The sequence below is a fragment of the Thermus brockianus genome, from assembly GCF_001880325.1.
Taxonomy (GTDB): Bacteria; Deinococcota; Deinococci; order Deinococcales; family Thermaceae; genus Thermus; species Thermus brockianus.
In genome coordinates this window covers 437,059-546,855 of the sequence record NZ_CP016312.1, presented here as the reverse complement: position 1 = coordinate 546,855, position 109,797 = coordinate 437,059, and the positions used below count along the sequence as shown (strand labels likewise).

Here is a 109,797-nt window from a genome sequence, read left to right as displayed (position 1 = left end):
TAAGCCAGGAAGCAGCCCGCCACCGGCGGGTGGTGGACACCTTCCGCCAGCTGGAAAGCGACCTCCAGGGCCTCCTGGAGCTTTGGGAGGAGCTTCCCGCCGAGGAGCGGGAGGCCCTAAGGCCCGAGCTGGAGGAGGCGGCCGGAAAGCTAGAGGACCTCTACCACGAAACCCTCCTCGCCTTCCCCCACGCCGAGAAGAACGCCATCCTCACTATCCAGCCCGGGGCGGGGGGCACGGAAGCCTGCGACTGGGCGGAGATGCTCCTAAGGATGTACACCCGCTTCGCCGAGCGCCAGGGCTTCCAGGTGGAGGTGGTGGACCTCACCCCGGGGCCGGAGGCGGGGATTGACTACGCCCAGCTCCTCATCAAGGGGGAGAACGCCTACGGCCTCCTTTCCCCCGAGGCGGGGGTCCACCGCCTGGTGCGCCCCTCCCCCTTTGACGCCTCGGGCCGCCGCCACACCTCCTTCGCCGGGGTGGAGGTGATGCCGGAGGTGGACGATACCGTGGAGGTGGTGATCCGCCCCGAGGACCTGCGCATTGACGTGTTCCGCTCCCAAGGCCACGGGGGCCAAGGGGTGAACACCACGGACTCGGCGGTGCGCATCGTTCACCTGCCCACGGGCATCACCGTCACCTGCCAGGCCACCCGGAGCCAGATCAAGAACAAGGAACTGGCCATGAAGGTCCTCCGCTCCCGGCTTTTTGAGCTGGAGTGGAAGAAGAAGCAGGAGGAGCTTCGCAAGCTCAAGGGGGAGGTGCGGCCCATTGAGTGGGGAAGCCAGATCCGTAGCTACGTCCTGGACAAGCAGTACGTGAAGGACCACCGCACCGGCCTCATGCGCTTTGACCCGCAAAACGTCCTGGACGGGGACCTCTTGGACTTTATCTGGGCGGGGCTGGAATGGAAAGCGGGCCGCCGCCAGGCGGCGGAGGAGGTGGAAGCGGACTAGCCCACGGCCCGGCGCAGAAGGGCTTGGACCTGGGCCTCCTCCTCGAGGCCCAGGTCCTTTAGGGCGAAGGCCACCGGCCACATCCTCCCCTGGTCCAACCGAGCCTGGTCGGTGAAACCCAAGGTGGCGTAGCGGGTTTTAAAACGGTGGGCGGGCTGGAAGAAGCAAACCACCTTGCCCTTAAGGGCGTAGGCCGGCATGCCGTACCAAAGCCGCAGGGTGAGGTGGGGGGCCGCTTCCTGGACGAGGGCGTGGAGGCGGAGGGCCAAGGAGCGGTCGGGCTCGGGCCAAAGGGCGATGGCCGCCAGCACCGCCTCTGGGTCTTGGGCGCCGGCCATGTCAGTAAGCGTCCTCCGGGGCCTTGTAGATTTCCCCCGTGAGCCAGTAGATGACCCGCTCCGCCACGTTTTCCAAATGGTCCCCAAGCCGCTCATAGCTGCGGGCCACCCGCATGAGGGTGAGGGCCTTGGTGATGGTCCTGGGGTCTTCCATCATGTAGGTGATGAGCTCCCGGGTTACCTCCTCGTAAAGCCCGTCCACCTGGTCGTCCAGTTCCAGGACCTTGCGGGCCAAGGCGGTGTCCCGCTCGGCCACGCTTTGGCCCAAGGTGTCCATCATCTCCAAAAGGCGCCTGCCCATCTCCGGCAGGGTCACGTAGCGCTTCAAGGGAGGTTCTTTGCTCAGGAGAAGGGCGTCTTCCGCCACGTGCATGGCGTAGTCCCCCGCCCTCTCCAGGTCGGTGAGCGCCTTGATGATGGTGAAGATGAGCCTGAGGTCCGTGGCCACGGGCTGGTGGCGGGCGATGACGGCGATGGCCTGGTTCTCAATCTTGAGCTCTAAAGCGTCCACCTCCTTGTCCTTGGCGATAACCGCTTGGGCCCGGGCGGCGTCCTGCTGGACGAGGGCCTCGGTGGCCTCCTGGGTCATCTCCCGCACCAGGGAAAGCATCCTTAGGGTTTCCTCCAGAAGCTGGTTGAGCGCTTGGTCTAGGGCTTCCCGCATGGGTTCCTCCTCGCCTCAGTCTAGGGGAAGGCGGACGCCGAAAACGTTCTCTTCCCCCTCCCGTCCAGCATAGGCCTCTCCTCCCAGGCTCCGGGCCAGGCGGCGCACCAGGTATAGGCCAAGCCCCTGCCCCAGGCCCCCCTGGAACCCCCGGCGCCCCGGGAGGAAGAGGGTCTCGTAGTCGGGGAGGGGGGGGCCGGCATCCCGCACCTCCAGGTGGAGGTGGTCTTCCCCTAGGCGGGAACGGAGGCGGATGGGGTCTTGGCCGTATTTGAGGGCGTTGTCCAGGAGGTTTAGGAGGATCTGGAAGAGGGCGTCGGGGTCGGTGCGGGCGGTGTGGGGGAGGTGGACCTCCACCCGTCTTCCCCGGAGCCGCTCGTGCAGCAGCCTTTCCAGACGGGGCCAAAGCTCCTCCAGGGGGAAGGTGCGCCTGGGCCCGGGTTGGGTGAAGGAGAGGCTTTGGGCCAGGCGGGCGAGGCGGGCCACCTCCCCCTTAAGGAGGTCCAGGACCTCCTTCTCCTGCTTGGTTCTGGGCGTGAGGGCCTCCAGGAGGGGGCCCATCCCCGCCAGGGGGGTCCTGAGCTCGTGGGCCAGGGTGAGGGTGGCCTCCTCGAGGGCCTCTAGCCGCCCCTTTAGCTCCGTTTCGTCTAGGAGGTAGAGCCTTCCCGGAAGGGCCTTGACCCAAAGGAGGCGGCCCCGCACCTCCAGGCGCCTTTCCCCCCCGTGGAGGGCCAAGGCCTCCAGGCGGTGGTCCCGTAGGGTGAGGAGGAGGGGGCGGCCCACCACCTTTTCCCGGCGCACCTGCAAAAGCTCCTCCGCCTTGGGGTTGAGGTAGACCACCTGCCTTTCCCGGTGCAGGACAAGCCCCTCCAAGGCCTCCTCCCAAGCGGCCTCTAGCTCCTTCACCCCACCTCCTTGAAGCGGTACCCAAGCCCCCGTACCGTTTCCAAAAAGCGGGGGGTTTTGGGGTCTTCGCCCAGCTTTTCCCGTAGCTGCAGGATGTGCTGGTCCACGGTTCTAGGCGTTCCCCAGTACTCGGGTCCCCACACGGCTTCTAAAAGTTCCTCCCGGGTGTAGACCCGGCCCGGATGCTGGGCCAAGAAGGCCAAAAGGGCGAACTCCCGCCGGGTGAGGGGGAGGGGCTTGCCCTCGAGGCTCGCCTCCATCCTTTCCAGGTCCAGGAGGAGGGGCCCGCGGCGGAGGACCTTGCGCTTGCCGGCGCGGCGCAGGAGGGCCTCGAGGCGGGCCAAAAGTTCTTCCGTGGCGAAGGGCTTCACCAGGTAATCGTCCGCCCCCTGGCTCAGGCCCTCCACCCGGTCCCGCACCTCCGAGCGGGCGGTGAGGAGGAGGACGGGAAGCTCGGCGAAGGCGCCTTGGCGCATCCTTTCCAGGAGCTTTATTCCCGGCTCGTCCGGGAGCATCCAGTCCAGGATCACGGCCTCCGCTTCCTTGAGGAGGGGCCAGGCTTCCCGGGCGTTTTCCGCCTCCAGCACCCGGTGCCCGGCCCGCTCCAGGGCGAGGCGGACCCCAAGCCGCACCGCCCGCTCGTCCTCCACCAGGAGCACCGTGGCCACGCCTTCAGTCTAGCCCGGGCCGTGTCAGGGCACGGTCAAGCCCTTTGCTTGACAGGTTTCCCTGGGCCGTGCTACCCTTCAAAAGGCTGAGGGCGGCTAGCTCAGCGGAAGAGCGCTCGCCTCACACGCGAGAGGTCGTAGGTTCAAGTCCTACGCCGCCCACCAAACCACCCTCCCCACCCCCTGGGTGGGGAGGCGGTTTTTTCCCCTGGACCCAGAGGGGGGGCAGGGTATACCCTAGGGAACATGTACGGGGGGAAGATCCTCTACGAAGGGCTTACCTTTGACGACGTCCTCCTCTTGCCGGATTACTCCGAGGTCCTGCCCAAGGAGGTTTCCGTCAAGACCCGGCTCACCAAAAGGCTCACCCTGAACATCCCCATCCTCTCCGCCGCCATGGACACGGTGACGGAGGCGGAGATGGCCATCGCCATGGCCCGGGAGGGGGGACTTGGGGTCATCCATAAGAACCTTTCCATAGAGGTCCAGGCGGCCATGGTGCGCAAGGTGAAGCGCTCCGAGGCGGGCATGATCCAAGACCCCGTGACCCTGCCCCCCACCGCCACCCTCGAGGACGCTGAACGCCTCATGCGGGAGTACCGCATCGGGGGGCTTCCCGTGGTGGACCTTTACGGGAAGCTCTTGGGCCTGGTGACCAACCGCGACCTCCGCTTTGAGCGGGACCTCAAGCGCCCCGTCACCGAGGTCATGACCCCCTTGGAGCGCCTCATCACCGCTCCCCCCGGCACCACCTTGGAGGAGGCGGAGGAGATCTTGCGCAAGCACAAGGTGGAGAAGCTTCCCCTGGTGGACGAGTCGGGAAGGCTCAGGGGGCTTCTCACCCTCAAGGATATCGTCAAGCGCAAGCAGTACCCCAACGCCGCCAAGGACGCCCTGGGCCGGCTTCTGGTGGGGGCGGCGGTGGGGGCGAGCAAGGACCTGCCCGAAAGGGCCCAGGCCCTGGTGGAGGCGGGGGTGGACGTCTTGGTCCTGGACTCGGCCCACGGGCACTCCAAGGGGATTCTGGAAGCCCTTGTTTATCTGAAAGAGACCTTCGGGGACAAGGTGGAGGTGGTCGCCGGGAACGTGGCCACGCGGGAGGGGGCCCGGGCCTTGGCCGAGCGGGGGGCGGATGCGGTGAAGGTGGGCATCGGCCCCGGTTCCATCTGCACCACCCGGGTGGTGACGGGGGTGGGGGTGCCCCAGATCTCCGCCATCCTCGAGGCGGTGGCCGGGGTGGAGGGCTTGGACGTCCCCGTCATCGCCGATGGCGGCATCAAGTACACCGGGGATGTGGCCAAGGCCATCGCCGCCGGGGCCCACACGGTGATGCTGGGGAGCATGCTGGCGGGCACCGACGAGGCCCCGGGGGAGGAGGTGCTCAAGGACGGCCGGCGCTACAAGCTCTACCGGGGCATGGGCTCCTTGGGGGCCATGCGCCAAGGGTCTGCCGACCGCTACTTCCAAGACCCCGGTAAGGGAGGGGAAACGGAGGCCAAAAAGCTCGTTCCCGAGGGGATTGAGGGCATGGTGCCCTACAAGGGGCCCGTGGCGGACGTGCTTTACCAGATCGTGGGGGGGCTTAGGAGTGCCATGGGCTACGTGGGGGCCCCGGACATAGAAACCTTCCGCAAAAAGGCCCGTTTCGTGCGCATGACCATGGCCGGCCTCATTGAGAGCCACCCCCACGACGTGGTGGTCGTCAAGGAGGCCCCCAACTACTCCCGCTAGTCGCCGAAGAGCTTCTTGAGCGCCTCGGCGCTACCCTTTTTGCGGGCCAGCCGGTAGGTGCCCTCTTTTTCCTCCAAAAGGCCCTTGGCCACGAGGGCCTTTAGGGTGTCCTCCAGTTCCTTTTTGGAGAAGGGCTCCCCCTCCTCGTCCAGATAGCGCTGGATGTCCTTGAAGGTGGCGAAGCGCAACGCCTCCACCGCCCGCATGACCCAGGCCTCGCGGTCCATGGCACCATCCTACCCCGGCCTGCGTGGCATCCTGGGGCCATGGACCCTTACCGGGAGTACCAGGACTACGTGATGGCCTCGAGGCTCCTCATCGCCCGGGGCCTTTCCCGGGAGGTGCTTGGCCTTTCCCAATATGCCAGGCTGCGCTTGAAGCGCCTGGAGCTTGCCGCCTCGGGAAGGCTTTGGGCGCTAGAGCACCTGGACCAGAGGCTCCGCTTTGGCTTCTGGAGCAACCCCTTGCGCCTCAAGGAGGCCTTGCGCTGGCTTGGGGATGCCCCCTACCTGGAAAGCCCCTTGGCCTTTGAGGCCCTCCTGTACCCCGAGGAGCAGGGGAGGCTTTGCTACCCGGGCCAGGCGGGGGCCTATTACCTGGGTTGGCTCCGCCTGCCCGCCCTCCTCATGGACCCCAGGGCCTTTGAGGAGGCCCTGAGGGAGCAGGAGGAGCGGCAAAGGGAGCTTCCCCTTTTCCTCAACGCCTTCCACCGGGTGCCGGGGGTTTAGTGCTTCTTTTCCCGAGGTTCTTGACCCATACCCTCGGGGCGTGTATAATCCGGGGAACAACGTGCATATCTTTGCCTACACCGTTTCCCCAGCCTAAACGAAGGAGCCGAAGATGACCTGGAAGGAAGCTTACCCGGATATCCCCTTAGGCCAGGACGCCTGTGGCATCATCGCCATGGCGGAGAAGAGCGGCAAGCCCTCCCACCGCATCGTGCGGCGGACCTTGGAGAGCCTCTACCGCATGGCCCACCGGGCGGGGGCCATCCGAGGAGAAGGGGATGGCACGGGAATCCAAACCGACATCCCCCGGGAGCTTTGGGCCCGCTTCCTGGAGGAGGCGGGGCTAGAGCCCGAGCTGGCCTTCAACCCCCGCTTCTTCGTGGGCCACTTCTTCCTGCCCAAGGGGGAAGAGGCCCGGGTGGAGGAGTTTTTCGCCCTCCTCAGGCGGGAGGGGCAACGGCTTGGCGTGCGCCCCGTGCACTTCCGCCGGGGGGAGGTGGTGAGCGGGGTCTTGGGCCCCGTGGGGCGGCGCACCGAGCCCATCTTCCTCCAGGTGGCGGGGCTTAGCCCGGATGGGGACGGGCCTCTTTGGGAGCTAGGGCTTCGCCTCGAGGCCCTCTTCCCCGTGCACGTGGTTTCCCTTTCCACCCACAGCGTGGTCTACAAGGTGCGGGGGGCGGCGGAGCTTTTGAAGCGCTACTACCCCGAGCTTTCCCGCCCCGAGTTCAAGAGCACCATCGCCCTGGGGCACAACCGCTACTCCACCAACACCCTTTCCACCTTTGAACAGGTGCAGCCCTTTGGCCTCCTGGGCCACAACGGCGAAATCAACACCATTGAGCGCCTGAGGCGGGAGATGGACTACCTGGGCATCCCCCGCACCGGGGGCTCGGACTCCCAGGACCTGAACCGCATGCTGGAGGGGCTCATCTACCGCTACGGCCTCTCCCTGCCCGAGGCCATGGACCTGGTCTTCCCCCCGGTTCTGGGCGAGGTCAAGGCCCTGCCGGAGGATCTCCAGGACCTCTACCTGGCCCTAAGGCAACGCTTCGGTCCCTTGGCCCAGGGGCCCGCCGCCATCGTGAGCCGCCACCGGGACGAGGCGGTCTTCGCCACCGACGCCATGGGCCTAAGGCCCCTTTGGCAGTTTGAAACCCCCTACGAGATCGTCTTCTCCTCGGAGCGGGGGGTCTTCAACGCCGAGGAGTTCGTCACCGAGCCCAAGCCCCTGGCCCCGGGGGAGAAGGTCTACCTCCGCCTGACCCCGGAAGGGCCCAAGGTCCTGCCCTTTGACCGCCACCAGCGCCAGGTCTTGGAGAGGACCCTGGCCCGCACCCCGGTGCAGGGGTACCGGGTTCACCTGCAAGGGCCCATCCGCCAGGCGCCGCCCCCGGTGGCGGGGGGAAGCGGGGTGGAGGTGGAGGAAAAGCCCGCCCCGCCTCCCTTGGGCCTGGAAAGGGCCTTCGGCTGGGACCGCTGGGACGGGGCCTACCTGGAGGCCCTGGCCAAGACGGGCAACGAGCCCATCGGCTCCCTGGGCTACGATGGCCCCTTGGCTGCCCTAAACCCGGAGAAGCCCAACCTCTCGGAGTTCTTCAAGGAAACCGTGGCGGTGGTGACCAACCCCGCCATTGACCGGGAGCGGGAGATTGAGCACTTCTCCACCCGCACCCTCTTAGGCCGCCGCCCCTTGCCCGATGGAAGGGGTGGGGGGGAGGTGGTGGAGCTCCTCCTCCCCATCGTCCTGGAGTCCGACCCCGGTCTGGCGGAGGCCTTTGGCACCCTCACCCTGGCCGAGGTGCGCGCCCGCTTTAAGACCCGCACCCTGGTGCCCCAGTTCACCGTGGAGGAGGGGCTTCTCGCTGGGCTCAAGCGCCTGGAAGAGGAAGCGGTAAAGGCGGTGGAGGAGGGGGCCGAGGTCCTCATCCTCTCCGACCGGGAGGCCTTCCAGGGAGGCGTGTGGATTGACATCGGCTTGGCGGTGGCGGCGGTGAACCGGGCCCTCCTCAAGCGGGACGCCGAGGGGATCGCCTTAAGGCGGCGTACCTCCCTCCTCGTCCACTCCGGGGGTGTGCGCAACCTGCACGACGTGGCCTTCCTCCTGGGCCTGGGGGCGGAGGCGGTGGCGCCCTGGCTTTTGGAGGAAAAGGCCAGGGCCTTGGAGGGGCGCAAGGGGGTGGCGAACGCCCTCGAGGCCCTTCGCAAGGGCCTGGAGAAGGTCATCTCCACCATGGGCATCCACGAGCTCCGGGGGTATGGGAGGATCTTCAGCTCCATCGGGCTTAAGCCCGAGCTGGCGGAGTATTTTGGCACCCGGAACTTCCTGGGCTCGGAAGCCGCAGGCTACGGCTTTTTGGAATTGGAGCGCACCCTTTTGGAGCGGGAGGGCTTCCTGCGGGCGGAAAAGGTCCTGCCCGCCAAGGACTTCCGCTTTAACCCGAGGATTTACAAGGCCGCCCAGGAGGTGGCCTCGGGCCAGGCCCCCTACAGCCACTTCCAGGAAAAGGTGCACTCCTTGGAGCGGGAAAGCCCCGTGGCCGCCCGGCAGCTCTTGGAGGTGCGCTTCCCCGAAAGGAGCGACGTGGCCCCGGAGGAGGTGGACCTCTCCGTGGGGGGGCATTCCCTGCCCTTCCTCATCAGCGCCATGAGCTTCGGCTCCCAGGGGGAGGCCTCCTTCCGCGCTTACGTGGAGGCGGCCAAGCGCCTCAACATGCTCTGCATCAACGGGGAGGGTGGGGAGATCCCCGATATGCTCGGCAAGTACACCCACTGGCGGGGGCAGCAGGTGGCCTCGGGCCGCTTCGGCGTCCACGCCTACATGCTGAACTCCGCCAGCGTCATTGAGATCAAGATCGGCCAGGGGGCCAAGCCCGGGGAGGGCGGCCACCTGCCCGGCAAGAAGGTCTCCCCCAAGGTGGCGGCCGCCCGCAACGCCGTGCCCGGGGTGGACCTCATCAGCCCCTCCAACAACCACGACCTCTACTCCATTGAGGACCTGGCCCAGCTCATAGAGGAACTCAAGACGGTGAACCCCAAGGCCCTGGTTTCCGTAAAGGTGCCCGTGATTCCCGGCATCGGCACCATCGCCGTGGGCATCGCCAAGGCGGGGGCGGATGTCATCACCCTTTCCGGCTTTGAGGGGGGCACGGGGGCAGCAAGGCTCCACGCCCTCAAGTACGCCGGGCTTCCCGTGGAACTGGGGGTGCGCCGGGCCCACCGGGCCCTGGTGCGGGCGGGCTTGCGGGACAAGGTGGAGATCTGGGCCGACGGGGGGCTCAAGACCGCTTACGACGTGCTCCGGATGGTCCTCTTGGGGGCGGATAGGGTGGGCATGGCCACCATGGCCATGGTGGCCATCGGCTGCACCATCTGCCGCGGCTGCCAGCTGGACACCTGCCACGTGGGCATCACCACGCAGATAGAAACGGTGGAGGAGGCCTTGGCCCACGGCCTCAAGCGCTTCGTGCCCCAGGACCTGGAGCGGGCGGTGGAGCACCTTACCCGCTTCTTCGGGGCCATGGGCGAGGCCCTTAGGGAGTTGGTGGCGGCCTTGGGGGCCCGTTCCCTAAGGGAGCTTCGGGGGCGCTCGGACCTCCTCTACCAGCGGGACCACCTGGAGGAGTTGGACTTAAGTTACTTCTTCGCCCCCGTGGAGGAGCCCGAGTGGCTCAAGGACACCTCGGCCCACGTGCTCCGGAAGCCTCTGAACCAGCTTACCCGCACCATCACCGAGGTGGTCATGGGGGCCTACGCGGAAGGGGGGAGGCGGCTTTTGTTCCAGGAGGGGCCGGTGGACTCCACGGACCGGGCCTTGGGCGCCCATTTGGCCGGGGAGATCGCCCGCAGGCGGCTTTACGGCAAGGGCTTTGAGGCGGAGGTGGAGCTCCGCTTTGACGCCGGGAGCATCGCCGGGAACGGCCTTGCCGCCTTCAACGTGGACGGGATGAAGGTGGTGGTGGAGGGCGGGGCCCAAGACGGGGTGGCCAAGAGCGCCTTCGGCGGCACCGTGGCCGTTCTGAAAGGGCGCAACCCCTACGGGGCCTACGTGGACGGTTCCGTGGGCAAGAGCTTTGCCTACGGGGCCATCGGCGGCCTCCTCATCGTGGAGGGGGTGGCGGATAGCCGCTTCTGCATCCGGCTTTCCGGTGCGGACGTGATCCTGGGCGGGGAGCCCGAGCGCCCCCTCAGGGACGACCTCGGCAACCTGGCCGCCCGGGCGCAGGCCAAGGGCTTCGCCTTTGAGTACATGACCCGGGGCCGGGCCTTGGTCCTGGGGGACCCTGGGCCTTGGATCTGCTCGGGGATGACGGGGGGAAGGGTTTACCTGCGCCACTGGCCGGAAATGGGCCTCACCGAGGAGGCCATGAAGCGCCGGCTGGCCAAGGGGGCCAAGGTGGCGGTGAAGCCCTTGGACGCTCGGGGGGTGGAGGACGTACGGGAACTCCTTTCCGCCTACATCGCCGTCCTTCGGGAGGCCAAGCGGGAGGAGAAGGCGAACCGGTTGGCGAAGCTCTTGGAAGACCCGGCGACCCACTTCCGGATGGTGGAGCCCGTGAGCCAGCAGGTGGAGCAAGGGGTGAGCACGGAGTAGCGGGCCTCGCAAGCCTAGAAGGCCAGGCCCCCGGAACCCCGGGGGCCTCGCCTTATGGACAGGGGGGTCTCCAAAGAGGTACATTTGTCCCGTGCATCCTGGGGCGCTCTTGGACCTCCTGAAACGCCGCACCGGCTTTACCGAGGCCCACGCCCGGCTCCTCGCCGAGCTGGGCCGGGTGATGACCCCCATCGCCCCCGAGGTGGCCTTGGCCTTTTACGATTACCTGGGGCGGGACCCCGAGCTTTCGGAGATCCTCCATGCCGTGCCGGGGAGGGTGGAAAGGCTTTACGGCACCTTCGCCCGCTGGTATGGCGACCTCTTCTCGGGGGTGTATGACGGGGCCTATGCGGAAAGGCGTCGGCGCATCGGCCTGGTCCACGCCCGGCTGGGGATTGGCCCAAGGGCCATGATCCCTGCCATGGGCATCGTGCAGGAGCTTTCCCTGGAGCACCTGCGCACCGCCCTTAGGGGTCCCGAGGTTTTTAGCGCCGTGGAGGCCTTTGAGAAGATCATTGCCATAGAGATTGGGCTGATTGAGGAGAGCTACCTCGAGGCCCTCTCCCTGGGGCTTTCCCTGGGCTACCGGGACCTCAAGGAGGCCTTGTCCCAAGGGGCGGCGGCCCTGCTCTCCTAGGGCTCCTTGGCCAGGTCGTTGAAGCGGACGTGCTGGGCGTGGAACTGGAGCTCCACCGTGCCCGTGGGGCCGTTTCGCTGCTTGCCCACGATGATCTCCGCCACCCCCGCCTTCTCCGAGTGGGGGTTGTAGTACTCGTCCCGGTAGATGAACATCACCAGGTCGGCGTCCTGCTCAATGGAGCCCGACTCCCTGAGGTCCGAGAGCATGGGGCGCTTGTTGGGCCTGGCCTCCACCGCCCGGGAAAGCTGGCTTAGGGCGATCACGGGCACGTTGAGCTCCCGGGCCAGGGCCTTGAGCCCGCGGGAGATGGCGGCGATTTCCTGCTGGCGGTTTTCCCCCTGTTTGCCGCCCCCGGGCCCGGACATGAGCTGCAGATAGTCAATGATGAGCAGGCCCACCCCGTGCTGGCTCTTGAGCCGCCGGGCGCGGGCGCGGAGTTCCATAAGGGTCAGGTCGGGGGTGTCGTCAATGTAGATGGGGGCTTCGGAAAGGCGGCCCGCCACGTCCACCAGGCGGGAAAAATCCCGGTCGGAAAGCTGCCCGAGGCGCACCCGGTTCATGTCAATGCGGGCCTCGGAGCACATCATGCGCAGGGTGAGCTGGGCGGCGGGCATCTCCAGGGAGTAGATGCCCACCCCTACCCCCTCCTTCAGGGCGGCGTGTTGGGCGATGGTGAGGGCGAAGGCGGTTTTGCCCATGGCGGGGCGGGCGGCGATGATGTTTAGGGAGCCCGGGGAGAGGGTGCCGATGAGCTGGTCGAGCTCCTTGAAGCCCGTACGCACCCCCGCCACCTCCCCCTTGTTCTGGAAGAGGGCCTCAATGTGCTCAAAGGTTTCGTGGACGAGCTCCCGCATGGCCCGGGCCTCGGTGTCCGTCTGGGTGAGGGCCACCTCGAGGATCTTCTTCCCGGCGGTGTCCAAAATCTCGTCCAGGCTCCCCGCCTCCTCGTAGGCCAGGCGCATGGCCTCCCCCGCCGCCTGGATGAGCTTGCGCAAGGTCCACTTCTCCGCCACGATGCGGGCGTAGTGCTCGGCGTAGGCGGCGGTGGGGGTGGCCTCGGAAAGCTGGACCAGGTAGCTTAGCCCCCCCACCCCCTCCAGCTCGTTCCGGCGGGAGAGCTCCTCGGCCAAGGTGACCAGGTCCACGGGCTTCCCCTGTCCCCTTAGGGCCTGCATGGCGGTGTAGATCTTGCGGTGGGCCTCGGTGTAGAAGGCCTCGGGAGAGGGGAGAAGGCCTTCCAGTTCGTCCAGGACGTCCGAGTCCAGGAGGATGGCCCCGAGGACGCTCTGTTCGGCCTCGAGGCTATGGGGTGGAATACGCCCTTCGGGATAACCCGGCAACTGGCCCATAAGCCTTACCAGGCTACGCCCAACCCCCCGCAGGATGCCAGGGGGCTTTCCTTGGGGGAAGGATTGCCTCTTTTCCGCCTCTCAGGGGGGCGGGGTAGGGTAGGGGTGTGCGCTGGCTTATCCTCCTGTTCCTCCTCGGCGCCTGCCGGGCCCAGGGGCTTCCCCCGGACTACGCCCTCTTGGCGCGGGGGGGCGTGGCCGAGCTCCGGCAGGTGGCCCTAGCGGGGGAAGGGTATGCCCGGATGCTGGCCGGTTGGCGCCTGGTGGGGGAGGAAGCGGTGCCCTTGGCGGAGCGGGCGGAGTTCGCTTGGCGCTACGCCCTCTTTTTGGAGGGGGCGAGGGCCTTTGAGCCGGGCTGGGAGGCCAAGGCCGCCTGGCGGGTGGCGGCGCCTCTTCTGGAGGCCGCCCAGGACCCCAGGGCCTTTTCCGCTTGGGAGAGGCTTCTGCCCGAGGATGAGGCGGTGGCGGCCCTTTTGCGCCTTGGGGAGGGGGAGAGGCTTTGGGAAGCCCTTTTCCGGGGCCGGGCTTACGAGGCCCTCCTGGAGGTTCTCCCTCCCGGGACGAGGCGGGACCTTTGGGCCCAGGCCCTTTATCGCTTGGGCCGATACCGGGAGGCATTGCCCCATTACCGGGCTTGGGCGGAGGCGGAGCCCCGGGGGTTTTTGGGTCTGGGCTACGCCCTTTGGCGTCTTGGGCGGCGGGAGGAGGCCTTGGAGGCCTTTGCCCGTTACCCCCATCCCGAGGCCCGCTACGCCCAGGGAAGGGTTCTGGAGGAGATGGGCCGGGTGGAGGAGGCCTTGGCCCTTTATCGGGAAAGCACCCCCGAGGGCCTTTGGCGGGCCACGGCCCTCCTGGAACGGCTTGGGCGCAAAGGAGAAGCCCTTCCCCTCTACCTAGAGCTTGCCCGCACGGAAAGCCCTTACGCCGACGACGCCGCCTTGCGGGCCCATTTCCTTGCGGGAACGCTGGGCGAAATAGGGGCACAGGAGACGGCCTTGGCCCTTCTGCAAGGGGGCTTGGGGCTCCTACTGGGCAAGCGCCCAGGCCCGCCCCCTTCTCCACCCCCTTCGCCCCCCCTGGCGGAGGCCTTGCGGGTGGAGGCCCTCCTTCAGGGGGGCCAGGAGGCCTGGGCCCGGGGGGAGGCGCGCTACCTCCTTTGGCGACGGCCCGAGGCCTGGCCCGGGCTCGTCCCCCTCTTCTACCGCCTGGGGATGTACCGGGAGGGAATCCGCGCCGCCTGGCCCACCGCCTTGGCCTACCCCCGGGCGTACCGGGCCTGGGTGGAGGGCTACGCCCAGGGGGAGGGCCTGGACCCGAACCTTCTTTTCGCCCTCCTCCACGTGGAAAGCCGCTTTGACCCCCGGGCGGTGAGCCCCACGGGGGCCTTGGGCCTGGCCCAGTTTTTAAGGAGCACCTGGGCCGACGTGGCCCGGATGCTTGGGGAACCCCCCGCCGACCCCTTTGACCCGGAAAGCGCCATCCGCTACGCCGCCCGCTACCTGCGCTGGCTTATGGAACGTTGCCAGGCCTTGGGGCTAGAGGGGGTGGAGCGGCTCGCCTGCGCCGTCACCGCCTACAACGGGGGTATCGGCTACACCTCCCGGGGCATCGCCCGGGAGGGAAGCCTTTGGGCTTTCCTCCGCTTCCAGGAACGGGACGAGCCCCGGGAGTACGTGAGCAAGGTCCTTTCCGCCTATGCCGCCTACCAGGCTATTCCTTAGCCTGGCGAAGCCCCCGCTCGGTCCAAGCGATCAGGGGCTTCAGGGCGAAGGGGGCGAAGAGGGTGGTGAAGACCACCATGAAGAGGACGATGGCGTACTCCTCCTCGTTCACCGCCCCCGCCGCCAAGCCCAAGGCGGCCACGATGAGGCCCACCTCCCCCCGGGGGGCCATGCCTACCCCCACGGTGAGGGCGCTCCGCACCCCCTGGGTGAGGGCTCCCAGGAACCCCCCCAGGACCTTGCCCAGGATGGCGATGACCGTGACCACGCTTCCCGCCACCAAAACGGCGGGGGAAAAGAGGGCGGAAAGCTCCAACCGCACCCCCACCATGGCGAAGAAGATGGGGGCGAGGAAGCTTTCCACGGCGAAGATGGGCTCCTCCAGGCGGTACTTCTCCCGAAGCTCGGAAAGGAGCATCCCCCCCAGGAAGGCCCCCACGATGGGGGCCAGGCCAATGGTGGCGGCCAGGGCAGCCATGCCTACCCCGAGGGCCAGGGCGAAGCCCAGGGGGCTTCCCACCGGCAGGCGCTCCAGGGGAAGCCGGACGAAGAGGGTGGAGAGGAGGACGGCTGCCCCCACGAAGAGGATGGAGAGGAGGATGAGTTCCAGGATAGCCCCTGTCTCCACCTGCCCGGTCCGGGCCACCCCGTTCACCACCGCTAAGACGATGAGGCCCAAGACATCGTCGATCACCGCTGCCCCCAGGATGATGCGGGCGTAGGGGCGGGAGAGCACCCCAAGCTCCTGGAGCACGCGGGCGGTGATGCCCACGCTGGTGGCCACCAAGGCGGTGCCCAGGAAGAGGGAGGGGAGGGTGGCGAAGCCGATTTGGAGCCCGAAAAGGTAGCCCCCCACAAAGGGAAAGGCCACGCCCAAGACGGCCACCAGGAAGGCTTCCTTGCCCACGGCGAGGATATCCCGTAGCCGGGTTTCCAGGCCCACCATGAAGAGGAGGAAGATGGCCCCAAGCTCGGCCAAGAACTCCAGGATCTCCCCCTCGTGCACCAGGCCCAAGAGGGAGGGGCCCACCAATACGCCCGCCAGCACCTCCCCGATGACCACGGGCTGGTTGAGCCGCCGAAAGAGGAAGGCCATGACCTGGGCGGCCAGGAGGAGGTAGAAGACTTCCAGAAGGTGCCCTGCCCCGTGCATCAGCCCCTCCTGAGGAAAAGCTTGAGGAAGTCGCTCCGGGTGAGGATGCCCACCACCTTGTTCTCCCGGTCCACCACGGGGAGGTGGCGTACCTCGGTGGAGAGGAGGACCTCTAGGGCCTTGCCGGCGGGGTCCTCTGGGTGAACCCGGGGGATGTCCGTGCGCATGACCGCCTTTACCGGGGTTTTTTGGTAGCGGCGGTAGATCTCTTCCAGGAAGCCTTCGTCCACCCACTCCCCAAAGAGCTGCAACGCCTCCACGTCGGAGAAGGGGATGTTTTCGGGCCGGGGTAGGAGTTCCTCCACCTGGAGAAGCCCCAGGAGGTGTCCCTCCCGGTCCACCACCGGTAGGCTCCCGTAGCGCTTTTCTAGGATGCGCCGGGCGGCCTCCTCGAGGGTGGCCTCGGGCCCGAGGGTATCCGGGCTTGGGGTCATGAGCTCGGCTACCTTCATGGGCCCGAGTTTACCAGCGCCGCCACCGCCGGGCCAAGCGGGGGGCCAGGAAGACCCCGTAAAGGAAGCCCCCCAGGTGGGCCCACCAGGCGACCCCGGGGAGGCCCAAAAGCCCTTGGAGGAGCTGGAGAAAGGCCCAGTATCCCAGGTAAATCCCCGCGGGGAAGGTGACGAAAAGGGGAAAGAGGAAGAAGACCAGGGAAACCACGTAGGCCCTGGGGAAGAGCACGTAGTAAGCCCCGAGCACCGCCGAAACGGCCCCGCTCGCCCCGATCATGGGAACGGGGGAGAAGGGGGTGAAAAGCCCCTGGGCCAGGGCGGCGGCCACCCCGCCCAGGAGGTAGAAGAGGAGGAAGCGCCCGTGGCCCATACGGTCCTCCACGTTGTCCCCGAAGACCCAGAGGAACCACATATTGGAAATTATGTGAAAAAAGCTCCCATGGAGGAACATGCTGGTGAGGAGGCGGTACCCTTCCCCCACGGGGTCGGCGAAGAAGCGGGCGGGGATGAAGCCTAGGGCGTAGGCGCTCTCCTCTAAGCCCACGGAGAGCTGCCAAAGGAAGGCCAGGGCGTTGGCCAGGACCAGGCCCTTGACCACCAGGGCGGGTCTGCGGGCGTGGTTCAGGTCGTAAAGGGGGAACAAGCTTAGGGCCTCCCGACTTTGGGCTCCTGGCGGTAGGGGAGGGGCACGTACTGGACGCTGGGCTTGCCGCCCTGGGCTTGGGGGTAGAGGTCCATGAGCTCGTAGACCTCCAGGGGCATGTCCGTGGAGACGTTGAGCCCCAAGGCCCTGGCCTGGGCCACGTCAATGGGGTAGTCGTGGGTCCAGGTGCCTTGGGAGAGGATGTGGGCCACCTCCTCCGCCTTCTCCTCGGGCATGTGCTTGAGGAGGAGGTTCTTCACCGTGGCCTTCACCTGCTTGAGGGCCTTTTCCGCCACGTCCGCCAGGATGAGGGTCTGGTCGTCAACCTCCGAGATGGGCTTCTTCTCTAGGACCTTGAGGATGCTCGCCGCCGGGTACTGGCCCAGCTGGGGGTCCACGGGGCCCAGCACCGCGTTTTCATCCATGACGATCTCGTCGGCGGCCAAAGCGATGAGGGTGCCCCCCGACATGGCGTAGTGGGGCACGAAGACGGTCACCTTGGCCGGGTGGCGTAAAAGGGCCTCGGCGATCTGCTCCGCCGCCAGGACCAGGCCTCCTGGGGTGTGGAGGATGAGGTCAATGGGCATGTTCTTGTCCGTGAGGCGGATGGCCCGGAGGACCTGCTCGGAATCGTCAATGTTGATGAAGCGGCTTATGGGAATGCCCAGGAAGCTCACCGCCTCCTGGCGGTGGATGAGGGTGATGACCCGGCTACCCCGCTTCCTCTCCAGCTCGGCGATTTTGCGGGCCCTAGCCCCCAAAAGCATCTGCTGCTGGAAGTAGGGAGAGAGGGCGGAAAGGATGAAAAAGAGCCAGAAGAGCTGGAAAAAGATGTCCATACTTACCTCCAGGATGGAGTCTACTACGACGTAGCCGGTGGGCGAAGCCCTTAGGCCCTCGAGGACCCCACCCGCCTAGGCCTTGGGGCCCTAGGGTAAAGGCGCTCGCCCAGCTCGGGGGCGTAGCGGATGAGAAGGGCCCCCAAGGGGATGGAGAGGAGGACCAAAAGCACCGCCACCTGGGCCACCAAAGGGTACCCCTGGGCCAAGGCCAGGCTTCCCAGGACCAGGTTGAACTCGCCCCGGGGCACCAGGTAGAGGGCGCTATAGAGCCGCCGCTTGCGGCCAAGCCCGGCCTGGCCCCCGCCCAGGTGGTTAAGGGGGAGCTTGAGGAAAAGGCCCAGGACCACGAGCCCCACCGCCAAGGGGCTCAGGCCCTTGAGGAGCTTTAGGGCCTCGGCTCCCACCACCAGGAAGAAAAGGGCCACCCCTAGGTCCCGCACGGGGCCAAAGAGGTGCTCAAGCCGTGCCCTCAGGCCGAGTCCGGCGGCGATCACCCCGGAGAGGAAGGCCCCCACGCCCTCGGAAGCTCCCACGGCGTGGAAGAGGAGGGCGGTACCGGCAGTGAAGGCGGCGCCCAGGAGGAGGACGAGCTCATCGGAAAGCCCTTCCATAAACCGGACAAGCCTCGGGCCCAAGTAACGGGCGAATAGGAGGTAGAGGGCGGCCAGGGCGATCCCGCCCAGGAAGCCTCCCGCCCCGTGCCCGCCCAAGAGGGCGAGGAGGAGGGCCACCACCAGGTCCTCCAGCACCAAGACCCCCAGGACCACCTCGCTTTCCGGGTTGGCGGCCCGGCGCAGGTCAATGATGAGCTTGACGATGACGGCGCTGGAGCTTACGTAGAGGACCCCCGCCAAAAGGGCAGCCCCCCGCAGGTCAAGCCCGGCGAGGAGGCCCAGGAGGAAGCCCAGGGGCAGGGCCAAGGCATCGTACAGCCCAGCCCGGGTGGCCTTGCCGGAAAGCTCCTTTAGGCGGTCTGGGCCAAACTCTAGGCCCACGGAGAAGAGGAGGAGCAAAAGCCCCAAGGAAGGCAGGGGTTCTAGCTCCTCCACGGGAAGCCCTTCCCCTACCGCAAGCCCCGTGAGGAGGTAAACGGGAAGGGGAGGGAAGCCGAAGCGGTGCACCAGGGCTGCCCCCAGGGCCAGAAGCCCTGCGGCTAGGGCGAAGGCCTCCACCGAGGGGTGCATCAGAGGCTCCTCTTCAGGGCTTCCACCGCCTCGCGGCTTCCCGCCACCACCAGGGTGTCCCCCACCTCCAACACCACTTCAGGGCCCGGGTTGGGGATTAGAGGGGCCCCGGGCCGGTCCACGGCCAGGAGGTGGGCCCCGGGAGGCAAGGGAAGCTCCCCTACCGTGCGGCCCGCAAGCCTCGAGCCGGGGAGGACCTTGATCCACTCAATGACCTTGGCCCCCAGCTTGCTCTGGGTGTCCCCCACCGCCTCGGGGTGGAAAAGAACCCCGGCCAGGATAGCCCCAACCTCCCGGGCCTCCTCGTCGGTGAGGTCCAGGGTGGCCTGGGGCTCGTCCTCCTCTCCCGCCTCAAAGTACTGGAGTTCCCGCTTGCCCGAGTGGTGGACCACGATGACGAGCCGGTCCCCACTCCCCACGGTGATGGTAAACTTCCGGCCCACGCCGGGCAAAACCACTTCCTCTACCTTCATTCTGCCCTCCTTGGGGGAAACCGCACAGCCAGGGTGCGCCCCGCCACCAGGGCGAGGATCCCTAGGCTCCAGAAGAAGAGGTCTAGCCCCCCACCTTCTCCGCAAACAGCAGGAGAAGGAGTTCCCGTAGGGCTAGGGCCACGCCGATTTCCAGGAGGACCTCGAGGCGCACCCGCTCAAACTCAAAATATTCCACAAAAACCCGGACCAGCTCCAGAACGATAATAAGGCTTAGGACGTTGGTAACGAGTTCCTTCAGGCCCAAGCGCACCGTGGGCTCGCTCAGGGTGAGGCCGAGTTCCAGGAAGGTGCGCCCTACCCCCACAAAAAGGCCCACCAAGAGGGCCACCACCACCAGGTTGAAGACCAGGCGGGTGGCCCTCCGGTAAAGGGCGAGGAGGGCGTCTTGGCTCATGTTAGAGAAGGAGGTTGAAGACCCGTTCGGCCCTTTCGTGATGGGAGGTTTGGGGGTTCTTGAGGGCCGGGTCCAGCTCCTTGAGCACCCGGGCGTAGGCCACCACCAAGGCCCCGGCGAGCTCGGGGAGGAGGTTCTGCACGTCCTCCGAAACCGCCAGGTCCAAAGGCGGCAAGGCGGACAAGGCGTCTAGGACAGGCTTAAGCTCCAGCTGGGTGTCCATTTGGCGGAACTCTTTAAGGGTTTCCTGGAGGCCCTTGGTCACGGGCAGGTCGGGCTCGAGGACGATGTCCCGTCCGTTGTACCTAGCGTTCCGCTCGGCCACCACCAGGAGGTCGTAGAGCTTGTTCCTGAGGAAGTCGGAAAGCCGCTTGAGGTCGTTTTTGTCCACGTCTAAGCCTGCGGCCAGGCGGAAAAGCCTCTCAAACTCTGCTACCTTCATCAGCATACCTATCCCCCCATCTGCAATGCTAAAGAATTGAGTATCTCATTGTCAAGATGCTTGATACTTGAGGGCCCCGCTACCGGGGCGGGGCCCCCTTTAGGCCTCCTTCACCGGGATCCTCACCGGGGGTTCGGCGGGGCGCTTTTCCCGCGGAATCCTTACCTCCAGGACCCCTTTGCGCAGGTGGGCTTCAAGGCCCTCTTTCTTGGCGTCCTTGGGCAGGAGGTAGGCGCGGTAAATCTTCCCGTAGACGATTTCCGAAAGGTGCTTGGTGCGCTTTTCCTCCCGCTTTTCGCCCTCCACCACCAGCTGATCCCCTTCCAGGCGCACCTCCAGGTTCTCCGGGCCGAGCCCAGGCACTTCCACCCGGAGGAGGTAGTGGTCCTCGTGCTCCTCCAGCTCGGAGAGGGGTTCTAGGACCTCGGCTTCCCCAAAGGCCCTTTCCAGGGCCTCTTCAAAGGCTTTGCGCACCCGATTTCTGCCGAAGGGCCAAAGCTTCTCCAACATCTTCCACCTCCTTCAGGCCACGTAGGGCCTAAGGCGCTCCTCCAAAACCCGCTTCGGGCTTGCCCCCACCCAGGTGGCCACCGGGTGGCCCCGCTGGAAGAGGACCAGGGTGGGGATGCTCATCACCCCATAGCGGGCGGCAAGCCCCGGGTTCTCGTCCGTGTTGACCTTTACCACCTTGAGCTTGCCCGCGTACTCCTGGGCCAGGGCTTCCAACACCGGGGCCACCATCCGGCAGGGCCCGCACCAGGGCGCCCAGAAGTCCACCAGCACCAAGGGCGCCCCCGCCACCTCTTCCTGGAAGCTTTTCTCGTCCGCCTCCACGATCCAGGGCAGGGGGGCTTTGCAGGCCCCGCAGACGGGCACCTGGCCGGGCGGGGGCGTCCTGAGCCGGTTCTTGGCGCCGCAGTTGGGGCAGACCACCACCTTGTCCATTAGCGCACGTTGCCCGTTTCCAGCTTGCGGGCGCGGAGGTCTAGGAGGCTGTACTCCCCTTCGGAGAGGTCTCCGGGGACTACCACCCAGCTTGCCCCCAGCATCTCGTGCTTCTGGCCCCTACCGGCCACGATGACGAGGAGGGGGTTATGGGTCTTGATGAGGTGGGCCACCTCGTGGGAGCCCGCCTCGCCCAAGCCCTTGTGGTAGGGGGCGGTGTGGAAGAGGAAGATGCGGGGGTAGTCCTTAAGCTCCCAAAGGGCCTTCAGGTGGTACTCCGCCACCCAGGCGGGGTAGCGCAAGGCCTCGTGCTCCTCGGGCTCCCCATCCTCGGTGATGGTCCCGCCCACCCCCGCCACCAGGTAGGGGCCCTTCCAGAAGGTGAAGGTTTCGTGGACGCTCCGCATTTCCGGGCGTACGAGCTCAATGTTGGCCGCCTCCCGCAGGTATTCCCAGATGGGGGCATCCTCCGGGCCCGGGATGTAGGCGGTGGGGAGGTGCGCCTCGGACAGGATGCGGAAGAAGGCGGCGTAGTCGCGGCTTTTGGCCGTCTTGGGCATGAGGTTGCCGATGACGGCGATGGCGTCCGCCCCCGTGTCCGGGGCCACCTTGACGAACTTCTCCAGGGCCTCGAGGTCGCCCATGGGGTTAGAGGTGGCCAGGATGTACCTTACCGTGCGCCGCATACCTCACCTCCCTACTCCACCTGGACCTGGATCTTCTTGGGCTTGGTGGCCTCCGCTTTGGGCACGAGGAGGTGCAGGACCCCGTGGCGGAACCGGGCCTGCACCCGGGAGAGATCGTAGGTGCTGGGCACATTGAAGCTCCGGGCGAAGGTGCCGTAGGGGCCCTCCAGCCGGTGGTACGCCACGCCCTCTTGCTTTTCCAAGGGCCGCTCCGCCTTCACGGAGAGGACGCCCTCTTCCGCCACCACCTCCACCCGCCCGGGGTCCACCCCGGGGAGGTAGACGAGGAGGTGGAGGCCCTCCCCGTCCTCCATCACGTCCACCGGCGGGGCGTAGACCCTGGGGCCCTGCTGGGCCGGGGGAACGAAGGCCCGCGCCAACCTTTCCTGCAGCTCCTCCAGTTCCCTAAAGGGATCAAACCGGATCATTTCCCATCACCTCCTTACCACCTCAAGAGCGCAGCCATACCGCCACGCTCTAGAAGCCTTTGCTCGGCCTCGCCACGCACGAACTCCAGCTTGGTAGCGTAGCCTGTGGCGAGCTCGGGCAGCACCACGGCCAAGGGCTTGCTCTCTGAGTGCCCGCAGAAGGCCAGGGCCTTGGCCTCCTCGGCGAAGTAAAGGCCATCGCAGGCGTAGACCCCCTGGTCCAGGGTCCAGGGTAGGACCCAGAGCTCCACCCGCCCCTCCTGGACCCTCTCTAGCACCTCGGGGCCAAAGACCGCCTTGGGATAGGCTTCTTCTAGGCTCTTGAGGAGTTCCACCTCCTTGGCCCGTTCAATGGCGGAAAGTTCCGGCTCCAGGCGCTTGAGGACCTGGCCGGGGGTGGCCCCGGGGTGGGGAAGGGAGGGGAGGAGGCCCGCCACCTTCTCCTTCAGCCGCCTGGGCAGGTAGCCCAAGAAAAGCTTGGTGTGCTCCTCGGGGCCCATGAGGAGGAGGCGGGTGAAGCCCCTGGCCTCCACGAGCTTTTCCAGCTCATGGGCCAGGGCCTTGTAAAACCGCTCCTCCCAGGCCTCCAGGCGCTTGGCGAAAAGGTCCTGCCCGGCCCCACCCCGGGCGATGCCCCCTAGGTTGAAGCGGCGGCCCGGGGCGTCCAGGCTGAGGCGGCGCCAGGCCTCGGTGTCCAGGGCCAGGAAGGCGTCCTGGACCTCCTCAATTTCTCCCAGGAAGACCTCAAAGACCCGCCAGCGTTCCTGGTCCACGTAGACCACCCCGTAGCGCTCGTACTCGTCCAGGGCGTAGACCAAGGGGAGGAGGAAGGGAGGGCCGTAGTGGGCCAAGGCCCCGTCGGTGAGGAGGCGGCTTTCCTTTTCCTCCTGGAAGTGCGCCTTGACCGCACTCACCAGGGGGAGTTCCACTTGCAGGAGAAGGACCTCAAAGAGGTCTTCCCCGGCGAAGAAGACGGCGGTCTTGGCTTCCAGGACCTGGTTCTTTAGGACTTCCAGCACCTTCTCCGCCAGGTCCTCGGGGACTTTAAGGGCCTTCATGGCGTCCTTGGCCCTCAGGGCGTAGGCCCTGGAGGCGTTTTCCGGCTTGGCCGGGTTCACGTCCAGGTACAGGGAGAGCACGGGACCTTCCGCCTTGCCGATGGCCTCGCGTAGTCGTTTGACCTCTTCCTTGCTGATCATAGGGTACCTCCGATAAGCGCCACCGCTTTCCGGACCGCTTCTTGGTTGAGTCTTTCCTCCTGGCCGAGACGGGTGAAGAGGGTTTCCAGCTCGGGGTCGGGGAAGGTGCTCTCCAGGTAGTAGGCCCGGTCAAACCCCTCCTCGGAGAGGAGGCGGAGCATGGCTTCCCAACCCTCCTCCCCGGCCTTGGGGGCGGGGGGCAGGGAGGCCCCCCGCTTCCTCAGGGCTTCGGCCAGGGCTTCGGCGTGGGCCCGCTCCCGGGAGGCCACCTCCTGGAGGAGGGCCCGGATGTGGGGGTAAGGGACGCCTTCCGCCGCCCGCTCGGCCCTTAGGGCGTCCAGGAGCTCGTCCTGGTAAGCCCGCCGCAAAACCTCCAACACGTCCATGCCTTCCCTCCTTTAAGCCTCTACCCGGGTGGCAGTGTGGAACACCAGGCCCTCGGGCGCGGCGTCCACCACCACCCGGTCCCCCTCCTTCACCTCTCCCGCCAGGATCTTCTTGGCCAAGGGGGTTTCCAGCTCCCGCTGGATCACGCGCTTCAGGGGCCTGGCGCCGAAGACGGGGTCGTAACCCCTTTGGGCCAAGAAGTCCTTGGCCGCCTCGGTGAGCTCCAGGGTGATGCGCTTCTCCGCAAGCCGGGCCCTGAGGTTCCCCAGCTGGATCTCCACGATGGCCCGGATTTGCTCTTGCGAAAGGGGCCGGAAGACCACGATCTCGTCCAGGCGGTTCAGGAACTCGGGGCGGAAGTGCTTCTGCAAGACCCCGAAGACCTCTTCCCGGATCCTCTCGTAGGGCAGGCCCTTCTGGATGCCCTCGAGGATAAGGGGGCTGCCCAGGTTGGAGGTGAGGATGATGACCGTGTTGCGGAAGTCCACGGTGCGCCCGTGGCTGTCCGTGAGGCGGCCATCGTCCAGGATTTGCAGGAGGATGTTGAAGACGTCGGGGTGGGCCTTCTCAATCTCGTCAAAGAGGATGACGGTGTAGGGCCTGCGCCGCACTGCCTCGGTGAGCTGGCCCCCCTCCTCGTAGCCCACGTACCCCGGCGGGGCCCCGATGAGGCGGCTTACGGCGTGCTTTTCCATGTACTCCGTCATGTCTATGCGCACCATGGCTTCCTCGGTGTCAAAGAGGGTGGCGGCCAGGGTCTTGGCGAGCTCCGTCTTGCCCACCCCCGTGGGGCCCAGGAAGAGGAAGCTCCCGATGGGGCGGTTGGGGTCCTTGAGGCCGGCCCGGGCGCGGCGGATGGCGTCGGCCACGGCCCTTATGGCCTCCTCCTGCCCCACCACCCGCTTGTGGAGCTCCTCCTCAAGCCGGAGGAGTTTTTCCCGCTCGCCCTCCAAGAGCTTGGCCACGGGGATGCCGGTCCACCGGGAGACGATCTCGGCGATGTCCTCCTCCGTCACCTCCAAGCGCACGAACCTGGCGCCCCGGAGCTTCTCGGAAAGTGCCTCCACCTCGGCCTCGAGGCGGGGCAACTCCCCGTAGCGGAGCTCTGCCGCCCGGTTCAGGTCGTACTGCCTTTCCGCAAGCTCTATCTGCCGCCGCACCTCGTCCAGGCGCTGCTGCGCTTCGCGGAGCTTCTTCAGGATTTCCCGCTCCGCCTCCCACTCCGCCCGGAGCTTTTCTATCTCCTTGGTGAGCTCGGCGATCTCCGCCTCAATGGCCTTGAGGCGCTCCAGGGAGTCGGGGTCCTTCTCCTTTTTCAGGGCCTCTCTTTCTATCTCCAACTGGAGCTTTTTCCGCTCCAGGGCGTCTATCTCCTCAGGGGCGCTTTCCAAGGCCATGCGGAGCCTTGCCGCCGCCTCGTCAATGAGGTCAATGGCCTTGTCCGGGAGGCGCCTTTCCGTGATGTAGCGGTGGGAGAGGACCGCCGCCGCCACGATGGCGGGGTCGGAGATGCGCACCCCGTGGTGCACCTCGTACTTCTCCTTGATGCCCCGGAGGATGGAGATGGTGTCTTCCACGCTGGGCTCGTCCACGTAAACGGGTTGGAAGCGCCGCTCCAGGGCGGGGTCCTTCTCAATCTCCCGGTACTCGTCCAGGGTGGTGGCCCCAATGAGCCTGAGCTCTCCCCGGGCCAAGGCGGGTTTGAGCATGTTCCCGGCGTCCACGGCGCCCTCCGCCTTGCCCGCCCCCACCACGGTGTGGAGCTCGTCAATGAAGAGGATGATCTCCCCTTGGGACTGCACCACCTCCTGGATCACCGCCTTCAGGCGCTCCTCAAACTCGCCCCGGTACTTGGCCCCCGCCAGGAGGGAGCCCATCTGCAAGGAGATGAGGCGCTTGCCCTTGAGGCCTTCGGGCACGTCCCCCTTGACGATGCGCTGGGCTAACCCCTCCACGATGGCGGTCTTCCCCACGCCGGGCTCGCCGATGAGGACGGGGTTGTTTTTGGTCCGCCGAAGGAGGATCTGGATGACCCGCCGGATCTCCTCGTCCCGGCCGATCACGGGGTCCAGCTTCCCCTCGGCGGCCATTTGGGTTAAGTCAATGCCGTACTGTTCCAGGGCGTTGTAGGTGCTTTCCGCATGTTCCGTCTGCACGGTCTTACCTCCTCTGAGTTCTTGTAAGGCTTTTTTCAGGGGCTCTAGGCCCGGAAGCCCGGGGGTGGCCTCGCCCAAGGCCAGGACCAGGGTGTCCAGGGCCACGAAGCGGTCCTTGAGCTCCGCCATCAGGGCCTCGGCCCGGTTGAAGGCGCCGGAGAGGCGGCTCGTGAGGTACTGCCCTCCTTCCGCCCCTTCCACCTTGGGTAGCCGGGCGAGCTCCCTTTCCTGGAGCTCTTTGAGGGCCTTGGGGTCGGCCCCCGCCCGTTCCAGGAGGCGCCAAGCCAGGCCCTTGGGGTCTTTGAGGAGAACCACCCAAAGGTGGGGCAGGTCAATGGCCTGGTGTTTCATCTCCCGGGCCAGGACCTGCGCCTGGGCCAGGGCTTCGCGGGCAGCTTGCGTCCAGCGTTCCAGGTTCATGCCCCTTACCTCCTGCTAATCCAAGCATATCACTTGATATTGAAGATGTCAACTTAATTGAGACAATAGGCCGCATTAGCGAGAAGGCAAGCTGGACGCCAGAGCATTGGGAGGAAGGGAGCGCCTTATAAGGAGTTTAACAGGGAAGGGGAGGTAAGGATGTCCCGGCGGGCTTACCGCTTTTCCAGAATCTCCACCACCAAGGCGGCCCCGATGAGGTTGGCCCCGAGGTCCTTGCGGATGCGCTCGGCCTTGGCCATGCGCAGAAGGTCCTCTTGGCGGAAGTACCAGGTGTCCCCCACCACCAAAGGCTCCACGAAGCCGATCTCCACGTAGGCCTGCACGGCGCTTAGGGCAAGGCCGTACTCGGCCAAGGCGTCCAGGGAAAGCCACCCGCTACGCACGAGCATAGTACGCCTCCGCTAGCTTTTTCCAAAGAGCTTCTTCCTCTGGGGTAAGGCGCTCGGGAATGGTGAGGCGCACCTCCAGGTAGAGGTCCCCCCGGCCCGAAGGGCCCGGGAAGCCCTTGCCCCTTAGCCGTAGCTTCCGGCCCGCCTGGGTCCTTGGGGGGATGGTGACCTCCACGGGGCCTTCCAGGGTCTGGGCCCGCACCTTACCCCCCACCACGGCGATGGGGGCGGGCACGTCCAGGGTGGCGTAGAGGTCTTGGCCCTCGAGGCGGAAGTGGGGGTGGGGAAGAAGGCGCACGTGAAGCAGGAGGTCCCCCGGAGGCTCTCCAGGGCCGCCCATCCCCGGGACCCGGAGCACGGCCCCGTCCTGCACCCCGGGGGGGATGCGCACGGAAACCCGGCGCCCACCCACCTCCAAGACCCTCTCCCCGCCGTGAAAGGCCTCTTCCAAGGTCAGGGGAAGCTCGGCCCGCACGTCCCGGCCCCGCCTGCGGCCCCTACGGCCGAAGAGCCCCCCACCGAAGAGTTCTTGGAAGAAATCGGAGAAGTCCTCCACGTCAAAGCCCGAGAAATCGTATCCGCCAGGAGGTGGGGGTGGGGGGGCTTGGGTGGTGCCGTAGGTATCGTAAAGCTTGCGCTTTTCGGGGTCGGACAGGACGGCGTAGGCCTCGTTGATCTCCTTGAACTTCTCCTCCGCCTCGGGGCTTTTGTTGACGTCGGGGTGGTACTGTCGGGCCAGGCGCTTGTAGGCCCTTTTGATCTCCTCCTGCGTGGCGTTTCTGGGGACGCCCAAAATGGCGTAGTAGTCCTTCATGGCTTACTCCAGGCCCTCTTCCTCCGGGCTTTTCTCCTCCCCCACCGCCACCCGGGCCGGGCGTACCAGGGCCTCCCCTAGGCGGAAGCCCCGCTGGAAGACCCGGGCTACCTTGCCCGGCTCCCCGGGCAGGAGGCCAATGGCCTCGTGGTACCGGGGGTCAAAGCGCTCGCCTTCCCCAGGTACTTCCTCCACGCCAAGCCCGGCCAGGATACGGAAGAAGCCTTCCCGCACGGCCTTCACCCCTTGGAGGATGCTTTCCGGCCTGGCCTCGGCGAACTCCAGAGCCCTTTCCAGATCGTCCAGGATGGGGAGGAGCGCCCGTACCGCCTTCAAAACCCCTTCCCGCTCCCGAAGCCTAAGCTCCTCCTCCGTGCGCTTGCGGTAATTGTCAAAGTCGGCGAGGAGGCGGAGGTACTGGTCCTTGAAGCGCTTAAGCTCCTCCTCCGCCGCTTGGAGGCGGCTTTCCAAAGCTTCCGCCTCCTTCTCCATCGCCTGGAGGTCTTGCTCTAGAGTATTTTCCTTCCGCTCTTCCATTATGCCTCCCGGGGTAGGGGGCCCCGCCCATACGGGGCGGGGCCTAGCGGCTTTCCCCTTATTCGGCCGGCTTGTAATCGGCGTCAATCACGTCGTCCGGGCCCTTGCCGCTTGCCGCCGTGGCCCCCTTCTCGTAGGCCTCCACCGCCTTCAAGAGCTCCTCGGTGGCCGCCTTGAGCTCGGGGTCGGGAGCGTCCCGCTCCACCAGTTCCTTGGCCTTTTGGATGGCCGCCTCGAGGCGGGCCTTGGCCTCGGGGGTGCCTTGCTTCTCGGAAAGGACCCGTTCCGCCTGGATGCGGGCGGAGTCCAGGGTGTTCTTGAGCTCGGCGTGCTCCTTGCGCCGCCGGTCCTCCTCGGCGTGGCGCTTAGCCTCCTCAATCATGCGCTGGATCTCCTCTTCGGAGAGGGTGGTGGTGTTCTGGATGGTGATGGAGGCCTCCTTGCCCGTGGACTTCTCCCTGGCGGTCACGTGGAGGATGCCGTTGGCGTCAATGTCAAAGCAGACCTCAATCTGCGGCACCCCGGCGGGCATGGGGGGGATGCCCTCCAGGCGGAAACGGCCTAGGCTCTTGTTGTCGGCCGCCATGGGGCGCTCGCCCTGGAGGACGTGGATCTCCACGGCGGTCTGGTTGTGCTCCGCCGTGGTGAAGATCTCGCACTTGCGGGTGGGGATGGTGGTGTTCCGGGGGATGAGGACGGTCATCACCCCGCCCTTGGTCTCCACGCCCAAGGAGAGGGGGGTGACGTCCAGGAGGACCACGTCCCGCACCTCGCCCATGAGCACGCCCGCCTGGATGGCGGCCCCCATGGCCACCACCTCGTCGGGGTTCACGGAGCGGTTGGGTTCCTTGCCCAAGAGCTCCTTCACCACCCGCTGCACCGCGGGCACCCGGGTGGCCCCGCCCACCAGGATCACCTCGTCAATCTGGTTGGGGGAAAGGCCGGCGTCCTTCAGGGCTTGCTCCACGGGGCCCCGGAGGCGCTTCAGGAGGGGTTCAATGAGCTCCTCAAACTTAGCCCGGGTGAGCTTCTTCTCCAGGTGCAGCGGGGTTTTGCTGGCGGGGTCCAGGGCGATGAAGGGGAGGCTGAGGGTGGTTTCCGTCATGCTGGAAAGCTCTATCTTGGCCTTTTCCGCCGCCTCAATGAGGCGCTGCAAGGCCTGGCGGTCCGCCCGCAGGTCCACCCCGTACTCCTTCTTGAACTCCTCCGCCACCCAGTTGACGATGGCGTGGTCCATGTCGCTCCCGCCCAGGTGGGTGTCCCCGGAGGTGGCCTTCACCTCAAAGACGCCCTCGCCGATCTCCAGGATGGTGACGTCAAAGGTGCCGCCCCCCAGGTCAAAGACGAGGACCGTTTCGTTGCCCTTCTTGTCCAGGCCGTAGGCCAGGGCGGCGGCGGTGGGCTCGTTGATGATGCGCAGGACCTCGAGCCCAGCGATGCGCCCGGCGTTGGCCGTGGCCTCCCGCTGGGCGTTGTTGAAGTAGGCGGGCACGGTGATCACCGCCTTGGTGATCCTCTCCCCAAGCTTCTTGGAGGCGTCCTCCACCAGCTTGCGGAGGATCATGGCGCTGATCTCCTCGGGGGTGTAGAGCTTGCCCTTCACCTCCACCCGCACGCCGCCATCGGGCCCCGGGACCACCTTGTAGGGGACCCGCTTGGCCTCCTCCTGCACCTCCTCCCAGCGGCGGCCGATGAAGCGCTTGATCTCAAAGATCGTCCCCTCGGGGTTCAGGACCGCCTGGCGCTTGGCCATGCGGCCCACCAAGGTTTCCCCGTCCCGGAAGGCCACCACGCTGGGGGTTACCCGTTCGCCTTCGGCGTTTTCCAGCACCACGGGCTTGCCGCCTTCCATCACGGCGATGACGCTGTTGGTGGTGCCGAGGTCAATGCCCACTGCCTTAGCCATAGCTCACCTCTCAGCCTCAAGCATAAGGCCTCCGCATTTTTCAGTCAAGAGAGTTGAGCAAGGTTATGTCATAGTGCCGCGGGCTACCCTGAGGCCGGGCCTTGCGTGTACCCTAGGAGAAGACATGTCCCGGCTTCCTTTGAATTTCCTGGTTTTCGTCCTGGGCTTGCTCCTTCTGGCTTGGGCGTTTAGCTTGGCGGGCACCACCAGTTCGGGGGGGGCGGTGAACTACACCACCTTCCTCGAGGACCTCCAGGCGGGCCGGGTCAAGGAGGTGGTGGTGCGGGCGGGCGACACCCGCATCCAGGGCACCCTGGTGGACGGGTCCACCTTCACCACCTACGCCGCAAGCCCTCCCGACAACGCCACTTTGGAGGCTTGGACCAAGCGGGGGGTGAGCGTGCGGGTGGAACCCCCCCAAGGGCAAAGCCCCTTGGGCTTCCTCTGGCCCCTCCTTTTGGTGGGCCTTCTCATCGGGGCGCTCTTCTACTTCTCCCGCACGGGAAGGGCGGGGCCTTCCGATTCCGCCTTTAGCTTCACCAAAAGCCGGGCCAAGGTGCTCACCGAGGCCCCCAAGGTGACCTTCAAGGACGTGGCCGGGGCGGAGGAGGCCAAGGAGGAGCTCAAGGAGATCGTGGAGTTCCTGAAAAACCCGGGCCGCTTCCACGAGATGGGGGCCCGCATCCCCAAAGGGGTCCTCCTGGTGGGGCCGCCCGGGGTGGGGAAGACCCACATCGCCCGGGCGGTGGCGGGCGAGGCCAAGGTGCCCTTTATCACCGCTTCCGGGTCCGACTTCGTGGAGATGTTCGTGGGGGTGGGGGCGGCCCGGGTGCGGGACCTCTTTGAAACGGCCAAGCGCCACGCCCCCTGCATCGTCTTCATTGACGAGATAGACGCCGTGGGCCGGCGGCGGGGAGCCGGGGTGGGCGGGGGCAACGACGAGCGGGAACAGACCCTAAACCAGCTCCTGGTGGAGATGGACGGCTTTGAGAAGGACTCCACCATCATCGTCATGGCGGCCACCAACCGCCCGGACGTCCTGGACCCCGCCCTTCTGCGCCCGGGCCGCTTTGACCGGCAGGTGGCCATTGACGCCCCGGACGTGCGGGGGCGGGAACAGATCCTGCGCATCCACGCCCGGGGTAAGCCCTTGGCGGAGGACGTGGACCTGGCCCTTTTGGCCAAGCGCACCCCCGGCTTCGTGGGGGCGGATTTGGAGAACCTCTTGAACGAGGCGGCCCTCCTGGCCGCCCGGGAAGGGCGGAAGAAGATCACCATGAAGGACCTCGAGGAGGCGGCGGACCGGGTGATGATGGGCCCGGCCAAGAAGAGCCTGGTCCTCACGCCCCGGGACCGGCGGATCACCGCCTACCACGAGGCGGGGCATGCCCTGGCCGCCCACTTCCTGGAGCACGCCGATGGGGTGCACAAGGTGACCATCGTCCCCCGGGGGCGGGCCTTGGGCTTCATGATGCCCAGGCGGGAGGACATGCTCCATTGGTCCAGGAAGCGGCTTCTGGACCAGATCGCCGTGGCCCTGGCGGGGCGGGCGGCGGAGGAACTCGTCTTTGAGGACGTGACCACCGGGGCGGAGAACGACTTCCGCCAGGCCACGGAGTTGGCCCGGCGCATGATCACGGAATGGGGCATGCACCCCGAGTTCGGGCCCGTGGCCTACGCCGTGCGGGAGGATACCTACCTGGGGGGGTACGATGTCCGCCAGTACTCCGAGGAGACCGCCAAGCGCATTGACGAGGCGGTGCGCCGCCTGATAGAGGAGGAGTACCAGCGGGTGAAGCGCCTTCTGGAGGAGAAGCGGGAGGTCTTGGAGCGGGTGGCGGAAACCCTCTTGGAGCGGGAAACCCTCACCGCCGAGGAATTCCAGAAGGTGGTGGAGGGCCTGCCCCTGGAGGAGGAAAAGCCCCAGGAACGGGAGGAGAAGGAAACGCCCAGGGTGGTACCCAAGATCAAGCCGGGCGGAGCCCTGGGCGGGGCGTAAAGGATAAACCCAGGGGGCTAAAGCCCCCTGGGGGAAGGGAATACTTACTTCTTGACCTTCTCCTTAAGGGCCTTCCCTGGCTTGAAGGCAGGGTACTGGGTGGCGGGGATCTTGATCTTTTCCTTGGTGCCGGGCTTCACGCCGGTGCGGGCCTTCCGCTTGCGCACCTCAAAGGTGCCGAAGCCGGTGAGCTGCACCTTGTTGCCGGCGGAGAGCGCCTCTTCCACCTTGGTCAAGAAGGCATCCACCGCCGCCTTTACGTCCTTTTTCTTGAGGCCCGTGGCCGAGGCCACCTGGTCCACCAGATCCGCTTTGGTCACCGTTTTCTTTGCCGCCATTCTTCACCTCCTTCCTCTTTTCCCTTCCGCAGGGACTATATCACGCCTCAAAGCTTTTGCGCAATAGCCTGACCTATTTCTATCGCTATGTATAGCAATGTGTGATAACGAAAGCATTGGCTCTAGCGGTACTCGGGGGGGAGAAGTTCCCGTACCCTAGCCTCTATCTCCCGGGTGAGGTTTTCTAGCTCCCGGTGGGAAATCCGCTCGGCCCTTGGAACGGGAATGGGCTTGCCGTAAACCACCCGGATGGGCCGGCGCAGGCGAAAGAGCTTCCGCCCCACAGGCCAGGCCCGGTCCGTGCCGATGACCGCCACGGGCACCACGGGGCTTCCAGTTCTCAGGGCGATGGCCGCTACCCCGGTCTTGAAGGGCTGGAGCTTGCCCGTGCGGCTTCGGGTTCCTTCGGGGAAGATGCCAAAGGCCATGCCCCTCCCTAGGGCGCGGAGGGCGCTTTTGATGGCGGAGAGGTCGCTTTGCCCCCGTTCCACGGGGATGGCGTAAAGCCGTGGAAGAAGCCAGGAAAGGAAGGGGAGCCGGAAGACATCGGCCCGGGCCAGGAAGCTCACGGGCCGCCGCACCCCGGCCCCGATGGCGATGGGGTCCAGGATGGAGAGGTGGTTGGAGGCCAGGATCACGGGGCCCTCCTCTGGCACGTTTTCGGCACCTTCCACCCGAAAGCCGAAAAGAAGGTGGAGCAGGAAGCGGGCGAGGTACCAGGTGGCTCGGTAAACGGGGTTGGGCTTAGAGGCTTCCACAGGGCCTTAGTCTAAGGCGGCCAGGGCCCGGCCCGCCTCTATGTGGGCAAGCCGCAAAGGCTCGGGCAGGCGGAAGCGGGTGGGCAGGCGGCGCACGAAGGCCAAAGCCTCTTCCAGGCCCACGCGGTGGCCTGGGGAGACGTAAAGGGGCTTTACCCCGGTGCGGCTCCGGTAGGCGTAGCCCAAGGGGCGGCCATCGGGGGCGAGGAGGCGCACGGCGCTTCCCGCTTCCTGGGGAAGGGGGCCCTCCGGGCGACCAAAGAGGAGGCTTTTGGCCACGCCCACGCTAGGCAGGTCCAGGTGGACCCCCAGGTGGCTGGCGATGCCCAGGCCCCGGGGGTGGGCGATCCCCTGCCCATCCACCAGGAGGACCTCGGGGGCCTCGGGGAGGGTTTTTAGGGCCTCCAGGTAAGCGGGGGCCTCACGGAAGGAGAGGAGGCCGGGCACGTAGGGGAATAGCGCTTCTTCTGGGACCCGGGCCTGGCCCACGAAAAGGGGCCCTTTTTCCAGGTGATAGAGGAGGGCCACGGCCACCAGGGGCTTGCCCCGTTTGTGGGAGGCGTCCAAGGCGGCGAGGAGCCTCTTGCCCTCCAGGCTTCCGGAGAGGACCACCCGTTTAGCGAGGGCCCGTTGCAGGGCCAGGGCCGCCTTTGGGCTCTCCGGCCTGGGGAAAGGCGGCACCTCCATCAGGTGATCTCCCGAAGCCTTTCCAGGACCTCCTGGTCCGAGGGGTCGGTGCCGTAGAGGAGGGCGAGGTAGTAGGCGGTCCAGGCCAGGCGGTACCAGAGGGCCATGGCCTGGGCCAGGCGGCTTCCCTCGGGGAGGGGCACCTCGGCGATGGCGTCCACCCGGGTTTCCAGGATCTCCTTGGCCAGGCTTGCCGCTTCCCCGCCCCCCAGGAGGACCGCCGCTAAGGGGTCTCCCTGCTCGTGGCGGGCCTCGAGGCCGGTAAGGAAGAACTCCAGGGCGCTAAAGGGCGGGGTTAGAGAGAGGCTTTTCCCGATGCGGGCGAAGAGGCTTTGCGCCGCCTCCTCCAGGGGGCGGAAGAAGGGGCTATAGAAGAGGGGAAGCCTTTCCAAGAGGGTATAGGCCAGGAACTTGGCGGGGTTTTCCTCCAGGGGCACCTCGGGGGTGAGGCGGCGCCTTTCCGCCAAGAGGGCCTCGTCCACCTCCTTTAAGGCCTTCTCCTCCCCCATGGCGAGGAGGAGGAAGCGCAGGTAGCGGTAGGGGCTCAAGGGGCTTGGGGGGAGGTAGACGTCCACCCCCGGGCGGAACCCCACCCGCACCACCCTAACCCGCCCCGACTCCGCCAAAAGGCCCATGGCCGAGGCCTCCCCTAGGTCGTAGCCGCCTTCCAAGAGGAAAAGGGTGCCCGTTTCCGTCCAGTCGGGCAGGCCCAGGGCTTTGGCGGCGAAGTGGCCTTCCCCGTAGGCGAGGGCGGCGAAGGGGGCGGGGTAGGCCTCCTGGGGCACGGGCCCGGAGCCCACCAGGTCCCTAAGCTCCAGGGCGAGCCCCTGGCGGTCCACCAGATAGGTTTCCTCGCGGTCCAGGTCGCGCATACCCCTTATGCTAACCCCCATGCGGCCTTGCCCGCCCAAACCCGTGGCCCGCATCTGGGGGGGAAGCGCCTTGGGCTTTGGTCCCGGCATCGGCGAGGTCTGGCTTTGCCAAGCCCCCCTTTTGGTGAAGCTTTTGGACCCCAGGGACTGGCTTTCCGTCCAGGTGCACCCCCCCCACGCCTACGCCCTCCAGGTGGAGGGGAAGCCCGGCAAGTACGAGGCCTGGTACGTGCTCGCTCCGGGGGAGATCGTCTACGGCTTCCGCCGCCCCGTGACCCCGGAGGAGGTGGTGGCAAGGGCTAAGGAGGGTACCCTGGACGAGGTCCTGAACCGGTTGCCGGTGAGGCCGGGGCAGGTGGTCTACCTCCCCGCCGGCCTGGTCCACGCCCTGGGGCCCGGGGTGCGGGTCTACGAGGTCCAGACCCCCTCGGACCTGACCTACCGGCTTTACGATTACGGCCGCCCCCGGGAACTCCACCTGGAGAAGGCCCTGGCCGTGGCCCGCTTGGAGCCCCTTCCCCTGCCGGAGGTGCAGCCCGAACCCGTGGAAGGGGGGGAGAAGCTTCTTTCCACGCCCTTTTTTGACCTCTTCCGCTACCCCTTGGCGGGGCGGCTCGCCTTGGGGGCGGAGGCCCCCCTGGTCCTCACCCTCTTGGAGGGGGAGGCGAGGCTTGAGGGAGAGGTCCTGAAGCCCCCCGCCACCTTCCTCCTGGAGGCGGGGGAGGAGGCTACTTTGGAGGGAAAAGGGCTTCTCCTCGGGGCTAGCCCGAAAGGCGGCTGAGGAGGGCCTGAAGGCGGGGGGATGGCCTTTCGCCAAGCTCCTCCCATAGCCGTTTGCGGTAGCCCTCCAAAAACCTTAGGGCCCGGGCCTTCTGCCCCCTTCGGAGGCAGGCTTCCACCAGGGGGATAAGGGCCTCCTCGTCCAAGGGGTCCAGCTCCAGGAGGCGCTCCAGGTAAGGGGGCTCGCCCCTTTGGAGGAAAAGGGCCCGCACCCGATGGAACACCTCTTCCCGCTTCCGGTCCAAGAGGGGGTGGTCCAGGCCGGGGAAGAGGGGTTCTTGGTAGAGGCGCAGGGCCGCCTCAGCCCCTTCCGTTTCCAGCGCCCTTTCCAAGGCGAGGAGGTCCGCTTCCACCCGGGCGAGGCCCTCCTCCTGGAGGTAGGTGGGCACCCCCCAGGGCTCCAGGGCCTTACGAAGCCGGGCAAGCCACACGTAGAGGTTGTTCAGGGCGGCCTCCTCGGAAAGGTCAGGCCAGAGGGCAAAGGCCACCTCCTCCCGGGGAAGCCCGAGGAGGAGGAGGGCGAAAACCTCCTTGGCCTTGCCCTTGAGCTCCACCGGCCCCAAGGGGCCTTCTATGCGGAACCTTCCCAGGACCTCCACCCGCACGGGGGGAATCTCGGCGTGGCGGAGGAGGATGGCCTCCTTCCACCCCGAGCGGAGGACCTCCGCCAGGGGGTAGGCCACGCTGAGTTCAGGCCTGGACCGGGGGAGGAGGTGCAGGGGGATGAGGCCGGGAAGGATGCGCTTTCCCGCGTTGGTGAGGGTGAGGAGGGCTTCCAGGTCTTTTTCCTCCCCCAAAAGGCGGTAGCGGGCGGCGTGCCAGTAAAGCCTTTCTTCCCGCTCCTCGGGGTAGGGGGGGAGGAGGCGGGCTTCCCCCTTCAGGAGGGCCAGGGTGAGGCGGGGGAGGAAGCCCTCCTGGCCCTCCACCAGGCTGGCATCCCCCGTTAGTTCGGCCTGGAAAGCCCTTCCCCGGGCCACTAGGTAGGGGTTTTCCCATAGCTCCGCCTGTGCCACCAGGCGGGCTAGGGTTTCCCCATCCCCTTCCAGGTGGGCGAGGAGCATCTGGGCCTCGAGGGCCGCCAAGGGGTTTCCTGGGGCCTCCGCCGCTTGGCGGAGGTAGCCCTTGGCCCTTTCCCTTTCCCCTAGGAGGAGGTAAAGCCGCCCCAGGTCCCGGAGATGGCCGGGGCGGTTGGCGTGGGTGTACTGGAGCTTTTCCAAGGCCTCCTCCAGGGCGGCGAAGCGCCCCAGGAGGTCCCCTTGGAGCTCAAAGCGCAGGAAGGCCAGGTTGCTAAGGGGGGCGATGCGGTAAGGGCTTTCCGGGGGAAGGCGCCTTAGGGCCTCTTCCAAAAGCCCCAGGGCCTCCTCGGGCCTTCCCTCCTCGTAGGGCACGCGGGCCGCATCGTTCAGGAAGCGCCCCGCAAGCTCCCCGGGCACCCTTTCCAGAAGGGCGAGGCCCCTTTCCAGATAGGCCCGTGCCCGGGGGAGGTCCTTCCCGAGAAGGGGCTCGGCCAGGTAGTAGGCCAGGTGGCCCAGGGCGGTGAGGGCGACCCTGGGGTCCTCGGCTTCCACGAGCGCCTCCAAAAGGGGAAACCCCTCCTTCCGGCCGCACTGCAGGAGGGCCTCCCCGAGGCGTAGCCTAGCCCTCGGCCCTCCTTTTCGCAAAAGCCCTTCCCAGGCGAGGAGGCGTTCCGCCGGGATACTTATCTGGATGGGCTTTTCCAGGAGGGCGAGGAGGTCCTCCGTGAGGCCGCTGGCGGAGTAGGCCTCCGCCAGAAGCTCCGGGGGAAGCCTACCCTCCGCCCCCCGCACCGCCTCTCTCACCTCGGGGAGGAGGCTTCGCAGGGCCATCTCCTTCATGAGGCCGTGCAGGCGGAACCCCTCGGGGGTGAGGCGCAAAAGCCCCTTTTGGAAGAGGCTTTCCGTCTCGGGGGTGGCGTGGGCTTGGGGGAGGAAGGGGAGGGCGGCCATGAGAAGCCCTTCCCGGAACTCCCCTTCGCTTAAGCTTTCCCGGAGGCCCTGGAGGAGGGCTTGGGCCTCCGGGGGCTTTCCCGTGAGGGCGGAGAGGAAAAGGGGCAGGGGCCACCCCCCCGTGGCCCGGTGGGCCTCCTCCCAGGGTCCGCGGCCCCCAAAGAGGGCCTTGGCCTCCTCCAGGGTGAAGGCCAGATCCTCCGGCCCCAAGCGGAGAAGCCTCCCCTCGGCCAGGAGCTTGGGGAGCTCGGGGTAGGGGAGGGCCTTGCGGCTCGCCAGGACCAGGAGGCAGGGGAGGGTGCGGAGAAGGGGGGAGAGGGCCTCCTCCCCGGTGAGGTCCTCGAGGACCACCAAGGTGGGCTCGGCCTTTAGGGCCTCCAGGATGACCCCCCAGGGGGCCTCCTCGGGCAGGCCCAGGCCCTTCGCCAAGAGGGCCCGGGGCTCCCCGAGGAGGGCGCTTCCCCAGAGGGTGCGCATCCCAAGCCTTGCGGAAAGCTGCCCGGCCAAGACGCTTTTGCCAAACCCCGCCGGGGCCTGGAGGAGGACGGCAAAGCCCACCGCCTCGGGGAGCTGGTCCAAAAGGCGGGCCCTTTCTAGGTACACCGGGCTTTGCCAGGCCAGGGCCATGCTTGTCCCCTATTCTAGAAAAGCCCCCCTTTTCTTCCAAGCCTTGACCGAAGGCCCCTTCCCGCCCAAGACTAGGGGGCATGGACCGCACCCACCTGGACCTCGCGCCCTGCGGCCCCTTGCGGGGGGTTTTGCGGGTGCCCGGGGACAAGTCCGTGACCCACCGGGGCCTCATGCTCCTCGCCCTGGCGGAAGGGGAGGGGAGGCTTTTTTACCCCTTGAAGGCCGGGGACACCCTTTCCACCGCCCGGGTCCTAAGGGCCTTGGGGGCGGGGATAGAGGAGGAAGGCCCGCACTTCCGCGTGCGGGGCCAAGGCCTTCGCCTAAAGGAGCCCGAGGACGTCCTGGACTGCGGAAACGCCGGCACCCTCATGCGCCTCATCCTGGGCATCCTGGCGGGGCAGGAGGGGGTCTTTGCCGTCCTGACCGGGGATAGCTCCCTCCGCCGCCGCCCCATGGGCCGGGTGGTGGAGCCTTTGCGGGCCATGGGGGCCCAGGTGGACGGGCGGGAGGGGGGGAAAAGGGCCCCCTTGGGGGTGCGGGGGGCTCCTCTGCGGGGCATCCGCTACACCCTACCCGTGCCCAGCGCCCAGGTGAAAAGCGCTCTCCTCCTGGCGGGCCTCTTCGCCGAGGGGGTCACCGAGGTGGAGGAGCCCGTCCCCACCCGGGACCACACGGAAAGGCTCTTCCGCCATTTTGGCCTGCCCCTTCGGGTGGAAGGGAACCGGATCCGGACCGAGAAAGCCTCCCCTTTCCCCGCCAAGGACCTCCTGGTCCCGGGGGATTTCTCCTCTGCCGCCTTCTTCCTGGTGGCGGCCCTCATCGTCCCGGGCTCGGAGGTGGTGGTGGAGGGGGTGGGCCTGAACCCCACCCGCACGGGGCTTTTGCAGGTTCTCCTGGCCATGGGGGCCGACCTGGAATGGCGGGTCCTGGAGGGCGAAGACGGCGAGCCCGTGGGCTACGTGCGGGCCCGGTATAGCCCCCTCAAGGGGGTTTCCGTGGACCCTGGCCTCATTCCCCTTATGGTGGACGAGGTGCCCATCCTGGCCGCCGCCGCCGCCTGGGCGGAGGGGGAGACCTTTATTCCCAACCTTTCCGAGCTCAGGGTGAAGGAGTCGGACCGGGTGCGGGCCATCACCCACAACCTGCGGGCCTTGGGGGTAGAGGTGGAGGAGGGCCCGGACTGGCTCCGCATCCGGGGGGGCGGGGTGCGGAGGGGGGAGGTGGAGCCCTTCCACGACCACCGCATCGCCATGGCCTTCGCCGTGGCGGGCCTCCCCGTGGGTGTGCGGGTCCACGAGCCCGAGTGGGCGGAAATCTCCTACCCCGGTTTCTTCCGGGACCTCCTTGGGCTATGCGGGGGATCGTGACCCTAGACGGGCCTTCCGCCTCCGGAAAGAGTTCCGTGGCCAAGCGGGTGGCGGAGGCGTTGGGGGTGCCTTACCTGAGTAGCGGCCTCCTCTACCGGGGGGCGGCCCTTTTGGCCCTGAGGGCCGGGGTGGACCCTAGGGACGAGGAGGGGCTCCTTCGGCTTCTCCAGGCCCATAGGGTGCGTCTCGTCCCGGGGCGGGAAAACCGGGTTTTGGCGGACGGGGAGGACCTCACGCCCTTCCTCCACACCCTCGAGGTGGACCGGGTGGTCTCGGAGGTGGCCCGCCACCCGGGGGTGAGGGCCTGGGTGAATGCGAGGCTTCGGGAGGTGCCCCCGCCCTTCGTGGCCGAAGGGCGGGACATGGGCACCGCCGTTTTTCCCCACGCCCCCCACAAGTTCTACCTCACGGCAAGCCCCGAGGTTAGGGCGAGACGGCGGGCCAAGGAGCGGCCCGAGACCTACGAGGCGGTGCTCAAGGACCTCTTGGAGCGGGACGAGAAGGACAAGGCGCAAAGCGCCCCCGCCCCGGACGCCCTGGTGCTGGACACCAGCGGCATGACCCTGGACGAGGTGGTGGCCTGGGTCTTGGAGCGCCTTAAGGACTAGCCATGGTGCCGGGGGCGAAGGAAAGGCCGGTACAGGAGTTCCTAAACGCCCTCCTCTTCCGCCCCTTGGCCCACCTCCTGGTCCGCCTCCTCCTCCCCACCCCCGTGCGCCCCCACCACCTGGTCCTCCTCCACACGGGCCTCGTCCTCCTGGCCGCCTGGCTCCTCCACCGGGGCGAGGACCTCTATGCCGCCCTCCTCCTCCAGCTCAAGACCGTCCTGGACAACGCCGACGGGCAGCTCGCCCGGCTTAGGGGGGAGGTGAGCGCTTTGGGCCGCTATTTGGACACGGAGATGGACTTCCTGGGCAACCTCGCCCTCTTTCTCGCCCTGGCCCTGCACACGGGGGAGGTGGAGCGAGCCGTCGTTGCCTTTTTCGTCTTCACCCTGGTCCAGTCTTTTGACTTCAACCTGGAAAGGCTTTACCGGGAGGTGCGGGGGCTTCCCCTCCCCAAGGAGCCCGAGGGCCCGGAAACCCCTATCCTCCGCCTCCTAAAGGGCGTGTACGCCCTCCTCTTCCTCCCCCAGGACCGCGCCATCCGGGCCCTGGAGGTTTCCCTGCAGAGGCGCTTGGGCCTGGACCCCTTGCGCTTCTTTGACGAGTGGGCCTTGGCAGGGGTGGTGAACCTAGGGCTTAGCACGCAGCTCTTTTTCCTCGGGGTCTTCCTCCTCTTCCACCAGCCTGCAGCGTACCTCACCTTTGTCCTCCTCCAGGCCCTGTATCTTGGCCTTGGGTACGTATGGAGGATCGCCCGCAGTATCCCATCCCCACGGTGGGGGCCTTAGTGGTGCAAGGGGACAAGGTGCTCCTGGTGCGCACCGCCAAGTGGCGGGGGCTATGGGGGGTGCCGGGGGGAAAGGTGGCCTGGGGGGAGCGGCTGGAGGAGGCCTTAAGGCGGGAGATTCTGGAGGAGGTGGGGCTAGCCCTCAAGGCGGTCCGCTTCCTCTTCGTGCAGGAAGCCCTCTTTAGCCCGGAGTTCCATAAGCCTACCCACATGCTCCTCTTCAACTATGTTGCTCAGGGGGAGGGGGAGGTGCGGCCGGGCGAGGAGATCCTGGAATGGGCCTGGCTGAGCCCCGAGGCGGCCCTCGCCTACCCCCTCAACACCTTCACCCGGAGGCTTTTGGAAAAATACCTGGAGGGGCCATGCGGGTAGCCCTGGTCACGGGAAGCGCCAAGGGGATTGGGCGGGCCATCCTCCTGGCCTTGGCCAAGGAGGGGTTTAACGTGGCCGTGCACTACCGCACCTCCGAGGGCCTGGCGGAGGCCACGAGGCAAGAGGCGGAGGCCCTGGGCGTGAAGGCCATCAAGGTGCGGGCGGACCTCACCCGGGAGGAGGAGGTGGCGGGCCTGGTGGAGGAGGTGCGCTACCACCTGGGGGGGATTGGCGTTCTGGTGAACAACGTGGGGGACTACCTCTACAAGCCCATTGAGGAGGTGCGCCTCGAGGAGTGGCGCTGGATTATGGACACCAACCTCACCGCCACCTTCCTCCTCACCCAAAGGGTCCTCCCCCTCATGGTGGCCCAGGGCTACGGGCGCATCGTGAACCTGGGCTACGCCGGGGCCACCAACCCCATCGCCAGGCCCCACATCACCCCCTACGCCATCGCCAAGATGGGGGTGGTCCTCTACACCAAGGCCATCGCCAAGCGCTTCGCCCAGGCGGGGATCACCGCCAACGTGGTGGCCCCCGGGGTGGCGGAGAACTCCGTCTCCAAACCCCTTCAGGAAATCCCCATGGGGCGGCTCGCCCTCCTGGAGGAGGTGGCCCGGGCGGTGCTCTTCTTCGTCCGGGAGCCCTACCTCACGGGGCAGGTCCTGGAGGTGGCGGGGGGGTGGAACCTGTAGGATGGGCTTCGTGGACGGGAACGCCCCTGACCCCAAGTACTGGGAAAAGATGCGGCTCGTGGCCGAGGTGCTCAAGGCGGTGGAGGGCCCCATCTACATCGCCACCCACGTGGACCCCGATGGGGACGCCATCGGGAGCTCCTTGGGCCTTTACCGGGCGCTCAAGGCTTTGGGCAAGGACGCCCGCTGGGTGGCCGAGCCTCCCCGCTTCCTCCGCTTCCTCCCCAAGGAGGAAGAGTACTCCGACCCCGTGGAGAAGCTTCCCCCTGGGGCCACCCTGGTGGCCTTGGACAGCGCCGAGCCCTCGAGGGTGGTGGGGGTGCCGGTGGAGGGCTTCGTCATCAACATTGACCACCACGGCACCAATCCCCGCTTCGGCCACCTCCACGTGGTGGACCCCTCCAAGGCGGCCACGGCCCAGATGGTCAAGGACCTCATTGACCTCCTGGGGGTGGCCTGGACGGAGGAGATCGCTACCCCCGTGCTCACCGGCATCCTCACGGATACCGGCAACTTCCGCTTCGCCAACACCACCCCCGAGGTGCTTCGGGTGGCGGCGGAGCTCGTGGGCTACGGGGTGAGGCTCGCCGAGCTCACCGACCGCCTCCAGTTCCGCCCCCCCTCCTACTTCCGCCTCATGGGCCAGGTGCTCTCCACCGTGGCCTTCCACTTCGGGGGGCTTCTCGTCACCGCCCACCTGCCCGAGGAGGCCAAGCGGGAGGAGGAGGACTCCGACGACTTCGTGGGCCTTATCCGCTACGTGGAGGGGAGCGTGGTCTCCGTCTTCCTGCGCAGGCGGGAGGAGGGGGTGAAGGTGTCCATCCGCTCCCGGGGCGGGGTTTCCGCCCAGAATATCGCCCTGAAGCTCGGGGGCGGCGGGCACGTGCCCGCCGCCGGGGCCACGCTGAAGGGGGTGGACCTGGACCGGGCTTACGAGCTCGTCCTCGAGGCGGTCCAGGAGGAGCTTAGGCGGGCGGGGTACCTCTAGGCCCCGTACTTTAAAAGCCTTCCGGCGTGGGCGAGGAGGAGGGGCATGAGCTCCACCCCCCGCAGGTGCCCGAGGCTTCCCTTGAGGGCCTCGGCCTCCGTGAAGCGCCCCGCCTCGTCCCGCCGCAGGTAAGGGGCCTTGAGGAGGAGGGGCACGGGGTGCCAGGAGTGGGCCTTCAAGGCCGCAGGGGTGGAGTGGTCCCCGGTGAGGGCGAGGACCTCGGGCTTTAGGGCGAGGAGCTCGGGCAGGAAGGCGTCAAAGCGCTCAATCTCCCGCACCTTGCCAAGGAAGTCCCCGTCCTCCCCCTTGGCGTCCGTCTTCTTGAAGTGGAGGTAGAAGAACTCGTACCGATCCCAGTTCTCCCGCAGGGCCTTGAGCTTCCCCTCGTGGGCGTCCCCTTCCCCTTCCACGGGGAGGACCTCCATCCCCACCAAGGCGGCGAGGCCCTTGTACATGGGGTAGCTGGCCACGGCCGCTGCCCTTAAGCTGTAGACCTCCTGGAAGCTGGGGAACCGGGGCTTTTGGGAGGCCCCCCGGAAGAGGGCCCCGTTGAGGCGGGGTTCGTCCCTAAGGACCGCCCGGATGCGCTCGGCGAGGAGGTTAAGGATGTGGGCGGTCTTCCGGGAGGCCTCGTCCAGGGGCCTAGCCTCCAAGGGGGGAAGGCCCGCCTTCTGCGGGTCGGTGTCCGTCACCCCGTCCCCCAGGCCCTCGCCCCTTAGGATCACCAAGAAGCGGTGCTCGCTTTCCGTGTAGAAGTGGATCTCCACGTCCTCTATCCGGGGGATGGCCTCCTTGAGCTTGGCGATCACCCGTTGGTTTTCCTCGGTGGAGGGCCTCCCTGCCCGGCGGTCCACCACCTTCCCTTCCGCATCCAAGGTGGCGAAGTTGCCCCTTAGGGCCACGTCCCCTTCCCGGAAGTCCGCCCCCAGCCCCAAGGCGCTCAAGGCCCCTCGGCCCACCACGTAGCGGAAGGGGTCGTAGCCGAAGAGGGCCAGGTGCCCAGGGCCCGAGCCGGGGGCAAGGCCCGGGTGGACGGGGGTGAGGAGGCCTAGGGCGCTCTCCGCGGCCAGGCGGTCTAGGTTAGGGGTTTGGGCCGCCTCCAGCTCCGTGGGGCCTCCTGGCTCTAAGGGAAGCCCCCCCACGCCGTCTAGGACCACGAGGAGGATTTTGCCGCCGGGTTGGTGGAGTTCCTGGAGGATGGGAAAGAGGTCCATGGGGCCATTTTACAGAAGAGAGTGGGCGTGGAGGAGCCATAATCCCCCGGACTTTCCGCCCCTGGGATACATGGCCTCCCCCCCGCCCTCTGGAGGCAGACAGAGCATCGTGGGCGCCAGATGCCCTGTCATGGTAGACAGGTGGCGCGTAGAGCCTTCAAATACCGCCTCTATCCCACCAAGCCCCAACAAAAAGACCTAGAACGCACCCTGGAACTCTGCCGCCAGCTCTACAACGCCGCCCTTCAGGAGAGGAGGGAGGCCTACAAGAAGGCGAAGAAAAGCCTCTCCCTCCACGAGCAAAAGCGATGGCTCCCCGAGATACGGGCTGACCTGCCCGAGTACCAAAGGGTCCACTCCCAGGTCCTGCAAGACGTTCTCCAAAGGGTAGACCGGGCTTTTCAAGGCTTCTTCCGTCGGGTTAGGGCCAAAGGGGGAAAAGCCGGTTATCCCCGGTTCAAGGGAAAGGGACGCTACGACTCCTTCACCTTCCCCCAAGCCTACGCCACCGGGGTCAAACTCCAGGAGGGGGGAAGCGGGTGCTCATCCACGGCGTTGGTTCGGTAAAGGTGAAGCTTCACCGACCCTTAGAGGGGCAACTCAAGACCGCCACGGTCAAGCGGGAAGGGGATGCATGGTACCTGATACTTATCTGCGAGGTGGAGCCCAAACCCCTTTCCCCTTCTGGCGAGGCGGTGGGCATTGACCTGGGGACCAACCCTCACTTTCTCATCACCTCGGAGGGGGAGAAGATAGAAGCCCCCAGGTATTATCAAAAGGCTCAAAACAAACTAGCTAGGAAGCAGAGGGAGCTTTCCCGTAAGAAACGGGGTAGCAACCGGTACGACAAGGCAAAAGAGGAGCTTGCCCGGCTTCACCGGAAGGTAGCCCGGCAACGGCTGGATTTTCACCACAAGGTGGCCCGGGGGTTGGTGAACCGCTATGGAACCATCGTCCACGAAGACCTGAACATCCTAGGTCTGAGCCGTAGCCACGTGGCTAAGGGCGTACATGACGCTGGTTGGGCTCAGTTTTTGCGGATCCTTGCCTACAAAGCGGAGGAGGCTGGTAGGCGAGTGATAACGGTAGACCCTAAGTACACCAGCCAGGACTGCCCGGTGTGCGGCCACAGGGAGAGGCGACCCTTGTGGGTCAGGGAGTTCACCTGTCCCGCTTGTGGGACTTCCCTGCACCGGGATGTGGCCATGTGGCCGCTGCGCGGAACATCCTGGCGAAGGCCTGGACGGGGCCTTCGGGGAGGGATGCCCTCGCGTTCTGAACTGAGAAGCCCCGCTCTGAAGAGCGGGGAGTCGTCACACCCGTATGGTGACCCGGGCCCCGGTTTCAAAGAGGTGGATGGAGTCTATAAAGCGCACCACCCGGGTAGCGTGGCCCATGACGATGGAGTGGGTCCTGGCCCCCCCGCCGAAGAAGCGCACCCCCTCCAGGATGTCCCCGTCCGTGATGCCCGTGGCGGCGAAGACGATCTCCTTGCCCGGGGCTAGGTCCTCCGTGCGGTAGACCCGGTTCTCGTCCCCGCCCATGGCCCTAAGCCGCGCCCGCTCCTCCTCGTTTTGCGGCACGAAGCGGGCCTGGATCTCCCCGCCCAGGCACTTGAGGGCGGCGGCGGCCAAGACCCCTTCCGGGGCCCCGCCGATGCCCATGACGGCGTGGACCCCGGTTCCCCGTATGGCGGCGGCCAGGGCGGCGATCACGTCCCCGTCGGAGATGAGCTTGACCCGGGCCCCCGCTTCCCGGATCTCCCGGATGAGCCTTTCGTGCCGGGGCCGGTCCAGGACCACGATGACCAGGTCCTCCACCGAGCGTTGCAGGGCCAGGGCCAAGGCCTTCAGGTTGGCGGAGACGGGCCAGGTGAGGTCCACGAGCCCGGCGGCGGGCGGGGGGACGATGAGCTTTTCCATGTACATGTCCGGGGCGTGGAAAAGCCCGCCCTTTTCGCTTAAGGCGATGACGGTCACGGCGTTGGGCAGGCCCTTGGCGGCGGTGGTGGTGCCCTCCACGGGGTCCACGGCGATGTCCACCTCCAGGCCCCCCTGCCCCAGGACCTCCCCGATGTAGAGCATGGGGGCCTCGTCCATCTCCCCCTCACCGATGACCACGGTGCCCCGGATGGGGAGCTCGTTTAAGACCCGGCGCATGGCCTCGGTGCCCGCCTCGTCCACCGCCTCCTTGTCCCCCTTGCCGGCGAAACGGCTCGCCGCCAAGGCCGCCTGTTCCGTCACCCGCACCACTTCCAGGACGAGCCTGCGCTCAATTTCCATGGTTCCATCATAAGGGCCCAGGGGCCTATTCCCGGGGTTTGTGCCGCTCCCAGAGGGTTTCGGCCAGGTCCTCTAACCCCACCCCCTCCTCCGCCAGGGTGAGGAGGAGGTGGAAAAGGAGGTCCGCCGCCTCGTGGCGGAGTTCGGCCTTGTCGTGGTTTTTGGCGGCCAGGATCACCTCCCCCGCTTCCTCGCCAATCTTCTTCAGGATGCGGTCCAGGCCCGCCCGGTGAAGCTTCGCCACGTAGCTCCCTTCGGGGAGGGTCCTTAGCCTTTCTCCTATGGTGGCGTAGACCCGTTCCAGCACCTCCCCGAGGCTAGGGGTGGCTTTCTCCTGGAGGAGGGGGCGGTGGAAGCAACTCCTTTCCCCCGTGTGGCAGGCGGGGCCCTTGGGGAGGACCTTGTAGACCACGGCGTCCCCGTCGCAGTCTAGGAGGACCTCCACCACCTCCTGGAAATGCCCCGAGGTCTCCCCCTTGCGCCAGAGGGCCTGGCGGCTTCGGCTATAGAAGGTGCTCCGCCGCGTCCTTAGGGTTTCCTCCAGGGCTTCCCGGTTGGCGTAGGCCAGGGTGAGGACCTCCCCCGTGCGGGCGTCCTGCACCACCACCGGGACGAGGCCCCGCTCGTCAAAGCGCACCTCCAGGTCCATGCCCCTAGTCTAGCCGCACCCGCACGCCCTTTTCCGCCAGGAAGCGTTTGAGCTCGGGGATTTGGATCTCGCCGAAGTGGAAGACGCTGGCGGCCAAGGCGGCCTCCGCCCCCGCCTGGAAGGCATCGAGGAAGTGCGCCATATGCCCCGCGCCGCCGCTCGCAATCACGGGCACGTTCACCGCCTCGGCCACCTGGCGGGTGAGCCTTAGGTCGTACCCCTCCTTGGTCCCGTCCCGGTCCATGCTGGTGAGGAGGATCTCCCCGGCCCCAAGCTCTGCCCCCCGCACCGCCCACTCCACGGCGTGGAGGCCCGTGGGCACCCTTCCCCCCGCGATGTAGACCTCGGGGAAATCCCCCCGCCAGCGGGCGTCAATGGCCAGGACCACCGCCTGGGCGCCGAAGTGGTCGGCGAGCTCCTGGATGAGCTCGGGCCTTTTCACGGCGGCGGAGTTCACGCTCACCTTGTCCGCCCCGGCGTGGAGGAGCCTCCGGGCATCCTCCAAGGAGCGCACCCCCCCGCCCACGGTGAGGGGGATGAAGACCCTTTCCGCCACCTGGGCCACCACGTCCAGGAGGATGGCCCTCTCCTCGTGGGTGGCGGAGATGTCCAAAAAGACGAGCTCGTCCGCTCCCGCCTGGTCGTAGGCCTGGGCCGCCGCTACGGGGTCCCCGGCGTCCCTCAGGTTCACGAAGTTCACCCCCTTGACCACCCGGCCGGCGTGGACGTCCAGGCAGGGGACGATGCGTTTGGCGAGGCTCATCGGGGCCAGTATAGGCCACTTTTCCCTTCCCCGCTTGGGTGGTAGCATCTAAAGGATGGAACGGGTGAACGTGGTGGGCGGGGGCCTTGCGGGAAGCGAGGCCGCCTGGACCCTTTTGCGCCTGGGCATCCCCGTGCGGCTTTACGAGATGCGCCCGAAGCGCATGACCCCGGCCCACGCCACGGGGCTTCTGGCCGAACTCGTCTGCTCCAACTCCCTGGGCGGGGAGGGCATGGCCAACGCCAAGGGGCTTTTGCAGGCGGAGATGCGCCTTGCGGGAAGCCTCGTCATGGAGGCGGCGGAAAGGGCCCGGGTCCCCGCCGGGGGGCCTTGGCCGTGGACCGGGAGGAGTTTGGCCACTTCATCACGGAAAGGCTTTCCCGCCACCCCCTGCTGGAACTGGTGCGGGAGGAGGTGAGGGAGATCCCGGAAGGCCTCACCGTCTTGGCCACGGGGCCCCTCACCGCCGAGCCCCTGGCCGAGGCCCTGAAGCGCCGTTTCGGGGACCACTTCCTCTCCTACTACGACGCCGCAAGCCCCGTGGTGCTCTACGAGAGCGTTGACCTCAGCAAGTGCTTCCGCGCCGGGCGCTACGGCCAAAGCGCTGACTACCTGAATTGCCCCATGACGGAGGAGGAGTACCGCCGCTTTTACGAGGCCTTGGTGGCCGCGGAGCGGCACGTGCCCCACGAGTGGGAGAACCTGCAGTTCTTTGAGGCCTGCGTGCCGGTGGAGGAGCTGGCCCAAAGGGGGTACCAGACCCTTCTCTTTGGCCCCCTGAAGCCCGTGGGGCTCAAGGACCCCCGCACGGGGAAGGAGCCTTTCGCCGTGGTGCAGCTCCGCCAGGAGGACAAGGCGGGGCGGCTTTGGAGCCTGGTGGGCTTCCAGACGGGGCTCAAGTGGCCGGAGCAAAAGCGCCTCATCCAGATGATCCCCGGCCTGGAAAACGCCGAGATCGTGCGCTACGGGGTGATGCACCGGAACACCTACCTCAACGCCCCGAGGCTCCTCCGGGAGACCCTGGAGTTCCAGGGGGCGGAGGGCCTCTTCGCCGCTGGGGTCCTCGCCGGGGTGGAGGGGTACTTGGAAAGCGCCGCCACCGGTTTTCTGGCGGGGCTCAACGCCGCAAGGCGGGCCCTAGGCCTTTCCCCCGTGGCCCCGCCCGAGGAAAGCCTCTTGGGGGGTCTGGTCCGCTACCTGGCCACGGCCAACCCCGAGGGCTTCCAGCCCATGTACGCCAACTGGGGCCTGGTGCCCCCCGTGGAGGGGCGGATGGGGAAGCGGGAAAAGCGGGAGGCCATGTACCAGCGGGGCCTTTCCGCCTTCGCCCGCTGGCTTCAGGCCCTCACGCCCCCCCTGCCCGCTAAAGCCCCCGCATCCTGAGGGCTTCCTCCGCCACCTCCCGCTCGTTCCAGGGGAGGGCTTCTTGGCCCCTTTCTAAGCTGTTCTCGTGCCCCTTGCCGGCGAGGAGGACGGTGTCCCCCTCCTGGGCCTCGAGGACCGCTTGGAGAATGGCCTCCCGGCGGTCCGGCACGATCCGGAACCTCCCCCCTTCCCGCCGGGCCGCCTCCGCCAGGGCGCTAAGGATCGCCTCCAGGGGCTCCGTGCGGTGGTCCTCCTCGGTGAAGAAGGTGAGGTCGGCGAGGCGGGCCGCCACCCGGCCGATGTCCTCCCGCCTCTGCGGGTCCCGCTCCCCCGCCGCCCCCACCACGAGGAGAAGCCTTCCCCGGGTGGTGCGCCTTAGGGTCTTGAGGGCCTCTTCCAGGCTTTTCCCCGTGTGGGCGAAGTCTATCACCACCCGGAAGGGGGCCTTCTGCACCACCTCCATCCTTCCCGGCACCCCGGGGAAGGTGGCAAGGCCCGCTAGGGCCTCTTCCAGGGAAATCCCAAAGTGGAGGGCCGCCGCCAGGGCCATGAGGGCGTTGTCCACGTTGTAGGGCCCCAGGAGGGGCAGGAAGGCCTCGCCCTGGCCCCAGGGGCTTTGGAGGCGAAAGCGAAGCCCCTCTGCCTCCTCCCTTACGCCTTCCGCCCACACCTCCCCCCGGGGCCCACCAGGAGGTGGGGCCGCTTCCTTAGGGCTTCCAGGTGGGGGAGGCTCGTGTGGAGCACCGCCACCTCCGAGCGCTCCACCAAAAGGGCCTTGGCCCGGAAGTAGTTTTCCGCCGTGCCGTGGAGGTCCAGGTGGTCGTCGGGGTAGAAGCTCACGAAAAGCCCCACCCGGTAGGCAAGCCCCTCCACCCGTTTGAGCGCCAGGGCGTGGCTGGAAACCTCCAGCACCGCCGCCTTTAGCCCCCGGTCCGCCGCCTCCCGGAGGAAGGCGTAGACCTCGGGGGCCTCGGGGGTGGTGAAGTGGCCCAAGGGGGGCCTTGCTTCCTCCCCAGCCTCAGGCCCACGGTGGAGAGGAGCGCCGCCTTCACCCCTCCCGCCTGGAGGAGGTGGTGGAGGAGGCTTGCCGTGGTGCTCTTGCCCTTGGAGCCGGTGACGCCGAAGAGGGCGAGGAGGGCGTCGGGCTCGCGGTAAAAGCGCCGGGCGAGGAGGGCTATGGCCAGGCGGGCGTCTTTCACCCGGAGGTAGGGCACGGGCAGGGATAGGTCCTTTTCCCCCACCACGGCGATGGCCCCCCGGGCCAGGGCCTCGGGGATGAAGGCGTGCCCGTCCAGGGGCTTGCGGTGGGGGAGGGGCACCCCGGGGACGGCCACGAAGACGAAGCCGGGGGCCACCCGCCTGGAGTCCAGGGTGATGCCCCGCACCTCCTGGGGCGGGGCCTCGAGGCCAAAGGGGGCGAAGAGCTCCTTCAGGGTCATGGCCGCAAGAGGGGGCTTAGGGCGCTGAGGAGGGCCTCCTTGGCCCCCTCATCCTCCACGAAGTCCACCTGGTCCCCGTCCACCACGTGGACCGGGGAGAGTTCCCAAGAGGCCACGAGCTCCTCGTAAAGGCGGTTGAGGGCGAGGAGGTAGCCGTCGGGGATGCCCCGCTCATAGGGGCGGCCCCGCTTGGCGATGCGCCTCCTTAAGGTGGGGAGGCTTGCCCGGAGGTAGATGAGGAGGTCGGGCTTGCGCAGGGCGGGGGCCACGCCGTGGAAAAGCTCCAGGTAGGTCCGCCAGTCCCGCTCGGAGAGGTGGCCTTCAAGGTAGAGGTTCTGCGCGAAGACGAAGGCGTCCTCGTAGAGGGTGCGGTCCTGGACCACGCGGGGGCTTCCGTTCACCTCCAGGAGGTGTTGCCGCACCCGCCTGGCCAGGAAGAAGACCTGGGAGGGGAAGGCGTAGGCCCCCATGTCCCGGTAGAAGTCCTCCAGGTAGGGGTTTTCGCTCACCGCCTCGTACACGGGCTTGAGCCCGAAGGTTTCGGCGAGGAGGGCGGTGAGGGAGCTCTTGCCGCTTCCGATGTTGCCGGCGATGGCCACGTACATGCTATACCCCAAGGGAAAGGTGGGCCTTCACCAGGGCCACCACCCGCTCCCGGTCGGGGCCTTCCTGGGAATAGTCCAGTTGGTCTGCCTCGAGGACCAAGAGGGGATGGGGATAGCGGGCGAAGTGGCGCTCGTAGGCCTCGGAAAGGGCTTCCAGGTAGGCGGGGTCTATCCCGGCCTCAAAGGGCCTTCCCCGCTTCCGGATGCGCTCAAGGAGCACGGGGACCGGGGCCCTTAGGTAAAGGGTGAGGTCGGGAGCGGGAAGCCTCGGGGAAAGCTCCCGGTAAAGCTCCAGGTAGAGGTCCCACTCGGCGCCCTCCAGGGTGAGGCTGGCGAAGAGGGCGTCCTTGTCAAAGAGGTAGTCCGCCACCACCCCGCCGAAGAGGGGCCTTTCCTTTAAGCGGGAAAGCTGCCGGTAGCGGGAGAGGAGGAAGAAGGCCTGCGCCTTGAAGGCGTAGCGCTTGGGGTCTTGGTAGAAGAGGGGCAAGAAGGGGTTTTCCTCCACCACCTCCAGAAGGGGCTCCGCCCCCAGGGCCTCGGCCAGGAGCCGGGCCAGGGTGGTCTTGCCCACGCCGATGGGGCCTTCAATGGCCACGTACACGCCTCACCTCCTGGGCCGGGCCACCAGGGTCAGGGTGGCCTCGAGGCGCCGCCCTTCCCGCCACAGGGTGAGGCGCACCCGGTCCCCCGGGCGGTAGCGGGCGATGAGCCGCACCACCTCCGCCTTGTCCTTCACCGCCTTGCCGTTCACCGCCAGGATCACGTCCCCCAGGGCCACAAGCCGCCCCTGGGCGTCCCGCTGCGCCCCCCTAAGCCCCGCCCGGGCGGCGGGGCTACCCGGCTCCACCCGGTCCACCATGGCCCCTTGGGTGGTGGTGAGGCCCACGGCCCGGAGGAGGACCGGGGGAAGCTCCTCCAGGCTCACCAGGCTGGCCCCAAGCCACCCCCGCTGGGGGATGCCGAAGCGCTCCAGGTCCTGGACGCTCTGGGCGGCGAGCTCCGCCGGGATGGCCACCCCAATCCCCCCCACCCCGGAGGGCCCCCCCACCACGTCCGCCACCACCCCCACCACCTCCCCCTGCAGGTTCAAAAGGGGGCTTCCCGAGTTCCCCACGGTGAGGGGGGCGTCGGTGAAGAGGTACTCCCCCACCTCGGCCCCGATGCTGGGGTCGGGGGTGGGGACCTCCAGGGGGCCCAACCCGGCCAGGATGCCGTAGGAGGCCAAGGGCCCCTGGCCGTAGGGGAAGCCCACCAGCACCAGCCCCATCCCCAAGGGGAGGCTGGCCGCCGGGGCCTTGCTGAAGGCGAGGATCCCCGGGGCCTGGACCCCCTTCACCGTGAGGAGGGCCAGGTCAATCCCCGGATCCACGGCGAAGGTTTCGGCGGGAAAGGTGCGCCCGTCTGTTAAGCGCACGGTGAGGTCGGCCAGGTCCCGCACCACGTGGTAGTTGGTCACCACCCGGAAAGGGCTCACGAAGAAGCCCGTGCCCACCACCTGGTCTTCCCCGGGGGCGGTGGGGGTGCCCTGGATGCGCACCACCGCGGGCAGGGCCTTCTTGATCACCTGGCTGCGCGCCACCTCCTCGGGGGAGGTGAGGCGCTGCCCCAAGGCGAAGAGGAGGAGGAGGGCCAGGAGGGCGAGGCGCATGGCCTTACATTACCTCGGGGGCGGGGATGCCGAGGAGGCCGAGGCCCGCCTCAAGGGTTTCCTGAAGGCGCTGCACCAGGCCAAGCCGTAGCTCCCGCAGGCCCTCGGGGGCGGTGAGGACGGGGGTGGCGGGCTGGCCCCCTTCCTTGGCGTTGTAGTAGGCGTTCCAGGCCGCCGAGAGGTCCAGGAGGTACTGGGCGAGGACGTGGGGGGTCTTTTCCTCCGCCGCCTCCAAGACCGCCTCCTCAAAGTCCAAAAGGCTTAGGGCCAGGGCCCTTTCGTAGGGGGTGGCTTGGGTGAGGTCCGGCTCGCCCCACATCCCGGCCTTGCGCAGGATGCTGTGGGCCCGGGCGTGGGCGTACTGGATGTAAGGCCCCGTGTCCCCGTCAAAGGAGAGGGCTTCGCTGTAGCGGAAGTCAATCTGCTTTTTGGGCTCCGTCTTCACCATGGCGAAGCGGATGGCCCCGAGGGCCACCATCGCTGCCGCCTCCTCCTTGGCGGGGTGCTCGGGGTTCTTCTCCTCCACGATGGCCAAGGCCCTGCGCTTCGCCTCCTCCAGCACCTCGTCCACGCTCACCGCCACGCCCTTCCTTCCCGACATCTGCTTGCCCTCGAGGAGCACCGTCTCGTAGGCCAGGTGGAAGGCCCCTTGGGCGAGCTCGGGGTGGCCCACCAGGGCCAAGGCGGCCCGTACCAGGGCCTGGGGGTGGCTTTGGCGCACGTCTATGACGTTGATGGTTTCCCGGGCCCTGGGGGTGTAGGCCTCCCCCTCGGGGGCGCTCGTCCTTAGGCCGGGGTAGAAGGGGTTCTCGTAGGGGCGGAAGCGGAGGCCCTCCAAAAGCCCCATCTTCCAGAACTGGAAGGCGATGTCCTTGGCGTAGTAGGTGGCGGCGCCCCCGGAGCGCACCAGGACGAAGTGGGGGTCCTCCAGCCCCGGGATGAAGGGGCTAGCGTCCATGACCAGGGCCCCGGCGTACTTGCCCTCCTGCGGGCGGAAGACGTAAGGGCTTTGCTGCAAAAGGGCCAAAGCCTTCCCCAAAAGCCCCGCCCGCACGATGTCCGACTCCCAGACCAAAAGGTCATAGTGGGCGTTCAGGGCGTGCATGGTGGCGAGCTGGGCCAAAAGGATGCGGTTCACCTCCTCCCTGAGCTCCCCCCGTTCCAGGGCGTGGAGGACCTCCTCAATCCCCAGCTGGAGCCTTTCGTAATCCGGGTCCTGGTGGAGGCGCACGTAGGCCCTGCCAGCGAAGTGATCGTACTTCTCCTTCCCATCCCAGGTGAGGCCGTAGTGCCTCAGGGCGAAGAGGGTTTCCGCCGCCTGGCGGCCGGTGTCGTCAATGTAGTTGAGGACCAGGACCTCCCGCCCGGCGTAGGCCAGGATGCGGGCCAGGGCGTCCCCCAGGGCGATGTTCCGCAGGTGGCCCACGTGGAGCTCCTTGTTGGGGTTCACCGAGGTGTGCTCAATGAGCACCAGGCCTTCCCGCTTGGGGAAGGGCTTCTTCTCCTTTAGGGCCTCGAGGAGGAGGGCTTCCGTGCGCAGGCGGAAGTTCAGGTACCCCCCCACGGGGACGGCCTCCTCCACAAAGGGGGGAAGCTTTAGGCGTTCCTTTAGCTCCTGGGCGATGGCCTGGGGGGGTTTCTTGAGCTCCTTGGCCAGGGCGAAGAGGGGAACCCCGTAGTCCCCGGGTTTGTCCTTGGGGGCCCGGGCCACCTTGGGCTTTAGCTCCAGGCCCATCTCCTTCAGGGCTTCGTGTATGGCCTCTTCCAGGGCGCGGCGCACCATCAGGGCCTCATCATAAGGGCTTCATGCCGTTTCGGGGGGAATATGCCCCGGAAGGGTAGTTCGAGGCTAAAGCAAAGAAAGGAGGGGGTCACCCTCCCTCCTATGCGGTTGCGGACGCTATTGGGCCTCTATGAGGATGTTGTCCACGATCCAGAACCAGTCATAGTTGGCATCGTAGTAGCGGAAGCGAATGATGACGTTGGGCTGCCCCGCGGCGATGTTGGAAATGTCTACCGTGTGCGTTTCCGGACCCACATCTTCTCCTTGAAAGCGGGCCACGTTTATCCAGGTATTGCCCCCATCGGTGCTGACATCCACGTCGCCAATTTCGTTTTCGTTGAAGTAGAAGTAGTGGTCAAACTTGAGCCTCACGGTGGCGTAGCCGGAGAGGTTCAAGGGTGGCGTGCGGAGTTCGGTGTCCACATCTACCTCACCGAGGCAGTCTGAGTCAATAATGGCGAAAGGCGGCACAATCGGGTCCAGGGGACCATAATCGCTATTTCGGTTGCACTCGTCTACCGTGGTCCAACCGCCATTGCCGGTGTGGTCCAGGACTGTCCAGTCGCTGGGAATGCCCTGGGAGAAGTCGTAGACGCGGTTCGGCACCAGGGAGGAGGGGATGCTTAGGTGCAGGGTGGCTTCCCGGCGCAGGGCACCGCTTACTCCAACCACCTTGACGGTATATTCCCCTGACGGAGCAGAGCCCCTTCCCAGTACCAAGGTGGTGGCTCCTATGCCGGTTACCACCTGGGTTGACTGGGGAGTGACGCTATTAGCATTAAAAGCTACCTCTAGGCCTTGAGGCACTCCCTCCAAGCTCAAAGAAACGGCTCCGTTAAACCCATTCTTGGCCACCACCTGGACCAACACTTCTTCCTGCCCTGTGCCAAACGGCAACTCCACCCGAGCTTTGCTGAGGACCAGGCTAAAGTCCGGATCACCCAAGGCCGCACCGTTGCCGCCTCCCGCACCTTGCTGGCATGCTGCGAGCATGGTCAGCAACCCAACCAGCAGCAGGCTCCAAAGCCACTTCAGCCAGAATTTCCTTTGCATACCCTGTCACCTCCGCTGAGCCCGAAGGCTCACCCTTACCAGTAGCACCCGCCCCCTTACAAATTCCTTAAACGCCTCTCCGGATTGGGCCTCTGTGGCGTTGAGGGGCCCAAGAATAGGAGGGGTGCCCCTGTTATAGGGGTCGGGGGCCAAAGGATATAGGGCGGAATGCCCGCTCTCACGCGGAGGTGGTTTGTTTTTGCTCCACGTCCGCCTGCAACTCCCCTAAGGCGGCCTTGAGGGCCTCCGCCGCCTTGCGGTTCATCCCCGGCAGGCGGGCGAGCTCCTCCAGGGGGGCTTCCTTGAGGGCCTTGAGGCCCCCGTAGCGCTCCAAAAGGAGGCGCCGCCGGGCCTCCCCGATCCCGGGGATTCCCTCCAGCACCCGGAAAAGCTCCCGGCTTCGGTCCTTTTGGTGCTGCTTGAGGCCGTTTTGGTGCGCCTCGTCCCGCAGGTGGATGAGGAGCCTTAGGGCGGGGTGGGTGAGGGGAAGGCGGATCTCCCGCCCTTCCGGGGTGACGAGGACCTCTTCCTTCTTGGCCAGGCCCACCAGGGGGATCCTAAGCCCGGCCCGCTCCAGCCCCCGTTGCGCCGCCCGCACCTGGCCCAAGCCCCCGTCAATGAGGAGGAGGTCGGGAAGGGGCATCTCCTTGAGGCTTCCCGTGTAGCGGCGGTAGACGCCTTCCTCCATGGCCTGGTAGTCGTCGTTCCCCGCCCTTAGGCGCATGCGGCGGTACTCCTGGCGCTTGGGCCTTCCCCCCTCAAAGACCGCCAGGGAGAAGACCCGGGCCTGGCCCTGGAGGTGGCTTATGTCGTAGGCCTCCATGCGGAAGGGGCGGGTGGAAAGGGCGAGGAGGTCCTGGAGGGCCTTGAGGGCGGGGTGGTCCCCCCGGCGCTCCCGGGCCTTGAGCTCGGTTTCCAGGGTGAGGCGGGCATTCTTCTCGGCGAACTCCAGTAGCCTCGCCTTTTCTCCCCGTTGGGGCACCCGGACCTCCACCCTTCGCCCCGCGCGGCGGCGGAGGAGGGCCTCCAGCCCAGAGAGGTCCTCCAGGGGAAAGGGGAGGAGGACCAGGGGAGGGAGGGGGGAGGCCTCGAGGTAGTGGTCCCGGAGGAAGGCCCAAAGGATCTCCTCGTCCGTGGCCTCCTCCTTCTCCACCACCCGGCTGATGCGGCCCAGGATCCGCCCGCTTCGCACCTGGAAAAGCTGCACCACCGCCAAGGCCCCGGCCCGGGCCAGGCCCAGGAAGTCCAAGTCCCCAAGCTCCGGGTCAAAGGCCTGCTGGCTCGTGGCGAAGAAGGCCTTTAGGGCCTCCATCTGGTCCCGGATCTCCGCCGCCCGCTCAAACTCCAGCCTTCGGGCGGCCTCCCGCATCTGGGCCTCGAGGCGGGCCAAAAGCCAGTCCACCTTCCCCTCCAAAACCGCCTCCACCTGGCGCACCACCTCCCGGTAGGCCTCGGGGTCCGCCTTGCCCACGCAAGGGGCGAGGCAGCGGCCCATGCTGTGGTTCAGGCAGGGGTAGCGCCTCCGGCGCATGGGGTAGCCCGAGTTCTTGCGCAAGGGGAAGAGGCGGTCAATGAGGGTCTTGATGCGCCTTAGGGCGCCGGCCTCGGGGAAGGGGCCATAGTACTTGGCCCCGTCCTCCTCCACCCGCCGCACCACCAGCAGGGTGGGGAAGGGCTCGCGGGTGAGCTTGAGGAAGGGGTAGTGTTTGTCGTCCTTGAGGAGGACGTTGTAGGGGGGGCGGTGGGCCTTGATGAGGTTGGCCTCGAGGAGAAGGGCCTCCACCTCGTCCCGGGTGGCGATGAAATCTAGCCCCGTGGCCTCCTGGGCGATGCGCCGGGCCTTGCCCTCGGCGTGGAAGTAGCTCCTGACCCGGGCCCTTAAGCTCTTGGCCTTGCCCACATAGAGCACCTCCTCCCCCCGCTTCCAGAGGTAGACCCCGGGGGCTTCGGGAAGGGGGGGAAGGTCCTCAAGCCGCACAAGCCCCATTGTAGAGTGCCCTTATGGTGCCCGTCATGGTGGACGCCCACCTGGACCTGGCCTATAACGCCTGCGCCCTAGGCCGGGACCTCACCCTGCCCCTGGAGGCCCTTCGGGCGGTGGACCCCCACCCCGACACCCCCTTGGTGACCCTGCCGAGCCTGAAGGAGGCGGGGGTGGCGGTGGCCTTCGCCACCCTCTTCGCCGACCCCCGGGAAGGGGGAAGGGAGGACTGGCTGGAGGAGGTCTACGCCCAGCTCGCCCTCTACGAGGCCTGGGAGGCAAGGGGCCTGGTGCGCCTCCTACGGGAGGGGAAGGATCTCGCCCTTCACCTTGCCCGCTACCCGGAAGACGGCGTCCTGGGGCTTATCCTCCTCCTGGAGGGCGCCCACGCCCTGGAATCCCCGGAGGACCTCCTTTCCCTTCGGGAGCGGGGCTTGAGGCTCCTTTCCCTCACCTGGGCCACGGGAAACCCCTACGCCGGGGGGAACGCCGAGGAGGGGCCCCTCACGGAAAAGGGGAAGGCCCTCCTCAGGGAGATGGAGCGGCTTGGGGTGGCCCTAGACCTCTCCCACCTGGCGGAGGAGGCGGCCTGGGAGGCCCTTGGGGCCTATGGGGGGCCGGTCTGCGCCACCCACGCCAACTGCCGCGCCCTCTCCCCAAGCCCCCGGCACCTCTCCGACGCCCTCCTTAGGGCCTTGGGGGAGCGGGGCGGGGTCTTGGGCCTCGTGCCCTACAACGCCTTCCTGGACCCCGGCTGGCGGCGGGGGATGGCGAGGCTTCCCTTGGAAGCCTTCCTCCGCCACAAGGCCCATGCGGAAAGCCTCCTCGGGCCCAAGGGCGTGGGCCTCGGCACGGACTGGGACGGGGGGTTTGGCCTCGAGGCCACCCCCCTCGGCCTGGAGCGCCACCGGGACCTCCGGGCCCTAGGGGATGCGGGCTTTTTGGGCGGGAACTGGCTTTCCTGGCTAACTTCCTGGCTTTAGGGGCACCACCGCCAGGGTGCAACGGCTTGCGGCGATGAGGCGTTCCGCCTCATCGTAGACCTTCACCTCCCAGACCTGGGTGGTGCGGCCCACGTGCAGGGGCCGGCCCACGGCCCGGATGACCCCCCCTTGCTTCTTGCGGATGTGGTTGCAGTTGATCTCCAGGCCGAAGGCGGCGTGCCCCGGGGGGCAGTGGAGGAACCCCCCCACGCTGGCCACGCTTTCCGCCAGGGCCACCGTGGCCCCGCCGTGGAGGAAGCCGAAGGGCTGGTGGACCCTGGGGGATACCTCCAGCTCCGCCACCACCTCCTCGGGGGTGAGCTTCAGGTAGCGCACCCCGAGGGTCTGGTCCAGGGTTTCCCTTTGCAGGAAGGCGGGAAGCTCCATGGCCTGGAGTATAAAGGGGGCGTGGGCGAGGTGCGGCTCTTTCCCGGCCTCCTTTCCCCCCCGGCGGGGCTGGACTTCCTGAGGCTTCCGGCGGAGGAGGGGCTCCACCTGGTGGCCTTCGGGGAGGGGGCCCTCGAGGCCTTGCGGGCGGCTTTCCGGGAGGAGGCGAAAAGCCTGGTCCTCCTTTCCCCCATCCTCCGGCGGGACGCCCTCCTCACCGCCAAGCTAAGGGCCCTCCGCTTCGGCTTGGAAAGGGGTGGGGTGGAGGGGTTTGCCACCATCGGGCGGGCCCTCTTCTTTGGCCCCCTGGCGGCGGAAAGCGAGGAGGTCTTCCAGGCCTGGCGGGAGGGGCTTGACGAGGAGAAGGTGCGGCTCTGGCTGGAGCAGGTAGAGGGCCTTGGGGACGAGCGGCGCTGGCTTAGGGGCACAAAGGCCCGGGTCCTGGTGGTCCAAGGCGCCCTGGACGCCTTCACCCCGCCCCACCATGGCCAAGAGGCGGCGGACTTCGCCAAGGGGGAGGCCTTGCGCTTCACCCTAGAGGGGGCGGGCCACTTCGTCCCCTGGGAGGCTTGGGAGGAGGTGCGCTCCTTGGTGGCGGACTTCCTCCTGGGGGAAAGCTTCCGGCTTCCCGGGGGGCTTGCCCTATGAGGCGGAGGGGCTACCTCCACCTCTACGGGCTCCACCTGGTCTTTGAGCGGGTGGGGCAGGGCCCGCCCGTCCTCCTCCTCGCCGAGGAGGCTTCCCGCTGGCCCGAGGACCTCCCCGAGGGGTATACCTTCTACCTCCTGGACCTCCCGGGCCACGGGCGCACGGGGGGCCCTCCCATGGCCCCGGAGGAGCTCGCCGAGTACGTGGTGGGCTTCCTGGTCATGCTCAACCTGGGCTCGCCCCCCATTCTCACCCGGGGCCTGGGGGAGGCGGTGGGAAGGGTGCTGCGGGAGCGGGGCTACCGGGTGCTCCCTGGGGGTAACCTGCCAGCAGCCTTGGCAAAGGCCTTTGAGGTTTGATGGGCTTGACTGTTTGATAGTGGCCTTGGGGCTGGCCTCGGCCCAGTTCTCCGTGGAGAACCTGAAGCCCTCCCTGGCCGTGTTGGGCGGCACCCAGGGCTTTGGGGCGGAGCTTTCCTGGCACTGCCTCCTCTTCCAGCCCCCGGTGGGGGAGGTCCGGCCCGCTTTGGACGTGGCGTATACGGTGAGCGGCGCCTGGAACGGGGCCTTCCTCTTCCGCTACCTCTACCCCGTGGCGGAGGGGCTTAGGGCCGGCGTGGGCCTGGGGGTGGTCGTCCCTGGGTTTAGCGATGCCAAGTTCTACTTCCGCGCCCACGCCGAGTACGACCTGAAGGCGGCCCTGGGGGCTCCCCTCTTCCTGGGCGGGGATGTGGGGCTTGCCGGCGGGGTTTTAGCCGCCCAGATGAAGCTCGGCTACCGCTTCTAGGCGGAAAGGTCCCGAGGGGGAGGGGTTTCTTCCTCCCCCTCGTTCTCTTCGGGGGCGTCCACCTCCACCTTCATCACCTCCCGGAGGAGGCTCGTGGCGTAGCTCCCCTTGGGGAGGAAGAAGGCGAGCCAAAGGCCCTCTGGGCTTTCCTCGAGGTGCCACTCCGTGAGGGGTACCCGGATGGGCCGCCGGGCCCCCCGGCGGGCCCGGAAGTCTTCCCGCCTTAGGTCAAAGCGGGCTAGGATCTCGTCCTCCAGGGCCCGCGCCGCCCCTTGGGCCTCCGGGTACTTTTTGCCGAAAAGGGGCCCCGTGGCGCTGATTTCCAACCTCAGGGCCCTTTCCGCCTCCTCCGGCCTTTCCACCAAGAACTCCCCCCCGTGGCGTGCTTCTTGGCCCAGTCCCCGGGGACGACCCGGTCGTAAAGCCCCCGCTCCATCCTGAGGGCCACCCACTCGTTGAAGAGGAGGCTTTGCAGGCTGCCGATGAGGAAGCGCTTGAGCCAGGGGCTTCCCCGCCCCTTGCCCTTCTTCACTAGCTCGTACCCCCTCACCGGGTTGAGCCCGCCAAGGCCGAAGCGCTGGGGCCCGTAGTAGTTGGGGACCCCCTTTTCCTCCAGGCGGCGCAGGATGGCCTCGGCCCTTTCCCGGTCCCGCGCCCCCCGGATGAGGATCCGGAAGCGGTTTCCCTTGAGGTGGCCCGTGCGGAGCTTGTTGGTGTGGAGGTCGGCGGCGAGGAGCCTTACCCCCTGGAGGTTTTCCAGGAGGCACAGGGCGTCCTCGTACTTGCGGGGAATGGAAAACCACTGCCGGGTGCGGGCGTGCTTGTCTTTAAGCCCCGCCACCCCGATCTCCTTCTCCGGCACCCCCACCGCGTCCCGCAGGAACTCCAGGACCTCCCGGGTGGTGCGGCCTTCCTTTTCCAAGAGGAGGTAGAGGTGCTCCCCTTCCCCTTGGGGCAGGTAGGCGGGCACCTCCTCCACCTGGAAGTCCTTCGGCTCCACCCGGATGACCCCACCCACCCCGGGGAGGTCCCGGGTGAGAAAGGGGTAGCGCTCGGGCCGGTAGACGAGGTCCATCCCCTTATTCTCGCCTAAGAAAGGGCCTTTAGCCAAGCCTCCAGGACCCCGAAGCCGTAGCGGAAGAAGTCCTCCGAGGCGAGCTCCACCCCGGCTTGCCTGAGGATTTCCTTAGGGCCTTGGCTTTCCCCGGCGCTGAGGACCTCCAGGTACTTGGGCACGAAGGCCTTCCCCTCCTCCAGGTAGCGGCCGTAAAGGGCGAGGACCACCAGGTACCCGAGGGCGTAGCTGTAGGTGTAGAACCGGTAGTGGACGAAGTGGGGGATGCCCGCCCAGGCCGCTTGGTCCAGCTCCGTCCAGGCCACGGCGTCGCCGTAAAGCCTCTCCTGCTCCCGCTGCCAAAGCTCGTGGAAGGCCTCGGGGGAGAGGGCGCCCTCCTTCCTGGCCTCCAGGCTTTTCCGTTCAAAGAAGGTGTACATCACCTGGCGGAAGAGGGTGTTGATGGCGTCCTCCACCCGCTCGGCCAGGAGGAGGGTCCTTTCCTCCCCGGAGAGCCTTTCCATGAGGAGGTCGTCCAGGAGGATTTCGGCGAACACGCTGGCCGTTTCCGCCAGAGGGGTGGAGGCCCCGAAGTTGAGGAGGCGTTGCCGGCGCGCCAGGTAGAAGTGCACCCCGTGCCCGAGCTCGTGGGCCAGGGTGTGGGCGCTGTCCAGGTCGTCCGTGTGGTTGAGGAGGACGTAGGGGTGGGTGGAGGGGAGCCCCCCGGAGCAGAAGGCCCCGCCCCGCTTGCCGGGCCTGGGGTAGACATCTATCCAGCGCCTGTCAAAGAACTCCCGGGCGATGGCCTCCATCTCGGGGGAGAAGCGGCGGAAGGCCTCGAGGACCAAGGCCTTCGCCTCCTCAAAGGGCACCTTGGGCTTCTCCCCTAGGGGGGCGAGGAGGTCTGGGCTTGGCGTCTTCTCCTGGCCGAGCCGCTTGGCCTTGAAGCGGTAGTAGGCCTCCACCAGGGGGTAGTGGGCCTCGGTGGCGGCGAGGAGGGCCTCTATGTCCCTTACCTCCACCTCGTCCCTTAGGGCCACGGGCTCCAGGGGGTGGCGGTAGCCCCTGAGCCTTAGCTCCTGGAGGTAGTCCAGATAGACCGCGTTGAAGACGGCGCTCAGGGTGGGGGCTTCGGCGAGAAGTTTCCCGTAAAGCGCCCCGTGGGCCTCCCGCCGCACCCCGGGGTCGGGGTCGCGGCGGAGGGCGCGCACCTCCATCTCCGTGAGCTCCTTCCCCCCCACCTGGAAGCGGAAGCGGCCCGTGTACTCCGTGTAGAACTGGCTCCAGGCGCTCCTGCCCACCAGGGCCTTCAGGTTCAAAAGCTCCTCCTCCCTTTCCGAAAGGGTAAAGGGGGCGTAGGCCCGCTGCCTCAGGAGGAAGTGGCGGAGATCGGCCAGGCCTGGGTGGTCCAGGAGGGCCTTAAAGGCCTCCTCCGGAAGCCGCCTCAAGGCCACCTCCAGGGGCACGAGGCGGTTGCGCACCTCGGTGAAGCGGTTCCGCACCCGGTCCAAAAGGGCCTTGGCCGTGGGGTCCTGGGTGCGGGTGGCAAAGTAGAGGCTGGCGAAGTTGAGGGGCTTGTAGGCCTTCTCCAGGGCCTCCTCGTACCGGCGGAAAAGGTCTAGGGCTTTTTCCGGGGAAAAGAGGTCCTCGGGGTCTAGCCCTTCTGCCAGGGCGAGGGCGGCCTCGAGGTCCTTCGGGATCCCCGGGTCCTCGGGGCCGCTATAGAGGTCGGAAAGGTCCCATTCCACGGGGCCTACTATACCCTAGAGGGACCGCTCGGTATCCTGGGGAGCGTGGCGGCCCTCGTCATCTACAAAGGCAAGCCCGCCTTGGCCGAGGAAAAGGGCGACCGGCTGGAGCTCACCCTGGCCACGGGGGAGAGGCTTAGGGTGCGCCACAAGGACGTCCTCCTCCTCCACCCGGGCCCGGCGAGCCTGGCGCTACGGGTGCCGGAAGGGGAGGAGGAGGCGGCCTGGGAGCTCCTCCAGGGGGAGGTGGTGAGCCTGAAGGAGCTCGCCGAGCTCGTCTACGGGGCCTACACCCCGGAGGCGGCCTACGGGGCCTACCTCCTGGCGCAGCGGGGAGAGCGCTTCGTCCTGGAAGGGGAAAGGGTGAGGGCCCGCACGGCGGAGGAGCTCGCCGCTTGGCTCCGGGCCCAGCGGGAGAAGGAGGCGCGGGGAAGGGCCTTCCAGGAGGGTGTGGCGAGGATCAGGGCGGGAAGCCCCGCCCCGGAGGACCGCCCCCTCCTCGCCGAGGTGGAGGCGGTGGCCTGGGGGGAGCGGCGGGAAAGCCCGGTGCTTAAGGCCCTTGGCCTTCCCGAAACCCCCGAGGCCGCCCACGGCCTCCTCCTGCGGCTTGGCCTTTGGCGGCGGGAAAACCCCCACCCGAGGCGCCTTGGCCTTCCCCTGGAGGCCCCCCGCCTTTCCCTTCCGCCTTTGCCGGAGGAGGCGCGGGAGGACCTCACCCACCTCCCCGCCTACGCCATAGACGACGAGGGGAGCCAGGACCCCGACGACGCCCTTTACGCCGAGCGGGTGGAAGGGGGCTTCCACCTTTTGGTCCACGTGGCGGACGTGGCCGCCCTGGTGGCCCCGGGAAGCCCCTTGGACCAGGAGGCCCTGCGCCGGGGGGCGAACCTTTACCTCCCCGAGGGCACCGTGCCCATGCTTCCCCCGGAGGCCACGGCCCTTTTGGGGCTTGGGCTAAAGCCCCTTTCCCCGGCCCTCACCTTTGAGCTTTGGGTTTCCGAGGAAGGAGAGCTCCTGGAGGAGCGGATTTTCCCGAGCTGGGTGCGGGTGGAACGGCTCACCTACGCCGAAGCCGTGGGCCGGCCCGAGCTTGCCCCTTTGCGGGAGGTGGCGGAGGCCTTCCGCAGGCGGCGCCTCGCCCAAGGGGCCTTGGAGATCTCCCTCCCCGAGGTGAAGGTCCGGGTGGAGGGGGAGAGGGTGCGCATCACCCCCCTCCTCCCCCACGAGAGCCGCATCTGGGTTCGGGAGGCCATGCTCCTCGCCGGCTACGCCGCCGCCCACCTGGCCTTCAGGGAAGGGCTTTCCTTCCCCTACGCCACCCAGGAGGCCCCAAGCCGCAGGGTGGAAGGGGAGGGCCTCGCCGCCATGTGGGAGCAGCGGAAGGCCCTGAAGCGGGCCCAGCTCAAGGCCACCCCCGCCCCCCACAAGGGCCTGGGCCTTCCCCTCTACGCCCAGGTGACGAGCCCCTTGAGGCGCTACCTGGACCTGGTGGCCCACCAGCAGCTCAGGGCCTGGCTCAAGGGGGAGAGGCCCCTTTCCCAAGCGGAACTCCTGGAGCGGGTGGGGGCGGCGGAGGCGGTGGCCGACCTGGTGCGGGAGGCGGAGCGCAAGAGCAAGCTCCACTGGACCCTCCTGTACCTCAAGGAGAAAGGGTACGAAGGGGTGGGGGTTTTGGTGGAAAGGCGGGGCGGGCAGGGGGTTTTTCTCCTCCCCGAGCTCGGCCTTTCCGCCCAGGTGGCCTTGCCCAAGCCCCTTCCCCCAAACGCCGAGGCCCGCCTCCGCTTCCTGGAGGCGGACCTGGCGGGCCTGGAGGCCCGGTTTGCCCTGGTCTAGCTACATGTGCTCAATGAGGGCCCGCCCGAACTCGCTCGTCTTGAGCAAGGTGGCGGGCTTGCCCTCCGCCACCAGGAGGCGGTGGAAGTCGTAGGTCACGAGCCCCTTGGCGATGGTGCGCTCCATGGCGGCGAGGATCAGGTCCGCCGCCTCGTTCCAGCCCAGGTAGCGGAGCATCATCTCCCCCGAGAGGATGACGCTACTGGGGTTCACCTTGTCCTGATTGGCGTACTTGGGGGCGGTGCCGTGGGTGGCCTCAAACACGGCGTGTCCCGTCTGGTAGTTGATGTTGGCCCCAGGGGCGATGCCGATCCCGCCCACTTGGGCCGCCAGGGCGTCGGAGATGTAGTCCCCGTTGAGGTTGAGCGTGGCGATTACCGAGTACTCATCCGGCCTCAGGAGGATCTGCTGCAGGAAGTTGTCGGCGATCATGTCCTTGATGACGATCTCCCGGCCCGTCCTGGGGTTTTTGAGCACGTGCCACGGGCCGCCCTCCAGGGGCACCGCCCCGTACCGCTCCCGGGCCAGGGCGTAGCCCCACTCCCGGAAGGCCCCTTCCGTGTACTTCATGATGTTGCCCTTGTGCACCAGGGTGACGCTGGGCAGGTCCTCCTTGATGGCGTAGTCAATGGCCGCCGCCACCAGGCGTTCCGTCCCCTCCTTGGACACGGGCTTGAGGCCGATGCCCGAGGTGTCCGGGAAGCGGATCTTGGCGTAGGCCTTGGGGAACTCCCGCTTTAGGAAGTCCAGGACCTTCTTCACCTCCTCGCTCCCCGCCGGCCACTCAATCCCAGCGTAGATGTCCTCGGTGTTCTCCCGGAAGATGACCATGTTCACGAGCTCCGGGTGCTTCACCGGGCTCGGCACCCCTTGGAACCAGCGCACGGGGCGCACGCAGGCGTAGAGGTCCAGCTCCTGCCTTAAGGCCACGTTGATGGAGCGGATCCCGCCCCCCACCGGGGTGGTCAGGGGCCCCTTGATGGCCACCAGGTACTCCCGGATGAACTCCAGGGTTTCCTCGGGAAGCCAGATGGGTTCCCCGTAGACCTGGTTGGCCTTCTCCCCGGCGTAGATTTCGGCCCAGGCGATCTGGCGCCTGCCCCCGTAGGCCTTGGCCACAGCGGCGTCCAGGACGGGCTTGGCCGCTCTCCAGATGTCGGGTCCGGTGCCGTCCCCTTCAATAAAGCCGATGATGGGCCGGTCCGGCACCTGGAGCGTGCCGTTTTGGATGGTGATCCGCTCGCCGTCTTCCGGGATCCGAATGTGCTTGTAGCCCATGGCTACCTCCGGGCCCTAGCATACCGCTAGCCCAGGGGAAAAGTGTCCTAGACTCTTCCTATGCCCGAGGCCATCGTGGTGGGGGCGGGGATCGTGGGGGCGGCCTGCGCCTACAGGCTGGCCGAGGCGGGGCTAAGGGTCTTGGTCCTGGAGAAGGAGGCCACCTTCGCCCAGGGGTCCACGGGGAAGAGCGCGGGCGGGGTTAGGGTGCAGTTCTCCGAGCCCTTGAACGTCCTCCTCTCCTACCACTCCATCCTGGAGTACCGGGAAATGGCGGAGGCCCGCTACCGCCCCATCGGCTACCTCTTCCTGGTACCGGAGGCCCTGAAGGAAGCCCAGGAAGGGGCCTTAAAGACGCAGCAGGCCCTTGGGGTGCCCGTGCGGCGGCTGAGCCTGGCGGAGGCGAGGGGCTTCGTGCCCTTCCGGGAGGAGGGCCTGGCCTTCGCCACCTTCGGGCCCATGGACGGGGTCATTGACCCCCACGGGGCCACGGGCTTTTTCCTGCGGGAGGCCCGGCGGCTTGGGGCGGAGGTGCGCTTCGGGGAGGCGTTCCTTTCCGCCAGACGGGAAGGGGGGGTGTGGCGGGTGGAGACCCCCTTGGGGCGGTACGAGGCCCCCTACCTGCTCCTCTGCACCGGGGCTTGGACGGGGGAGGTGGGGAGGCGGCTCGGGGTGGACCTTCCCGTCCACCCCGCGCGGCGGATGGTCTACGCCACCGCGCCCTTAGGGCACGCCCCCACCTACCCCCTCACGGTGGACCTGGCCACGGGCTTTTACTTCCGGCCGGAAGGGGAAAGGCTTCTCCTAGGCCGCTCCAACCCGGACGAGCCCCCGGGCTTCCGGGAGGGGGTAGACTGGGCCTGGCTTGGACCAACCTTGGAGGCGGGCCTTTTCCGCTTCCCCTTCCTGGAGGGCCTGGCGTTGGACCGGAAGGCCAGCTGGTTCGGCTACTACGAGATGACCCCGGACGCCAACCCCATCCTGGGCCCCCTGGAGGAGGGGCTTCTGGTGGCGGCGGGGTTTTCCGGCCACGGGGTGCAGCAGGCGGCCATGGTGGGCCGGCTCATGGCGGAGGAGGTGGTCTATGGAAAGGCGAAGAGCTTGGACCTAAGCCCCTTCCGCCCTCAGCGCTTCCGGGAAGGCCGCTTTTTGCGGGAGCGGGGCATCGTGTAGTATGGAGGGGCCTTAAGGCGGAAAGGGGTTTGCCGTGCGCAGAATGGCTTGGGTGTTATTGGGGTTGGGCCTGGCCTTGGGCCAGGGGGTGGTGAAGGGCCTCACGGAAAAGGAGCTGGAAACGGTGCTGAAGGGGGCGGAAATCCCTCACGAGCGCCAAAGCCCAGGGGAGTACCGCCTGGAGATGGCGGGGCTTAAGAAGGTCTGGCTCTACCTGGACTTTTGCCAAGAGGAGCGGTGCGGGGTCCTGAGCCTAAGCGCTGGGTTTTCCTTAGAGGAGACCCCTTCCCTTGACCTCGTGAACGCTTGGAACCGGGAGCACCGCTTTAGCCGCGCCTACGTGGACGAAGAGGGGGACCTTTGGGTGGAGTCGGACCTGGACCTCACGGGCGGGGTGAGCCTGGGGGCGGTTACGGCCTTTTTGCGCCTCTTCGCCGAGGAGATCCTTCCTGACTTCATGGACTATATCGGCTTTAGCCCCTAAGGCCTAGCGGGCGAAGAGGGTGGGGAGTGCCAAAGCGGCGGCCAAGGTGGTGAAGTAGAGCATCAGGCGATGGAGGGCGGTGTTGATTTTGGTCTTCATCTCCTGCCGCAGGCAGGCGATCTCCTGCCATAGGTTGGTGTTTTCCCTGAACTCGTTTGCAAGACCCTATTTTTCGGCTATCTTCCATGCAAGGACGGCCAAAGTATAGTGCCAGGGCTCTGTTTGCGGGACTGCGAACCACGTCAGGTAATAGACAAAGAGAGTTGCGAGGCTTACGGCCAGTCCCATCTTTAGGGGGTCAGGGGCACCTAGTAGCAGCTTGGGTATAGGGGTAAGAAAAAAAAGCAGCCACACCATAGCTAAAGGCACGCCAAAAGCCAGTGCTTTGTCTAACCATGCATTGTGGGCTCGGTCCACATTCGCAAGCTTCTGGAGTGCAACGAGGGTTTCGCCGTATTTTTTCTCGTACGCGGGCAGGCCGCGGGTGTCGTACTCCAGGAGGTATGTCCTGGACGTCACGGGATCTGCCGGTGCCCAAAGCGGCTTCGCAGTTTTGAGCCTATCTTGCGGTGGCCATCCGTACTCCAAGTGGAAAAGGGTAAGCTGTTTGCTAAGGGGTATAAGCTCAGTAGCGGTCGCTTGTTGCAAACCACGGGGTCCTAAACCGAAAACGAATGTTTTAGGGTCTTTGAACAGGACCGAAAGGCCTAAGTTCCACAACTGAATGCGGGTGGCTAGGGTATTGGTGTTTGTAAGATCCTTCGCTGGGGCTGCTATGCGGGGCCAGTAGGCATGGCTGGCAAAGCTCGTTGCGAGAAGCGTCGCCGATATGAGGGTTAGGCGTCTATCCTTTGCTATTAGGACCAGGAACCCTAACCCCACGGCGAGTGCCAGGAGGCTACTCCTATTTGAAAGGGAGCCTAAGCCCAGGGCTAGGATAAAGGCGGCGGCAAGCCAGGAGTGACGCTTGTCCTTCATCCAGAGCACCAGGGCCAAGGGTATGAGCGGCAGGGCCAAGCCAGCGGCCATACCCGGGTTTCCTATGGTTCCTGGGGGACCCTCCATAGCGTAGGGAATGATTGAGTTTATCGGATCAAGGCCGCTCCTTTGCCAGAGCCATAAGATGGCTTGGTAGGTTCCGGACAGGATAAGGAGGGGAAGGAGTATGTTTTGAAGTAGGTGAGTTTCCAACCGGAATAGGGCAAGGGCAAGGAGTAGTACGCTTACCTGGTATATGAGCCCGTCCGTGCGGTTCTCGGGGCCTAGCCAGATGTCTGTGGCTTCGTCGTAGTGGGGGAGGGCAAGAAGGCATGCGGCCAGGATCCAAATAATTTGGAATAAAACCAGTGTTTTTGGGATCTTGTGGGAAGACAGGCTTAACCAAAGGGGAGTCGTAAGGGATACCAAGCCGATTAAAAGAAGGAGCTTGGGTGTTATCCATAAACCTTCCTTTCCGGGCAACCCTGCTTGTGGGGGCAGAATGACCCAGGGGTACAGGGCAATGAGCCAGAAAAAGAACCAAAGGAGTGTTTGCTGACCTCTTCGTTCCATCTTGCTCCTGATTAAAGAAAAGGGGTCCGTGCAGGCCCGGACCCCCTAACTGCTAGAGGTCTAGTTAATAAACTGCGGTGAAGGTCTTGTTCGTGACGGTGGTGACCGTGACCGTGTAGCGGCCGTTGGAGTAGTTGATTTCGCAGCTCTGCACCCCGTTCGGCAAGGAGGCGGGTGCGCCTTCGTTCTGCAAATTCTGGTCAGTGCAGCTGGTTAGGCCGGACAGGTTGGCACCAGCCGTGTCCGCAGCGGCAATCCAGGTGGCCACGGAGCGGGCGTAAGCCTGCGCGGAGGTTTCAATAGCCCGCCTACGAGCGTTCAGGACGTTGGGGATCAGCACCGCAGCCAGGATGGCGATGATGGCGATGACGATCAGGAGCTCAATCAGGGTGAAACCTTTCGCGTTCCGCATGCTTCTTCCTCCTTCAGGGTTTCCGCGCCTTCATGTATCGCGCGGCCATGAGTGCCTGTTGCCGAAAAGCCCTTTCAACCCATGTACCCTTCTAACCTTTTTTCCTTCCTCTTAACCCTTGTCTCACCCCCTTTCAGGCCCTATTCTTGGCGGGGCCCTTTCGCCTTGTCAACCCCCCCCTTTTGGGGGGACACCCTTAAGATGACCCAAGGGTGTGAAAGCGGTGTGAAAACCTAGGGGGCGTTCCGGGGGTAGACCCGGAGGGTGTAGGTCTGGGTGGAGGAGGGGACGTAGATGACGCGGCTTCCGTCCTTGGCCTTCAGGCGGATATTCAGGGTGACGGAGAGGGGGCTTGGAGAAAGCTGGAAGAAGGGGAGGGTGGGGTCGTTGTCCACCAGGTCCAGGACCACGTAGGGCTGGGCGTTGCTGTAGGCGGTGGCGGCGCAGGAGAGCCCGCTTAGGCGGTACTCCCGGAGCATCCGGGTGTTGGCGTCGGCCCAGGGGTCTTTGGCTTTGTAGTCGTCGGGGATGGCGCTTCGGGCCTCCAGCTTGTAGGCGCGGAGGGCGCAACTTCCCCCAGAGGCCTCGGGCACCAGGGCCGCCAGGCAACCGGGCGGGGCGCAGGTATTGCCGTTTAGGGTGGCGGAAGCTAGGAGGGTTTGGGCCCCTTGGAGGTTATCCGCCACGTACCCGGCGGCGTCTTTTAGCTCCTCCAGAAGCTGGGCCTGGAGGCGGGCGGTGCGGTTGCTGGCAAGGGTGCCTTGGGTGAAGGCGAGAAGAAGGGCGGTGAAGATCCCCAAAACGGCCAAGGCCACCAGGATTTCCAAGAGGGTGAAACCCTTTCTCATGGCGCCCACTCCCGGTAGAAAACGTAGCTTTTGCCCCCCGCCGTTAGGGTAAGCCGCACGGCCACCAGCGCGCAGGCGCTTCCCGAGCAGGAAACGTTACAGGTGTAGGCGCTGGTGGTGGCGGCGCAGGTTTGGAAGGAGAGGCTTTGGTTAACGTTTGGCCTTCCCGCCGCCGCCACCTGCCAGGTGAAGCCGCCCGTTTGGCTCGGTTTGGGCAGGGTCAAGGTGTTGTTGGCGTAGGTGCCCTCCTTCACGGCCCGCTCCAGGAAGTCCTTGGCCACCACCACCGCCCGGGCCTCGAGGTTGCCGCTCCGGTTGATGCGGAATAGCCCGAGCAGGGAGGAAAGCACCAGGCCGCTTAGGAGGCCGAAGATGGCCAGGGCCACCAGGATTTCCAGAAGGGAGAAGCCTTTTTTCATCGCACGATCACCTTTCCGATGACGCCCACCACGTGAACGGAGCGCTGTAGGTCGCTAAAGCGCTGGTGGGTGAGGGTGAGCTTCTTCAAGGGCGCGTCCGTGGTGCCGTAGGGGGGATTGAAGGTGACGCTAAGCGGGGGAAAGCCCGTGTAGTTGGAGCTGATCTGGATGTTCTGCAAGGTAACGGTGCTTCCCCTGTACGTCCAGCCGTTGGCGGTGATGCTCACCGTTTGGGCGGTGTTGGTGCGCTTGGCCTCGGCCCGGGCTTGCTGCAGGGTCCAGGCCAGGGAGCGGGCTGCTTCCTCCACCTGGGCTTGGGCCCGCCAGCGCAGGTAACTGGGCGGGACCAGGGCCAAGAGGACCCCCAGGATGGCGATGACCACCAGGAGTTCCAGCAGGCTAAACCCACGCCTCACAGGCGCCTCCAGCTTCCCGCAAGTGCCCGGATGACCACCGCTCCCTGCGTGGCCATGCGGAGCCTCTGCATGACCAGGGGATCGTAGGTGATTTTCCCGCCGTCTTGCCCGCTGCCTTTCCCGCTGCCTTTCCCGTTGCCTTGGTCGGTGCCAGCGATCTGGGTCCAGCACTCGTTACCGTTGCAGGCCTGAAGGTTCGCCACGCCCTCCACCACCACGCTTCCGGTGAGGACGGCGTTGCCTTGCTGGTCGTAGTCGCCGGCCACGTAGATGAGCCCTTGGAAGCCGCTATCGCAGGAGCCGTTTACCGTGAGGTTGCCGATGACCACCAGGATCCCTTGGCCGCAGAGCCGGGAGCTGCCCGTGAGGTTCAGGGGCCCCTGGACCACCTTGAGTTCCCAGTTGCTGAGGGTGCCGCTAAAGTTGCTGGCGCTCGTGGGGGGGTAGAGGCTTAAAAAATCCGCCTTCGTCATGCCGAAGACGCGCAGAAAGAGCTCGTTGGGATCGCTGGGAACCAGAGGGCTATTGGGCAAGGAACCATACAGTACTTGTCCTTGACCGCTGGTATCAATGCTAAGGTTGCTGGCCGCGCCCACCACTTGGGCCACCAGGGGGGTGCCCTCAGGGATGCTGGTGGGGGGTGTGCCGGACCAGTCCTTCACGGTGACCTGCCCGGTGGCCGGGTCCACGCTGGTGACCGTAGCTTGGGCACTCCCTACCCGAACCGCCTGACCCACCACAAGTCCCCGGGCGTCGGCGAGGTAGAGCGTGTTGGGGCTTGTGTAGGACTTTACCCCGTACTGCACGAGCTGGACTGGGGCGGATGCGGGGATAACATCGGTCAGGCTAGGGGTGAAGAGGGGCTTTAGGGTGAGGGTGTTCCCGCTCTTGCCTTCCACGCGGTAGGTCTTGGGGGGTGCCGCCCGTGCTGATCTGCACGTAGCCCCCCACGGGGATGAGGCTTGCGTCCTGCACCGGAAGGGTGAAGGTGCCCTGCTGGGTCAACACGCTTTGCAGGACAAGGGAGGTGGTGCCCGTGAGGCTCACCTCGAGGAGGCCGGTGGCGTTCGTGAAGTCCTGGCCGATGACCTGGGCATTGCCACTAACTTCCACCCTGGGCCTCGAGGTCAAGGCCGCGGGCACGGCCCCGGCGATGCCGCACCCCACCTGGAAGCGCTTGGCCACCCGGGCCTTGGCCCCGCCCCACTCCGCCACCGCCTGGACCTCGAGGGTCCCCCCCGAGGCGGGAAGCCTCTTCTGGCCGTTTACCTCCGTGACGCCGCTGGTGTAGACGTAGGTGGCGCTGGCGGCGCTTCCCCCGGTGGGGAGGCTGTACGAGGCGGGGGCGGCGCCGCCGCACCCGGCGGACTTGGCCAGGAGGGGAAAGGCGTCCAGGGCGCTTTCCGCCACCAGGAAGGCCTGGTATGCCCCGCGCTCCGTGGCGCTTCCCTTGAGGGCGCCCAAGGCCATGTAGCTCGTGGCCGCCAGGAGGCTCACGAACACCACCATGAGCACCACCAGGGTAACGGGTGTGGCGATGCCTCTAACCCTCATCATGCCTTTTAGGGTGGGGCTTGGGGTGGGGTTTTCGCATCCCCCAAAGGGGGGAGGTATGATGGGCCCATGAAGCCGGTTTACCTCGTTTCCGCCGCCCGCACCCCCATCGGCAAGTTCGGGGGGGCGCTCAAGGACCTAAGCCCGGCGGAGCTCGGGGCCCACGCCATGAAGGCGGCCTTGGAGCGGGCCGGGGTGGAGGGGAAGGACCTGGACCTTTACGTCTTCGGGAACGTCTTAAGGGCGGGGCACGGGCAACTCCTACCCCGCCAGGCGGCCCTCAAGGCGGGCATCCCCAAGGAGGTGGACGGCTACCAGGTGGACATGGTCTGCGCCTCGGGGATGATGGCGGCGCTGAACGCGGTGCAGTTTATCCGCACCGGGGAAGCCCACCTGGTCCTGGCGGGGGGGATGGAGTCCATGAGCCAGGCGGGGTTTTACCTCTCCCACCGGGCCAGGTGGGGGTACAAGTTCCTCCTGGGCGCGCCGGAAAGCCTCCAGGACATCCTCCTTAGGGACGGGCTTTCCGATCCCTTCACCGGGGAGGCCATGGGGGAGCAGGCGGAGCGCCTGGCCCAGGACTACGGGGTGGGCCGGGCGGAGATGGACGAGGCCGCCTACCTCTCCCACAAGCGGGCCGCCGAGGCCACGGAGAAGGGCTTTTTCGCCTGGGAAATCGCCCCCATGGAGCTTCCGGGGAAGAAGGGGACGGTGGTGGTGGACAAGGACGAGGGCATCCGGCCCGAGACCACCCTGGAGTCCTTGGCGGCCCTAAAGCCCGCCTTCCGCAAGGACGGGGTCCTCACCGCCGGCAACAGCAGCCAGATCTCCGACGGGGCGGCGGCGGTCCTCCTCGCCTCGGAGGAGGCGGTGAAGGCCCACGGCCTTAAGCCCATCGCCAAGGTCCTGGGGGGGGCGTGGGCCGCCGGGGAGCCCTGGCGCTTCCCCGAGGCCCCTATCCCCGCGGCCAAGCGGCTTCTGGACCGGTTGGGGATGCGGGTGGAGGACTTTGGCCTCTTTGAGAACAACGAGGCCTTCGCCCTGAACAACGTCCTCTTCAGCCGCCTCCTCAAGGTGCCCTACGAACGGCTTAACGTCTTCGGGGGGGCGGTGGCCTTGGGCCACCCCATCGGGGCGAGCGGGGCCAGGATCCTGGTCACCCTCCTGAACGCCCTCAGGGTAAAGGGGGAGGAAAGGGGCCTCGCCGCCATCTGCCACGGCACCGGGGGGTCGGTGGCCTTCGCCCTGGAGCTCGTCTAGAGGAGGCCGTCCAGCTCAAAGGCCTCGAGGCGGAACTCCTCCAGCGCCACCTGGAAGCCCCCGCTTTGCGCCAGGAAGCGGGCGGCCTCCCTTAGGGTTTCCTCCACCCAGGCGGGGTCGTTGCCCAGCACGCTAAAGCCCACCACCTCAAACCCCCAGGCGTCCAGGCCGTAGAGCCGGGCGGCGGAGACGGGGAAGCGGGCCTTAAGCCGCTCCAGGGCCGGCTTGATGAGGGCCCGCTTCTCCTTGAGGCTCCGGGCGGGGGTTTCCAGCCGCGCCGTGTAAAGACCCAGGTAGGCCTTCATGGGCGTTAAGACCAGTATGCCAGGCCTAGAACATGGGCCCGATGCGGAAGTGCAGGATGCCCGTGGGCTTCTCCGGGCTGAAGGCGTAGTCCAGCCGCAAGGAGGGGAGGAGAACGCCCAAGACATCCAAGTCCAGTTGCAGGCCGATCCCTACCCCCCACTTTAGGCCCTGGGTGTTATCGGTAAGGCCTGTGTCGGCAAACACGATGCCGTAAAGGTTTGTCCCTCCTTGGGGCGAAAGGTTGAAGTCGTAGCGGTACTCCACCGAGCCCGTTGCGAAGGAGAGGCCGCTATATTTGCGCTCGTCATAGCCCCTAAGGAGGAAAGCCTCAGCTCCGCCGCCTGAAAGGTAGAAGCGCTCGCTCTGGGGAGGGGATCCGAGGAAGGTACCAGCCGAGATGCGGAAAGCAAGGGCATGGCGCCGGTCTTCCGAGAGGGGGAAATAGGTCTTCCCCGTAGTCACGAGAGGAACATAGGCTTGCCGGCCTCCCGTGTCCGGGAAGGCGAGGCCGATACCTGAGGTGAGGCTTAGCTCGTACCCTTGGGTACGGAAGCGGGGGTTGTCCACCTGGATGTAGGAGAGGCCAGTGTCTAGGCGAAGGTTCCAGGCAGGTGTGGGCAGGAGACTTTGGGCGAGGTTCACGTCCTTGTACCCGGTTCCGTCGCAGTAGGCGGGGTCCGAAGGGCCGGCGGAGGGGTTGCAGGGGGCGCTACCGTCGTAAATTTCCAGGCCGTATCTAAGCCTTTGGGCGGCAACTCCCAAAGAAAACCGTAAGTTGGGTAAATCTTTAGAGAAAGGTCGTGAAACGCTCAGGCCGAAGCCACTCCGTCTTTCCGTATACTGCCATCCCGTGTCCGTGCTGCCGTCGTAGAGGATGTTGTTGCCCACGGGGATGGAATAACCGCTGAAGGAGAGGGAGGTGCGCACCTCCTTTAAGTCCGCTACATCCAGGTAAAGCCAGGGGATGGTGTAACTGGCCGAGAAGGAAAGGTTGTCCCGGGCGTCGTTCTGTATCCAGGATAGCTCCACCGCTGCCTGGTGGGCTAGGCCGAAGAGGTTGATCTCCTTGAAGGTAAGGCTTCCCGACCACCCCTCCAAGGAGCTCCAGCCGATAGCGGGTTGAAAGAGCCCGGTGCGGGCTTCCTTGAGGCCAAGGACCACGGTGATCTCGTCCTCCTTATCCCCGGGCGAGAGGCGCACGGCGGGGGGCTCGGCGAGGAGCCCGGTGGCCAGGAGGCGGGCGATGCCTTGGCGGAGGGCTTGGACGGAGAAGAGGCTTCCCGGCTTGGGGAGTTCCCGCAGGATCACCTCCTCCTGGGTGCGGTGGCCTTCCTGCCACTCCAGGCGGTAGCCCCCGATCTTGAGCTCCACCACCTCCAGCTGGAAGCTACCCTCCTGGAAGCGGTAGCGCACGTCCGCCACCTCGTAGCCCCTTTCCTGGTAGAAGCCGGCGAGGCGCCTTGCGTCCTCCTGGGCCAGGGCGGGGGTGTAGACCTCCCCGGGCTTGAGGCGGAGGAGGCCGAGGAGGGTTTCCGTGGGGAAGGCAGTGTTTCCCCGAATTTCCACCCGTTGGATCACCCCCCCTTCGGGCCCCACTTGGAGGGCTACGACGACCCCGTCCCCCTCGGGCACCAGGTTGAAGTTCACCACCCGGGAAAGCCCCTTGGAAAGGGCCTGCACCCCTTCCAGGAGGGCGTTATAGTTCAGGTAGTCCCCGGGCTTTAGGGGGAAAGCCGAGAGGTCCAGGCCTTCCCCTTCCACCCGGATCACCTTGAGCTCGCGCACCCGGACACTTAGGACCCCGTTTTCCAGGCGGCTTTCCTGGAGGTCAGGGCCGCTAAAGCGGTAGCCCGCCCGCTCGTAGCGCCCGGCGATGCCCCCGAGGGCCTCCTGGTACTTGGCGAAGTCAAAGGGGCCCTTCAAGGGTTCCAGGAGCTTGAGGAGTTCGGTTTGGGAAAGGAGGGAAACCCCTTCCAGGCGCACCTCCTTCACCTCGGGGCTTTCCTCCACCCGGAAGGTGAGGAGGATACCGCCCCCCTGCTCCTTGGTTTCCACCGTCACCTTGGGGGTGAAGGGGAAGCCGTTTTGCCGGTAGGCCCCCGCCAGGGCCTGGGCCGCCTCCTGGGCCCTCAGGGGGTTGTAGATGGCCTCCTTGCCGATGGCGAAGTTCTCCTCTAGGAAGCGGAGGAGGTTTTCTTGGGGGAAGGCCTTCCCCTCCACCCGGACCTCGGCGATGGGGGGGTAGGGGGTGAGGGTGACCTTGAGGACGTCCCCCTCGAGGCGCACCGTCACGTCCCGGAAGTAGCCCGTGGCCAGGATGGCCTTCCTGGCCTCCTCCAGGTCCCCGGGCTCGTCCCCCACGCCAAAGGGCAGGGCGGCCCGGGCCAGGGCCTGGAGGACGGGGTCTCCCCCCTCCACCACCACGTCCTTTAGGGGAGCAGCCAGGGCGAGAAAGCCTAGGAAGGCTAGGGTAAGGAGGCGCTTCATGGCGGAAAGCATACCGGAAGCCGGTGAAGGGGCGGTGAGAGTAGAATGGCGGGGATGGGCGTCTACGAGAAGATCCAAGAGGCGGTGGCGTACATTCGTTCCAAGACGAACTTCACCCCCGAGGTGGGGGTGGTGTTGGGTTCGGGGCTTGGGCCCTTGGCGGAGGAGGTGGAGAAGGTGGCGGAGATCCCTTACGGGGAAATCCCCCACTTCCCCCGCTCCACCGCCCCCGGGCACGCCGGGCGGCTTGTTCTGGGGCACCTCGAGGGCAAGCGGGTCCTGGTCTACCAAGGCCGGGTCCACTACTACGAGGGGTATAGCGCCGAGGAGGTGGTCTTCCCCGTGCGGGTGGGCTTTTTCCTCGGGGCGAAGACCTTCCTCCTCACCTCCGCCGCTGGGGGGCTGAACCCCCGCTTCCGCGCCGGGGGGATCATGCTCCACCTGGACTACATCAACTTCGCCGGGGCAAACCCCTTGAGGGGCCCCAACGACGAGCGCCTGGGCCCCCGTTTCCCCGTGATGTTTGAGGCCTACGACCCCGGGCTGGTGGACCTGGCCCGCCGGGTGGCCCGCGCGCAGGACCTCCACCTCTTTGAGGGGGTCTACGCCTGGTTCATGGGGCCGAGCTTCGCCAGCCGGGCGGAGCTTCGCATGCTCCGGGAGCTCGGGGCGGACGCCATCGGCATGTCCACCGTGCCCGAGGTCATCGCCCTAAGGCACCTGGGGGCGAGGGTGCTCGGGCTTTCCACCATCACGGACATGGCCGTGCCCGAGCGGGAGCACCACGCCACGGAGGAGGAGGTCTTGAAGGTGGCGGCGGAGACGGGGCCCGTTTTCCGCCGCTACGTGCGGGGTATCCTGGCGGCGCTCTAAATGGGGCTTCCCGAGGTCCTGGAGCGGATCGCCGCCGCCTGCCGGAGGGCGGGGCGGGACCCTGGCGAGGTGCGCCTGGTGGCGGTGACCAAGGGGCGCACCCCGGAGGAGATCCGGGAGAAGGTCCTCCGCTACGGGGACTTCCCCTTGGGGGAGAGCCGGGTGCAGGAGGCCCTGAAGAAGATGGAGGTTCTCCGGGCGGAGTGGCACCTCATCGGCCACCTGCAGCGCAACAAGGCCAAGTTCGCCCCCCGCTTCGCCCTCATCCACTCCCTGGACTCCTTTCGCCTGGCGGAGGCTCTGGAGGGGGTGGGGGCCAAGGCGGGAAAGCGGCTTAGGGTCTTGGTGGAGGTGAACCTGGGCCGGGAGCCGCAGAAGCACGGGGTTTTGGAGGAGGAGCTGCCCGAGCTCCTCGCCCGGGTGCGGGAGCTGGAGCACCTGGAGGTCCTGGGCCTCATGACCGTGCCCCCTGTAGGCCCTGAGGGGGTGGTGCGCCCTCTCTTCAGGAAGCTTTCCCAACTTGCCGACCGCTTTGGCCTTCCCGAGCGCTCCATGGGCATGTCGGACGATTACGTCTGGGCGGTGGAGGAGGGGGCTACCCTGGTGCGGATTGGGCGGGCCCTTTTTGTAGACTGAGGAGGCATGGACCTAACCCCTTTGGACGTGCGCTACCAGGAGTTCCCCACGGGGCTTCGCGGCTACCAGAAGGAGGCGGTGCGGGGCTACCTCGCCCGGGTGGCGGAGGTGATGGAGGCCCTCGTTCAGGAGAACGAGGCCCTAAGGGAGCGGGTGCGCGCCCTGGAGGAGGAGGCTGCCCGGCTCAAGGAGGCGGAAGGGGAGCTGAAGCGGGCGGTGGTGGCGGCGGAGAAGATCGCCCGCGAGCTCAAGGCCCAGGCGGAACGGGAGGCCGAGCTTATCAAGAAGGAAGCCCATGCGGCCAAGGAGCAGGTGCTGAGGGAGGCGGCGGAGGAGCTTAAGCGCATCCGGGCCGAGGTGGAGCGGGTCAAGCAGGAGAAGGCGCTTTTCCTCGCCCAGTTCAAGGGGCTTTTGGAAGGGTATCTGGAATCCTTGCGGCGCTTGGAAGAGGCTTAAGCCTCCGGGGAAGGGGCCTTAGGCCCAGGTAAAGCCAGAGGCGGTAGAGGGCTTCCCGCGCCCAATAACCCAAGGGGTAGGGGCCGGGCACGGGGTGGCCCTGGGCCCTTATACCCAGAAGCCGGGCCAGGAAGAGCGCCCGGGGAAGGTGGGGGGCGTCGGTGACCAGGAGGACGGGGCCCGTGAGGTGGGGCCTCAGGAAGAGGAGGTTCTCGTAGGTGTTTTGGCTTTGCGTCTCGCAGAGGAGGGCTTTCTCGGGCACCCCCCTGGCCTTCAGGTAGCGGCAGCCCACCTCCCCTTCGCTCCACCGGTCCCCCGGGGCCCTGCCCCCGGCCACGGCGATCCGGGGGGCGAGGCCCTTTTGGTAGAGGGAGAGGGCGGCCTCGAGGCGGCGCTCCAAGGCGGGGGAGGGCCTGCCCCCGTACTGGGCCGCCCCCAGGACCACGATCCAGGCGTAGTCCCCTTGGGCTAGGGCGGGAAGGAGGAAAGGGGCGAGCCAAAGCCAGCGCACGGGCCCTACTCTACGCCCGAAGGGCCACGTTTTGCTATACTAAAGGGGCATTGGAGAAGATCTTCGGTAGGACGGAAGGGCTCAAGAAGAGTGAGCTTAAAAAGCTTTCCAACCTGTACCGCCGCCGGGTACCCCCGGAGCGGGTTGTTACCCCTGAGCTGGCCCAGGCCCTGGCCCTCCTTTCGGCCGAGGTGGGCCGCCCCCTAAGCCTCCTTCTGGACCGGGAGGGCCGGGTGGTGCGGGTGGGGGTGGGGGACGCCAAGGAGCTTCCCATCCCCGAGGGGGCGAGGGCGGAGCGCAGGCTTTCCGGCTTCCGCCTCCTCCACACCCACCTCTCCCCCGGGGGGCTTTCCCGGCCCGACCTTTCCGTGCTCTTCCTAAACCGGCTGGATAGCATCGCCGCCTTGGAGGTGGAGGAGGGAAGGCCCACCACGCTTCACCTGGCCTTCCTCTCCCCGCCCAAGGCGCTGGAGGAGGACTGGCGCATCTTTCCCCCTAGGCCTTACTTCCAGTACCTGGATTTGGATCACCGCAAGGAGGTGGAGGCCCTGGAGGAGGAGCTCGCCCGCCAGGCCCGGGTGCGGGAGCTTCAGGACGGGAGTGGGGAGCGGGCCATCCTGGTGGGGGTGGACCTGGGGGAAGGCCCCGAGGCGGAGGCGGGCCTAAAGGAGCTTGCCGAGCTCACCCGCACCGCCGGGGGCGTGCCGGTGAAGAAGGTCCTGGTTTACCGCAAGGCCCTGGACCCGCGCTATCTGGTGGGGCTTGGCAAGCTGGAGGAGCTCAAAAGCCTGGCCTACCACGAAAACGCCTCCACCCTCATCTTCGGCCTGGAGCTTTCCCCCGCCCAGGCCCGGGAGATAGAAAGGGCCACGGGGCTTAAGGTCCTGGACCGCACCCAGCTCATCCTGGACATCTTCGCCCTCCACGCCAAGACCCCCGAGGCCCAGGCCCAGGTGGAGCTAGCCCAGCTAAAGTACCTCCTGCCCCGCCTGGTGGGGAAGGGGAAGGAGTTGAGCCGGCTTGGGGGTGGGATCGGCACCCGGGGCCCGGGGGAGACCAAGCTGGAGGTGGACCGGAGGCGCCTCCAGGAGCGAATCGCCCACCTGAGCCGCAAGCTGGAGGAGTACGCCAAAAGGCGGGAGGAGGCAAGGAGGCAAAGGAAGCGCCGGGGGGTGCCCCTCATCGCCGTGGTGGGCTACACCAACGCCGGGAAGACCACCCTCCTCCAGGCCCTGGCCCGGGGCGGGGAGCCGGGGGAGGACAAGCTCTTCGCCACCCTCCGCCCCCTGACCCGCCGGGGCTTTTTGCCCGGGGTGGGGGAGGTGCTCTTCACGGACACCGTGGGCTTCATCCGGAAGATGCCGGAGGAGCTCCTCACGGCCTTCCGGGCCACCCTCGAGGAGGTGCGGGAGGCGGACCTCTTGGTCCACGTCCTGGACGCTTCCGAGGAGGGGGCTTTGGAGCGGTACCGGGTGGTGGAGGCCCTCCTCGGGGAGCTTGGGGTGGAGGCCCCGCGCGTTCTCGCCCTTGCCAAGGCGGACCGGGCGGCCCCTTACGACCTCTACTACCTAAAGGAGCGGCTTGGGGGGGTGCCGGTTTCCGCCCTGAAGGGCACGGGGCTTCCCGAACTCAAGGCGGCCTTGGCCGAGGCGCTCCTTCAGGCCGGGGCCAGGCCCCAGGCCTGGGCTCAGTACACGTAAAACCCCTTTAGCCCGGTCGCCTCGGCCCACTGCACCTCCACCTCGTCCACCCGGGCGAGGCGGGGGCCTTGCTTGAGGTGGTGGAGGAAGGCCTGAAGCGCCTCCTCGGGGCCTTCCGCCACCACCTCCACGCGGCCGTCCGGTAGGTTTTCCGCATAGCCGGAAAGGCCCAGTTCCAGGGCCTTCTTCTGGGCGAAGGCCCTGTACCCCACCCCTTGCACCCTTCCCTTCACCAAGGCCACCAGGCGCGGCATGAGGGCATTTTACGGGGCATGCCATGCCGCTTTCATCTCCCTTCCCTATGCTTAGGGAGATGCGGCGGGGGCTTCTCTTCCTTCTCCTGGGGTTCCTTGGCCTCTTGGGCCTCCTCGCCTGGCCCCCCCTCCTCAAGGGGGCGGTGGAGCGGGGCTTGGTCCTGGCGGGCTTCCAGGGGGAGGTGGGGGAGGTGCGGGGGCACCTCCTCCTGGGCCTTAGGCTGCGGGGGGTGCGGCTTAAGGGGGAGGGGCTTTCCCTGGAGGCGGAGGCGGTGGGCCTCCGCTACGACCTCCTGGGGCTTTGGCGCCGGGAGCTTCCCCTAAGCCTCCGCCTCCAGGGGGCCCGCCTAAAGCCCACCTGGGAGGCCCTCATCCCCGAGAAGCCGGGGCCACCGCCCGCCCTCAAGGTGGTCTTCCGGAGCCTGGTCCTGGAGGATACCGAGGTGGAACTTCCCCAAGGGAAGAGGCTTTTCCTCCCCCCCTTGCGCCTCACCCTCGCCGGGGAAAACCCCTACCGCTTCCTGGTGAGGCTTCCCGGGGGGAGCTTCCAGGGAGAGGCGAGGGGGCTTGCGCCCGACCTTTCCGCCTGGGAGGTGCGCTTTGGGGGCGAGGTTTCCGGGCTTTCCTTCTTCTACCCGGGGCTTAAGGGGGGGAGGCTTTCGGGGGTTTTCCGGCTTGGCCCCGGGGGCATGGCGGGGGAGGCCGAGGTGGCGGGCGGGGTGGTGGAGCTCGTGGGCTTTGCCCTCACCCGGGTGGAGGGCCCCATTCGCCTTCGGGAGGACCGGGTGGAGGCGCACCTAAAGGGGGTGGGCCTCGAGGGCCCCCTAGAGGCGGTGGCGGAGGTGGACCTCAAGGGGGAGCGCTACCGCTTCCGGCTGGAGGGGAGGCCCCAGCTTCCCGCCCTGGCGCGCCACTTTGGCCTATCCCTGCCCGTGGAGGGGGAGGGGAGGCTGGCCCTGGCGGGGGAGGGCTGGGCGGAGCTGAAGCTCAAGGGCGGCTTCCAGGGGGAAGGGCGGTTCTTGGGGGAGCCTTTCCGCCATTGGGGGCGGCTTGGCTTTGACCGGGTCTTCTCCCTGGAGGCGGAGGCGGAGGGGCGGCTTTTGGACCGCACCTACCGCCTGGGCTTCGCCCTAGAGGGAAGCGCATACCGGGCCACCTTCGCCGATACCTTAGGAAGCCGGCTCCGCCTGGCGGGGGAGGGGGGGCGGCTGCGGGGCGGCGGGGTTGCGGCCTGGCCGAGGCCTTTGGAGGGGAAGGCGGAGGTGGCCTTCGCCCTGGAAGGGGGCCGCTACCGGGTGGGGGTGCGAAGCCCAGGGGTGGCCCTTCCCCTTTTCGCCCCCTTGGACCTCTCGGGGGAGGTGCGGGGGGAGGGGGCGAGGGTTTCCGGGCGGCTTGGCCCCTTGGCCCTTTCGGGGACGTGGGACGACCTCGCCCTCCGCCTCACCCCCACTCCCCTGGCGGTGGGGGACCTGGAGGGGGAAGGCCGCCTCCAGCGGGGCAGGCTTTCCGCCACCCTCCGCTACGCCTCCCCCTACGCCGCCTTCCCCGTGGCGGTGGCGCAGGAGGCCTCGGGCTTCCGCTTCTTTAGCCCCTACGGGGAGGGGGCGTACCGGGGTGGGGTTTTCTCCTTGCGCCTAAGGGGCCTTCCCGTGCGGGCCCTGGACGAGGTGCGGCTCTGGGGGGATGCCCTCTACCGGGAAGGGGCCCTCTCCGGGCGGCTTCGGGCCGAGGGGCGCTACCTGGAGGCCGCCGCTTCCCTCAGGGGCTTGGGGGCGGAGCTTTCCGGAAGGGTCCGGACACCCCTCGGGGAGGTGCCCTTTTCCGGGGCCTACGACCCCGGTCCCGGCCTAAGGCTAAGGGCCGGGGACCTCACCTTGGCTTACAAGGAGGCCCTGAGCCTGAAGGGGGAGGCGGCTTTGGGGCCCTTGGCCTTGCGGGCGGACCTGGCCTACGAGGGGGGCTATAGGGGCTATGCCGAGGTGCGGGCCTACGGGGTGGAGGGGAGGCTCCTTGGGGAGGGAAAGCGGCTTTCCCTGAGCCTAAGGGGCTATGTGGAAGGGGAAGGGGAGGTCTACCCCACCCTGCGCCTCGCGGGCAGGCTCCTTCCCCCCATCCCCGAGGGGCTCCGCCTTCCGCCCCTCGCCTTCACCCTGGACCGGGAGGCCCTCCGGGTGCCGGGGGTGGGGGAGGTGGGGCTTCGGGGCCGGTACCCCTTCCGCCTGGACCTCCCCTTCCGCTACCGGGGGGTGGAGGGGCGGCTTTGGGCCCGGGGGGACCTGGAGGGGGGCAGGGTACGCCTCACCACCCCCTACGGGGAGGTGGCGGGGGAAGGTCCTTGGAAAGGGCTCCGCCTCCAGGGCCAGGGGGAGGTGCCCTTCCTGGGGGCGGGGAGGCTTGAGGGGAGGGTGGACCTCCTGGCTTTGGCCTACCGGGGGGAGGCCTCCTTCCCCAAGGGGGGGCTTGTCCTGGGCGTGGTGGGGCGGGGGGCGGCCTTTAGGCTTGGGGGCGGGGCGCCCGGGCTTCGGGTCCTTGGGGGGTACGAGGAGGGGCTCCGCTTGCTCCTCCAGGCGGAGGGGCTGGACCTCTCCCCATGGGGGCTTCCCCTAAGGGCCACGGGGACCTGGGGAAGCCGGGGGGGAAGGCTCCGCCTGGAAAGCCCTTACGGGGAGGCCCTTATCCAAGGGGAGGAGATGCTCCGGGCCCGGGTGCGCCTCCTCGGGCCCCACCTGGAGGGGGAGGGAGAGGTTTCCCCCGAAGGCTACCGCCTCGCCCTGAGGGCCCACTACCGCCAGGGCGGGGTGGAGGTCCTGGGGGAGGCCTCGGGGGAGGGTCCCTGGGCGGCCTTGGCCTTGGAGGTGCTGGGGGAGGCCCGGCTGCCCTACCTGGACCCCTTGCCCTTCCGGGGCCGGGTGTGGCGGGAGGGCTTGGTGCGCTACGCCCTGGAGGGCCCCGTGCGCCTCGAGGGGGAGGGGCTTACCTACCGGGGAAGCTTCGCCCTCCCCTTCCGGGCCCTGGGCCGGGAGGGGGAGGTGGCGGGGCGCTTCCGGGGGGAGGGGGTTTCCTTAGCCTGGGAAGGGGAAGGCCGGCTTGCGGGGCTTCCCTTCGCCTTCCAGGGGGGGTACGGGAAGGCCCTCGCCCTCACCCTCCGCTATGCCGGGGGGGAGGTGGCCCTGGAGGGGGAAAGGGTGCGCTTCCGCCTGGAGGAGGTGGCCCCCTTGGCGGAGGCCTTGGGGGTGGCCCTGAGCGGGCGGGCGGAGGGGGAGGTGGGCTTGGACGGGAGGGGGGAGGCGGAGGCGGCGCTTTCCTACGGGGGGGAACTCCTGGCCCTGGACTACCGCGGGGGGGAGGTACGCCTTTGGCTTCCCGAGCGGGAGGTGGGCCTCGCCTGGCGGCCCGAGGGGGGGGCGTTGAGGGGGCTTGGGGCCCTTGGGGGCGGGGGGCGGCTGGACCAAAAAGGGGTGGAGGCTTCCTTCCGCTACCCGGGCCTTTCCCTAAGCCTTTCCGGGCCCTTTGGGGCCTTGAGGGTGCGGGGGGTTTACGAAGGGGAGGCCTTGGGGGAGACGGCCTTAGAGGCCACCCTGGACCTCTTGGCGCTTAGGGGGGAAGGGGTTTTGCGCCACGCCTCTTCCTTTGCCCAAGGGGAGCTTGCCCTCACCTGGGAGGGCGCCCGCTACCGGGGGGAGGGGTGGCTAACAAGCCGCCAGTACCTGGTCCAGGAAGGCCCCCTAGGGCTTTCGGGGGAAGGGGGTAGGGTGGAGGTCCGCTGGCAAGCCCCCTTGGCCCTGGAGGCGGTTTACGGGGATGGGTGGCGCCTTTCGGCCAAGGGGAAGGGGGAGGTGGCGGGCTTCGCCCTGGAGGCGGACCTGGGCTATGGGAAGGAGGGGTATAGGGGTTGGCTTCGGGCCGAGGGGCGGGGCCTCGCCCTTTGGGCGGAAGGGGAGGGCCCCTTGCGCTTCCGCCTCCAGGGGGAGGGGCTTCCCGGAAGCCTTAGGGCGGAGGGGGAGGTGCGGGGGCTAGCGGTGGACGGGGCTCTCCGCTACGCCCTAGAGGTGGGGCGGGGGCGCCTTGGGGCCGAGGCCCGGCTTGGGGGCACGCTCCTTGGGCCCAGGCTGGAAGGGGAGGGGGCCCTGGTGGGCGAGGGGGAAAGCCTTCCCTTCCGCTTCGCCCATGAGGGGTTTTCCCTGGCGGGGCTTCGCTTGGCGTCGGAAGCCCCGGGCCTAAGGCTTCGCTTGGAGGGGGAGAGGCTTTCCCTATGGGCCGACCTGGACCTCACCCCCTTTGGCCTCCCCGCCCGGCTTGAAGCCCAAGGGGAGGGCCCTTGGCAGGGCCCGGTGGCCTTCCGCCTGGAAAGGCCCGAGGGGACGGTGGCGGGGCGGGCCTGGCTTTCCCCCCTGCGGGCGGAGTTCCAGGGGGAGGCCTACGGGGAGGGCTTTGGGGGGACGTATGGGGCGGAGGGGCTTTCCCTCCGCTTCCAGGGGCCCAGGGTTTCGGGGGAGGCCCGGTACGGGAAGGGGCTTTCGGGGCTTGTCCGGGTCCGCTACCCTCTTGCCGACGGGGCCCTTTTGGCCGAGGCGGACCTGGGGGCGGGGCGGTTTGCCCTTTGGGGTGAAGGGGCTTTGGCGGGGAAGGGGGAGGGCACCTTCTGCCTGCCCGGGCCCTTGGGGGCCTGCCCGGGCCTCGAGGCCGCCTTCGCCCTGGACCTGGCCTACCGGGGGCTCGCCTTCCAGGGGGCCTACCGCTACCGGGCGGCGGAGGGCTACCTGGGGGCCTGGTCCGGGGAGGGGAGGGTGGAAAGCCCCTACGGCGGGGTGCGCTTCCTGGGGCGGGAGGGGGGCTTTGACCTCCTGGGGGAGGGCCTCCCCCTAAGGGGGAGGCTAGACCTCTTCCCCTTCCGCCTGGCCTACCGCTACGGGGGGCCTCTGCCCCGGGGGCTTGGGGAGCTCTGGGCCGAGGGGGTCTACCCCGGGAAGTGGCTTTCGGGGCGGTACGCCTACGGGGAGGTGGGCCTGGGCCTGGAGGGGCTTTCGGGCTTTAGGGTGGCCCTTTCCGGGGCAGGGGTGAGGGGGGAGGTGGGGCCGGAGGGGCTGGTCCTTGCCCTTTCGGACTTCGCCCTTGGGCCCTTGCGCCTTTTGGGGGAGGTGAAGGGCCCCTGGCGGCGGGTGGCCCTAAGCCTCCGCCTCGCCGCCTTTGGCCGGGAGGCGGAGGCGGAAGGGGTCTATGGGGAAGGGGGCCTCCGCCTTGGCCTCAAGGGGGACCTGGAGGGGGAGGTGGCCTGGGACGGGGCCTGGCGGGGGGAGGTGGTCTTCCGGGAGGGGAGGCTTGCCCTGGAAGGGGAGGGGCTTCCCCGGCTCCGGGGGGAGGTCTTGGGGGAGGAGGTGGCCTTCGCCTGGCCGAGGCTGCTCCTGGGCGGGCTTAGCGTGGACCTCGCCGCCCGGGAGGCCTCGGGGGAGGGGACCTTCTGGGAAGGGCTCCTCCCGGGCGGCCTCGAGGCCAGGGGGGAAGGGGAAGGGGTCCGGCTCGCCTACCGGGTGCCGGGGCTCGGCCTTCCTTTGGAGGGGCGGCTTGACCTCAGGGCCCTCGCCCTCACCCTCACGAGCCCGGAAGGGGAAGGGGCTTTGGTCTACCAGGGGGGACGGGTGGCGGGGAGCCTGGGCCTGGACCTCCGGGGCTTCGCCTTGCGGCTTAGGGGGGAAGGGGAGAAGGTGGCCGTGGAAGGGGAGCACCCCGCATGGGCCTGGTGGGCGGCGGGGGCGGGGCGCCTGGAGGGGGAGGTGGGGCTGGACGGGGCCTACCGCCTGGCCTACCGGGCGGGGGAGGAGGAGGTGCGGCTTGAGGGGAAGCTCCTTACCGCCCGGCTTTGGGCCAAGGGGCCCTACCTCCAAGGGGAGCTCGCCTACCCACCTGGAGGGGAGCTTAGGGTGGACCTCCCCCTTCCCCCCTTGGAGAGCCGCTTCCAGGGCCGGGTGTACGGGGAGGGGTACGGGGTAGAAGGGGTGTTGGTGGGGGGCGTAGGCCGGGTGGAGGCCCAAGGGAGCCTCCTGCCCTTGGCCTTGGACCTCACCCTGAAGGAAACCGCCTTGGAGGACTTCTTGGGCCGCTATGCCCCGTACCTCCAGGGGCGGGTTTCGGGAAGCCTCGTCCTGAAAGGGGGGAGGGCGGAAGGGGCGGTTTCCGGGGAGGTAAGGGTGGCGGACAGATCCCTTCCCCTAAGCCTCCAGGGGCGCCTCCAGGGGGCGGGCTTCGCTGGGGAAGGGCGCCTCGGGGAAACCCCCTTCCAGGTGGCCCTGGAGGGCGGGAGGCTGGACCTTCGGGCAAGCCCCCGGGGCTTCCCCCTCCACCTCCTCCTCGCCGCGGTGGCGGGGCCGTTGGAGGGGGAGGCCTACTGGACGGGGGCGGTGCGGCTCAAGCTGCCCCTCGCCGACCCCTTGCGGGGGGAAGGGGTTTTGGTGGGGGAAAGCCTCGTCTTTAGGGGCGGGGGGGATGAGCTTAGGGGCCAGGCGGCCTTCCGCCTCGGCCGGGGGCGGGTGGAGGTGGACCACCTCCGCCTGACGGGCCGGGGTGTCTGGGAGGGTGGGGGGTATTGGAGCCCGGAGGGAAGCGACCTTTACTTGAGCCTCAAGGACACGGTCTTCACCCCGGTGTTGCAGGTGGTGCCCGCCCTGAAGCCCTACCGCCCTGAGGGGTCGGGGAGCCTGGCCTTGCGGCTCAAGGGGGATAGCTTCCAGGTGGGGTTCCAGGACTTCCGCTTCCGCCTGGGCCCGGTGGCGGGGTACCTCCCCGAAGGGCTCCTTTCCCTGAACGGGGGGGCCAGGGCGGAGGGGGAACTCACCCTAACGGCGCCCTTCCCCGGGCGGGCCCGGCTTGGCCTCGAGGGCCGGCTGGAAGACTTCCGGGTGAGCGCCAAGGGGGAGGTTTCCCTTCCCGGCCTCAAAGAGGCCACCCCGGCCGAGGTGGTCTTCCGCTACCCCACGGGCTTGGTGGAGGTTCGCCTGGGGGGACTAGAAGCCCAGGGGACCCTTTTCCCCTTGCGGCTTGCGGGCTATGGCCGATTGAATCTAAGTTATCCTCGCCTCTACTTGCAGGAAGGTCTTTTGGACGTGAAGGGCTTCTTTTTGTACCAGGAAGGGGGAACTTATCACTTAACGGCCAACGCCGAGGTTTTGCGTGCTTGGCTAGCTTTCACATCGGGTGCTGAGCAAGGCAGAGAACCACAGGAAGCAGCTCCCGCAGAGCCTCTTCCCCTGGTGTTTGAAAACATTCGCCTTTACGCTGAGAAGGGGGTCCTTATCCAGGAGAGCTTGGTTCAAGGTGAGGTAGGCGGAGAGCTCTATTTGGGCGGCTCTTACCAGGATCCGTACCTCTCAGGGGAGGCTCGTCCCCTTAGGGGGAGTTTCCGCCTGCGGGACGTGCTTTTCAACGTGCTACCTGAGGGTAGCGCGATACGCTTTACCCCTAGCCGAGGTATTTTGCCCGAGTTCACTCTCCAGGCCACTGGGGAGGCGCGCGGCTATACCCTGCACCTGAAAGCTGAGGGCAGCTTTTTCCGAGAGAACGGCCGGATAAAGCTCCGCTTGGAGCCCAAGTTAACCACAGAACCTGAGTTACCCGAGGTAGAGGCTTATTCGCTTTTAATCCTGGGCACCAAGGATCTTGGCCAGGTTTTGGATGTCTTACCGCAAGCTATTTTAAGTGCCGCCTTGGAAAGCCTGCTGGTGGGTCAGCTGGAACGGGAGCTTGCGCGGGTTCTGGGCCTAGATCAGTTTCAGATCCGTACGCCTCTTTTCCAGGGTGGGCAGTTAGAGGACACCCGCCTTTCGGTGGGCAAATATGTGATGCCCAACTTGTTTTTAGGCTACGAAGTGGACCTGCGAGGGACCCAAAGCGTGTTTGCCCAGTACCGGCAGGACCGGTTAGCCGTTTCCTTGAGCTCTCGTTTCCCGGTGGGTGAAGGGACTTACCAAACGCTGACCTTTCAGCTAGGGTATGAGCTGACACCTGCCTTGGGCCTTTCCCTGGGGATGGAAAGTGGGGAGAGTGTGCGCTTTAGCATCGGCGCCCTTTACCGGTGGTAGCATGGCCCCGGTATGCGCGCTTTGGCCAAGCTGGCCCCTGAAGAAGGCCTAACCCTGGTGGAACGCCCCGTGCCCGAGCCGGGGCCTGGGGAGATCCTGGTGCGGGTGGAGGCGGCGAGCATCTGCGGTACCGACCTCCACATCTGGAAATGGGACGCCTGGGCCCAGGGGAGGGTCCGTCCCCCCCTCATCACCGGGCACGAGTTCAGCGGGGTGGTGGAGAAGGTGGGCCCCGGGGTCAAGCGCCCCCAGGTGGGGGACCACGTGAGCGTGGAAAGCCACATCGTCTGCCATGTCTGCCCTGCCTGCCGCACGGGCAACTACCACGTCTGCCTGAACACGGAGATCCTGGGGGTGGACCGGGACGGGGGGTTTGCCCAGTACGTGGTGGTGCCGGCGGAAAACGCCTGGGTCAACCCCAAGGACCTCCCCTTTGAGGTGGCCGCCATCCTGGAGCCTTTTGGCAACGCCGTGCACACGGTGTACGCCGGGAGCGGGGTATCGGGCAAGAGCGTCCTCATCACCGGGGCTGGCCCCATCGGCCTTATGGCGGCCATGGTGGCCCGGGCGAGCGGGGCGGGGCCCATCTTGGTCTCCGACCCCAACCCCTACCGCCTGGCTTTCGCTAAGCCCTACGCCGACCGGCTCGTCAACCCCTTGGAGGAGGACCTTCTGGCCGTGGTCCGGCAGGTGACGGGAAGCGGGGTGGAGGTTCTTTTGGAGTTCTCCGGCAACGAAAGCGCCATCCACCAGGGCCTGAAGGCCCTCATCCCGGGGGGCGAGGCCAGGATCCTCGGCATCCCCTCGGACCCCATCCGCTTTGACCTGGCGGGGGAACTGGTCATGCGGGGGATCACCGCCTACGGCATCGCCGGCAGGCGACTTTGGCAGACCTGGATGCAGGGCACCGCCTTGGTCTACTCGGGCCGGGTGGACCTCACCCCCCTCATCACCCACCGGCTGCCCTTGAGCCGTTACCGGGAGGCCTTCCAACTTTTGGCCTCAGGCCAAGGGGTGAAGGTAATCTTGGACCCGAAGGCCTAGCCCTCCCTAGGGTAGCCTCTTCCCGAAAGGGGGGAAGAGGATGACGAGGAGGCGTTTCCTCCAGGCCCTTTCCGCCTTGGCCTTGGCCCGGGCCCAGGGCCTTAGGGCGGAGGTGGTGGCGGAGGGGTTGGAGGCTCCCTGGGCCTTGGCCTTCTTGCCCGGAGGGGGGTTTCTGGTTTCCGAGCGGCCGGGGCGGGTCCGGCTGGTTAGGGGTGGCAGGGTGGGCCTCTACGCCGAGCTTCCCGTCTACCACCGGGGGGAGTCGGGGCTTTTGGGCCTGGCCCTCCATCCCCGCTTTCCCCAGGTGCCTTACGTCTACGCCTACCGCACGGTGGAGGAGGGAGGGCTTCGCAACCAGGTGGTGCGCCTTCGGCACGAGGGGGAAAGGGGGGTTTTGGACCGGGTCATCCTGGACGGCATCCCCGCCCGCCCCCACGGCCTTCACTCGGGCGGGCGCATCGCCTTCGGTCCCGATGGGATGCTCTACGTGACCACGGGGGAGGTGTACGAGCGGGAGATGGCCCAGGACCTGGCCTCCTTGGGGGGCAAGATCCTGCGGATCACCCCGGAGGGCGAGCCCGCCCCGGGGAATCCCTTTTTGGGCAGGCGGGGGGCCCGGCCCGAAATCTATAGCCTAGGCCACCGCAACCCCCAGGGCCTTGCCTGGCACCCGGAGACGGGGGAGCTTTTTTCCAGCGAGCACGGGCCCAGTGGGGAGCAGGGCTTCGGCCACGATGAGGTGAACCTCATCCTCCCCGGGGGCAACTACGGCTGGCCCAGGGGGGTGGGCCGCCTGGGGGATGCCCGCTACCAGGACCCCCTCCACTTCTTCCCCCAGGGCTTTCCCCCGGGGAACCTGGCCTTTTGGCGGGGGGCGCTCTATTTGGCTGGGCTTCGGGGGGAGGCCCTTTTGCGCCTCACCCTCAGCGGGGGCAAGGGGGCTTGGCGGGTGGCGGGGGTGGAGACCGTCCTTTCCGGCTTTGGGCGCCTGCGGGAGGTGCAGGCGGGGCCCGACGGGGCCCTTTACGTCACCACCTCCAATCGGGATGGCCGGGGCCGGGTGCGCCCTGGGGACGACAAGGTCCTCCGCCTCCTATAGGCTTAGGGCGTGGAGCGCCTGTTGCCTTTCCGCTTTGACGAGGAAGAAGGGGTCTTCTGGCTTTTGGACCAGAGGCGGCTTCCCTTGGAGGAGGTCTGGGTGCCCGTGCGCACGGCGAGGGAGATGGCGGAGGCCATCCGGGCCATGGTGGTGCGGGGGGCGCCCGCCATCGGGGTTTCGGCGGCCTTCGGCATGGTCCTCGCCCACCTGAGGGGGGAAAGCCCAAAGGAGGCGGACGCCCTCCTCCGCCAAAGCCGCCCCACGGCGGTGAACCTTTTCCACGCCTTAGACCGCCTGCGGCCCCACTGGGGGGACCTGGAGGGGAGCCTAAGGGAGGCCAAGGCCCTTTGGCGGGAGGTGGAGGAGACGGAGAGGGCCATTGGCCTCCACGGGGCCAAGGTCCTAAGGGGCCAGGTCCTCACCCACTGCAACACGGGGCCCTTGGCCACCGGGGGGTACGGCACGGCCTTGGGGGCCATCCTCGAGGCCCACCGCAAAGGCCGGGTCAACCACGTCTGGGTGGACGAGACGAGGCCCTACCTGCAAGGGGCCAGGCTCACCGCCTTTGAGCTTAAGAAGGCGGGGGTTCCCGCCACCCTCGTCGCCGACAACATGGCGGGCTTCCTCATGCAGCGGGGCCTGGTGGACGCCGTCATCGTGGGGGTGGACCGCATGGCCCTAAACGGGGACTTCGCCAACAAGATCGGCACCTACACCTTGGCGGTGTTGGCCCACCACCACGGCATCCCCTTCTACGCCGCCCTGCCCCTTTCCTCCGTGGACCCCAGGCTGGAAAGCGGGGAGGGTATCCCCATTGAGGAGCGTTCCCCGGAGGAGGTCTTGGAGCTTAAAGGGGTGCGCCTCGCCCCCGAGGGCTTCCCCGCCTACCACCCCGCCTTTGACGTGACCCCCCACCGCTACCTCACGGGCATCGTCACGGAAAAGGGGGTGCTCTACCCCCCCTTTGACGAGGCCCTGCGCCATGCCCTGGGCCTTTCTTGAAGCGCTTTTGGGCCACGCCTGCCCGGGGTGCGGCGGCAGGCTGGACGAGCCTTTCCTCTGCGCCGCTTGCCGGGAGGGGCTTCGGGCCTGGGCCCAAGGGGATAGCGTCTACCTGGGGCTCTACGGCCGGGTGGGGGGTTTGGTCCGGGCGCTCAAATATGGGCGCCGCTTCGGCCTTGCGCCCCTCTTGGCCCGCCCCTTGGCGGAAGGCGTCCTGGCCCAGGGCTGGGCGCTTTCGGGGGTGACGGCGGTGCCCACCCTCCTGCCCCGGCTTCTCCGGAGGGGGTATAACCCCCCCGAGCTCTTGGCCAAGGAACTCGCCCGCCGCCTCCACCTCCCCTACCGCCGGGTCCTCGTGCGGGTGCGCTACGCCCCGAGCCAGCCCACCCGGGGGCGGGGAAGGGCCAAGCTCCCCCCAGGGCTCTTTGTGCCCAAGGGCAGGGTGGAGGGGGCTTGGCTTCTAGTGGACGATGTCCTTACCAGCGGGGCCACCTTCCTCCGGGCCAAGGAGGCTTTGCTCCAGGCGGGGGCGGAAAGGGTCTACGGGGCCTTCCTGGCGGTGCGGGACCCCGCTGCCTTGGGGCCTTACCGGTAGGGGCCACACTCCTTTGGGCTATAGGCCCTAGACTGGGGGGAAAGGGGGTGGACATGCGGAAGCTTCGCCGCCTTCAGGACCTCCTCCCCCACCTCCGGGAAGGGCGCTACCGCTTGGGCCCCCACGTGGCCAAGCACATGCTCCAGGAGGGGTTCACCGAGCTGGACATCCTGAGGGCCCTGGAATGGGGCAGGGAGCTTTGCATCTACCCCGAGGACCAGCGGATGCTGGTTTTGGGCTACATGGTCTTCCCGCCCCGCCTGCGCCTTCCCCTGCACGTGGTCCTGGAGTACGCCAAGCCGCGGCACGTGGACATCGTCACCGCCTTTATCCCCAAGGAGCCTTACCGGGTGTATTCCCGAAAACGCCTGGCCGCCATCCTCCGCTTTGACGGGGCCTTAGAGGAGGTGCGCTGGAGCTTGCCCAAAGAGGCTTACCCCGCCTGGGAGTAGGCCCAGGCGGGGTAGGGGGGTTTGCCCTAGCGCTTGAGTTCCCGGATCACTGCTTGGGTGAGGTCCGTGTCCTCGTCGGCGTAGACCACCAGGCCGGACTGGGCCGCCACCTGCCGGCTCATGACCACGGCGAAGCCCTGGGCCTTGGCCACCTTGGCGATGGCGGCGTCCACGTCCTCGAGGATGGGCTTGAGGACCTGGTTCTGCCGGTCCTGCCATTTCTTAAGGGTGTCCTGGTAGGTCTTGAGGAGGGCGTCGTAGTCCTGGCGCTCCTTGGCCGAGGCTTGCCCGGCACGCATCTTCTGGTCCAGGGGCTTGAGCTTTTCCTCTAAGGGGGAAAGCTCCTTTTTGGCCTGGGCCTGCACGTCCTGGACCTTTTTGTAGTCGGGGTGGGCCTGGACCAGGGCATCGGCGTCCACGAAGCCGATGCGGGTGGCCACGTTCCTGTTCTGGGCCAGCATGGGGGTAACGAGGGCGCCGAGGGCCAGGAAAAGGGCCGCTAGGGGAAGCCGTTTCATGGGTCAAAGCCTATCCCCTTTGGGTTAGGCCAGGGTGAGAGAAGGCTTCCTTTCCCCTTGAGGGCTACTGGGGTAGGATGCCCTAGGAGGTGATAGGCATGCGCAAGACGATTGGGCTTCTTTTGCTCTTGGCGTTAGGTTCTTTGGCCTTTGCCCAACGGGCGGTTTCCTTCCGGCTTTCCTTGCCCCCGGCGGGGCTCGGGTTTGGCCTCGAGGCCCCCTTGGAGCAGAACCTGGCCTTCCGGGGCTTTGCCGACCTCTTCCCTGGGGGGCCGAGCTTTCTGGTAGGGGGCGAGCTCCTCTTCAAGCCCGATCTGGGCCAGGTGGACCGGGACCTGCGGGGGATTAGGCCCTATTTTGGCGGGGGGCTTGCGGGGTGGTTTGCCCAGAGCAGCGACCTTGGCCTTCACCTTTCCCTTGGGGTAGAGGTGCTACTAGACCCCAGGACGGGGGTTTTCCTAGACGGGGAGTACTTCTATCCCTTTGGGGGAGGCAACTCCCTTAGCCGGGTAGTGCTCGGGGCTAGCCTGCGGTAGGAGGATGCCCGATGATCCCCGCCTTCAAGGCGGGGACATTTTTCCTTTGTCCTTGGGGTAAGCTGGGGATGAGAGGAGGTTAAAGATGCTGGTCCGCGACTGGATGACCAAGGACCCCCTTACCGTAAGCCCCGACACCCCCGTATTGGAGGCCATCAACCTGTTGAAGCACAAGGGCTTCCGGCGCCTGCCCGTGGTGAAGGAGGGGAAGCTTGTGGGCCTTGTCACCGACAAGGACCTCAAGGACGCCATGCCCTCCAAGGCCACCACCCTCTCGGTGTGGGAGATGAACTACCTCCTCTCCAAGCTCACCGTGGAGGAGGTGATGGCCAAGCCCGTGGTCACAGTGGGGGCGGACGAGCCTTTGGAGAAGGCGGCCCTCATCATGGAGGAGCGGAAAATTGGGGGACTTCCGGTGATGGAGGGTGCGAAGTTGGTGGGCATCATCACCGTGACCGATGTGCTCCGGGCCTTCATTGAGGTGCTGGGTCTTAAGCTGGGGGGGCTGCGCATCACCGTGGACATCCCCGATGTCCCCGGGGCCCTGGCCCAGATGGCCCAGGCGGTGCCCCCAGCCAACATCGTTTCCATCGCCACCGCCGCCCACCTCCAGGGCTACCAGCGCTTGGTGATGCGGGTGGTGGGGGAGGATGTGGAGGGAGTGCCGAAGCGGCTGCAGGCCGCCGGGGAAAGGGTGGTGGACGTCCGCCCGGGCTAGGTGCCGTTTTTGTAAGCGGGGTAAGAGCCCAGGACCTTTAGGAAGGCCGCCCGGCGCAGGAGGCCCAAAAGGGCCTGGGAGGGCCCGGGGTCTTCCAGGTGCCCTTCCAGGTCCAGGTAGAAGAGGTAGCTAAAGGGTTTGTCCCGCCGGGGCCGGGACTCCAGTTTGGTGAGGTTCACCCCGGCCTCGGCGAAGACCTGCAAGGCCTCCAAAAGCCCTCCGGGGCGGTGGCGCACGGCGAAGACGATGCTCGTCTTGTGGGGTTCTTCTCCCCTCGGCGCCTCCTCGCGACCGATGACGAAGAAGCGGGTGTAGTTGTGGGGGTAGTCCTCAATGTTCTCCGCCAGGATGGCGAGGCCATAGAGCTCCGCCGCCCGCCTCGAGGCGATGGCCCCCACCCCGGGTTCAGGGCTTTCCGCCAAGGCCCTCGCTGCCCCGGCGGTGTCATACACGGGGATGGGGGTGAGGCGGAGCCGGGCCAGGAAGCCATCGCACTGGGCTAGGGCCTGGGGGTGGCTTTTCACCGCCCGGAGGTCTTTGAGCTCGGTGCCCTTAGGGGCCAGGAGGCAGTGCTCCACCCGGTGGACGATCTCCCCCACCACGTGGAGGTCGCTTTCCAGGAGGAGGTCGTAGGTTTGGTTGATGCTGCCGGCGGTGGTGTTTTCCACGGGCACCACGCCCAGCTCCGCCTCCCCCGTTTCCACCGCCTCAAAGACCTGATGAAAGGTGGGGAAGCCCACGGGGGTGGCGCCGGGGAAGGTTTTGAGGAGGGCCTCTTCGCTGTACGCCCCTTCGGTGCCCTGGAAGGCAATCCTCATGCCTTCCATGGTACAAGCACCCTGGACAAGGGAAAAAGGGCTGGCGTAGCATGGCCTTCGTGGCGCGGCTTCTCGTGGTGGACGATGACCCCCGCATCCGCCACCTCCTCGAGGTGGTCCTTTCCGGCTCGGGCCACGAGGTGGTCCTGGCGGTTTCAGCCAAGGAAGCCTTGGAGTTTTTGCGGAGGGAAACCCCTGACCTCATCCTTTTGGACATCATGATGCCGGACATGGACGGCCTTACCCTTCTAGGCCGCATCCGGGCCGTGCGCCGCTTGAGCCGGGTGCCCGTCATCATGTTCACCGGAGGGGGAAAGGAGCTGGAGGGCCCAAGCCGGGCCTTGGGGGCGGACCTCTTCCTGGAAAAGCCCATCAGCGGACGCCGGCTCAAGCAGGCGGTGGAAAGCCTCCTCTCCCGGGAGGGCTACCTCCTCCCCGGGGGCGAGCGGGTGGGCACCTTGGCGGAGGTGGGGGAGAGGCTACGGCAGGCCCTGCCGGAGGAGGAGCGCTTCCGCCTCCTTTGGCGCAAGGGGCAAAGCCGCCGCGCCCTCCTCGCCAACCTGGTGGCCAAGGGCTGGACCGAGGCCCTTTTGCGCCGTCTGGTGCCGGGGGAGTACGACCTTTACGATATCCTGGGCCACCTGGCCTACGGCTGGCCCCTCGTTTCCCTAAAGGAGCGGGCCGCCCGGGCAGGGGACCCTCGTTTTGCCCCGCTTCTCCAGGAGTACCTGAAGGCGGGGCGCCTCCCCTTGGAGGGGGACGGCCTCTTGGAGGAGCTGGCGGAAACCCTTTACGCTTAAGGGATGGCCGAGCTAGCGGAGGTTCACGAACCCGAGGCCTGGAACCGGCTGGTTTCGGGCCTCCCCATCACGAGCGCCCTGCAGTCCTTTGGCTGGGGGGAGGTGAAGCGGCTTTCCGGCTGGGAGCCCAAGCGCTTTGCCGTGTACGAGGGGGATAGGCTTTTGGGGGCGGCCCAGGTCCTCCTAAAACGCCTGCCCGGTGGGCTGCATCTGGCCTACGCCCCCAGGGGCCCGGCCCTAGGGCGCCTTGTGGACCTCCCCCAGGTGGCCCGGGCCCTGGCCAAAGGGGTGAGGGGCACCCACCTCGTCCTGGAGCCGGAGGCGGGCCTTTCGGCGGAGGAGGCGCCCCCCGCCTTTGCCGGCCTTTTGCCGGAGGAACCCATCCAGCCCGGCTACTCCCTTTGGCTGGACCTCACCCAGGGGGAAGAGGCTCTCCTCAAGGGCATGAAGGAGATGCACCGCCGCAACGCCCGCCTGGCGCAGAAGCGCACCGAACTCCTCGTGGCGGGGGAGGAGGCCTTCCCCGAGTTCTTTCGCCTCTTTGAGGAAACGAACCGGCGGGCGAAGCTCTTGCAACATTCGGAAGCGTACTACCGGGCGGTCCTAAGGGAGATGAACCAGCCTTTGGGGGAAGCCTTCATCGCTTTGGCCCTCAAGGAGGGCGAGCCCTTGGCGGCGGGGCTTTTCGTGGGATTTGCCGGAAAGGTGGATTACCTCTACGGGGGAAGTAGCCGCCACCACCCCGAGGCCAAGGCCCCCATGGGCATGCACCTTATGGCCATCCGCCACGGCATCGCCCAGGGTTACCGCATCTACGACCTGTGGGGCGTCCCCCGGACCCCTGAAGGGAGCCACGCCGAGGGGATTTGGCGCTTCAAGGAGGGATTTGGCGGGAAGAGGGTGCAGTTTCCCGCCTACACCCTGCCCCTTTCCCCCCTCTACCGCCCTTTGAAAGCCCTGCTCCGCCTGCGCAAGACCTGGGTGAACCTAAGGGTGCGGGGAAACCCGCGGGATGTTCTGGGGTGAAGGCCCCTGTCATCTTTCTCAAGGGTATTCCCTTAGGGTAAGGGACGTGGCGCGGTACCTCCTCCCCCTCGCCCTTTTCCTCCCTCTTCTCCTCTTCCTTTGGCTGCGCCCCGGGCCTGCCGCGCCTCCCCCGGTCCCGGGGGTGCGCCTTCAGGGGGTGGAGTTTTGGCTCTTCCCCGAGGAGGAGGGGGTGCAATGGCGCTTCCGGGCGGAGGAGATGGTGGAGGAGGGGGGGGTGTTCCGCATCCGGGGGGGGCTTCTCGGGGAGCGGTACGTGGAGGGGCGTCTGGACCTTAGGCTCAAGGCGCCCGAGGTGGTGGTGGAGCCTGGGGACAACCTGCGCGCCCCCTACGCCGAGGTGGAGATCCTAAAGGGTTGCTACCGCCTGGCCCTTTCCGCCCCGGGCAAGGGGGAGGTCCTCATCCGGCAGAAGGAGGGCTTCTTCGCCCCCTGGGTGCGAATAGAGGCCCCAAACCTAAGGGGCGAGGCGGAGGCTTTCCGCTCGGACTTCGCCTTGGAGCGCCTCGAGGCGCAAAACCCCCGGTTCTCTTTCCCCGCCGGGGGAAGCTTTGGTCCTTGCACCGTGGAAGGAGGTAGCTCGTGAAAAAAGCGTGGGTGTTGGCCCTACTCGGTTTGGCGCTGGCGGCTTCCAATGTGCGGGTTATCCAGGTGGAAGGGGGCAGGCTTTCGGGGGACCTGCGCTATGGTCCCTGGACCTTTGAGGGGGAGGTGAGGGGGCGGGTTAAGGACCTCACCATCCAGGCCCCCAAGGCCACCCTCACCGCCCCCAAGGGCAAGACCATGCAGGAGGCGGAAGGGGAAAGGGAGGCCCGCTTTGAAGGGGGCGTGGTGGTGCGCCGGGGCCGGGTGGAGGCCCGGGGGCCCGTCTTGGTCTACCGGGAGAAGACGGGGGAGGGGGAGCTCTTGGGGCCTGCCCGCATGCGCCAGGAGCCCAAGCCCGGGGAGGACCCCGTGGAGGTGGAGGCGGGCCGCATGGCCTTCCAGGTGGACACGGACACCTCCACGAGCGAAAACGCCCTCCTCAAAAGCGGCAACCAGGAGGGGCGGGCGGGCTTCGTCTACTACGAGGAGGAAAGGGGCCTCGCCGTTTTCACGGACGCCAAGGAGGTGGTCCTCACCCGCAAGCGCCGGGACGGGGACCTGGTCATCCGGGCCAAGGAGGTGCGGAGCCTCACCGGCCCCAAGCGCCTCATCGCCACGGGGGGGGTGCGCCTGGTGGACGGGGACCTGGTCACGGTGGGGGATAGCCTCTACTACGACGACACCACGGGGGAGGCCATCGTCTTGGGAAGGCCGGCGTTGAGCGAGAACAAGAAGGAGGGCTTCAAGCTTTCCGGAAGCACCCTCCTCCACAACGTGAACCGCCACCAGGTGCGGGTCTACGGCCGGGCCTTCCGGCTGCCCACCGAGGAGTTTAAGAAGCTCGGGGAGAAGTGATGCGCCCTTTCCTCCTGGGCCTCGCCCTGGCCCTCCTTCTCGCCCTGGCCCAGGAGGCCTTCCGCCCCGAGGTGGAGCTCGTCCGCAAGGAAAAGAAGGTGGTGGCCTGGGTGAGCGGGGAGGAGGATAGCCTCTTCTACGCCGACTACGGGGACCTCCTGGTGGGGGAGTTGGAGGCGTTGGGCGAGACCCAGGTGACGGTGGGGGGGCGGGCCTTTTTCCGCGACGGGGGAAGCGCTGTGGAGGAGGGGCTTCGGGTGGGGGACCGGGTGGAGGCCGCCTACAACCCCGACCTCACCCGGGAGGGGCTTCCCCACCTCCTTCGCCTGCGCCGGGCGGGGGAGGGGAAGGGGGAGAGGTACCTCCGCCTCGTCCTCTTTGACCCTAGGGGGGTGGAGGTGCGCCTGGGCGAAGCGGTGCGGGCCTCGGGGCCCTTGGCCGTGGTGGAGCGGGGAAGCGAGGAGACCCTTTCCCTTTCTGGGGGAAACGCCCGGTACCTGGAGGAGGAGGGGCGCCTCGAGGCCAACCCCGTTCCCGGGGAGGTCTACGTGGAGGAGGGCGCCACCCGGGTAAAGGGGAGGAGGCTTCGCTACCAAAACGATACCGGCGAGGCCCTTTTGGAAGGCCCCCTAGAGGTTAAGCGGGAGGGGGAAAAGCCCCTTTCGGGCAAGGCGGAACGCCTCCGCTACCTTCTGGACGAGGAGGCCCTTTGGCTATTTGGGGTGGAGTTCGTCCAAGGCGGGCGCACCACCAAAGCGGACAGGGCCTTGGTGCGGGAGAAGGAGGGCTTCGCCTACCTCTTCGGGAACGTGGAAAGCCGGGACGAGAAGGGCTTCGTCCGGGGGGAAAGGGTGCGCTACGCCCTGGAGAAGGGCGAGGTGGTGGTCCTGGGGCAGGTGGCGGGGGAGTTCCGGGAGTAGCTAGGCGGGGATGCCCGCCATGAGGAGGCCAAGGCGCTCCTCCGTGGCCTCCTCCGGGGAGAGCTCCCCCACGATCCTCCCCTCGTACATGACGAGGATGCGGTCGGCGAGGTTTAGCACCTCGGAGAGGTCGGCGGAAACCAGAAGCACCCCCATCCCCTGGTCCCGGGCTTCCACGAGGCGTTGGTGGATGAACTCAATGGCCCCCACGTCCACTCCCCGGGTGGGCTGGGCGGCGATGAGGAGGCGGGGCTTCCTCAGAAGCTCCCTGCCCACCACGATCTTCTGCTGGTTGCCCCCGGAGAAGCGCCTGGCGGAAAGCTCCGTGGACCGGGGCCGCACGTCAAACCCCTCCACCAGGGCCTGGGCGTGGGCTTCCATCGCGTCGCCGTCCAGAAAGCCCAAAAAGCCCCGGAAGGGGGGCCTGTGCTGGTCGCCCAGGATGGCGTTTTCCCGCACGGAGAAGTCCAACACGAGGCCCCGGGCATGCCGGTCCTCGGGGACGTGGCTTATGCCCAGTTCCCGCACCGCCCGGGCCAGGGTGGGAAGGGGCTTGCCCAGGTAGCGGGCCACCCCCTGGTGGCGGCGGAGGCCGGTTAGGGCTTCCACCAGCTCGGTCTGGCCGTTCCCCTCTACCCCGGCGATGCCCACGATCTCCCCCGCCCGCACCTGGAAGCTCACCCCCTTGAGCCGGGGCGGGGCGGCGAAGTTTTCCAGCTCTAAGACCACCTCGCCGGGCCTGGCCGGGCCCTTTTGCACCCGTAGGACCACCTCCCTCCCCACCATCATCCGGGCGAGGGCCTCCAGGGAGGTTTCCGGGGTGCGCACCGTGCCCACCACCTTCCCGTCCCGGATCACCGTGACCCGGTCGGAAACGGCCAGCACCTCCTTGAGCTTGTGGCTGATGAAGATGGCGGCGTTGCCCTGGGCCACGTAGGCCCTGAGGAAGCGGAAAAGCTCCTCCGCCTCCTGGGGGGTGAGGACGGCGGTGGGCTCGTCCAGGATGAGGATTTTGGCCTCACGGTAAAGGGCCTTGAGGATCTCCACCCGTTGTTGCAGGCCCACGGGAAGGTTTTCAATGCGCTCGTCCAGGGGAACCTGGAAGCCGAGCTCCTCCATGAGGCGTTGGGCGCGCTTCCTTGCGGCCTCGAGGTCCAGGTAAAGGGGGCTTCCGGGCTCCAGGCCCAGGACCAGGTTTTCCAAGACCGTAAAGGGTTCCACCAGCATGAAGTGCTGGTGCACCATACCGATGCCGGCGGCGATGGCGTCCAGGGGGCTTCTCGGCCGGTAGGGCCTGCCGTCCACCCACATCTCCCCCTCGTCCGGGGGCTGGAGGCCGTAGACGATCTTCATGAGGGTGGACTTTCCCGCCCCGTTTTCCCCCACCAGGGCCAGGACCTCGCCCCACTCCAGGTCCAAGGAGATGTGGTCGTTGGCGAGGACCAGGGGGAAGCGCTTGGTGATGTCCTTAAGGACCAGGGCCTTCTTCACGGGAGGAGTATACAAAAAGCCGGGGGCAAGCCCCGGCTCGCAAGTCCCCCCGCCTTAGCGGGTTTCCGGCACCTTGAGCTGGCCCTTGATGATCTGCTGCTTGAGCACTTCCAACCGGCTCACCACGCCCGCCGGAATCAGGGCCTTGTTGTACTCGTCCAGGGCGTAACCTACCCCGTTGTTGCTCAAGCCGAACTCCCGCACCCCGCCCTTGAAGCTCTTCTGCACCACGCTCTTGATGACCTCGTAAGTGGCCACGTCCACCCGCTTCATCATGGAGGTGAGGCCGTGGTTGAGGGTGGCGGGGTTGTTGTCCGTGTCGCCCAGGTAGTTCTGGTTGGCGTCCACGCCGATGAAGAAGAGGGGCGTGGCCTTGGTGCCGTCGGTGCCACAGGCCCGGGTGTAGTCGGCGTACTTGGCCACCTTGGCGTAGGGGTCCGCCTTGCGCACGAAGCGGACGTTGCCGCCCTCCTTGAGGCACTTGGTCTGCTTCACGTAGTCAATGAGCCCGAGCCCCGACCCACCGGCGGCGGCGTAGATGATGTCGGCGCCCTGGCGCACCTGGGCGGCGGCGATCTCCTTGGCCTTGGCGGGGTCGTTCCAGGCGGCGGGGGTGTTCCCCACGTAGCCCACCAGGACCTTGCCCTGGATCTTGTCCTCCTTGAAGGCGTACTCCGCCCCGGCGCGGAAGCCCGCCTCAAACTTGTGGATGAGGGGGATGTCCATGCCGCCGATGAAGCCCACCACCCCGGTGCGGCTCAGCTTGCCGGCGATGTAGCCCACCAGGAAGCTCCCCTCGTGCTCGCGGAACACGAGCCCCACGGCGTTGGCCAGCTTCCCCTCCCCGGGCACGGCGTCAATCACGGCGAACCTCACCCTGGGGAACTCCCTGGCCGTGGCGGTGATGGCGGGCTCGTTGGCGAAGCCCACGCCGATCACCAGGTCAAAGCCCTCCTCGGCGAAGGTGCGGATGCCCTGCCCCACCTGGGAGGGGTCGGCGGGCTCAAAGTCAAAGAGCCTTACCCCAAAGTCCTTGGCCGCCTTCTGCGCCCCTTCCCAGGCGGACTGGTTGAAGGAGCGGTCAAACTTGCCGCCGGCGTCAAAGGCGATGCCCACCCGCACCTGGGCCAGGCTTAGGCCCAGGGCCAGAACCCCAAGAAGCGCCAGTACACGTTTCATGCTCACCTCCTACGGCTATTCGCCAGGGGCTATTATACCCAGCGGTAAACTCAGGGCATGACCTTGGAGGAAGCGAGGAGGCGGATCAACGAGCTTCGGGACCTCATCCGCTACCACAACTACCGCTACTATGTCCTAGCGGACCCCGAGATTTCCGACGCCGAGTACGACCGGCTTCTTCGGGAACTCAAGGAGCTGGAGGAGCGCTTTCCCGAGCTCAAAAGCCCCGACTCCCCCACGGAGCAGGTGGGGGCGAGGCCCCTCGAGGCCACCTTCCGCCCCGTCCGCCACCCAAGCCGCATGTACTCCCTGGACAACGCCTTCAACCATGAGGAGCTGCAAGCCTTTGAGGAGCGGATAGAGCGCGCCTTAGGCCGCAAGGGGCCTTTTGTGTACACCGTGGAGCACAAGGTGGACGGGCTTTCCGTGAACCTCTACTACGAGGAGGGGGTCTTGGTCTGGGGCGCCACCCGGGGGGATGGGGAGGTAGGGGAGGAGGTGACGCAGAACCTCCTCACCATCCCCACCCTTCCCCGAAGGCTTAAGGGGGTGCCGGAGCGCCTGGAGGTGCGGGGGGAGGTCTACATGCCCATAGAGGCCTTCCTTCGCCTCAACGAGGAGTTGGAGGAGGCGGGGGAGAAGGTGTTCAAGAACCCCCGGAACGCCGCCGCCGGCTCCTTGCGGCAGAAGGACCCCCGCATCACCGCCAAGCGGGGCCTGAGGGCCACCTTTTACGCCCTGGGGCTGGGTTTGGAGGAAAGCGGCGTAAAGACCCAGTACGACCTCCTCCTGTGGCTTAAGGAGAAGGGCTTCCCCGTGGAGCACGGCTTCGCCCGGGCCGTGGGCGCAGATGGGGTGGAGCGGGTCTACCAGGACTGGCTCAGGGAGAGGCGCGCCCTTCCCTTTGAGGCGGACGGGGTGGTGGTGAAACTGGACGAGCTCGCCCTTTGGCGGGAACTGGGCTACACCGCCCGCGCCCCCCGCTACGCCATCGCCTACAAGTTCCCGGCGGAGGAGAAGGAAACGCGGCTTCTGGAGGTGGTCTTCCAGGTGGGGCGCACGGGGCGGGTGACCCCGGTGGGCATCCTGGAACCCGTCTTTATTGAGGGGAGTGAGGTCTCCCGGGTCACCTTGCACAACGAGAGCTACATAGAGGAGTTGGACATCCGCATCGGGGACCACGTCCTGGTCCACAAGGCGGGAGGGGTCATCCCCGAGGTCCTGAGGGTTCTCAAGGAGAAGCGGACCGGGGCGGAAAGGCCCATCCTTTGGCCGGAAAGCTGCCCGGAGTGCGGCCACCGTTTGGTGAAGGAGGGCAAGGTCCACCGCTGTCCCAACCCCTTGTGCCCCGCCAAGCGCTTTGAGGCCATCCGACACTACGCCTCCCGCAAGGCCATGGACATCCAGGGCCTGGGGGAAAAGCTCATTGAAAAGCTTTTGGAAAAGGGGCTTATCCAGGACGTGGCCGACCTTTACCGCCTCAGGAAGGAAGATCTGGTGGGCTTAGAGCGCATGGGGGAGAAGAGCGCAGAGAACCTCCTCCGCCAGATAGAGGAGAGCAAGCACCGGGGCCTGGAGCGCCTCCTCTATGCCCTAGGGCTTCCCGGGGTGGGGGAGGTCTTGGCCCGCAACCTGGCCGCCCGCTTCGGCACCATGGACCGCCTCCTCGAGGCCACCCTGGAAGAGCTTTTGGAGGTGGAGGAGGTGGGGGAGCTCACCGCCCGGGGGATTTGGGAAACCCTCCAGGACCCCGCCTTCCGCCACCTGGTGCGCCGCCTGAAGGAGGCGGGGGTGGAGATGGAGGCCAAGGAACGGGGCGGGGAGGCCCTGAAAGGGCTTACCTTTGTCATCACCGGCGAGCTTTCCCGTCCCCGGGAAGAGGTGAAGGCCCTGTTGCGGCGCCTCGGGGCCAAGGTCACGGACTCGGTGAGCCGCAAGACCAGTTACGTGGTGGTGGGGGAAAACCCCGGGAGCAAGCTGGAAAAGGCCCGCGCCCTGGGGGTACCCACCCTTACCGAGGAAGAGCTTTTCCGGCTCATCGCTGAAACCACGGGCCAGGCCCCCGAGGCGCTTCTGGCTAAGCCTTAGGGCCGAAAATCTTTTCCAAAGCCTCCTTGAGCCGGGAACCGGAAAGGCCCAAGGCCCCGAGGGCCTTCTCGTAAAGCTCCGGGGTCAGGAGCCCCTCCAGGGCCTTGAGCTCGGTGCGGGAGAGGGTCGCCCCGTGGAGGACGTGCTCCTCAAAGGAGGCCCAGGCCAGGGGCACATGGGCCTTGACGATCTCGGCGATGGCCTTGGCGTACTCCCGGATCTCCCACTGGGCGTCGGGGCTTAGGCGGAGCTTGAGGAAGTGGAAGAGGTTGTGGAGGTCCTGCTTCCAGTAGAACTCCGTGTAGAGGTTGAGGGGGAGGACCAGGCGGGCCATCTCCCGGGCCACCCCCTTTTCCAAGAGCTTCTCGTAGACCCGGTAGGCTTCCCGTTCCGCTTCCCGGAGGAGGGCCAGGGCCTCCTCGTCGGCGAGTTCCCCTTCCGAGCCCTGCTTGTTCCTTTTGGCCTGGCGGCGGAAGGCGTTTGGCTCGTAGAACTCGTCCTTAAGGACCGAGTAGCGCCCGGAGATCTCGTTGACGCTCGCCGTGCGGTGGCGGAACCACTGGCGCACCACGAAAAGGGGGGCCTTGACGTGGAACTTGAACTCCACCATCTCAAAGGGGCTCGTGTGCCGGTGGCGCATGAGGTAGTCAATGAGGGCGGCGTCCTCCCGCACCGTCCTGGTCCCCTCCCCGTAGGAAACCCGGGCCGCCTGGACGATGGCCCGGTCGTCCCCCATGACGTCCACCAGGCGCACGAAGCCTTTGTCCAACACGGGGATGGCGTCCCCTTCCATGTTCCCCAGTCTACTTGCAGGGCGGGGCAAGACCCTCTACCCTAGGCCTATGCGGGTAAGAACCCCCTTCGCCTTCAAAAGGAAGCACGGGCGCTACCGAGGCCCTGGCCTTTTCCCTGTCGGTTTAAGGCGATAGGATAAATGGGCTTTGGGCGCTTGGCGCCTTTTGGAGAGTGAAGATGCTACGCTTGCCGGATTTTCCCCTGCCTGACCCCCGGGGGCGGTTTGGCCCCTATGGGGGGCGGTACGTTCCCGAAACCCTCATCCCCGCCCTGGAAGAGGTGGAGGCCGCCTACCTCCAGGCCAAAAAGGACCCCGCTTTCCTGGAAGAACTGGAGCACTACCTAAAGACCTTCGCCGGCCGGCCCACGCCCCTTTTCCACGCCAAGCGGCTTTCGGCGTACTGGGGCGGGGCCCAGGTTTACCTGAAGCGGGAGGACCTTCTGCACACGGGGGCCCACAAGATCAACAACACCCTGGGCCAGGCCCTCCTCGCCCGGCGCATGGGGAAAAGGCGGGTCATCGCCGAAACGGGGGCGGGGCAGCACGGGGTTTCCGTGGCCACGGTGGCCGCCCTTTTTGGCATGGAGTGCGTGGTCTACATGGGGGAGGAGGACGTGCGGCGCCAGGCCCTAAACGTCTTCCGCATGAAGCTCCTCGGGGCCGAGGTGCGCCCAGTGGCGGCGGGAAGCCGCACGCTCAAGGACGCCACCAACGAGGCCATCCGGGACTGGATCACCCACGTGCGCACCACCTTTTACATCCTGGGTTCCGTGGTGGGCCCCCACCCTTACCCCATGATGGTGCGGGACTTCCAGAGCGTCATCGGAGAGGAGGTGAAGCGGCAAAGCCTGGAGGCCTTCGGCCGCTACCCCGATGCCCTCATTGCCGCCGTGGGGGGCGGGTCCAACGCCATCGGGCTTTTCGCCCCCTTCGCCTACCTGCCCGAGGGGGAAAGGCCCCGCCTTATCGGGGTGGAGGCCGCGGGGGAGGGCCTTGCCAGCGGGCGGCACGCCGCCAGCATCGGGGCAGGGAAGCGGGGGGTCTTGCACGGGAGCTACATGTACCTCCTCTACGACCACGACGGGCAGATCACCCCGGCCCACTCCGTTTCCGCCGGCCTGGACTACCCGGGGGTGGGGCCGGAGCATAGCTACTACGCCGATATGGGCATCGCCGAGTACGCCAGCGTCACCGACGAGGAGGCCTTGGAGGGCTTTAAGCTCTTGGCCCGCCTCGAGGGCATCATCCCCGCCCTGGAGTCCGCCCACGCCATCGCCCACGCCGCCAAGGTGGTGCCGGAGATGGGGAAGGACCAGGTGGTGGTCATCAACCTCTCGGGCCGGGGGGACAAGGACGTGACCGAGGCCATGCGCCTCCTGGGAGGGGAGCTATGACCACGCAGGAGGCCTTCGCCAAGGCCAGGGGGGAGGGGCGGGCTGCCCTCATCCCCTACCTCACCGCCGGCTTTCCCAGCCGGGAGGGCTTTTTGGAGGCGGTGAAGGAGGTCCTCCCCCTGGCCGACCTCTTGGAGATCGGCCTGCCCTACTCTGACCCCCTCGGGGACGGCCCCGTGATCCAGCGGGCCAGCGAGGTGGCCCTGAGGAAGGGGATGAGCGTCCAGGGGGTCTTGGAGCTGGTGAAGGAGGTGCGGGCCCTCACGGATAAGCCCCTCTTCCTCATGACCTACCTGAACCCTATCCTGGCCTGGGGGCCGGAACGCTTCTTTAGCCTCTTTCAGCAGGCGGGGGCCACGGGGCTCATCCTGCCCGACCTCCCCCCCGACGAGGACCCCGCCCTGGTGCGCCTCGCCCAGGAAATCGGTCTGGAAACGGTCTTCCTCCTCGCCCCCACCTCCACGGAAAGGAGGATAGAAACCGTGGTCCGCTACGCCACGGGCTTCGTCTACGCCGTTTCCGTCACCGGGGTCACGGGGGAGCGGGAGCGCCTGCCCGAGGAGGTGCGGGACCTGGTGGGCCGCATCAAGGCCAAGACCTCTTTGCCCGTGGCCGTGGGCTTTGGCGTGTCCAGCCGGGCCACCGCCGCCCAGGCGGCGGTGGCGGACGGGGTGGTGGTGGGGAGCGCCCTCATCCGGGCCTTGGAAAGGGGGGAGCCCCTAAGCTCCCTCCTGGCCGAGATTCGGGAGGGGCTCTACCCGAAAGAGCCGGTCTGAGACTTGCGCCCGAGGGCCCGCCCTGGTACCTTGGAGGGTACCCGGGTTTCCCGCTAGCCTCCTTCGCTGGTGCGCTAGTTTCAGGGGTTACCCCTTAAGGAGGCGTGCGTGTGGGCCATTGAAGTAGAAAACCTTTCCAAGGTATTCCGCAAGACCACCTTCGGCCGTAGGCAGGAGGAGTGGGCCCTGAAAGGGGTTTCCTTCCGGGTGGCGGAAGGGGAGACCTACGCCCTCTTGGGGCCCAACGGTTCCGGCAAGTCCACCTTGATCCGCATCCTTTCCACCTTGCTCGTGCCCGATGCCGGTCGGGTGCGCATCCTGGGCTATCCCTTGCCCGAGGGGGAACGGCGGGTGCGGGAAAGGATTGGCCGGGTGAGCGTGGACGCCGCCTTTTACAAGAAACTCTCCCCCCGGGAAAACCTCCTCTTCGCCGCCCAGCTTTACGGCATCTCCCCCAAGGAGGCGGAGCGGCGGGCCATGGCCATCTTGGAGCGGCTTGGCTTGGAAACCCGGCGCTTTGACGACCCCCTAGAGGAGATGAGCCGGGGTATGCAACAGAAGGTGGCCATCGCCCGCGCCCTCCTCATCCGCCCGCCCCTCCTCCTCCTGGACGAGCCCACCACGGGCCTAGACCCGCGAAGCCGCCGGGACGTGCAGGGTTTCCTGGAGGAACTCAGGCGGGAGGAGGGCACCACCCTCCTCCTCACCACCCACGACATGGCCGAGGCGGAGCGCCTGGCCCACCGGGTGGGCTTCCTGGTGCGGGGAAGGCTGGTGGCGGAGGGGACGGTGGAGGAGCTTAAGGCCATGGCCGGGGCTGGGAACCTGGAGGAAGCCTTCTTGCGAATGACGGGGGAAGGCCTCGAGGAGGGAACCGATGCTTCGTAGGTATCTCTTGCCCATGTGGGCTTTTGTCTTCCGCGACTTCCACCTGACGCGGCGCTACTTCTCCTGGGTGGTGGTCTTCACCTTTTACACCATCGTCAACGCCGCCACCATCGCCCTCATCGGGGTGGCCCAGGGGGATTTCCGCCTCACCCTCACTTTGATCTTAGGAGCGCTCCTTTGGAGCTACCTTTCCGCCATGTACCAGGAGATCGCCAACTCCATCGCCTACGAGCGTTGGGAGGGCACCCTGGAGTACACCTTCATGGCCCCGGTGTCCCGCCTGGTCCACCTTTTGGGGGTGAGCCTCTTCGCCACCTTCTACAGCGTGGTGCGCACCGGGGTGATCCTGTTGGGTCTGGCACTTTTCGTGGATCTGGACCTTGCCGGGGCCAACCTTTGGGGGGTGTTGGTGGTGCTTTTGGTGGGGAGCCTGGCCTTCATGGGCCTAGGGCTCATGGCCGCCATCCTGCCGGTGATGAGCCCAGAAAACGGGGCCCAGGCCACCAACATCCTCCAGGGGGTCTTGCTCTTGGTGTCCGGCATCTACTACCCGGTTTCCGTCTTGCCCACCTGGCTCCAGCCCTTGGCCTACATCTCCCCCGCCACCTACGCCCTCGAGGCCAGCCGCAAGCTCCTGGGCATCCAGCACCCGGACTCCG

General features: G+C 67.1%; 103 protein-coding genes, 1 tRNA gene and 5 pseudogenes (2 of these 109 cut by a window edge). 48 read left to right on the top strand and 61 right to left on the bottom strand.

Annotated features, from left to right (window positions below):
* The gene (gene prfB / locus A0O31_RS02760) for a peptide chain release factor 2 (RefSeq protein WP_152024389.1) occupies positions 1-956 on the top strand; it begins 143 nt to the left of the window's first position. Within the gene, positions 1-956 belong to an annotated coding region that runs on past the window's edge; the region does not span the whole gene.
* Here the strand turns inward: prfB and A0O31_RS02755 are convergent.
* The 4 genes from A0O31_RS02755 to A0O31_RS02740 are packed head-to-tail and all read right to left on the bottom strand — an operon-like array spanning position 953 to position 3,532.
* Positions 953-1,294 (bottom strand): iron chaperone, encoded by a 342-nt coding sequence (locus A0O31_RS02755; protein ID WP_071676581.1) that lies wholly within the window; start codon positions 1,292-1,294, stop codon positions 953-955. The genes prfB and A0O31_RS02755 overlap by 4 nt on opposite strands.
* A 1-nt stretch (position 1,295) precedes the next feature.
* Positions 1,296-1,958: a phosphate signaling complex protein PhoU gene (phoU, locus tag A0O31_RS02750; RefSeq protein WP_071676580.1), complete on the bottom strand. Its 663-nt coding sequence runs from the start codon at positions 1,956-1,958 to the stop codon at positions 1,296-1,298.
* A 15-nt stretch (positions 1,959-1,973) separates the two neighbouring features.
* Positions 1,974-2,864 carry a sensor histidine kinase gene (locus A0O31_RS02745; RefSeq protein WP_071676579.1) on the bottom strand — a complete coding sequence of 297 codons (891 nt, stop codon included), beginning with the start codon at positions 2,862-2,864 and terminating at the stop codon, positions 1,974-1,976.
* Positions 2,861-3,532 carry a response regulator transcription factor gene (locus A0O31_RS02740; protein ID WP_071676578.1) on the bottom strand — a complete coding sequence of 224 codons (672 nt, stop codon included), beginning with the start codon at positions 3,530-3,532 and terminating at the stop codon, positions 2,861-2,863. Before A0O31_RS02740 ends, A0O31_RS02745 begins: the two co-directional genes overlap by 4 nt.
* A gap of 90 nt (positions 3,533-3,622) precedes the next feature.
* Here A0O31_RS02740 and A0O31_RS02735 point away from each other — a divergent pair.
* Positions 3,623-3,697 (top strand) — tRNA-Val (locus A0O31_RS02735).
* Between the two features lie 81 nt (positions 3,698-3,778).
* The gene (gene guaB, locus A0O31_RS02730) at positions 3,779-5,263 is read left to right on the top strand and encodes an IMP dehydrogenase (RefSeq protein ID WP_071676577.1); all 1,485 of its coding nucleotides are present in this window, start codon (positions 3,779-3,781) and stop codon (positions 5,261-5,263) included.
* Here the strand turns inward: guaB and A0O31_RS02725 are convergent.
* Positions 5,260-5,490, bottom strand: a complete 231-nt coding sequence (locus tag A0O31_RS02725; RefSeq protein WP_071676576.1) for a BlaI/MecI/CopY family transcriptional regulator — start codon at positions 5,488-5,490, stop codon at positions 5,260-5,262. The two genes, guaB and A0O31_RS02725, sit on opposite strands and share 4 nt — an antisense overlap.
* Before the next feature lie 39 nt (positions 5,491-5,529).
* Between A0O31_RS02725 and A0O31_RS02720 the strand changes: the two genes are divergently transcribed.
* The 3 genes from A0O31_RS02720 to A0O31_RS02710 all read left to right on the top strand — a co-directional run bounded on the left by A0O31_RS02720 (position 5,530) and on the right by A0O31_RS02710 (position 11,219).
* A complete protein-coding gene (locus tag A0O31_RS02720) occupies positions 5,530-5,991 on the top strand; it encodes a hypothetical protein (protein WP_071676575.1) in 462 nt (153 codons plus the stop codon).
* A 112-nt stretch (positions 5,992-6,103) separates the two neighbouring features.
* On the top strand, positions 6,104-10,582 hold the full coding sequence (locus tag A0O31_RS02715) for a glutamate synthase-related protein (RefSeq protein WP_071676574.1): 4,479 nt from the start codon (positions 6,104-6,106) through the stop codon (positions 10,580-10,582).
* A gap of 91 nt (positions 10,583-10,673) precedes the next feature.
* A complete protein-coding gene (locus A0O31_RS02710) occupies positions 10,674-11,219 on the top strand; it encodes a protoglobin domain-containing protein (RefSeq protein ID WP_039456480.1) in 546 nt (181 codons plus the stop codon).
* Here the strand turns inward: A0O31_RS02710 and dnaB are convergent.
* Positions 11,216-12,571, bottom strand: coding sequence for a replicative DNA helicase (gene dnaB / locus A0O31_RS02705; RefSeq protein ID WP_039456482.1), 1,356 nt, complete (start codon positions 12,569-12,571; stop codon positions 11,216-11,218). The two genes, A0O31_RS02710 and dnaB, sit on opposite strands and share 4 nt — an antisense overlap.
* 107 nt (positions 12,572-12,678) lie before the next feature.
* Between dnaB and A0O31_RS02700 the strand changes: the two genes are divergently transcribed.
* Positions 12,679-14,292, top strand: coding sequence for a transglycosylase SLT domain-containing protein (locus tag A0O31_RS02700; RefSeq protein ID WP_071676573.1), 1,614 nt, complete (start codon positions 12,679-12,681; stop codon positions 14,290-14,292).
* Here A0O31_RS02700 and A0O31_RS02695 read toward each other — a convergent pair.
* The 19 genes and pseudogenes from A0O31_RS02695 to dnaK form a co-directional block, all read right to left on the bottom strand.
* Complete coding sequence (locus A0O31_RS02695) at positions 14,282-15,445, bottom strand: cation:proton antiporter (protein WP_039456492.1); 1,164 nt, start codon at positions 15,443-15,445, stop codon at positions 14,282-14,284. The genes A0O31_RS02700 and A0O31_RS02695 overlap by 11 nt on opposite strands.
* Positions 15,445-15,897: a CBS domain-containing protein gene (locus A0O31_RS02690; protein ID WP_071676572.1), complete on the bottom strand. Its 453-nt coding sequence runs from the start codon at positions 15,895-15,897 to the stop codon at positions 15,445-15,447. Before A0O31_RS02690 ends, A0O31_RS02695 begins: the two co-directional genes overlap by 1 nt.
* Positions 15,898-15,907: 10 nt before the next feature.
* The gene (locus tag A0O31_RS02685; RefSeq protein WP_071676571.1) at positions 15,908-16,540 is read right to left on the bottom strand and encodes a rhomboid family intramembrane serine protease; all 633 of its coding nucleotides are present in this window, start codon (positions 16,538-16,540) and stop codon (positions 15,908-15,910) included.
* A 2-nt stretch (positions 16,541-16,542) separates the two neighbouring features.
* Positions 16,543-17,379 carry an SDH family Clp fold serine proteinase gene (locus A0O31_RS02680; protein WP_071676570.1) on the bottom strand — a complete coding sequence of 279 codons (837 nt, stop codon included), beginning with the start codon at positions 17,377-17,379 and terminating at the stop codon, positions 16,543-16,545.
* Positions 17,380-17,429: 50 nt separating this feature from the next.
* The gene (locus A0O31_RS02675) at positions 17,430-18,566 is read right to left on the bottom strand and encodes a cation:proton antiporter (protein WP_071676569.1); all 1,137 of its coding nucleotides are present in this window, start codon (positions 18,564-18,566) and stop codon (positions 17,430-17,432) included.
* Entirely contained in the window at positions 18,566-19,039 is a 474-nt protein-coding gene (locus A0O31_RS02670; protein WP_071676568.1) for a cation:proton antiporter regulatory subunit, read from the bottom strand. The genes A0O31_RS02675 and A0O31_RS02670 overlap by 1 nt, the downstream gene beginning before the upstream one ends.
* Positions 19,036-19,454: pseudogene (locus A0O31_RS02665) on the bottom strand (phosphate-starvation-inducible PsiE family protein). Before A0O31_RS02665 ends, A0O31_RS02670 begins: the two are co-directional and overlap by 4 nt.
* Position 19,455: 1 nt before the next feature.
* Positions 19,456-19,902, bottom strand: a complete 447-nt coding sequence (locus tag A0O31_RS02660) for a DUF1931 family protein (protein WP_071676567.1) — start codon at positions 19,900-19,902, stop codon at positions 19,456-19,458.
* Between the two features lie 93 nt (positions 19,903-19,995).
* Positions 19,996-20,406: an Hsp20/alpha crystallin family protein gene (locus tag A0O31_RS02655; protein ID WP_071676566.1), complete on the bottom strand. Its 411-nt coding sequence runs from the start codon at positions 20,404-20,406 to the stop codon at positions 19,996-19,998.
* A gap of 12 nt (positions 20,407-20,418) precedes the next feature.
* Positions 20,419-20,841 carry a thioredoxin gene (gene trxA / locus A0O31_RS02650; protein ID WP_071676565.1) on the bottom strand — a complete coding sequence of 141 codons (423 nt, stop codon included), beginning with the start codon at positions 20,839-20,841 and terminating at the stop codon, positions 20,419-20,421.
* Positions 20,841-21,527, bottom strand: a complete 687-nt coding sequence (locus tag A0O31_RS02645) for a metallophosphoesterase (protein WP_071676564.1) — start codon at positions 21,525-21,527, stop codon at positions 20,841-20,843. Before A0O31_RS02645 ends, trxA begins: the two co-directional genes overlap by 1 nt.
* Before the next feature lie 11 nt (positions 21,528-21,538).
* Positions 21,539-21,955 (bottom strand): Hsp20/alpha crystallin family protein, encoded by a 417-nt coding sequence (locus A0O31_RS02640; RefSeq protein ID WP_071676563.1) that lies wholly within the window; start codon positions 21,953-21,955, stop codon positions 21,539-21,541.
* 14 nt (positions 21,956-21,969) lie between these two features.
* Positions 21,970-23,154, bottom strand: a complete 1,185-nt coding sequence (locus tag A0O31_RS02635; RefSeq protein ID WP_071676562.1) for a VLRF1 family aeRF1-type release factor — start codon at positions 23,152-23,154, stop codon at positions 21,970-21,972.
* The gene (locus A0O31_RS02630) at positions 23,151-23,540 is read right to left on the bottom strand and encodes a ferritin family protein (protein ID WP_071676561.1); all 390 of its coding nucleotides are present in this window, start codon (positions 23,538-23,540) and stop codon (positions 23,151-23,153) included. The genes A0O31_RS02635 and A0O31_RS02630 overlap by 4 nt, the downstream gene beginning before the upstream one ends.
* Before the next feature lie 12 nt (positions 23,541-23,552).
* A complete protein-coding gene (gene clpB, locus A0O31_RS02625) occupies positions 23,553-26,117 on the bottom strand; it encodes an ATP-dependent chaperone ClpB (RefSeq protein WP_071676560.1) in 2,565 nt (854 codons plus the stop codon).
* A 173-nt stretch (positions 26,118-26,290) separates the two neighbouring features.
* Complete coding sequence (locus tag A0O31_RS02620; protein WP_071676559.1) at positions 26,291-26,527, bottom strand: chaperone modulator CbpM; 237 nt, start codon at positions 26,525-26,527, stop codon at positions 26,291-26,293.
* Positions 26,514-27,341 (bottom strand): DnaJ C-terminal domain-containing protein, encoded by an 828-nt coding sequence (locus tag A0O31_RS02615; RefSeq protein ID WP_071676558.1) that lies wholly within the window; start codon positions 27,339-27,341, stop codon positions 26,514-26,516. The genes A0O31_RS02620 and A0O31_RS02615 overlap by 14 nt, the downstream gene beginning before the upstream one ends.
* A gap of 3 nt (positions 27,342-27,344) precedes the next feature.
* Positions 27,345-27,878, bottom strand: coding sequence for a nucleotide exchange factor GrpE (gene gprE / locus A0O31_RS02610; protein ID WP_071676557.1), 534 nt, complete (start codon positions 27,876-27,878; stop codon positions 27,345-27,347).
* Positions 27,879-27,936: 58 nt separating this feature from the next.
* Positions 27,937-29,784, bottom strand: a complete 1,848-nt coding sequence (dnaK, locus tag A0O31_RS02605) for a molecular chaperone DnaK (RefSeq protein ID WP_071676556.1) — start codon at positions 29,782-29,784, stop codon at positions 27,937-27,939.
* A gap of 124 nt (positions 29,785-29,908) precedes the next feature.
* Here dnaK and ftsH point away from each other — a divergent pair, with 124 nt between their 5' ends.
* Complete coding sequence (gene ftsH / locus A0O31_RS02600) at positions 29,909-31,783, top strand: ATP-dependent zinc metalloprotease FtsH (RefSeq protein ID WP_071676555.1); 1,875 nt, start codon at positions 29,909-29,911, stop codon at positions 31,781-31,783.
* 44 nt (positions 31,784-31,827) lie between these two features.
* On the opposite strand, the gene A0O31_RS02595 is transcribed toward ftsH, so the two are convergent.
* The 4 genes from A0O31_RS02595 to A0O31_RS02580 all read right to left on the bottom strand — a co-directional run bounded on the left by A0O31_RS02595 (position 31,828) and on the right by A0O31_RS02580 (position 34,438).
* Positions 31,828-32,121, bottom strand: a complete 294-nt coding sequence (locus tag A0O31_RS02595) for an HU family DNA-binding protein (protein ID WP_071676554.1) — start codon at positions 32,119-32,121, stop codon at positions 31,828-31,830.
* 122 nt (positions 32,122-32,243) lie between these two features.
* Positions 32,244-32,879 (bottom strand): lysophospholipid acyltransferase family protein, encoded by a 636-nt coding sequence (locus tag A0O31_RS02590; protein ID WP_071676553.1) that lies wholly within the window; start codon positions 32,877-32,879, stop codon positions 32,244-32,246.
* 6 nt (positions 32,880-32,885) lie between these two features.
* The gene (locus A0O31_RS02585) at positions 32,886-33,566 is read right to left on the bottom strand and encodes an endonuclease V (RefSeq protein WP_071676552.1); all 681 of its coding nucleotides are present in this window, start codon (positions 33,564-33,566) and stop codon (positions 32,886-32,888) included.
* On the bottom strand, positions 33,566-34,438 hold the full coding sequence (locus A0O31_RS02580) for an SIS domain-containing protein (RefSeq protein WP_071676551.1): 873 nt from the start codon (positions 34,436-34,438) through the stop codon (positions 33,566-33,568). The genes A0O31_RS02585 and A0O31_RS02580 overlap by 1 nt, the downstream gene beginning before the upstream one ends.
* Before the next feature lie 19 nt (positions 34,439-34,457).
* On the opposite strand from A0O31_RS02580, the gene A0O31_RS02575 reads away from it, so the two are divergent.
* Complete coding sequence (locus A0O31_RS02575; RefSeq protein WP_071677902.1) at positions 34,458-35,219, top strand: class I mannose-6-phosphate isomerase; 762 nt, start codon at positions 34,458-34,460, stop codon at positions 35,217-35,219.
* Here the strand turns inward: A0O31_RS02575 and A0O31_RS02570 are convergent.
* Positions 35,200-37,812, bottom strand: coding sequence for an AfsR/SARP family transcriptional regulator (locus A0O31_RS02570; protein WP_071676550.1), 2,613 nt, complete (start codon positions 37,810-37,812; stop codon positions 35,200-35,202). The two genes, A0O31_RS02575 and A0O31_RS02570, sit on opposite strands and share 20 nt — an antisense overlap.
* An 80-nt stretch (positions 37,813-37,892) precedes the next feature.
* On the opposite strand from A0O31_RS02570, the gene aroA reads away from it, so the two are divergent.
* The 6 genes from aroA to A0O31_RS02540 are packed head-to-tail and all read left to right on the top strand — an operon-like array spanning position 37,893 to position 42,629.
* Complete coding sequence (gene aroA / locus A0O31_RS02565) at positions 37,893-39,182, top strand: 3-phosphoshikimate 1-carboxyvinyltransferase (protein WP_071676549.1); 1,290 nt, start codon at positions 37,893-37,895, stop codon at positions 39,180-39,182.
* Positions 39,167-39,790, top strand: coding sequence for a (d)CMP kinase (gene cmk / locus A0O31_RS02560; RefSeq protein ID WP_071676548.1), 624 nt, complete (start codon positions 39,167-39,169; stop codon positions 39,788-39,790). The genes aroA and cmk overlap by 16 nt, the downstream gene beginning before the upstream one ends.
* A gap of 2 nt (positions 39,791-39,792) precedes the next feature.
* Positions 39,793-40,575, top strand: coding sequence for a CDP-alcohol phosphatidyltransferase family protein (locus tag A0O31_RS02555; RefSeq protein WP_071676547.1), 783 nt, complete (start codon positions 39,793-39,795; stop codon positions 40,573-40,575).
* Positions 40,530-40,946, top strand: coding sequence for an NUDIX domain-containing protein (locus A0O31_RS02550; protein ID WP_071676546.1), 417 nt, complete (start codon positions 40,530-40,532; stop codon positions 40,944-40,946). The genes A0O31_RS02555 and A0O31_RS02550 overlap by 46 nt, the downstream gene beginning before the upstream one ends.
* Complete coding sequence (tmpR, locus tag A0O31_RS02545; RefSeq protein ID WP_071676545.1) at positions 40,937-41,641, top strand: bifunctional dihydropteridine reductase/dihydrofolate reductase TmpR; 705 nt, start codon at positions 40,937-40,939, stop codon at positions 41,639-41,641. The genes A0O31_RS02550 and tmpR overlap by 10 nt, the downstream gene beginning before the upstream one ends.
* 10 nt (positions 41,642-41,651) lie before the next feature.
* Positions 41,652-42,629 (top strand): DHH family phosphoesterase, encoded by a 978-nt coding sequence (locus A0O31_RS02540; protein WP_071677901.1) that lies wholly within the window; start codon positions 41,652-41,654, stop codon positions 42,627-42,629.
* Here A0O31_RS02540 and A0O31_RS02535 read toward each other — a convergent pair.
* Positions 42,626-43,843 (bottom strand): 2,3-bisphosphoglycerate-independent phosphoglycerate mutase, encoded by a 1,218-nt coding sequence (locus A0O31_RS02535; RefSeq protein ID WP_071676544.1) that lies wholly within the window; start codon positions 43,841-43,843, stop codon positions 42,626-42,628. The genes A0O31_RS02540 and A0O31_RS02535 overlap by 4 nt on opposite strands.
* A gap of 120 nt (positions 43,844-43,963) precedes the next feature.
* Between A0O31_RS02535 and A0O31_RS13010 the strand changes: the two genes are divergently transcribed.
* Together A0O31_RS13010 and A0O31_RS13005 are read left to right on the top strand one after the other, a co-directional pair.
* On the top strand, positions 43,964-44,410 hold the full coding sequence (locus tag A0O31_RS13010; protein WP_237259020.1) for an RNA-guided endonuclease InsQ/TnpB family protein: 447 nt from the start codon (positions 43,964-43,966) through the stop codon (positions 44,408-44,410).
* Positions 44,377-44,985: pseudogene (locus A0O31_RS13005) on the top strand (RNA-guided endonuclease InsQ/TnpB family protein); the annotation flags it as partial. The gene A0O31_RS13010 and the pseudogene A0O31_RS13005, both read left to right, overlap by 34 nt.
* A 171-nt stretch (positions 44,986-45,156) precedes the next feature.
* On the opposite strand, the gene glpX reads toward A0O31_RS13005, so the two are convergent.
* Genes glpX through hisF form a run of 3 tightly spaced genes read right to left on the bottom strand, consistent with a single transcriptional unit; the run spans position 45,157 to position 47,537 of the window.
* Complete coding sequence (glpX, locus tag A0O31_RS02525) at positions 45,157-46,125, bottom strand: class II fructose-bisphosphatase (RefSeq protein WP_071676543.1); 969 nt, start codon at positions 46,123-46,125, stop codon at positions 45,157-45,159.
* 25 nt (positions 46,126-46,150) lie between these two features.
* Positions 46,151-46,774, bottom strand: a complete 624-nt coding sequence (hisIE, locus tag A0O31_RS02520; RefSeq protein WP_071676542.1) for a bifunctional phosphoribosyl-AMP cyclohydrolase/phosphoribosyl-ATP diphosphatase HisIE — start codon at positions 46,772-46,774, stop codon at positions 46,151-46,153.
* A 4-nt stretch (positions 46,775-46,778) separates the two neighbouring features.
* On the bottom strand, positions 46,779-47,537 hold the full coding sequence (hisF, locus tag A0O31_RS02515) for an imidazole glycerol phosphate synthase subunit HisF (RefSeq protein ID WP_071676541.1): 759 nt from the start codon (positions 47,535-47,537) through the stop codon (positions 46,779-46,781).
* Between the two features lie 55 nt (positions 47,538-47,592).
* Between hisF and trmFO the strand changes: the two are divergent.
* Positions 47,593-48,920: pseudogene (trmFO, locus tag A0O31_RS02510) on the top strand (methylenetetrahydrofolate--tRNA-(uracil(54)-C(5))-methyltransferase (FADH(2)-oxidizing) TrmFO).
* On the opposite strand, the pseudogene A0O31_RS02505 reads toward trmFO, so the two are convergent.
* From A0O31_RS02505 to uvrC, 7 genes and pseudogenes are all read right to left on the bottom strand, one after another.
* Positions 48,901-50,341, bottom strand: a pseudogene (locus tag A0O31_RS02505) (Mur ligase family protein). The pseudogenes trmFO and A0O31_RS02505 sit on opposite strands and share 20 nt — an antisense overlap.
* Complete coding sequence (locus tag A0O31_RS02500; protein WP_071676540.1) at positions 50,338-50,946, bottom strand: deoxynucleoside kinase; 609 nt, start codon at positions 50,944-50,946, stop codon at positions 50,338-50,340. The pseudogene A0O31_RS02505 and the gene A0O31_RS02500 overlap by 4 nt, the downstream one beginning before the upstream one ends.
* A 1-nt stretch (position 50,947) precedes the next feature.
* Positions 50,948-51,547, bottom strand: coding sequence for a deoxynucleoside kinase (locus A0O31_RS02495; protein WP_071676539.1), 600 nt, complete (start codon positions 51,545-51,547; stop codon positions 50,948-50,950).
* Between the two features lie 3 nt (positions 51,548-51,550).
* Complete coding sequence (locus A0O31_RS02490; RefSeq protein ID WP_039458688.1) at positions 51,551-52,594, bottom strand: S1C family serine protease; 1,044 nt, start codon at positions 52,592-52,594, stop codon at positions 51,551-51,553.
* 4 nt (positions 52,595-52,598) lie between these two features.
* On the bottom strand, positions 52,599-54,377 hold the full coding sequence (locus tag A0O31_RS02485) for an arginine--tRNA ligase (RefSeq protein ID WP_071676538.1): 1,779 nt from the start codon (positions 54,375-54,377) through the stop codon (positions 52,599-52,601).
* 117 nt (positions 54,378-54,494) lie between these two features.
* Complete coding sequence (locus A0O31_RS02480) at positions 54,495-55,430, bottom strand: hypothetical protein (RefSeq protein WP_071676537.1); 936 nt, start codon at positions 55,428-55,430, stop codon at positions 54,495-54,497.
* Between the two features lie 178 nt (positions 55,431-55,608).
* Positions 55,609-57,417: an excinuclease ABC subunit UvrC gene (uvrC, locus tag A0O31_RS02475; RefSeq protein WP_071676536.1), complete on the bottom strand. Its 1,809-nt coding sequence runs from the start codon at positions 57,415-57,417 to the stop codon at positions 55,609-55,611.
* A gap of 14 nt (positions 57,418-57,431) precedes the next feature.
* Between uvrC and A0O31_RS02470 the strand changes: the two genes are divergently transcribed.
* Complete coding sequence (locus tag A0O31_RS02470; RefSeq protein ID WP_071676535.1) at positions 57,432-58,394, top strand: dipeptidase; 963 nt, start codon at positions 57,432-57,434, stop codon at positions 58,392-58,394.
* Here A0O31_RS02470 and A0O31_RS02465 read toward each other — a convergent pair.
* The gene (locus A0O31_RS02465) at positions 58,377-58,781 is read right to left on the bottom strand and encodes a PaaI family thioesterase (protein WP_071676534.1); all 405 of its coding nucleotides are present in this window, start codon (positions 58,779-58,781) and stop codon (positions 58,377-58,379) included. The genes A0O31_RS02470 and A0O31_RS02465 overlap by 18 nt on opposite strands.
* Positions 58,782-58,802: 21 nt before the next feature.
* On the opposite strand from A0O31_RS02465, the gene A0O31_RS02460 reads away from it, so the two are divergent.
* The 3 genes from A0O31_RS02460 to A0O31_RS02450 are packed head-to-tail and all read left to right on the top strand — an operon-like array spanning position 58,803 to position 60,215.
* A complete protein-coding gene (locus A0O31_RS02460; protein WP_071676533.1) occupies positions 58,803-59,429 on the top strand; it encodes an alpha/beta hydrolase in 627 nt (208 codons plus the stop codon).
* On the top strand, positions 59,426-59,788 hold the full coding sequence (locus A0O31_RS02455) for an alpha/beta fold hydrolase (protein WP_071676532.1): 363 nt from the start codon (positions 59,426-59,428) through the stop codon (positions 59,786-59,788). Before A0O31_RS02460 ends, A0O31_RS02455 begins: the two co-directional genes overlap by 4 nt.
* A 19-nt stretch (positions 59,789-59,807) precedes the next feature.
* Positions 59,808-60,215 carry a hypothetical protein gene (locus tag A0O31_RS02450; protein WP_420833566.1) on the top strand — a complete coding sequence of 136 codons (408 nt, stop codon included), beginning with the start codon at positions 59,808-59,810 and terminating at the stop codon, positions 60,213-60,215.
* On the opposite strand, the pseudogene truD reads toward A0O31_RS02450, so the two are convergent.
* Positions 60,212-61,290, bottom strand: a pseudogene (truD, locus tag A0O31_RS02445) (tRNA pseudouridine(13) synthase TruD). The gene A0O31_RS02450 and the pseudogene truD sit on opposite strands and share 4 nt — an antisense overlap.
* Positions 61,291-61,304: 14 nt before the next feature.
* Positions 61,305-63,017, bottom strand: a complete 1,713-nt coding sequence (locus A0O31_RS02440) for a M3 family oligoendopeptidase (RefSeq protein ID WP_071676530.1) — start codon at positions 63,015-63,017, stop codon at positions 61,305-61,307.
* 45 nt (positions 63,018-63,062) lie between these two features.
* Between A0O31_RS02440 and A0O31_RS02435 the strand changes: the two genes are divergently transcribed.
* Positions 63,063-64,850: an RNB domain-containing ribonuclease gene (locus A0O31_RS02435; RefSeq protein WP_071676529.1), complete on the top strand. Its 1,788-nt coding sequence runs from the start codon at positions 63,063-63,065 to the stop codon at positions 64,848-64,850.
* Here the strand turns inward: A0O31_RS02435 and icd are convergent, their stop codons facing one another.
* Positions 64,851-66,128, bottom strand: coding sequence for an NADP-dependent isocitrate dehydrogenase (gene icd / locus A0O31_RS02430; RefSeq protein ID WP_071676528.1), 1,278 nt, complete (start codon positions 66,126-66,128; stop codon positions 64,851-64,853). It lies immediately after the preceding gene.
* 60 nt (positions 66,129-66,188) lie between these two features.
* On the opposite strand from icd, the gene A0O31_RS02425 reads away from it, so the two are divergent.
* Positions 66,189-67,301, top strand: a complete 1,113-nt coding sequence (locus tag A0O31_RS02425) for an NAD(P)/FAD-dependent oxidoreductase (protein WP_071676527.1) — start codon at positions 66,189-66,191, stop codon at positions 67,299-67,301.
* A gap of 43 nt (positions 67,302-67,344) precedes the next feature.
* Entirely contained in the window at positions 67,345-67,785 is a 441-nt protein-coding gene (locus tag A0O31_RS02420) for a YbjN domain-containing protein (protein WP_203226808.1), read from the top strand.
* 165 nt (positions 67,786-67,950) lie between these two features.
* Here A0O31_RS02420 and A0O31_RS02415 read toward each other — a convergent pair whose 3' ends face one another.
* The 7 genes from A0O31_RS02415 to A0O31_RS12995 form a co-directional block, all read right to left on the bottom strand.
* Positions 67,951-69,336, bottom strand: coding sequence for a hypothetical protein (locus A0O31_RS02415; protein WP_071676525.1), 1,386 nt, complete (start codon positions 69,334-69,336; stop codon positions 67,951-67,953).
* Positions 69,337-69,400: 64 nt separating this feature from the next.
* Positions 69,401-69,748: a prepilin-type N-terminal cleavage/methylation domain-containing protein gene (locus A0O31_RS02410; protein ID WP_071676524.1), complete on the bottom strand. Its 348-nt coding sequence runs from the start codon at positions 69,746-69,748 to the stop codon at positions 69,401-69,403.
* A gap of 233 nt (positions 69,749-69,981) precedes the next feature.
* Positions 69,982-70,596: a type II secretion system protein gene (locus A0O31_RS02405; RefSeq protein ID WP_071676523.1), complete on the bottom strand. Its 615-nt coding sequence runs from the start codon at positions 70,594-70,596 to the stop codon at positions 69,982-69,984.
* Positions 70,593-71,015, bottom strand: a complete 423-nt coding sequence (locus A0O31_RS02400; RefSeq protein ID WP_039456069.1) for a type IV pilus modification PilV family protein — start codon at positions 71,013-71,015, stop codon at positions 70,593-70,595. The genes A0O31_RS02405 and A0O31_RS02400 overlap by 4 nt, the downstream gene beginning before the upstream one ends.
* Entirely contained in the window at positions 71,012-71,431 is a 420-nt protein-coding gene (locus A0O31_RS02395) for a pilus assembly FimT family protein (RefSeq protein ID WP_039456072.1), read from the bottom strand. The genes A0O31_RS02400 and A0O31_RS02395 overlap by 4 nt, the downstream gene beginning before the upstream one ends.
* Positions 71,428-72,330, bottom strand: a complete 903-nt coding sequence (locus A0O31_RS13000) for a hypothetical protein (protein ID WP_237259019.1) — start codon at positions 72,328-72,330, stop codon at positions 71,428-71,430. Before A0O31_RS13000 ends, A0O31_RS02395 begins: the two co-directional genes overlap by 4 nt.
* The gene (locus tag A0O31_RS12995) at positions 72,278-72,988 is read right to left on the bottom strand and encodes a hypothetical protein (protein WP_237259018.1); all 711 of its coding nucleotides are present in this window, start codon (positions 72,986-72,988) and stop codon (positions 72,278-72,280) included. The genes A0O31_RS13000 and A0O31_RS12995 overlap by 53 nt, the downstream gene beginning before the upstream one ends.
* A 66-nt stretch (positions 72,989-73,054) precedes the next feature.
* Between A0O31_RS12995 and A0O31_RS02385 the strand changes: the two genes are divergently transcribed.
* The gene (locus tag A0O31_RS02385) at positions 73,055-74,245 is read left to right on the top strand and encodes a thiolase family protein (protein ID WP_039456075.1); all 1,191 of its coding nucleotides are present in this window, start codon (positions 73,055-73,057) and stop codon (positions 74,243-74,245) included.
* On the opposite strand, the gene A0O31_RS02380 is transcribed toward A0O31_RS02385, so the two are convergent.
* Both A0O31_RS02380 and A0O31_RS02375 read right to left on the bottom strand, forming a co-directional pair.
* Complete coding sequence (locus tag A0O31_RS02380; protein WP_071676522.1) at positions 74,242-74,550, bottom strand: DUF503 domain-containing protein; 309 nt, start codon at positions 74,548-74,550, stop codon at positions 74,242-74,244. The genes A0O31_RS02385 and A0O31_RS02380 overlap by 4 nt on opposite strands.
* Positions 74,551-74,575: 25 nt before the next feature.
* Complete coding sequence (locus A0O31_RS02375; protein ID WP_071676521.1) at positions 74,576-77,038, bottom strand: BamA/OMP85 family outer membrane protein; 2,463 nt, start codon at positions 77,036-77,038, stop codon at positions 74,576-74,578.
* A gap of 45 nt (positions 77,039-77,083) precedes the next feature.
* On the opposite strand from A0O31_RS02375, the gene A0O31_RS02370 reads away from it, so the two are divergent.
* The 3 genes from A0O31_RS02370 to A0O31_RS02360 are packed head-to-tail and all read left to right on the top strand — an operon-like array spanning position 77,084 to position 79,003.
* The gene (locus tag A0O31_RS02370) at positions 77,084-77,911 is read left to right on the top strand and encodes a purine-nucleoside phosphorylase (protein WP_152024386.1); all 828 of its coding nucleotides are present in this window, start codon (positions 77,084-77,086) and stop codon (positions 77,909-77,911) included.
* Complete coding sequence (locus tag A0O31_RS02365; RefSeq protein WP_071676520.1) at positions 77,912-78,547, top strand: YggS family pyridoxal phosphate-dependent enzyme; 636 nt, start codon at positions 77,912-77,914, stop codon at positions 78,545-78,547.
* Positions 78,548-78,553: 6 nt separating this feature from the next.
* A complete protein-coding gene (locus A0O31_RS02360; protein WP_071676519.1) occupies positions 78,554-79,003 on the top strand; it encodes a DivIVA domain-containing protein in 450 nt (149 codons plus the stop codon).
* On the opposite strand, the gene A0O31_RS02355 is transcribed toward A0O31_RS02360, so the two are convergent.
* Positions 78,948-79,514, bottom strand: a complete 567-nt coding sequence (locus tag A0O31_RS02355; protein WP_071676518.1) for a YdcF family protein — start codon at positions 79,512-79,514, stop codon at positions 78,948-78,950. The two genes, A0O31_RS02360 and A0O31_RS02355, sit on opposite strands and share 56 nt — an antisense overlap.
* 50 nt (positions 79,515-79,564) lie before the next feature.
* Between A0O31_RS02355 and hflX the strand changes: the two genes are divergently transcribed.
* The gene (gene hflX, locus A0O31_RS02350) at positions 79,565-81,214 is read left to right on the top strand and encodes a GTPase HflX (RefSeq protein ID WP_071676517.1); all 1,650 of its coding nucleotides are present in this window, start codon (positions 79,565-79,567) and stop codon (positions 81,212-81,214) included.
* Here hflX and A0O31_RS02345 read toward each other — a convergent pair.
* Positions 81,202-81,468, bottom strand: coding sequence for an acylphosphatase (locus tag A0O31_RS02345; RefSeq protein WP_071676516.1), 267 nt, complete (start codon positions 81,466-81,468; stop codon positions 81,202-81,204). The genes hflX and A0O31_RS02345 overlap by 13 nt on opposite strands.
* Positions 81,469-81,527: 59 nt before the next feature.
* On the opposite strand from A0O31_RS02345, the gene A0O31_RS02340 reads away from it, so the two are divergent.
* The 6 genes from A0O31_RS02340 to A0O31_RS02315 are packed head-to-tail and all read left to right on the top strand — an operon-like array spanning position 81,528 to position 93,732.
* Positions 81,528-89,540, top strand: coding sequence for a translocation/assembly module TamB domain-containing protein (locus tag A0O31_RS02340; protein WP_071676515.1), 8,013 nt, complete (start codon positions 81,528-81,530; stop codon positions 89,538-89,540).
* A gap of 12 nt (positions 89,541-89,552) precedes the next feature.
* The gene (gene tdh, locus A0O31_RS02335) at positions 89,553-90,584 is read left to right on the top strand and encodes an L-threonine 3-dehydrogenase (protein WP_071676514.1); all 1,032 of its coding nucleotides are present in this window, start codon (positions 89,553-89,555) and stop codon (positions 90,582-90,584) included.
* A 40-nt stretch (positions 90,585-90,624) separates the two neighbouring features.
* The gene (locus A0O31_RS02330; protein WP_071676513.1) at positions 90,625-91,683 is read left to right on the top strand and encodes a PQQ-dependent sugar dehydrogenase; all 1,059 of its coding nucleotides are present in this window, start codon (positions 90,625-90,627) and stop codon (positions 91,681-91,683) included.
* A gap of 9 nt (positions 91,684-91,692) precedes the next feature.
* The gene (mtnA, locus tag A0O31_RS02325; RefSeq protein ID WP_071676512.1) at positions 91,693-92,685 is read left to right on the top strand and encodes an S-methyl-5-thioribose-1-phosphate isomerase; all 993 of its coding nucleotides are present in this window, start codon (positions 91,693-91,695) and stop codon (positions 92,683-92,685) included.
* Positions 92,666-93,280: a ComF family protein gene (locus tag A0O31_RS02320; protein ID WP_071676511.1), complete on the top strand. Its 615-nt coding sequence runs from the start codon at positions 92,666-92,668 to the stop codon at positions 93,278-93,280. Before mtnA ends, A0O31_RS02320 begins: the two co-directional genes overlap by 20 nt.
* Before the next feature lie 53 nt (positions 93,281-93,333).
* Positions 93,334-93,732, top strand: a complete 399-nt coding sequence (locus A0O31_RS02315; RefSeq protein ID WP_071676510.1) for a DUF4258 domain-containing protein — start codon at positions 93,334-93,336, stop codon at positions 93,730-93,732.
* Between the two features lie 26 nt (positions 93,733-93,758).
* On the opposite strand, the gene A0O31_RS02310 is transcribed toward A0O31_RS02315, so the two are convergent.
* Complete coding sequence (locus tag A0O31_RS02310; protein WP_071676509.1) at positions 93,759-94,250, bottom strand: OmpH family outer membrane protein; 492 nt, start codon at positions 94,248-94,250, stop codon at positions 93,759-93,761.
* A gap of 98 nt (positions 94,251-94,348) precedes the next feature.
* Between A0O31_RS02310 and A0O31_RS02305 the strand changes: the two genes are divergently transcribed.
* Positions 94,349-94,786: a hypothetical protein gene (locus tag A0O31_RS02305; protein WP_071676508.1), complete on the top strand. Its 438-nt coding sequence runs from the start codon at positions 94,349-94,351 to the stop codon at positions 94,784-94,786.
* Positions 94,787-94,871: 85 nt separating this feature from the next.
* Positions 94,872-95,504 (top strand): CBS and ACT domain-containing protein, encoded by a 633-nt coding sequence (locus tag A0O31_RS02300; RefSeq protein WP_071676507.1) that lies wholly within the window; start codon positions 94,872-94,874, stop codon positions 95,502-95,504.
* On the opposite strand, the gene pheA is transcribed toward A0O31_RS02300, so the two are convergent.
* Positions 95,501-96,322 (bottom strand): prephenate dehydratase, encoded by an 822-nt coding sequence (gene pheA / locus A0O31_RS02295; protein WP_071676506.1) that lies wholly within the window; start codon positions 96,320-96,322, stop codon positions 95,501-95,503. The genes A0O31_RS02300 and pheA overlap by 4 nt on opposite strands.
* 50 nt (positions 96,323-96,372) lie before the next feature.
* Here pheA and A0O31_RS13485 point away from each other — a divergent pair, with 50 nt between their 5' ends.
* The 5 genes from A0O31_RS13485 to A0O31_RS02270 are packed head-to-tail and all read left to right on the top strand — an operon-like array spanning position 96,373 to position 100,526.
* Positions 96,373-97,122, top strand: coding sequence for a response regulator (locus A0O31_RS13485; RefSeq protein ID WP_071676505.1), 750 nt, complete (start codon positions 96,373-96,375; stop codon positions 97,120-97,122).
* A 3-nt stretch (positions 97,123-97,125) separates the two neighbouring features.
* The gene (locus tag A0O31_RS02285; RefSeq protein ID WP_071676504.1) at positions 97,126-98,148 is read left to right on the top strand and encodes a lipid II:glycine glycyltransferase FemX; all 1,023 of its coding nucleotides are present in this window, start codon (positions 97,126-97,128) and stop codon (positions 98,146-98,148) included.
* Positions 98,149-98,194: 46 nt separating this feature from the next.
* A complete protein-coding gene (locus A0O31_RS02280) occupies positions 98,195-98,752 on the top strand; it encodes a hypothetical protein (RefSeq protein ID WP_071676503.1) in 558 nt (185 codons plus the stop codon).
* On the top strand, positions 98,749-99,606 hold the full coding sequence (locus tag A0O31_RS02275; protein WP_071676502.1) for an LptA/OstA family protein: 858 nt from the start codon (positions 98,749-98,751) through the stop codon (positions 99,604-99,606). The genes A0O31_RS02280 and A0O31_RS02275 overlap by 4 nt, the downstream gene beginning before the upstream one ends.
* A complete protein-coding gene (locus tag A0O31_RS02270; protein WP_071676501.1) occupies positions 99,606-100,526 on the top strand; it encodes a hypothetical protein in 921 nt (306 codons plus the stop codon). The genes A0O31_RS02275 and A0O31_RS02270 overlap by 1 nt, the downstream gene beginning before the upstream one ends.
* Here the strand turns inward: A0O31_RS02270 and A0O31_RS02265 are convergent, their stop codons facing one another.
* Together A0O31_RS02265 and A0O31_RS02260 are read right to left on the bottom strand one after the other, a co-directional pair.
* Positions 100,527-102,017 (bottom strand): ABC transporter ATP-binding protein, encoded by a 1,491-nt coding sequence (locus A0O31_RS02265; protein WP_071676500.1) that lies wholly within the window; start codon positions 102,015-102,017, stop codon positions 100,527-100,529.
* A 54-nt stretch (positions 102,018-102,071) separates the two neighbouring features.
* On the bottom strand, positions 102,072-103,196 hold the full coding sequence (locus tag A0O31_RS02260) for a BMP family lipoprotein (protein WP_071676499.1): 1,125 nt from the start codon (positions 103,194-103,196) through the stop codon (positions 102,072-102,074).
* A 57-nt stretch (positions 103,197-103,253) separates the two neighbouring features.
* On the opposite strand from A0O31_RS02260, the gene ligA reads away from it, so the two are divergent.
* On the top strand, positions 103,254-105,284 hold the full coding sequence (ligA, locus tag A0O31_RS02255) for an NAD-dependent DNA ligase LigA (protein ID WP_071676498.1): 2,031 nt from the start codon (positions 103,254-103,256) through the stop codon (positions 105,282-105,284).
* Here the strand turns inward: ligA and thyX are convergent.
* A complete protein-coding gene (thyX, locus tag A0O31_RS02250; protein WP_071676497.1) occupies positions 105,274-106,077 on the bottom strand; it encodes an FAD-dependent thymidylate synthase in 804 nt (267 codons plus the stop codon). The two genes, ligA and thyX, sit on opposite strands and share 11 nt — an antisense overlap.
* A 179-nt stretch (positions 106,078-106,256) precedes the next feature.
* Between thyX and trpB the strand changes: the two genes are divergently transcribed.
* The 4 genes from trpB to A0O31_RS02230 form a co-directional block, all read left to right on the top strand.
* Positions 106,257-107,474 carry a tryptophan synthase subunit beta gene (gene trpB, locus A0O31_RS02245; RefSeq protein ID WP_071676496.1) on the top strand — a complete coding sequence of 406 codons (1,218 nt, stop codon included), beginning with the start codon at positions 106,257-106,259 and terminating at the stop codon, positions 107,472-107,474.
* Positions 107,471-108,250 carry a tryptophan synthase subunit alpha gene (gene trpA, locus A0O31_RS02240; protein WP_071676495.1) on the top strand — a complete coding sequence of 260 codons (780 nt, stop codon included), beginning with the start codon at positions 107,471-107,473 and terminating at the stop codon, positions 108,248-108,250. The genes trpB and trpA overlap by 4 nt, the downstream gene beginning before the upstream one ends.
* A 108-nt stretch (positions 108,251-108,358) precedes the next feature.
* Positions 108,359-109,138 (top strand): ABC transporter ATP-binding protein, encoded by a 780-nt coding sequence (locus A0O31_RS02235; RefSeq protein ID WP_071676494.1) that lies wholly within the window; start codon positions 108,359-108,361, stop codon positions 109,136-109,138.
* Positions 109,128-109,797, top strand: partial view of an ABC transporter permease gene (locus A0O31_RS02230; protein WP_071676493.1) — the 5' portion only. 158 nt of this gene lie beyond the right edge of the window; 670 of the gene's 828 nt are visible here — the first part of the coding sequence; the start codon lies at positions 109,128-109,130; the stop codon falls past the right edge of the window. Before A0O31_RS02235 ends, A0O31_RS02230 begins: the two co-directional genes overlap by 11 nt.

Coding starts and splice junctions, on each gene's coding strand:
- A0O31_RS02500 (WP_071676540.1), bottom strand. CDS start 50,946: ATGTACGTGGCCATCGCCGGCAACATCGGAAGCGGCAAGAGCTCCCTC.
- A0O31_RS02570 (WP_071676550.1), bottom strand. CDS start 37,812: ATGGCCCTGGCCTGGCAAAGCCCGGTGTACCTAGAAAGGGCCCGCCTT.
- A0O31_RS02480 (WP_071676537.1), bottom strand. CDS start 55,430: ATGCAAAGGAAATTCTGGCTGAAGTGGCTTTGGAGCCTGCTGCTGGTT.
- A0O31_RS02535 (WP_071676544.1), bottom strand. CDS start 43,843: ATGGACCTCTTTCCCATCCTCCAGGAACTCCACCAACCCGGCGGCAAA.
- A0O31_RS02300 (WP_071676507.1), top strand. CDS start 94,872: ATGCTGGTCCGCGACTGGATGACCAAGGACCCCCTTACCGTAAGCCCC.
- A0O31_RS02370 (WP_152024386.1), top strand. CDS start 77,084: ATGGCGGGGATGGGCGTCTACGAGAAGATCCAAGAGGCGGTGGCGTAC.
- A0O31_RS02365 (WP_071676520.1), top strand. CDS start 77,912: ATGGGGCTTCCCGAGGTCCTGGAGCGGATCGCCGCCGCCTGCCGGAGG.
- trxA (WP_071676565.1), bottom strand. CDS start 20,841: ATGGACAAGGTGGTGGTCTGCCCCAACTGCGGCGCCAAGAACCGGCTC.
- A0O31_RS02285 (WP_071676504.1), top strand. CDS start 97,126: ATGGCCGAGCTAGCGGAGGTTCACGAACCCGAGGCCTGGAACCGGCTG.
- A0O31_RS02555 (WP_071676547.1), top strand. CDS start 39,793: ATGGTGCCGGGGGCGAAGGAAAGGCCGGTACAGGAGTTCCTAAACGCC.
- ftsH (WP_071676555.1), top strand. CDS start 29,909: ATGTCCCGGCTTCCTTTGAATTTCCTGGTTTTCGTCCTGGGCTTGCTC.
- A0O31_RS02630 (WP_071676561.1), bottom strand. CDS start 23,540: ATGGACGTGTTGGAGGTTTTGCGGCGGGCTTACCAGGACGAGCTCCTG.
- phoU (WP_071676580.1), bottom strand. CDS start 1,958: ATGCGGGAAGCCCTAGACCAAGCGCTCAACCAGCTTCTGGAGGAAACC.
- uvrC (WP_071676536.1), bottom strand. CDS start 57,417: ATGGGGCTTGTGCGGCTTGAGGACCTTCCCCCCCTTCCCGAAGCCCCC.
- A0O31_RS02310 (WP_071676509.1), bottom strand. CDS start 94,250: ATGAAACGGCTTCCCCTAGCGGCCCTTTTCCTGGCCCTCGGCGCCCTC.
- A0O31_RS02620 (WP_071676559.1), bottom strand. CDS start 26,527: ATGCTCGTGCGTAGCGGGTGGCTTTCCCTGGACGCCTTGGCCGAGTAC.
- dnaK (WP_071676556.1), bottom strand. CDS start 29,784: ATGGCTAAGGCAGTGGGCATTGACCTCGGCACCACCAACAGCGTCATC.
- A0O31_RS02340 (WP_071676515.1), top strand. CDS start 81,528: ATGCGGCGGGGGCTTCTCTTCCTTCTCCTGGGGTTCCTTGGCCTCTTG.
- A0O31_RS02715 (WP_071676574.1), top strand. CDS start 6,104: ATGACCTGGAAGGAAGCTTACCCGGATATCCCCTTAGGCCAGGACGCC.
- A0O31_RS02690 (WP_071676572.1), bottom strand. CDS start 15,897: ATGAAGGTAGCCGAGCTCATGACCCCAAGCCCGGATACCCTCGGGCCC.
- A0O31_RS02470 (WP_071676535.1), top strand. CDS start 57,432: ATGGTGCCCGTCATGGTGGACGCCCACCTGGACCTGGCCTATAACGCC.
- aroA (WP_071676549.1), top strand. CDS start 37,893: ATGGACCGCACCCACCTGGACCTCGCGCCCTGCGGCCCCTTGCGGGGG.
- A0O31_RS02490 (WP_039458688.1), bottom strand. CDS start 52,594: ATGCGCCTCGCCCTCCTGGCCCTCCTCCTCCTCTTCGCCTTGGGGCAG.
- A0O31_RS02410 (WP_071676524.1), bottom strand. CDS start 69,748: ATGCGGAACGCGAAAGGTTTCACCCTGATTGAGCTCCTGATCGTCATC.
- trpA (WP_071676495.1), top strand. CDS start 107,471: ATGACCACGCAGGAGGCCTTCGCCAAGGCCAGGGGGGAGGGGCGGGCT.
- clpB (WP_071676560.1), bottom strand. CDS start 26,117: ATGAACCTGGAACGCTGGACGCAAGCTGCCCGCGAAGCCCTGGCCCAG.
- A0O31_RS02655 (WP_071676566.1), bottom strand. CDS start 20,406: ATGTTGGAGAAGCTTTGGCCCTTCGGCAGAAATCGGGTGCGCAAAGCC.
- A0O31_RS02380 (WP_071676522.1), bottom strand. CDS start 74,550: ATGAAGGCCTACCTGGGTCTTTACACGGCGCGGCTGGAAACCCCCGCC.
- hisIE (WP_071676542.1), bottom strand. CDS start 46,774: ATGGACCTGGAGGTGCGCTTTGACGAGCGGGGCCTCGTCCCGGTGGTG.
- A0O31_RS02580 (WP_071676551.1), bottom strand. CDS start 34,438: ATGCGCGACCTGGACCGCGAGGAAACCTATCTGGTGGACCGCCAGGGG.
- A0O31_RS02385 (WP_039456075.1), top strand. CDS start 73,055: ATGAAGCCGGTTTACCTCGTTTCCGCCGCCCGCACCCCCATCGGCAAG.
- A0O31_RS02720 (WP_071676575.1), top strand. CDS start 5,530: ATGGACCCTTACCGGGAGTACCAGGACTACGTGATGGCCTCGAGGCTC.
- A0O31_RS02420 (WP_203226808.1), top strand. CDS start 67,345: ATGGCTTGGGTGTTATTGGGGTTGGGCCTGGCCTTGGGCCAGGGGGTG.
- A0O31_RS02615 (WP_071676558.1), bottom strand. CDS start 27,341: ATGAAGGACTACTACGCCATTTTGGGCGTCCCCAGAAACGCCACGCAG.
- A0O31_RS02260 (WP_071676499.1), bottom strand. CDS start 103,196: ATGAAACGTGTACTGGCGCTTCTTGGGGTTCTGGCCCTGGGCCTAAGC.
- A0O31_RS02680 (WP_071676570.1), bottom strand. CDS start 17,379: ATGGACATCTTTTTCCAGCTCTTCTGGCTCTTTTTCATCCTTTCCGCC.
- dnaB (WP_039456482.1), bottom strand. CDS start 12,571: ATGGGCCAGTTGCCGGGTTATCCCGAAGGGCGTATTCCACCCCATAGC.
- A0O31_RS02670 (WP_071676568.1), bottom strand. CDS start 19,039: ATGAAGGTAGAGGAAGTGGTTTTGCCCGGCGTGGGCCGGAAGTTTACC.
- A0O31_RS02695 (WP_039456492.1), bottom strand. CDS start 15,445: ATGCACGGGGCAGGGCACCTTCTGGAAGTCTTCTACCTCCTCCTGGCC.
- A0O31_RS02725 (WP_071676576.1), bottom strand. CDS start 5,490: ATGGACCGCGAGGCCTGGGTCATGCGGGCGGTGGAGGCGTTGCGCTTC.
- A0O31_RS02595 (WP_071676554.1), bottom strand. CDS start 32,121: ATGGCGGCAAAGAAAACGGTGACCAAAGCGGATCTGGTGGACCAGGTG.
- glpX (WP_071676543.1), bottom strand. CDS start 46,125: ATGGAAATTGAGCGCAGGCTCGTCCTGGAAGTGGTGCGGGTGACGGAA.
- A0O31_RS02270 (WP_071676501.1), top strand. CDS start 99,606: ATGCGCCCTTTCCTCCTGGGCCTCGCCCTGGCCCTCCTTCTCGCCCTG.
- A0O31_RS02360 (WP_071676519.1), top strand. CDS start 78,554: ATGGACCTAACCCCTTTGGACGTGCGCTACCAGGAGTTCCCCACGGGG.
- A0O31_RS02415 (WP_071676525.1), bottom strand. CDS start 69,336: ATGGAACGAAGAGGTCAGCAAACACTCCTTTGGTTCTTTTTCTGGCTC.
- A0O31_RS02455 (WP_071676532.1), top strand. CDS start 59,426: ATGAGGCGGAGGGGCTACCTCCACCTCTACGGGCTCCACCTGGTCTTT.
- A0O31_RS02330 (WP_071676513.1), top strand. CDS start 90,625: ATGACGAGGAGGCGTTTCCTCCAGGCCCTTTCCGCCTTGGCCTTGGCC.
- ligA (WP_071676498.1), top strand. CDS start 103,254: ATGACCTTGGAGGAAGCGAGGAGGCGGATCAACGAGCTTCGGGACCTC.
- A0O31_RS02485 (WP_071676538.1), bottom strand. CDS start 54,377: ATGGTGCGCCGCGCCCTGGAAGAGGCCATACACGAAGCCCTGAAGGAG.
- A0O31_RS02575 (WP_071677902.1), top strand. CDS start 34,458: ATGCGGCCTTGCCCGCCCAAACCCGTGGCCCGCATCTGGGGGGGAAGC.
- cmk (WP_071676548.1), top strand. CDS start 39,167: ATGCGGGGGATCGTGACCCTAGACGGGCCTTCCGCCTCCGGAAAGAGT.
- trpB (WP_071676496.1), top strand. CDS start 106,257: ATGCTACGCTTGCCGGATTTTCCCCTGCCTGACCCCCGGGGGCGGTTT.
- A0O31_RS12995 (WP_237259018.1), bottom strand. CDS start 72,988: ATGATGAGGGTTAGAGGCATCGCCACACCCGTTACCCTGGTGGTGCTC.
- A0O31_RS02645 (WP_071676564.1), bottom strand. CDS start 21,527: ATGCGGCGCACGGTAAGGTACATCCTGGCCACCTCTAACCCCATGGGC.
- A0O31_RS02675 (WP_071676569.1), bottom strand. CDS start 18,566: ATGCACCCCTCGGTGGAGGCCTTCGCCCTAGCCGCAGGGCTTCTGGCC.
- A0O31_RS02400 (WP_039456069.1), bottom strand. CDS start 71,015: ATGAAAAAAGGCTTCTCCCTTCTGGAAATCCTGGTGGCCCTGGCCATC.
- A0O31_RS13485 (WP_071676505.1), top strand. CDS start 96,373: ATGGCCTTCGTGGCGCGGCTTCTCGTGGTGGACGATGACCCCCGCATC.
- icd (WP_071676528.1), bottom strand. CDS start 66,128: ATGGGCTACAAGCACATTCGGATCCCGGAAGACGGCGAGCGGATCACC.
- A0O31_RS02315 (WP_071676510.1), top strand. CDS start 93,334: ATGCGGAAGCTTCGCCGCCTTCAGGACCTCCTCCCCCACCTCCGGGAA.
- A0O31_RS02755 (WP_071676581.1), bottom strand. CDS start 1,294: ATGGCCGGCGCCCAAGACCCAGAGGCGGTGCTGGCGGCCATCGCCCTT.
- A0O31_RS02585 (WP_071676552.1), bottom strand. CDS start 33,566: ATGGAGGTGCCGCCTTTCCCCAGGCCGGAGAGCCCAAAGGCGGCCCTG.
- A0O31_RS02320 (WP_071676511.1), top strand. CDS start 92,666: ATGCCCTGGGCCTTTCTTGAAGCGCTTTTGGGCCACGCCTGCCCGGGG.
- thyX (WP_071676497.1), bottom strand. CDS start 106,077: ATGGAAGGGGACGCCATCCCCGTGTTGGACAAAGGCTTCGTGCGCCTG.
- pheA (WP_071676506.1), bottom strand. CDS start 96,322: ATGAGGATTGCCTTCCAGGGCACCGAAGGGGCGTACAGCGAAGAGGCC.
- A0O31_RS02405 (WP_071676523.1), bottom strand. CDS start 70,596: ATGAGAAAGGGTTTCACCCTCTTGGAAATCCTGGTGGCCTTGGCCGTT.
- A0O31_RS02635 (WP_071676562.1), bottom strand. CDS start 23,154: ATGATCAGCAAGGAAGAGGTCAAACGACTACGCGAGGCCATCGGCAAG.
- A0O31_RS02305 (WP_071676508.1), top strand. CDS start 94,349: ATGCGCAAGACGATTGGGCTTCTTTTGCTCTTGGCGTTAGGTTCTTTG.
- guaB (WP_071676577.1), top strand. CDS start 3,779: ATGTACGGGGGGAAGATCCTCTACGAAGGGCTTACCTTTGACGACGTC.
- tdh (WP_071676514.1), top strand. CDS start 89,553: ATGCGCGCTTTGGCCAAGCTGGCCCCTGAAGAAGGCCTAACCCTGGTG.
- A0O31_RS02640 (WP_071676563.1), bottom strand. CDS start 21,955: ATGATCCGGTTTGATCCCTTTAGGGAACTGGAGGAGCTGCAGGAAAGG.
- tmpR (WP_071676545.1), top strand. CDS start 40,937: ATGCGGGTAGCCCTGGTCACGGGAAGCGCCAAGGGGATTGGGCGGGCC.
- A0O31_RS02345 (WP_071676516.1), bottom strand. CDS start 81,468: ATGCCGCGCCTGGTGGCCTTGGTGAAGGGAAGGGTGCAAGGGGTGGGG.
- hisF (WP_071676541.1), bottom strand. CDS start 47,537: ATGAGCCTCGCCAAACGCATCGTCCCCTGCCTGGACGTCCACGCCGGC.
- A0O31_RS02550 (WP_071676546.1), top strand. CDS start 40,530: ATGGAGGATCGCCCGCAGTATCCCATCCCCACGGTGGGGGCCTTAGTG.
- A0O31_RS13010 (WP_237259020.1), top strand. CDS start 43,964: ATGCCCTGTCATGGTAGACAGGTGGCGCGTAGAGCCTTCAAATACCGC.
- A0O31_RS02465 (WP_071676534.1), bottom strand. CDS start 58,781: ATGGAGCTTCCCGCCTTCCTGCAAAGGGAAACCCTGGACCAGACCCTC.
- A0O31_RS02375 (WP_071676521.1), bottom strand. CDS start 77,038: ATGAAGCGCCTCCTTACCCTAGCCTTCCTAGGCTTTCTCGCCCTGGCT.
- A0O31_RS02660 (WP_071676567.1), bottom strand. CDS start 19,902: ATGCTGATGAAGGTAGCAGAGTTTGAGAGGCTTTTCCGCCTGGCCGCA.
- A0O31_RS02425 (WP_071676527.1), top strand. CDS start 66,189: ATGCCCGAGGCCATCGTGGTGGGGGCGGGGATCGTGGGGGCGGCCTGC.
- gprE (WP_071676557.1), bottom strand. CDS start 27,878: ATGGAAGAGCGGAAGGAAAATACTCTAGAGCAAGACCTCCAGGCGATG.